Origin of the sequence: Peribacillus kribbensis DSM 17871 (assembly GCF_000430765.1) — a bacterium.
GTDB lineage: Bacteria > Bacillota > Bacilli > Bacillales > DSM-1321 > Paraperibacillus > Paraperibacillus kribbensis.
Map to the genome: position 1 here is coordinate 1 of NZ_KE387242.1, position 115,343 is coordinate 115,343.

Sequence of the window (115,343 nt, forward strand, 5' to 3'; positions counted from 1 at the left end):
CGCTGCCAGGCCTTTATACGGAGGATTAGCTCAGCTGGGAGAGCATCTGCCTTACAAGCAGAGGGTCGGCGGTTCGATCCCGTCATCCTCCACCATTTCTCATATGTGTTACTATTGAGAAACATATGTAAACTTTATATTTTCTTATCATCGCGGGGTGGAGCAACGAGCATTCCTTCGATGAAAAAGCAGCGAGTTGTACCGATTGAGCTGCTTCTTGAAAGACTTACTGAAATCGGGACAGTCCTGGCAGGGACTTAAAGCATATGCGAAACTTTATTTTTTTCTTACCGTCGCGGGGTGGAGCAGTCCGGTAGCTCGTCGGGCTCATAACCCGAAGGTCGCAGGTTCAAATCCTGTCCCCGCAATCAATAGTCCCACTGTTTAACAAGCTGCCGGCATTTTGCTGCAGCTTTTTTTAATGTTTAAAAAGCTTAATTATTCTTCGGTATAGGAACCCTATTAGACAAAAACAGTCCTGATAACGATTTACTCCCCAGCATTCATTTTCATAAGATATCATCCGATCCTTATTCATAATTCTCCTTTAATTGGGCAAGCTATGCTCAAGGTTATTTCGGCATGTTTTCCAGAAGGGAGATTGAACGTTGAGTATATCGCAAAATGCACTGTCCATTTTTGCTCTGGGCGGAGTGAATGAAATAGGAAAAAATATGTATGTCTTGCAGTACTTAGATGATATTGTGGTGATTGATTGCGGAGGCAAGTTTCCGGACGAGACCTTATTAGGGGTCGATTTAATCATTCCTGACATTACCTATTTACAAGAAAATAAGGAAAAGATTCGTGCTTTAATCGTTACACATGGCCATGAAGACCATATAGGGGGTATCCCTTACTTATTAAAACAACTGAAGATGCCTATTTATGCAAGCCGATTGACGATGGGCCTTATTGAAGGCAAGTTAAGAGAACACAAACTGCTGGACAATGAGCTCTTCCTTATCGATTCCGAATCGACTCTTGAATTCGGGCAGATCCGTACAGCTTTTTTCAAAACGAACCACAGTATTCCAGATTGTCTAGGCGTTACGTTTTATACACCTGAAGGAACGGTGGTACATACAGGTGACTTTAAATTTGATCTTACGCCGGTCAATAATCAATACCCTGATATTCATAAAATGGCTAAAATAGGGAGCGAAGGGGTCTTAGTCCTCATCTCTGAAAGTACGAATGCGGAACGCCCCGGTTTTACGCCAACCGAACGAATTGTCGGGGAGCATATCGAAGATGCCTTTATGAAGGCACGCAGAAAAGTGTTTATCTCGACTTTCGCCTCTAACGTCAATCGTTTACAGCAAGTTGTGGACGCGGCTATAAAGACGAATAGAAAGCTTGCATTGCTTGGGCGGAGTATGGTCAATGTAGTTTCCATTGCCATGGAACAAGGGTACTTGAATGTACCGGAAGGCATGTTAATTGAACCAAATGTCATAAACCAAATGAACCCCGAAGAAGTGGCCATTCTTTGTACAGGAAGCCAGGGTGAGCCCATGGCTGCTCTTTCCCGCTTAGCCAGCGGCAATAACCGACAGGTGGAAGTTCTGCCTGAAGATACTGTGATTCTTGCCGCTTCACCTATACCTGGGAATGAACGCAATGTTTCACGGATCATCGATAATTTATTTTTATTGGGAGCAAATGTTATTTATGGCTCCGGAAGTTCTACCGGTATGCACGTATCCGGACATGCCTATCAGGAAGAACTGAAGCTGATGCTTACCTTAATGAAGCCTAAATATTTTATTCCGATCCATGGAGAATATAGAATGCTGCACCATCATCAATTATTAGCGGAGTCTGTCGGAATCAACAAAGAAGACATTTTTATTATAAAAAATGGGGACGTAGTAGATATAAACAATCATACCGCCCGTCAGACCAGACAGGTTCCCGCCGGAAATGTATATGTGGACGGATTGGGAATAGGTGATGTTGGAAACAGTATTTTGCGCGACCGGAAACAGCTTTCTGAGGATGGCATGCTTATCATTGTTATTACCCTTAGTAAAATCGATAATAAGATTATATCAGGCCCGGATACCATATCACGTGGATTCGTATACATGCGTGAATCGGAAGAACTCTTAAAGCAGATCAACAAGCTGACCATTAAATCTGTAAGTGATACACTCAAGAAGAACGGCAGTTCCTGGAACATTCTAAAAAAGGATATAAAAGAGAGAGTAGGGCAATTCGTTTATTCCGAAACGAAGAGAAGGCCGATGATCCTTCCAATATTAATTGAAGTATAACGGTATGGATATCACAGCCAGTCCGTGCTAGATCTACATTAGGTCATCTGAAATGGAAGCAAAAGAGTTGAGCTTGGAAAAATAACTCCAAGCTCAGTCATTGCACCGCCCACTTCCCCTAAAGGTCCTATAGGTTAACAGGGCTTTTTTTACTTACTAGCAATCGCTTAATTAACCTGATTTGTCCGCGGTGGTTTATTTCATCCTCCATTACGTGATACCAGAGCCAATAGTTATTATGAAGAACACCATTGTCCCAGACATTTTCTTCAAACAACCATTCTTCATTTTTTGAACTTAATAATGATAATGTTTTTTCTCTCGTTTCAAACAACACCTTTGTGTAGTAATTGAGAGGTTGGTTTTTAATTCCATCTCTTGCCTTTTCTCCTAGAAACAATGCTGACTCCCATTGGGTATATTCATCGTCATTCAAATCTCTTCCTTCAAATGTTATCACTTGATGAACAAAATCAATCGAGGCGATATGCATTAATAGTGAACCAATAGAATTAGCACCTTTATATGCAATGAAGTCTAAATCAGGCTGACTCAAATCTTTAATATCCTCCAACAATATTCCTCTTGAATATTCAAGCATTGAAACAAGTTCACCCATTTTACCATCAAACCCATCTCTTTGTTTTATTCTAAAATCCACTTTCATCCGCCTCCATTTCTTCTGTACCATTAATCCTATCAGTAAAATAGACAAGAAAAAGACTGAAAAACAAAAATCTTAAATGATATAATTGAATTGACCATAAAAACAAAAGGCAGCCTGAATATTTTTCAGCCTGCCTTTTGTTAATTAGTGGTTAGCTTTACAATCTTTTATCCAAGTAAAATAAGAAATGAAGCTAATTTAGTTGTGCTATTTCAAGCGGGAAGGAGCATAAACCAGTTTGACATCAAAAAATGGTTCTAACACTTTGGTTTTACCTGCTAATTCTTCGGCCATACGCAGCCCATCCACATTAATACGTGCTTGCCGGAAGTAATTCTTTCCTAATTGAGTCCAGGATACCGTTGATGCATCTACATTGCAAAAGTACGTAAAGCCCTGACTCCTTAAATAGGAAAATTTATCATTAGAATATGGCTTCCAGTCACCGATATCACTGCCAAAAGCGAAAATAATCGTGTCTACGGGACCGACAATCGGCTCGACTTCTTTTCTCCATTTGGCGGTATCTCTTTGCAAAGTATTCAAGGAAACCTGGCTTGCATTGAGATGTCCCCAAGTGTGAGAGGCAAACTTCCAGCCATTGTGTTTCATCTCATCCGCCACATTTTTTGCTTTCTGGCGGTCTTCTGCTAGATGCGGATTAGGATGATCACTGTTTTGGCCGTAGGAACTCTCTGAGGTCCGGTATCCCAATACTCCGTTGTAGCCGGTAAGTGCGATAATCCCTTTAGCTCCGCGGTAAGAAAAATCCGGATGGAGATTTACAAAGGCATCCACTAGTGGAACCATATCATAGGGCCCCTGAACGACTTTCCCCGTTTTATCCTGGTATGTATTGGTGACATTCGTATTAGCATCCAGTGTTAAATTTTGGGCAAATCCGTCATTTTTCATATACTCATAATAGCTGACATCATCCTGGGATAAGACCAATGGCTTTTTTCCCTGTGGGAGATAAATGCTCTGATAGACCATATTTCCCTTTGGATCGGGCTTTGCTATATCCTGGATGTTCACTAAGACATATCCTCGATCATATACCTGTTGTAATATCTTTTTAAATTCCTCAATGGTAACCATATAGTCCTTATAGCCCCGATCCATATAATCCCCATCAAATGCCCTCGATTCGTCCACCACCAGGGAATGGAAGAACAAATGAGATATTTTACCGTTATCCGGCCATTTAACCAGATTTTTCTGTTCGTTTTGATAAGTTTGAACAGTACTCTTAATCTCTGGATCTCTTGAATAATTGGATTGATTCAAAAGAGTCATAGCCCTTTGGTAATCGTACTGCTGAGCTGAAAATGCAGCTTGTTCCAAAAGCTTTTTTTTCTCATCTCTTTCTTTCTGTTCTCTTTCCTGTTTTAAAACATCAGTATGGGATTTCTTAATGTGAGTATGAGGGTTTTCATTGACTGTTTCGGTTGTCTTCACTTGATTTTGACAACTACTCATTAAAAAACAAACCAGAAAAATAGGCAGCAGGGTAAGGTGCTTTTTCAAAGAAACCACACTCCCTTTATTTGTGAATGAGGCTGGCAGACATTCTTTAAAATGGAATTCATAGCTAGTTTGTATATACCAACATGCTTAACTCAAATTGTTAATTATTACAAATTATATCATAATATGTCCAAACTATTACATATACAAATTCCCTATTTCCTTAAACGATTAGGGATGGATACCCGATGTAAAAGTCTGGAGACGCGTTCATAGCTTACATAAACCAAAGCTATTCAAAAGGACCCGGAGTTATTCTTGCATTTTGACTTTTTTAAATTTTTTGAAAGGGACTGCTTTGTACTTATCTATCTTGAGCAGTTCATGATATAGTATATAGTAATTTAAGTGATACATAGTGTTGGGAAGGTGGAATGATGGTTTTGGACATACAGTCGAATGATAGCACCCTTCCGCTAAGGCGGGATGTAAAAATGCTTGGGAACATCCTTGGCGAAATCCTCGTTTATAACGGAGGAAGCGAACTCTATGAAAAGGTTGAGAACATACGATTAATGTGTAAGGATTTACGAGATTCTTTTGATAGAAACATCTATGACGTACTGAAAAAAGTCATAAGCAGCCTGGATCCTAAGCTAAGGAAACAGGTCATCCGTGCCTTTGCGGTCTATTTCCATCTAATCAATGCCGCAGAGCAGAACCACCGCATTAGGAGGCGGCGCGAGTATCAAATGACAGAGGATGCCAATAGGCAGCCTGGGTCGATTGAAAGTACGGTACATACACTCAGGGAAAATGGAGTCCGTCCAGATATTATACAGGATGTACTCTCGAAGCTTTCGCTGGAATTGGTCATCACCGCTCATCCTACTGAGGCAACCAAGCGGTCGATTCTTGAGCTTCAGAAACGGATTGCCGGCTTGTTAAATCAATTGGATCACCCGCTCCTGTCAAAAAAGGAGAAAAAGCGGATCGAGGAAAGTTTGTATAATGAAGTGGCAGCCCTCTGGCAGACGGATGAACTGCGGGACAGAAAGCCGACCGTAATTGATGAGGTCCGGAACGGTTTGTATTATTTTGAACAAACTCTATTTGATGTTCTTCCCGATATCCATCGTGAGGTTGAGGAATCACTGGAAGATGCTTATCCGGATGAAACGTGGAAGGTTCCGACCTTTTTAAAGTTCGGGTCATGGATTGGAGGGGACCGGGACGGAAATCCGTTTGTGACAGCTGATATTACTTGGGAAACATTGCTTCTTCAGCGCGGACTCGTGTTGAAAAAGTATAAAAGCGTTCTTGTTGAACTGATGAAGCGTTTCAGCCACTCGACAAATCGGGTCGCGGTAAGCACTGAACTTCTGGAAACCGTTCAGCGTGACGAAGAAGAGTACCTTCCGGAAGAAAAGCGCTGGACAGTGGCGGAAGAACCATACAGGCGTAAATTTGCGGTTATGATCGAACGGATCCGGCAAGCCGAAGAGAATTCCGTGAGCACGGGCTACAAAGAGCCGGCTGAGTTCCTTCGTGATCTTGAAATGATCAAGCGGAGTGTTTATCAGCATCATTCCCATAAGCATGAGTTAAAAATGCTTGAAAAGCTGATCCGGCAGGTGAAACTGTTTGGCTTCCACCTTGCTACACTCGATATACGAAATCATAGCGGAGAACATGAGGCAGCCATCGCGGAGATCCTGCAAAAGGTGATGATTGCCGAGGATTACCGTTCACTTGAAGAGGAACAAAAACAGGAGATCCTTCAGAAGCTTCTCCGTGACCCGCGGCCGGTTTTGCTTTTGCATGAGGATTATTCACAGGAAACGCAGGAAATGATCCGTGTCTTCCAACTGATCAGGGAAGCCCACCGGGAGTTTGGGAAGGATTCCATTTCGGTTTACCTTGTGAGCATGGCTGAATCCGAGAGTGACCTGCTTGAAGTACTCCTTTTGGCAAAAGAAGCGGGCATTTACAGGCTGCATTCTGATGGAACAGTGGAATCGGATCTTAATGTGGCACCTCTTCTGGAAACGATCGACGATTTGATATCAGGTCCTAGAATCATGGAAAACTTATTCAATATGCCGTTGTACCGTGAGCATTTGAACAAGCTTGGCAATCGCCAGGAAATCATGCTCGGGTACTCGGATGGAAGCAAGGACGGAGGCACGCTGACTGCCAACTGGAAGCTGTACAATGCTCAGGTTGAGATACACCGGATGGCGAAAAAGCATTCCATCAGACTGAAGTTTTTCCATGGCCGCGGAGGTTCGCTCGGCCGCGGGGGCGGCCCGTTAAATAGAAGTCTTTTATCACAGCCGGCTGAAACATTTGGTGATGGAATTAAGATTACCGAGCAGGGAGAGGTTCTGTCTTCCCGTTATCTGCTTAAAGACATTGCTTACAGAAGCTTGGAGCAGGCGACTTCAACCATGCTTGAGGTTGCCCGGCATGTCACAGCTGACCAGGAATTGCGGGATCCCCGTTTTGAAAAGGCCATTGAAGAAATTTCTGCAGCTTCTTATGCGAAATATCAGTCACTGGTATTTGAGGATCAGGATTTCTTGACTTATTTTAACCAGGCAACTCCATTAAATGAGGTCAGTAAACTGAACATCGGTTCACGGCCGTCGGCAAGGAAGAACTCGGCGAAGTTTGAAAATCTTCGTGCGATTCCGTGGGTATTTGCCTGGACCCAAAGCAGACAGCTTCTGCCTGGCTGGTATGCGGCGGGGACTGGTCTCGAGAGCTTCGTTACTGCCAAAGGCGAAAACCTCGCTTTATTGCAGGAAATGTATGAAAAATGGCCGTTCTTCCGTTCAACGATTGATAATCTGCAGATGGCCCTGACCAAGGCGGATATCACAACGGCGAAGGAATATGCTGCACTTGTCGAAGACAGCACCATCGGGACAAGGATTTTCAAAAACATTAAAGACGAATATAAAAGGACGAAGAAAATCCTTCTGGCGATTTCAGGCGATTCCGAGCTCCTTGATCATGCACCCAATATCAAGGATTCAGTGAAGAGACGGAACCCATACGTCGATCCGCTGAATTTCATCCAAGTCGAGCTGATCAAGGAATTGCGCAGTAAGGAAGAAGTGGATGATGAACTGATGACTCAGGTCCTGTTAACCATCAGCGGGATTGCTGCAGGACTCAGAAATACAGGCTGAATGGCGGGGCACTTACTATGTAAAAATAAAGATAAGTGAATGTATGTTTTTCTTTTGTTAAGAATAACTTGTCTTTAATGTCACACATAGTTTAAAAATTAGTACATCACTTATAAATTAGTGGTGTACTTTTTTATTTTTATTAGTCCACTCTTAAATGAAAGGAGCTTTATTGTCATTTACACCTTCACTCCTTTTAAAAGTATCTAACTTCCGTGTACTATGTCCAACCATTTTTAAACCAGCGGACATACCTTAAATGATGGGGGTAGTAATAACAAGTATGAGAAGGAGGCAAGAGCCATATGCCGTTTAATCCACCAAGACGTGACAGGAGACCATATCCTCCATCCAGAAGACAGTCTGCTTCCGGCTTCTCACGAAATCGTTCTCAGCAAGCACCATCTTTAGGTTTATCTGGTCATGTAAAATCAATAATGGGACATGTGGGAAAAGTGAGAAATGGAATTAATATGATGAGACAAATAGGATCTATTTTAAAATTCTTTAGATAATCCGATTCAACTAAGAAGCTGTTTTGAAGGGTGAACAGTTTCTTTTTTTGTACCGGCTTTTCAAAACAATATGATGGTTGGAACGAAAATTCGGACATCCAGCTATCCCAGGAGGTCATGGTTCATTATGGTGAAAGCAGAATTAGATAGGGATTATAGCGGGTATGGTTTTAAATCAAGTTTTTGAAATGAAAGAGAGTGGGAGAATCAACCCCAAATTCTTTGAAGAATGAATATTGACCTAGCCGTTTAGAAGGCTATGGGACCATAAAAAGGTCCCATAGGCTTTTTTTATGGTTGTTACCACACAGCCAAATCCACTTATTCATCACTGGATACAACCTGCTTATATATCATCAATAATGATATAAGTCGCTTTGACAGGTCCGTGCACTCCTACCACCAGGTCTAATTCTATATCCGCCGAATTGCTTGGGCCAGTGATGAAGTTGATGCAGGAGGCCACTCTGTGCCCATCCAGATGCTTTTGTCGTATAATTCTGGCTGCCTGGGTTATGCGAGGGACAATGCTGCTCTTCGGAATCAAGGCAATGAAGCACGCAGGCAAAAAACTTACTGTCCTGCCTTTATCCTTGTCGCTTAATAAAACTACGGTGCCTGATTCTGCCAGGGTAATCTCGCTGATGGTGATGCCGATATTAGCTTTTTCGGCATAGCGGATGTTTTCTGCGCCTTGTGTGTAGTCCCATTCATGGACTTCGATATTTTCTTTTGGCCATGCATCCTTCATTAATCGATCAAGGCCCCATTCTGAAAACCTCTGATCCTTCCAGGTCACCACGGGCCCTCCGCCATAGTCCGTCACTATTTTATCGAGGGTGGCTGCTAAATTGTCCAAATTAGCGCTTAACAAGCTGGTATGGATTTTTAGGCATTGGGTTTTCAGTACTTCGACCAATTGGTCGGGAGAAGTGTCAGTCAGCACCTCATCCTGGGGATGGTATTTCCAAGATCGCTGAGGTATAGAATTGGAAATGTCGTTATGGCCTAGACGGGCTGAAATTTGGTTTAAAAACTTTTCTCGGTTCTGAATGGTTCCTTTCATCACTGGTTGCCTCCTTTGTCTCTGTTTTTATACCAATCTCTAAACCTTTCTTTATTTGGTGCAGGGAAATCCCTGATCTCGGTCCAGGCTTTTAATGGGCCCGGCCCTTTTTTAATTTTATCTCCTTGAGTAAATGGATTCATCGCTGCAGGAGCGATTTTCGATCCAAGCTTGTACAGGGAAGGAGACGCTGCACCTAATCCGAATGCTTTCATTGCCAGCTTTTCCGAGATTGGTGCTTGTCCTGTATTTTCAACTATGTTCTGCCGGTGCTTGTGCAGGAGTTGATGGAGCGGGATTTTGACAGGACATACGTCCGTGCACGCTCCGCATAATGTAGATGCATAAGGGAGTTCTTTATAATCCTCATAGCCGCCAAGCAGTGGCGATAATACCGCTCCGATCGGGCCGGAGTAGATCGAGCCATATGAATGTCCGCCGACATGGCGGTAAACGGGACAGGTATTGATGCACGCGGCACAACGAATGCATTGAAGGATGGACTGGAATTCACCGCCAAGGATTTGTGAGCGCCCATTATCCACGATGACAAGGTGAAATTCTTCAGGTCCATCCACATCGAATTCCTCCCTTGGGCCAGTCAGTACTGTAATATAACTGGTGAGCTTTTGACCAACCGCACTTCTGGTAAGCAGGCTTACGAGAACTTCCAATTCCTCGAAGGTAGGTACGAGACGCTCCATTCCCATTACGGTAATCTGCGTTTTTGGCAATGCCGTAACCAGATCTGCGTTTCCCTCATTTGTAACCAGGCTGAATGAGCCGGTTTCCGCCACGGCAAAGTTGCACCCCGTAATGCCTATATCGGCCGAAAGAAATTCCTCGCGGAGCTTTAGGCGTGCATGTCCTGCAAGTTCCTCCGGCTTTGATGTTTTTTGATATCCAAGTCTTTCCGCAAACACGTCCCGGATCTGTTCTTTGTTTTTATGAAGCGCAGGTACAACGATATGGGAAGGGGGATCATGATCATCAACCTGGAGAATATATTCTCCGAGGTCTGTTTCAATTACCTCGCACCCAGCCTGTTTTAAGCAGTCGTTCAAAGCAATTTCCTCGGTAACCATTGACTTAGCTTTGACTACTTTTTTTGCATTTTTTCTTTTGACGACGTCCTGGATATATTGATTTGCTTCCTCTCCGGTTTGTGCAAAGAAGACATGGCCTCCTCGGCTGGCGATATTCTCGCTAAGCTGCTGTAAATAATAATCTAAATGTTCAAGAACATGCTGGCGGATTTCTTCCCCATGGGATCTCCAGTCCTCCCAGTTTCCGAGTTCTTCTGCAGCATCATTGCGCCGGGTGCCCATCCTTTCCTGGGCACCAGCTACGGCACCCCGCATAAATGAATCATGGATGCCTTGGTCTACACGTTCCTTGAAATCGCCTGTACCAATTTTCATTGTCATAAGAATCCTGCTCCTTCACTGTATATGTTGACAAATGCTGCGTATTTATCGGCTGTTTAACACTTCGGCAATATGCATGACTTTAATAGGTTTTCCCGTCCGGTCAATCCGTCCGCCGATATTCATCATGCAGCCGGCGTCAGCGCCAATCAAATAATCGGCCCCAGTCTCCTCAACATGTGTAACTTTTTCATCGACCATCTGCTCAGAAATCTGAGCCATCTTGACCGAGAAGGTGCCCCCAAAACCGCAGCATTGCTCTTTACCCGGCAGTTCTGTATATTCCAGTCCCTTCACATTATTCAATAGAATCATAGGGGCTGATTTTACACCCAGCAATCTTGTCATATGGCATGAGGTATGATAGGTGGCTTTACCGTTTAGCTGTGCCCCGACATCTTCGATATGTAACACATCGACAATAAACTGCGTTAATTCGTATGTCTTTTCGGCGAGCTGCTGTGCCAGCAGCCCCCATTCATGATCCTCTTTAAAGATATGTGGATACTCCTTAAACATAGCAACACAGGATCCTGATGGTGAAACAACATATTCGGCATTTTGGAATGTACGGATCATCCTTTTCATGGCTTCTTTGGATTCTCGTACGTATCCGCTGTTGTATGCAGGCTGCCCGCAGCAGACCTGGCTTTCGGGAAAAATAATCTCACATCCAAGACGTTCCAGCAGCTCCACTGTTGCTTTTCCTACATTGCTTTGAAACATGTCAACAAGACAGGTTGCAAAAAGGGTTACTTTCATTGTTAAACCTCTCCTTGGGTAACGGATTCTTTCTGGGCGTGCAAACTATTATAGAGAACAGGTCATCAGATGACTTGTTTAAAAAATAAAAATTCAAAATTATTTTACTACATATTTAATAAAATTTGAAAGGGTTTGCATTCCTATTTTAAAAAACCACCTTTTAACATTTGTTAAAAAGGTGGTGCCTGTAGCTGCTTTCATATTCCCGATTAAGATTGAAAAATATTTTTATGAAGGACATTCTCTACATTTTCGATATGCTGGTGCATGATGGAGCGTGCCTTCTCCGGATTTTGTTCTTTTATGGCATTATAGATCGCTGCATGTTCTTCATAAAGCCGGTCTGCAGTGGCCTGTTTTGAAAAAAGCCAGAGGTCTCTGGTTTCCTTTATGGTTTCCGCCATCATTCCGGATACATGGTTCATGAGGCTGCTTAAAAGCGGGTTTTTAGAGCCTTCTGCAATAGCTAGATGAAACTTGACATCTGCTTGCTCACTGAGCTTTTCGTTCCCGCTTGATTGCTTCATTTCCTTCAATGCATGTTCCATATCAAGAAGGTTGGAGTCAGATCTTTTTTGGGCCGCAGAATATGCTGTTCCGACTTCAAGGATTTTTCTTACCTCGAGCAGGTGGGCGATGTCTTCCTTATTCATTAAAATGGCAGCTGATACAGGATAAGCAATGTGATCCGTTTCGAATTGCTTGATATATGTTCCTTCACCTTGCCTGATTTCAATGAGTCCCATGGCCTTTAGGGATGTCAGGGCTTCTCTTATGGCCGAGCGCCCAACCTGAAAGTGGGAGGCGAGCTGCTCGACTGAATCTAGTTTTTCGCCCGGTTTTAAATTGCCTGACCGAATCATATCATGAATGGCTTCAGCAACCTGCTCATATATTTTTTTGGGCTTGATTTTCTTATATTCCAACAGATAGCCTCCAAACGAACAATGATGGGTAATTTTCTACTGATATTATACACTGTTTTGGGAGATGAGGAGAACAGATTCTTACTAATGTTGGAAAAAAGCCCCATAGATAAGGGGTAAATGAAAAATATAAAAATAGTTGAAAATTTTGAAAATGCTATTTATACTCTTTTTAAGCAGATGGGTAATCACCTAGTCATCAGATGACCATACATTTGAAAGCGATTACTTTAAGTGAAGGAGCATGTTTGTACAAAATTAAAGGAGGAACCTTATGTCATTTCAGCAGAATTTCACCGCCGTAGGAGATAATCTCGCACTCTCCTCGATTATTGCCCTGATTCCTATCTTATATTTTTTCTGGGCACTGGCAATTAAACGAATGAAAGGCCATATTGCAGGACTTACAACACTTATCGTGGCCTTGCTGACTGCCGTTCTGGCTTTTAAGATGCCGGCAGGAATGGCTGTAATGTCAGCCACTCAGGGAGCCGTTTACGGTATATTGCCAATCGGATGGATCATCATCACTTCTGTTTTCTTGTATAAGCTAACCGTGAAGACCGGCCAGTTTGACATTATTCGGAATTCAGTATTATCCATTACAGAAGACCGCCGGATCCAGGCATTGTTGATAGCATTCTCGTTTGGAGCCTTCCTTGAAGGGGCTGCAGGCTTTGGGGCCCCGGTGGCGATTTCGGCAGCACTTTTGGTTGGGCTGGGCTTTAATCCCTTATTTGCAGCAGGGCTGTGCCTAATTGCCAACACCGCTCCTGTTGCTTTTGGGGCAATCGGTATTCCTGTAATCGCAGTGGAGGGACCAACAGGTGTCCCGGCGATGGAAATATCTAAGATGATCGGCCGACAGCTTCCATTTATCTCCTTTTTTATACCTTTTTATTTAGTAGTGATCATGGCAGGTTTTAAAAAAGCAATGGAAATCATTCCAGCTATTTTAGTCTCTGGAGTTTCCTTTGCATTGACACAGTATATAACTTCCAACTTTCTTGGACCTGAACTGCCCGATATTCTTTCAGCTCTCGTCTCCTTGTTCGCAATGGTGATTTTCTTGAAATTCTGGAAACCGAAGACTGTCTTCCGCTTTCCGGGGGAGCAGGAAATGGCTGCTACTGTAGCCTTCGATGCAGCTGTAAGCAGCAAGAAGCAGTATACCAAAGGACAGGTGTTTAAGGCATGGTCTCCGTTCCTGGTACTGACTGGAATGATCTCCCTTTGGGGGGTTCCCGTCTTGAAGCTTGCTTTAACAGGGCACTATGAAGGGAGCAGTGCCATATTAAAAGTGGTTAATTCCTTGGGACATGCCTTAACCTTTGCCCCGGAAGTACCTGCTTTGAATAACAAAGTCATCAATACTGTTGGTGATGCCATCGCTGCCGTTTATAAGCTTGAATTTTTAGGGGCGGCAGGAACTGCGATTTTAATTGCGGCCATTATTACGAAGTACATCATGGGAATCTCTTGGAAAAACTGGGCTTCCATTTTCGGCGAGACACTAAGTGAGTTGAAATTTCCGATACTTACCATTTGCTCAGTGGTAGGCTTTGCCTATGTGATCAACGCTTCAGGCATGAGCACTACGCTTGGGATGGCACTTGCCAAGACAGGATCGTTATTGTTTCCGTTCTTTGCTCCATTTCTTGGCTGGCTCGGGGTTTTCATTACTGGCTCGGATACGTCAGCAAACCTTTTATTTGGAAACCTTCAGAAGATTACAGCAGAGTCGATAGGTATGAACCCCATACTTGCGATTGCAGCAAACTCTTCAGGAGGGGTTGCTGGAAAGATGATATCACCGCAATCGATTGCAGTGGCCTGCGCAGCTGCAGGACTAGCGGGAAAAGAATCAGACTTATTCCGTTTTACAGTAAAGCACAGTTTGTTTCTCGTAGCCTTAATAGGAATCATAACATTCTTGCAGAATACGGTTCTTTCTTGGATGATTCCTTAATTCACTGCATATAGAATGAGTTTTAGAAAACCGTTTAGCGGTTGTAAATAGGGATGCATTTGATACTTGGCAATCAATACGTTTAATACAGAAATGGGGGAGTAGAATTGCTGGCTATCCTAGTGAAAGAAAAAATAATTGCCGTTGTGACGAGTGAGAATTTCGATGATTCAAAAACAGGGCGGCTCGTTTATTCATATGATTCCACACCGAATTATCAAGCGCTTCCAGATGCAGTTGTCAGCCCAAGAAATACGGCAGAGGTAGCGGAAATTGTTAAGATTTGTAATGAACATCAGATCCCCATTGTTCCGCGGGGCTCCGGCACCAACCTATGCGGCGGCACCTGCCCTCTTGAAGGAGGGATTGTGATGCTGTTTAAGCATATGAATAAAATCCTTGAAATTGATGAAGAAAATTTAACTGCGACCGTACAGCCAGGGGTCATTACATATGATGTAATTACTGCAGTAGAATCAAAAGGTCTATTTTACCCGCCTGACCCGGGTTCCATGAAAATCTCGACAATCGGCGGCAACATTAATGAAAACTCCGGCGGTCTTCGCGGTTTGAAGTACGGTGTTACAAGGGATTACGTCATGGCCCTGGAAATTGTACTGCCTAACGGGGAGATTATCCGTACAGGCGGAAAGCTAGCCAAGGATGTAGCAGGTTATGACTTTACCCGTCTTTATGTCGGATCTGAAGGGACACTTGGAATTGTAACGGAGGCAACCTTAAAGCTTATTCCGATTCCGGACGCAAAAAAGACGATGCTCGCTCTATATCAGGATATGGAAGCAGCTGCGAGATCCGTTTCCAAGATCATTGCAAATAAAATCATACCGGCCACGCTGGAGTTCCTTGATCAGCCGACTTTAAAGGTAGTAGAAGACTACGCCAGAATTGGTCTCCCGACAGATGTAAAGGCGGTTCTATTAATTGAACAGGACGGCCCACCAGAAGTAGTGGAACGGGATATTATAAAAATTTCTGAGATTTGCAGGCAGGAAATGGCGGTATCTGTTCAAATCGCTCAGTCTGAAACAGAAGCCGAGGCTTTACGGACAGCTCGAAGGACGGCCCTTTCGGCACTTGCCCGCCTAAAGCCGACGACCATACTTGAAGACGCGACCGTACCCAGATCAGAAATCGCAAAAATGGTGAAAGCGATCAATGATATTGCCGCTAAATACAAATTAGATATCTGTACATTCGGCCATGCAGGGGATGGGAATCTGCATCCGACATGCCCGACTGACGCGCGGAACCATGAGGAAATGGAAAGAGTGGAAAGAGCTTTTGCCGAGATTTTCGAAAAAGCCATTGAACTTGGCGGAACGATTACGGGTGAGCATGGCGTCGGCGTCATGAAATCCCCTTACCTTGAGTTAAAGCTTGGAAAAGCAGGGATCGCTGCCATGCAGGCTGTAAAGAACGCATTGGATCCCAATCATATCATGAACCCCGGGAAAGTATTCATGGACGATAGCAGAAAGCGGGTGAAGGTGGGACAATGACTAAGCTTCAAGAACAGCAGACGATACAAAAACAATTTAATGAGCGTATGAATCAGGAAGAACTCCTGAATTGTATGAGGTGCGGCTTTTGCCTTCCATCCTGCCCGACATATATTGAATCGGGTTTCCAGGAATCACACTCGCCGCGGGGCAGGATTGCCTTGATGAAGGCAGTGGTCGACGGGCTGATCGAACCGGATGAGGATTTTGAGAGATCACTTGACCTGTGCCTGGGCTGCCGGGCTTGTGAACCAGTCTGCCCATCCGGCGTTAATTATGGTCAGCTTTTGGAAGAGGCAAGGGATATCGTGAACCAGAACAAAAGGCATTCATTGCCAGTCAGAGCGGTAAGGAAGGCTGTTTTTGAGGGATTATTCCCCCATCAAAATCGAATAAAAAACTTAACTGGCTTGATTGGGTTTTATCAGCGTTCCGGTTTGCAGAAGGCGGCAAGAAAAACCGGCATCATGAAGCTATTGCCTGAAAATCTTGCTGCCATGGAGAAGGTGCTTCCACCCGTCCCCACAATGAAGGAAATGAAAAACCGTCCTGAACATTTGCCATCCATCGGAACACAGACAGCCAGGGTTGCTTTCTTCAGCGGCTGTTTAATGGATACGGTTTTTCTTGAAACCAATAATGCCACGATGAAGCTGCTGCAGCTTGCCGGATGTGAAGTGGTCATACCTAAAGGACAGTCCTGCTGTGGAGCCCTTCACGGACATAGCGGGGAAAAGGAAAGTGCAAGGGGGCTGGCGAAAAAAAACATTCAGGCATTTGAAGATTTGAATGTGGACTTTATTATCACGAACGCCGGCGGCTGTGGGGCATTCCTGATGGATTATGATCACTTGCTGAAGGATGATCCGCTCTGGAAGGAACGAGCGGCCGCTTTTAAAGAAAAAATTAAGGACATCGCGGAGGTACTCGTTGCTGCAGGTTTCCATGAGAAGGTTAAATTGGAGCTGCCGCCACAGGTGGTTACCTATCAAGACTCCTGCCACCTAAGGAATGTGATGAAAACCGCATCGGCTCCAAGGCTGCTTATTCAATCCATAAAAGGTGTGGAATTCAAGGAAATGCAGCAAGCCGATCGCTGCTGCGGCTCAGCTGGAATCTATAATATTATTGAATCCGAAATGTCGATGAGATTGCTTGATTCAAAGATGGTCCATGCAAAAGCCACACATGCATCTACAATTGTTACAGCCAATCCGGGCTGCCTGCTTCAAATGAAGCTTGGCATAGAGCGGGAAGGACTTGCTGCAAAAATGAGAGGAGTTCACTTAGTAGACCTGCTGATGGAAGCAGTGAAGAAAGAGGCGGTCGTTTAGGTTGACAGCGTATTGGAACCTGCCATTTTTTTTGGTTAGCATAAAAAGGCTTTAAGCCTGGCTGCAAAAGTAAAAAGCCTAATTGTCCTTATAAGGATTGCAATTGCATGTGTTTACTGGTATGATAAAGAAGAATTATTTTTGTTCGGTGTAAATGTACGAGTTTCCACTTTTCGTCTTGAGAATCACTTTGGGCAAGGATAGTAATACATTGTGTGGGAACACACTGGGAGGCAACAAAAATGGAACAAGGTACAGTAAAATGGTTTAACGCAGAAAAAGGTTTCGGATTCATCGAGCGTGAAGGTGGAGAAGACGTATTCGTACATTTCTCAGCTATTCAATCTGAAGGTTTCAAATCTTTAGACGAAGGCCAAAAAGTTACTTTCGACGTTGAGCAAGGTGCTCGTGGAGCTCAAGCTGCTAACGTTCAAAAAGCATAATTTCAGCTGACATATACAAAACAGGTTCTTTCATTAGAGCCTGTTTTTTTTATATGCTTTTGTCCAATAAAAAACCCTGCTCAGCGTTCGAGCAGGGATGGAACAGGTAATATAAAAGGTTTAAGCTAAAAGGTTTGTTTAAAGTATACCATACTATTGCTTCTATGCGGTGATTCCCGGTGATTTATTTTGTTCATTAGATAAGGGCGATTTTAGTAATGGAAATGTTCTGGCTCAAAATCCCTTCCTTTCTTGTAATTTGTTTCCTCCCCAGCTTCATGATTTCATACGTGTCACCAACAGAGTTAACGATCACGCTGCTATTAATATCATCACTGTTGTGTTTATTTATGGAATAGAATACTCTGTAATTATTCAAGGCAGACTCCTTTTTACGCTCATATTTTATAAGTAGTTTGCCCATAAATGAAAAAAAATCGCACATCATTGAAAGAAGATCTTAAAATGTGCCTTCACTCCTGGTCCTGAACCATTGTCTATTTTCTATTTCCTAATGGCCCTCTGAAACTCCGAAGGATAGCAGCCAATAATCTCTGTGAATAGCTTGGTAAAATGTCTTGTGCTGTAATAGCCAACTGTTTCTGCGACTTTTTGAATTTTATTATTGGGGTCTGCAAGAAGTTCCTTTGCTTTTAGGATTCTGATTCTGGTTAAATATTTGATGAAGGTGATGCCAATCCTTTTATGAAATAAGGTGCTTAAGTAATTCGGTGTCACATGAAGCTCCTGTGCAATCTGTCCAATTCCTATATTATCCATATAATTTTCTTCCACATATTTGATCACCTGGTCCACTAAAAATTGGCTTCGGTCCTCATCTGTACTATGCTCTTTCAACAGGTTATCCCCGCACTTCATCAACGCAGCAGCCCACTCTGTAGGTAATTGTTTCGCTCTCAGGCTGCATGGGATGACACAGTTTAGGAATTCCCTGACTCTTTCTTGTACGGAGTCAGAATCAATTGTAAGTATGTATTTTTCAACGTCATCAATCGTTTTCATATAGGTTAAGGATGATTTAGCCTGATAGGAATCTGATAATTTAATGAGTGCGGAGACCAGTCGATAATAAGCCGGGTCTTTTTTTAGCTTATTTAGTTGTTCGGCGTTAATGATCTTTTTTAATCCGCCTATAGTTCTAAAAGGAGCGATGTCCCTTAATTCAGAGATCATGTTCTTGCTGTTTTCCAGACTTGAGTATGTACCGATCAGGATTGTCACAGAAAAATCATCCTTGCAGAAGTCTTGAAGGATTTTCTGGATTTTGGCTAAGGATGTTGGGAGGGATTTGTCTCTTATTTTATCTTGGTATATATCACCGACTGTAATATATGCAAATTCGTTGTGGGACAGTGGAAAAAAAGCGGACCTGGATTGGGATTCCTCTGTAATCTGCTGGACGTGGCTGCAAAAGCTGGATAATGCCTCTGCTTTTTTTGCCTCCTCTAATCGGCTGTCGATTACAACTAAGGCATGATGCAGCTCCGTATGCTGAAGGTTCCGGCTCAGTTCATTTACCGTTTTAACACCGTGGAAAAGGGCACTCATATCATGTTCAAATTCTTTATTTACTTTTGTCCGGTATTCCTGCTGTGCCTTAAAGGTTTTTTCGAGACTGGCCTGCAGATCCTCTGGGCTGACTGGCTTTAGCAGATAACCCGATGCACCCAGTCTGATGGCTTCCTGGGCGTAGCTGAATTCGGAATATCCGGTTAAAATGATCCATTGAGTAGCGGGAGAAAGGACCTGGCCGCACTTAATGGCTTCCAGGCCTGTTAACCCGGGCATCTGGATATCGACAAAGGCAAGGTCCGGCTGAAACGATTTTACTTTTTCCACCATTTCTAATCCGTTTGCCGCTTCTTCAATGTCTTGAGGGAAACAATCCAGTTCTTCGAGAATGCTTTTTAGGCTCTCCCGGATCAGCCATTCGTCATCAGCTAATAAGATTCTCATTTTTTCTCACTTCCTTCGCTGGAATTTTTATGATTACGGCCGCGCCTTTCCCTTCCGCGCTGTCAATGATGAATTGCGGGTTTTGGTAGAGCAGATCCAGGCGGTCCCGTACATTGGAAATGCCGATACTGGTACCCTTGCTTTTACTCATTCTTTCTGGATTGAACCCAATGCCATCGTCTTCTATCCTGATGGATAGAAACTTCTCATGATTCTCTGCTGCAAGTCTGGCACTGACCGTCAGCCTGCATGGCTTAAAGGATGGTTCTATCCCATGAATGATGGAATTCTCAACAAAAGGCTGAATGATCAGCTTGGGAATCAGATAATTCGCTAATTCTTCATCATAGTAAAACTCCACAGTCAGCCGGTCTTGAAAGCGTAATTGTTGCAGGCGGCAGTAGCTCTGCAGCAATTCAAAGGAATCCCGGACCGTGGTCCATTCCTCCTGGCCCATGCTATATCTTAGAAGCTGGCTTAAGGATAGGATGGCCTTTTCTAATGTTTTGCGGTCTCCTATCCGATTTAGGGCGATGAATCCAGAGAGTGTATTAAATAAGAAATGCGGCTGGATCTGTGATTGCAGTGCGCGAAACTCAGCGTTTCGCTGCTTGATTACCGCCCGGTATTCACGGTTGATCAACTCATTAATCCTGCTGATCATCGCATTGAAGGAGTTTCCAAGATGGGTGATTTCATCATGGCCGCTTGTATGGATCCTCACATCTAAATCTCCCCGTTCGACCTTTTTCATGACCTTCATCATCATTCTGAATGGCTTCACAATCCAGCGGGATAAAATGGAGAATAACATCAGTGTAAGAATCAGCCCGCCAATGGCAAAAAGAATAGCTGTGAAATAAAACCATTTGACCTTCTGTGATAGCTCCGATTTTGACAGGAGGACGACGATTTTCCAGTCAGCCGGCTGTACCACCTTTGAAACTAAAACATATGTATCTCCTTTGCCTTTAATCGTCGTTTTGCCGCTTTTGATTTGTTTTAATACGTCTTTGGAAAAGGGATGGTTGGAATAAAATAATTCATTGTCTTCGTTTAATACGGCTGCAAATGATTTAACATTAAACTTAAGATTGCCAAGAATATCGTCTAAAACGGCTGTGTCCGAATCCGCCATTATCACGGCGAGCGGCTTGTGTGTTTCTGGGTCTCTGATCTGACGGGCTACAGAAAATACTTTTTTAGCTGCAGGCGTTACAAGATAATTTTGCTCATGCGTGCCGATAAAAGCAGCTTTGCCGTCAAGGGAAATGGTACGGTGGTACCAATCCTGCCTTGTAAATGGAAAGTACGGGACGGAGCTGGAGAGTGAAGTGTTTTCGATATAAAGAGAGTTATCAGTTGTAAGCATGATCGTGCCTACAATGTCTTTCCGTAAATTTTGAAAATTGGTAGATAGTGAGTATGAAAGAGTTTTTTCAACAAACATTTTTGTAGCAAGGTCCGCCTTAGGATAATCAGCAGAGGCTTTAGTTTCCAAGGCGTTCATGAAAGAGTCGTTAAAGTAGGGGACGATCGTTATTCTTTCCAGGTCTTCCAAATAGGTTTCAATGTTCCTGCCGGCCGACGTTACGGTTGTTTCGGTAAGGGTCTCTGTTTCTTTTTCCATCAGGTCCTGATAGTAAAAGGGCATTAAAAAAGAGATAATCAGGACTGGGACAATGATGGTCAGCACATAAAAGATGGTTAGTTTCGATTGAAGGGATGATAGTTTCATAAGTTTTGCCCGCCTTTATCTTTATCTAAAAGAATAAGAGAAGCAAAATATCTTGTCAACAGTAAAAATAAGCGCTTTCAGTGTAGATTTGGTACATTTGAAAGCGGTTTCCTAGGTGATACACTTTTATCAACAGCAGAAAATCATGCTGAGTAAATAAGAAAAAAGAGGGGGAAGCAGCAATGAAAAAAAGCCTGATGATTGTGATGATTGTATTATTGAGCATTGGCATTTTCGGATGTTCAAACGGATCGGATAAGACAAATGCAAGCGGAGGCTCAGTCAAATTGACTGTTGCGTCATCGACAGCCGACCAGGGAATGAAAACAGCCCTGACGGACGTGGTCAAAGCGTTTGAAAAAGAAAACCCGGATATAAAGGTGGATCTGCAATTTCCAGGTTCAAACTATGAAAATATCTTAAAAATGAAAATGGCTTCCAATGACCTGCCAGATTTGTTTGATACCCACGGCTGGGCCATCAAGCGTTATGGAAACTATCTGGCTGACCTTAGCGGAGAGAAATGGGCCGCAAATCTATCAGATACAATTAAACCCGTTATTACGGATGATAAAGGCAAGTTATATGCTCTGCCGCTAAATGAAGCGAAAGAAGGCGTCCTTTATAATGTTGATGTCTTGAAAAAGTATAACATTGAAATTCCAAAAACCTTCGATGAACTGGTCGCTGCTTCTGAAAAGATTGTCAAGGAAAGCAAGGGTGAGGTGACGCCATTCTACTTTGCTGCACTTGACTCCTGGACCATCGGCCAATACTTTGATTATTTCGCCAATCCATTATTAATCAGTCCGAAGCAGAATGAAGCAGAGGCCTTGCAGAACGGATCCTTCGACTGGACAAAATGGACATTCCTTCCGGAAAATTTCAAGAAATTCTATGATAAAAAACTCATCAATCAAGACATGCTGACTGCCAAATATGTGGATGAAGCAAAACTATTTGCCGAGAATAAATTGGCATTCGCCCTTCACGCTCCTGCCTCCATCGCAGATGTGAAGAAAATCAATCCAGATGCAAAGATGGGAGTATTCCCGATTCCATCGATAAAAGCAGGCGATGAGCCGACATTCGTAGGTGGCGAGCGTTTCACATTAGGCTTGTGGAAAGACACAAAGCATGCAAAAGAAGCTAAAAAGCTGCTTGATTTCATAGCCAAAGAAGATAATATCAAGAAAATTTCTGATACCACGCTTGCTCCTGCTCCATTTAAAGGTATTACCGCTGGCGGAGAATTTGCCCCTTTCTATGATCAATATAAGCAGAACCGTGTACTGCCGTACTTTGACAGGCTATATCTGCCAAACGGAATGTGGGATGTCATGTGTACGCTCGGGCAGGATCTGATCGCTGGCAATATTACTCCAAAAGAGTACTCGTCCAAGATGAAAGCGGAAGTTGAGCGTTTGAGTAAGAAATAAGAAGGAACCGGAAGGGGGAGAGCGATCTCCCCTTTATTACCAGCCAAACTAAAGAGGGGAGAGCTTGACATGCAGACCGAATTAAGCCATAAAAGCGAGATCTCCACGATTCGGGACCATAACGTTATAAATGTGAAACTCCGTAAAAAAAAGGTGAAGTCCGTTTTCTGGATCAATTTATTATATTTGCCGGCACTTCTATTGTTTTGTGTTTTTATTTTTTATCCGTTCTTTAAGGGTATTGTCATATCTTTTACAAACTGGGATGGGTATTCACAGGATTACAGCTGGATCGGCCTCGAAAATTATAAAAGAATGCTGGCCGATACAAATATAGGCACGGTCATTAAGAATACTCTTATCTATGGAGTAGGAAGTACTGTTTTACAGAATTTGATAGGGCTCATGTATGCGCTCCTGCTCAACCAAAGCCTCAAAACAAGGGGACTTACAAGGACCATCGTCTATCTGCCCGTCATTATCAGTCCACTGATCATGGGGTACATATGGTATTTTATTTTTCAATTCAATGGCGGGGCGCTGAATGACATTATCCTGCTGTTCAGGGATAAGCCTGTCAACCTGCTATCCATGCCGGATGTGAATGTTTGGATCATAACCTTCGTCAATACGTTTCAATTTCTTGGGATTGCCATGACGATTTACCTCGCCGGTCTTCAGTCCATTCCTACAGATTATTATGAAGCAGCAAGTCTGGATGGAGCATCGAGTTTTTCGAAATTCAGGCATATTACATTGCCCATGCTGGCACCTTCCATCACCATCAACATTGTTTTAAATATCATCGGCGGTCTTAAGCTTTTCGATGTGATTGTCGCCATGACTAACGGCGGCCCCGGTTATGCATCTCAGTCCTTGTCGACCATGATGTATCAAACCTACTTTGCCCGCCAGGATGCGGGGTACGCTGCTTCAATCGGCAACCTGATGTTTGTCCTGATCAGTATCATCAGTTTGGCTGCACTTGTTTATTTACGGAGAAGGGAGATTGCCCGATGAAAAGCAAGAAATCACTGGTTCTTATCCTGTCCATCATCATCAGTATTTTTCACATGATCCCTTTGTATCTGCTAGTAAGCACAGCCTTTAAGAATGACAGTGACACTAGTTCGAAATGGAGGCTGCCCGATTATGTATTTACCGGGAATTTCAAAAATGCCTGGGAAAATGCTCATTTAGGCAGTGCCTTTTTCAATAATATCGTTATTACCGTTACAAGCGTGATTCTTGTCGTGATTATCGGTGCCCTCGCTTCTTATCCATTGGCAAGGTATCAGACCAAGCTGAACAAATTCATGTACATCGTATTTATTTCAGCCTTGATCGTCCCGCCGCTGACCATTCTTGTTCCTCTGTATCAGTTTATCGTCGATCTTGGAGGGCTGAACTCTTATTGGGCCATGATTGCCTTGAATGTAACCTTTAACCTGCCGATTACAATCTTCTTGTATACCGGTTTTATCGGGACGATTCCCCGTGAGCTGGATGAGGCAGCCATGATTGATGGAGCCTCCCGGATCGGTCTGTTTTTTAAAATCATTCTGCCGCTCTTAAAGCCGGTGACGGTGACAACCATTATTTTATCTGGTGTGGCGGTATGGAATGATTATCAGTTTTCGGTATTTTTCCTTCAGGATAGTGAGAGGCTGACGATCACCGTCGCCCTTTCCCAGTTCTTCTCTCAATATAACAACAACCTAGGCTGGGTAGCGGCCGGTTCTTTGTTAGGAATGCTTCCGCTTACCATTCTTTATCTGTTCCTGCAGCGGTATTTCATTCAAGGCTTGTCTGCCGGGGCGGTTAAAGATTAATAGTGCACGATTATTTGAAAGAGGTGACAGCTATGCAAACTGTACGTTTCGATGCAAAGGAAACTGGAAAGCAAACGGGGATTCAGTTCAATGAAAAAACCAAGGAATTCCATATTCAAGGGAAAGACTTTAGCTATATCTTTACCATTCTAAAAAACAATCAGCTGGGACATTTGTATTATGGAAAAAGAGTTCATCACAGCCCATCCTTTTCCCATCTATTCACATCTGAACCAAAGGCAACCGCCTCCTGTGTTTTTGAAGGGGATATTGCCTTCTCACTCGATTTGATCAAGCAGGAATATCCCTCCTATGGTACAACCGATTATCGGGAGCCTGCCTATCAACTTTTTCAGGAGAACGGAAGCCGTATTACCCATTTTGAGTACAAAAGCCACCGGATCTATCCTGGCAAGCCGGCCCTTGAGGGGCTGCCGGCAGTCTATACAGAGACTGAGGATGAAGCAGAAACACTTGAAATCACCCTTATTGACATGCTGCTGCAGGCAGAAATCATACTGCTATACAGCGTTTACAAGGATCTTAATGTACTGGCGAGGTCTGCCAGAGTCGTTAACCATGGTTCTCAAAAGCTGAATCTTACCCGGGTTATGAGTGCGAATGTCGACTTTTTTGACTCGGATTATGACATGGTGCAGCTTTCAGGTGCATGGGCAAGGGAGCGCCATATGGTCACCAGAAGTCTTGTGCCCGGGATCCAAAGTATTTCCAGTACCAGAGGAACGAGCAGCACGCAGCAAAACCCATTCTTTGCCTTAAAGAGAAAAAAGACCGATGAACATAAGGGGGAGGTATTTGGCTTCAGCCTGGTATACAGCGGAAACTTCCTTGCCCAGGTAGAGGTTGATCAATACGGTGTTGCCCGCGGAAGCATTGGAATTAACCCCTTTGATTTTAATTGGCTTCTTGAAGGCGGGGAGAGCTTTCAGACACCTGAAGCGGTCTTAGTCTACTCCGATCAGGGATTAAATGGACTGAGCCAGACCTACCACCAGCTGTACCGAACGAGATTGGCTAAAGGAAGGTGGCGCGATCAGGCCAGGCCTGTATTGCTCAATAATTGGGAAGCCACTTATTTTGATTTTGATGAAGAAAAAATTCTTACCATTGCGAGAGAAGCCAGGGAGCTGGGGATAGAGTTGTTTGTCCTGGATGATGGCTGGTTCGGAAACAGGGACAATGACAAAACATCCCTTGGTGATTGGGTGGCGGATCATAAGAAACTGCCAAACGGCATTGGAGGGCTGGCAAGGAAAATCAATGACTTGGGCTTGAGATTTGGTTTGTGGTTTGAGCCGGAAATGGTCTCTAAGGCAAGCAGCCTGTACGAGGAGCATCCGGATTGGATCATCCATGTTCCGGGCCGACAGGCATCCCATGGCCGCAATCAATTTGTCCTGGATTACTCCAGGAAGGAAGTCGTCGATTATATATACGAAATGATGGCCGCAGTGTTAAGGGAAGCCCCGGTTTCCTATGTGAAATGGGATATGAACCGGTATATGACGGAGATTGGCTCTCCTGCCCTAGCAGCCGCCAGGCAGCGGGAAATCCCGCATCGTTATATTTTGGGAGTCTATCAGCTCTATGACCGATTGACAAAGGAATTCCCTGAGGTCCTGTTTGAATCATGCGCGAGCGGCGGTGCACGATTTGATCCGGGAATGCTGTATTATGCGCCGCAGGCATGGACAAGCGATGACACGGATGCAGTGGAGCGCTTGAGGATCCAGTATGGCACCTCCCTCGTCTATCCGCTCAGCTCGATGGGTGCCCATGTCTCAGCAGTTCCCAATCATCAGGTAAAAAGGCACACCAGCCTAGAGACAAGGGGAAATACCGCTTATTTCGGGATGCTTGGCTATGAGCTGGACGTGACTAAGATGACAGATGATGAAAAACAATTGGTTAAAGAACAAATCTCTTTTTACAAGAAAAATAGAGAGCTGATTCAGAACGGAACATTTTACAGGCTGATAAGCCCATTTGAAGGAGCCGGGAATGCTACGGCGTGGATCGTGGTTTCACATGACCGGAAGGAGGCGCTGGCAGGTTACTTCCAGGTGCTGGCGGAACCAAACCCAGGATACTCAAGACTTCTCCTAATAGGGCTTGCAGAAGACATTCAGTATCGTGTAGACGGACTCGATGGGACGTTTTACGGCAGTGTGCTGATGAATGCAGGCATCCATTTTAAGGGTGAATTTTCCGGCATTGAAGCAGAAGGAATCGAGTATGGCGGAGACTTTTCCTCCAGAATATTTAAGCTTGAGGCAGTAAAGGAGCCTGCAAGGTGAGAGTGGATGCTCATCAGCATTTCTGGAGGCTGGACCGGGGGGATTATGGGTGGCTGACGCCTGAGTTCGGGATGTTATATCAAGACTTTTTGCCTGATCAGATACGGCCTCATCTTCTAAAGCACGATATACAAAGGACCATATTGGTCCAAGCAGCCCCGACAATAGCAGAGACTGAATATTTACTATCGCTTTATGCGAGGTATGATTTCATTGCCGGAGTGGTGGGCTGGCTTGATTTAGAAGCGGGTGAGTTTAAGAAGGAATTTGAAAGGCTGCTGGATGATCAGGGATTTGTGGGGATCAGGCCGATGCTTCAGGACCTGGAGGATGACCAATGGATCCTAAGGCCGGACGTCCTGAAAAGCATCGAGATCCTGGCAGAGAGAGACTTTCCCATTGATCTTCTTATAAAACCGCGCCACCTGCCCCATATCCGGACACTCATGCGCGAATTCCCGGAATTAAGGGCGGTCATTAATCATATCGCAAAGCCGGATATTTCTTCCGGTTTGGATAAAGAGTGGAAAGAGGGAATTGAGGAGCTGGCAGGTTATCCTCATATCATGTGCAAGCTGTCGGGCATAATTACGGAGGCAGCACAGCCCTATTCAGTTTCACAAATACGGCCATTTGTCCACCACGTTGTGGAGGCCTTTGGGAAGGACCGGGTTATGTTCGGCAGTGATTGGCCGGTCTGCCTGCTGGCCGGAAGCTATGATGATGTGTATGGGGCTTTGAGGAATACATTGCCTGACTCCATTGACCTGCAAAAACTATTTGGTGAAAATGCTGCACGGTTCTACCAGCTAAAGACAAAGGGGGGATGTACATGAGACTGCAAGCTAAAGCTGCTGTCATAACAGGCGGCGGAAGCGGGATCGGCGCTGCAGCGGCGGAGGTGTTTGCCCGGGAAGGCGCCAAGGTGGTCATCGCTGATCTGAATGAAGAAAAGCTAAGTCAAACGGTTGAAGATCTGCTGAGTAAAGGATTTTGGGCGTACGGGATAAATTGCGATGTCAGCAGCGAAGAAGATGTTGAGAAGTTAATTCTGCAAACCGTTCAAAAATGCGGGAAACTCGATGTGATATTCAACAATGCCGGGACCATTTTACCTAAACCGCTTGAACAGGTGGATGGGGACGAATGGGACCGGCTCTTCCAAATCAATGTGAAAAGCATGTACTTGACTACGAAATTTGCCATTTCCCACTTGAAGAAGAATAAGGGTGCGATTATCAATATGGCTTCCATGACAGGCGTTGTCGGCCAGCAGTACAATGCGGCCTATTCGGCCACAAAGGGTGCCATTATTGCCCTTACCAAAACCATGGCCATTGATTATGCACCATATGGGGTCAGGGTGAATTGCATCAGCCCCGCTGGAGTGCGTACCCCCTTATTAGACACATGGCTTAAGCAGCAGGAGAATCCTGTAAAGGCAAGCGAAGCCCAGGACCGTTCCCATATGCTGGGCCGTACAGCCGACTCAGAGGAAATTGCAAGGGTGGCTCTTTTTCTGGCGAGTGAAGATGCTTCCTTTGTAACGGGAGAAAATATCGTGTGTGACGGAGGCGCGGCGCTTGGATATGCAGCAGGACCGAAGCCGGAATGGAGCAGGGTACCAATTTAATTCAAGAAAAGGGGTCATAACCATGGCGAAAGAATCCATACAGGCTGGAGTTTCATGTATTGTCATGAATGAAAAGGATAATGTGGCAACATTACTCCGTGACACTGCCGAAGGGGAGCAGATTACGTACAACCTAGAAAATCGGGAATATACCGTCACACTCCAGGAGCCTATCAAATTCGGCCACAAGATTGCAGTCGCGGTGATTCCTGCGGGAGAGCCAGTCATTAAATACGGTGAATCCATTGGAGCAGCAACCAGAACGATTGCAGCCGGCGAACACGTTCATGTCCATAATATAGAAGGAATCCGCGGCCGCGGAGACCGGATACTGGAAAATGGAGGGAATGAAAATTGACAACGATAAAAGGCTATCTCAGGCCCAATGGCAAAGTGGGAATCCGGAATCATGTGTTATTGATGCCGACGGTTGTATGTGCCAACCAGGTGGTGAACAGGATTGAGCAGCAGGTACCCGGCACTGTCGCGATTCCCCACCAGCATGGTTGCAGCCAGGTAGGCGATGATAAAATCAGGACCCACAAAGTCCTGGCAGGGATGGGGAAGAATCCAAATGTCGGGGCCGTACTGATCGTCAGTCTCGGCTGTGAAGTCATTAATGCCCAGGAAATCATGAATGAAATTATCGAGGAAACAGGGAAGCCGGTCATATGGCTTGATATCCAGAACGAAGGCGGTTCGGTGAAAACCATTCAAAAAGGGATTGAAGCTGCCCGTTCTTTAGTGAATGAAGCAGACAAAGCTCAAAGGCAGGATGTACCTTTAAAAGAACTCATCGCGGGTGTGAAGTGCGGCGGTTCGGATGCGACTTCCGGACTATGCTCCAATCCGGCGCTGGGCAGGTCCTCTGATCTGATCATTAAGGCAGGCGGAAGTATTTTAATGGGTGAGACCACTGAAATTATTGGGGCAGAACACTTAGTTGCCGAAAAAGCGATATCTGATGATGTGCGCAGCCAGCTGTATAGGTGTGTGGAGCGATTTGAAAAGGAAATCGAGCGCCTGGGAGTCGATATGCGCGGAGGAAATCCAAGCCCGGGCAACATTGAAGGCGGCCTTTCAAGTATAGAGGAAAAATCATTAGGATGCATAAGCAAGGCAGGTACCTCACCACTTCAGGGAGTGGTTGAATATGCTGAGGAGATTCCCGGCAAAGGATATTATTTCATGGATTCACCGGGGAATGATATCGAATGTGTATCAGGAATGGCAGCAGCGGGTGTTCAACTGGTCTGCTTTACAACCGGCCGCGGGACCCCGACAGGCAATCCGATTGTACCTGTGCTGAAAATCACGGGAAACGAGTTCACAGCCAAACGGATGAATGACAATATCGATGTGGATACAAGCGGTGTACTTCTCGGCAAGGAAACACTGGACGAAGCAGGAAAAAAGATTTTTGATGAGATTGTCAAAACGGTAAACGGACAATTGACCAAGGCAGAGATCCTTGGGCACCAGGAATTCAGCATTAATCGGATCGGTATTAGTTTGTAATTTAAAAGAAAAGGACGTGATCACATGCGGTTGGCCGGCAAAATCTCTTTGATTACTGGTGCAGGCTCAGGCATTGGAAGGAGCACAGCCCTCCGTTTTGCCGAGGAAGGTGCCGTTGTCATTGTAAATGATGTACACGAAGAAAATGGTAATCAGACTGTAAAGGAAATCACCGGGCGTGATGGGGAAGCGATTTTTATCCAAGGAGATGTAACAGACCCGGCTGATGTACAGAAAATGATTGAGAAGGCCATCGGCGCTTATGGCCGGATTGATGTTCTTTTTAATAATGCTGGAATCAGCAATGTGGGGGCTTTACATGAGGTGGAGCCGGATGTGTGGGACAAAATCATGAGTGTCAATGTAAAAGGAGTCTACCTTCCTAGTAAATACGCGCTTCCTTATATGATGGAGAAGAAAAGCGGGACGATTATTAATATGTCATCCTGTGCCGCTGAAATGGGGCTTGCCAAGCGTGCAGCGTATTCGACGACCAAAGGGGCGGTCCTTTCCCTGACCAAAGCGATGCAGGTGGATTATGCCCCTTTCAATATCCGGGTTAACGCTCTTTTGCCGGGGACCATTTTTACTCCATTTGTAGAAAAATATTTGAAGTCTTCCTATGACAATCCAGAGGAAGCGATTGCAGGAATTAAAACCCGCCAGCTCAGCGGTGAGCTTGGCAGGCCGGAGGATGTGGCCGCTGCCGCCATTTTCCTGGCTTCAGACGAATCCAGATTCATGATGGGATCGCCGCTTTACATTGACGGCGGTGTCGTATTTGGCAAAAATGCATAGGGAGGTTCAGTATTAAACTATGAAACTATTAACAATGATGAAAAATAAGAAGCCGAGCCTTGGAATAAAAACAGAGCTGGGGATTGTGGATGCTGCTGCCCTGCTGGCGGCCGTGAGCGGGCACTCGATTCCTGCCGATCTCATGGACATCATAGAGGGCGGACCGCAGGTGCTTGAAGCCTTAACAGAATTCCTGCAGGAGCAGGACCCAAATATCCAGCAATATTTAGTCAGTGAAAACGAACTGGAATGGGGCCCTTGTATAACAGAGCCAAAGAAAATCATCTGCGTCGGGCTAAATTACCGGAGGCATGCTGATGAAACAAATGCCCCTTATCCAGAGGTTCCCATTCTATTTAACAAATTCCATAATACGATCACAGCAAATAAACGGGATATTGCTGTCCCAAAAGTAACGGATAAGCTGGATTATGAGGTCGAACTAGGGATTGTCATCGGCAAGAGCGCCAAATATGTATCCAAAGAAGACGCCCTTGAATATGTCTTTGGATATTGCACTGTCAATGATTTATCTGCAAGGGATTTACAGATGAGGACCCATCAATGGCTGCTTGGGAAAAGCTGTGATGACTTCAGTCCGGTGGGGCCATATCTGGTAACTGCAGAAGAAGTGGGTGACCCCCAGAATCTGAAGATCAAAACCCTCGTAAATGGGGAGGTTAGACAGAATTCAAACACGTCGGATATGATTTTTAGCTGTGCAGAGATTGTGAGCTACATATCCCATCATATGACGTTAGTACCTGGGGACCTGATATTAACCGGGACTCCTGAAGGCGTCGTCTTAGGGATGCCCGAAGAGCAGCAAATTTACCTAAAACCGGGCGATGTGGTGACTGTTGAAGTAGAAAAGCTGGGTGCCTTAACCAACCAATTCGTGGAGGATAACAAATCTTAGAAAAGGAGATTTCTATGTTAAAAGGAATTCCTTCCATCCTTTCGCCTGAATTAATGAAGATTCTGATGGAAATGGGCCATGGCGATGAGCTGGTTCTGGCAGACGGGAATTTTCCTGCCTCCAGTTGTGCAAAGAGATTGATCAGAGCTGATGGACACGACATCCCTGAATTACTCCATGCCATCCTGACATTCCTCCCCCTCGACCAATATGTCAAGAAACCGGCGGCTTTAATGGAGGTTGTACCGGGGGATCCGGAGAAACCAGATATCTGGGGAACCTATAGCTCCATTATGGAAGTTCACCATGAAGGGTTCCGCGGTTTTGAAATGGTAGAGAGGTTTGCTTTTTATGACCGGGCCAGGAATGCATACGCCGTCATAGCTTCCAGTGAAAAATCGCTGTATGCCAATATCATTCTAAAAAAAGGGGTCGTTCGATAGAAGCACTATAGGTTTTATTATCATCTTCCTGTATAAATGGTCCTCTTCTATCACTTTTTTGTAGGCGTTCTCTTCTTCAGACTGACTATAATGACGAGGAAACAAGTTTCCAAATAGTAAAGCTGGGAGGAATAAAGTTGAGGATAAAAATCCTATCAAGTATCATGTCGGCAGGTTTGGCAATTCCCCTTCTTTTTACTTCGCAATTTGGGGTAAGCGCACAGGAGAGGGTTCTTAAAGAGATTACACTTTCGGCAGATAAAACAGCCGTCAACCTGGATGGCACGACAAAGCTGCAGCTAACCGGAGTTTATAGTGATGGCAGCACTGAAAACCTCTCGGGTTCTGATGTCCAGTACACCATAAGCAACCCTAATGTACTTGCATCCGTCCAGAAAACAGACGAAGGTGCAATCGTAAGGGCAGGAACGATTACAGATGGTGAAGCGGCGGTGACTGCTACGGTCCATACTGAGAGTGGTGAAACAAAAACCGCAAGTATTCCAATAAAGGTCAATCTGGCTCCTGATCGTCCGTTTATTCACAACTACCACGAAACGCTGACGATGAAAATGTTCATGGCCGATAATAATGGCACGGTTTTTAGGACATTTGAGCAGGGTCTTGAAACGATTAAAAAAGTCGATCGGCTAACAAGAGGAATACCGAAAATCATCTATCTGGTAGGCTGGCAGTACAACGGGCATGATACCGGCTATCCTGCCTGGGATGTGGTGAATCCGAACTTGAAGCGTGAACAGGACCCATCCGCCGCCGACAGCCTGAAATGGCTAATGAAAGAAGCATATAAATATAACACGACAGTCAGCCTGCATATCAATATGCTGGATATCCGGGAAACAAGCCCATTATGGCAGACGTATTTAGAGAATGACCTGATCGCAAAAAATGCTGATGGCAAACTTGTTAAATACAAATGGGGCTATCCCATCAGCTATACGCGGGAGTGGGAAACAGGATTTGCACAGAAAAGGATAGACGGTCTCTTGGACATGCTGCCAATCGAAAAGGCAGGGACCATCCATATCGATGCCTTCCACCAGTATATTCCCGGTCTGCCTGTAGGGCCGATAAGTCCTGGTCATGGCGTCTCAATGGATCAGGATATCGAGACCCAGAAAAAAATCATCCGGTATTGGCGGGACCACGGAGTGGATGTCACTTCTGAAATGGATGCAGGCTACAGAAAAGACCCGCTCATGGGACTCCAGCCTCTGGCATGGCATTTTGGCAGAAAAGGATTAAACGGAGTAAAGATCGATCAATTGAAGGTTCCTGCTTCTCTTTATGTCGGCGGTGACGGCGGCGATTCCCGCTACGGGCAAAGCATGCTTGGAGAAAATATTATCAAAGCCGACCCAGAAACACTGACTGGATTCCAGACAGATTTTGCTACCAAAACACTTCCTTGGCAGTACCTAAACCAGCTTAAAAGACTGTCTGATTTAAACGGGGTTGTTACCTTTGAAAATAATGTGAAAAGCTGGAATGAAAATGGGAAATTGATGATTAAACAGGATGACAGAACGATAAGGGATGGTAATGATCTATTTGTCCCCGCACTTTGGAATCAAGATAAATACATGGAAATCATCGCTTTTAGCAAGGATGGCTTCGAAAACAAAACGTGGAAGCTTCCGGAAGGTTGGAAGGATGTGAAGAAGGTGGACATTTATTCTGTCGGGTTAGATGGTTTAACCTTGCTCAAAAAGAACCAGAAAATTTCCGATGGTGAAATGACCTTTTCCCTGGATAAAGAGCAGACCATTTCCATATTTCCGCATAACGCTAATTTAAATAAATAGAAGTGTAAGTTAAAGGGAGGAGAATACCATGTCAAAGATCACCTTTTTAGGAGCAGGAAGTACGGTATTTGCAAAAAATGTATTAGGCGACTGCATGCTTGTTCCCGCTTTAGAGGGATTTGAATTCGCGCTGTTTGATATCGACGAGCAGCGCCTCAGAGATTCAGAGACCATGCTGAAAAACCTGAAAAGAAGCTTAAACAAAAATATAACCATAAAGGCTTACTTGAATCGAAAAGACGCCCTTACAAATGCCAAGTATGTCTTCAATGCCATCCAGGTAGGAGGATATAAGCCAAGTACAGTTATAGATTTCGAAATTCCCAAGAAATACGGCCTGCGTCAGACCATCGCGGATACGGTGGGGATAGGAGGGATTTTCCGGAACCTGAGGACCATACCGGTTATGATCGATTTTGCCAGGGACATGGAAGAAGTGTGCCCTAATGCCCTGTTCTTGAATTATACCAACCCGATGGCGGTCTTGACGGGAGTCATGAATCGATTCACCGCCATTAAGACGGTGGGATTATGTCATAGTGTACAGGTGTGTACAAGGGATCTTTTTAAAACGCTGGGTATGGATCCGGAAGGCGTGCAGGAGAAGATTGCAGGGATTAATCATATGGCGTGGCTATTGGAAGTGAAAAGGAATGGTCTAGACCTCTATCCCGAGATCAAACAAAGAGCGCGTGAAAAACAAAGAACCAAGCATCATGATATGGTCCGGTTCGAATTAATGGATAAATTCGGCTTCTATGTAACCGAATCCTCAGAGCATAATGCCGAATATCATCCCTATTTTATTAAATCCAGGTATCCGGAACTCATTGAGAATTACAATATTCCTCTTGATGAGTATCCGCGCCGCTGCGAAAAGCAGATCCAGGAATGGGACGCCATGAGGGATGACCTAGTTCATAATATCTCCTTAGATCATGTGCGATCTAAAGAATACGGATCGAGAATTATTGAGGCGATCGAGACGGATGTTCCATTTAAATTTGGAGGAAATGTGTTAAATACAGGCAGATTAATCAGCAATCTTCCTGAAAAAGCCTGTGTAGAGGTGCCATGCATTGCAGATCGCAGTGGGATCACCCCAACGTATGTCGGTGACCTGCCGGAGCAGCTGGCGGCCTTGAACCGTACCAATATTAACACACAGCTGCTGACAATCGAGGCTGCGATGAGCCGGAAAAAGGAATATATCTATCAAGCTGCACTCCTTGATCCTCATACGGCATCTGAGCTTTCCATCGATGCGATCATCTCATTATGCGATGACTTAATCGCAGCGCATGGAGACTGGCTGCCGAAGTTTGCAAGCAGTGATACATTTGCAATATCTAATTAATATGAACGGCCTGCCAGCCTTCCTGGCAGGCCGTTTACGTTAACTCATCACCAAATGGGATGAGAGAAATGAGCGCCTTTAGTATAGATATGTATCATATTTTTAAGATTTTACCCGTGATACACTTTATTCGTAAGCGTTTTCATACCATTTCATCAAAGGAGGATTTGGAACCAGCTTTATTCATGATGAGGAAATTTGAAAATGTTTGGAGGGGAAGCAGATGAAATCCAAAACAGGGAAACGGATGCGGAATATACTGACGGCTACTGTCATTGCTGCCAGTTTCACTAGTTTTACAACAGGCAGCTATCCTGTTCACGCGAAAGACTTATCAAGCGTTAAACCGCCCCGGGCCGTTATTGAACATTTAAAAACGGATGATTGGACTGAGATTCAAAAAATACTGACCAATTACTATGGCTCCCTGACCACTCCGTTAAAAATTGCAGATGTCAGCCAAGGAAACTATACGAAGGGGCAATTGCTGGGCAACGGTGATATTGGTGTCATCGCAGCGGGTGTATCCACCACTTCCCAGCAATTCTACTTCGGAAAAAATGATCTTTGGGGTACCACCCATGGAGAAGCAAGCCGAATCAGAGATCAGGCAGGCATATTGTCCGGCGGGGGTCTGGATATCTGGCCCACAACTGCAGCTGGCAGCAAGGCAGGTTCTGTTTTTAACATGAAGCAGGATCTCTTAAACGCTGAGGTCAATACGGATATCCAGCTTAAGGATAATCAGGGTGAAGATGCCACCGTCCAAATGAAATCATGGACGGCTGACACTGCGAATGTGTTTGTCACAGAGATTTCGAATACCGGCTCCAATGATATAACACTTAATACAAAACTATGGGTACCTGCCAAAGCCTACCCCGGAAATGGGGCCGATCAGATGGAGGATGCACAAAAGACCTATCCATACTCAGGCGGCATTAATACGGAGGGAGAAAACCCCGTCCTCTGGACAACAAGGGACACGGAATCGGGAGTGGACGGGAATACCTCTAATTACCGGTCGAGACTTGCGACAGCCACAACAGTAGTGGGAGCTGAACTGACCAATACCAAAGAGAAGGTTGAAGCAAATGATTATTATGACCATTACAGCAAGAAATATCAGGATTCTCTTGGACAGGCTGGAGATTTTACGGTCAAGCCGGGTTCAAAAGTATATGTGGTTTCCAACTTTGTGAGCAGCAGCGGAGCTTTTGATAAAATCAGCAGCGTCTCTAAGGTGCAGAGTGAAGCTGTAAAGGGGCTTTCCGAATATCAGTCGGAAGAAGCCATTGCCAAGCTGAAAAAGGAGCACCGTGACTGGTGGAAATCGTATTGGCTGAGAAGCTATGTGCAATTTAATGACCCGAAAATAAATGAATATTACTATGGCTCGCTTTATATTCTTGGAAGCTCAAACCGTCCAGCCAGCTCAAATGGAAAGGTAAATCCGCAAAATCTTCCGGCACCGATGTATGGATCGTGGATCCCAGCAGACAACATGGGATGGGGCGGCCGTTATTTCTTGAATTATAATCAGCAGGCCCATTACTATGCTGCAGGCACCACAAACAGGATTGATACTGCCATTCCATATAATAGGGTCATCGCCTACGACCTTCCATGGTCCAAAAATAATGCGGCAGCACAGGGCTTTGAAGGCGCTGTGCATATAAGATCTACCACTCCATTCGATCTCATGGCCAATGAGCAGCCGCAGCTTATTGAAAAGGCTCCTCAAAAAACGTATGGATTTAATTCTGGTTCTACAGACCAAAAGTCAAACGGCATGTTCGCTGCTGTTCCGATGGTTTTCTATTATGAATATACGCTGGATAAGGCCTATTTAAAAAATGTCCTATATCCATATCTCAAGGAATTGATGACATTCTATAGCGACTATGTTGTTAAAACCGATGATGGGAACGGCCAGTATCATTATTCCGTACTTGGATCCTCCATCCATGAGGGAGATTCGGCAGACATAAATTCTTCTTTGGATATTGGAGCCATCAAATATCTCTCTAAACTTCTGCAGACATATGCAGGAGAAATGGGAGAAGACAAGGCTAATATTGAGCGCTGGAAGGATCTTTCTGAACATACGGCCTATCCTGAAGCCATGCTTCCTAAGGGGAAATTCGATGCAAAGAACAATTCGAATTTTGTTCCAACACTGATTGCTTCTGACTATCAGTCTCCGAATCAGGCGCATGTCGACATGATTGAACCTGGCGACCAGCCGGTAGAGTTGGAGGGCGTTGTATTCCCATTTGAAAATGAACAAATGCTTGATGGGGATAAGGAGATTTTGCAAAAGGTACGGAATACACTCGAGTATATGAATGCATGGGGTGAAAAAAGCTTCTCCGGCTGGAGCAGCCAGAATAACGGCTTCCCTAAGGTGTACCAGATTATGGCGAGATCAGGCTGGCCTGCGGCAGATTTACTTGATAAATTTAAGGCAGTCCTAGCGGCAAAAGTCCGTCCTAGCAATCTCACCTATTATGGCAACGGGGGTGCACTAGAAACCATTGCAGGGATGGAAGGTTTAAACTCGATGCTGATCCAGAGCAGCACCACTCCAAGCATACCAAGCATGATCTGGGCTTTCCCGAACTGGGATATGAACAAGGATATCCGTTTTGAAAAGCTTGGTGCCAAAGGGAACGTAGAGGTTTCCAGTGAATATGACGCAGACACAAAAACGGTTCCATACGTTGATTTAACCAGCAAGCGCAACGGGAAAATCGCTCTCGTGAATCCTTGGGAAACAGGCACCCCAACCATCCTGGTTGTTAATGATGATAATACGATGGGTGATAGGGTCCAATATAACCTAAAAGGCGGGAAAATTGTTTTTAATGCAAAGAAAAATACACGCTACATGGTTTTAAACGATGGGAATGGGAAAGTCAAACAGGTTTCAGGGATTGAGTTTGACAAGTCTTCTTCCACTCTCATTTATAATGGAACGAACGGAACAGACTCCATGACCGTCACGGCATCGGTCACTGGCAACCCGGAGGATACCGTGACCTGGCAGTCTTCCGATGAAAGTGTGGTCCGCGTCAGCGGTAAAGGGAATACCGTCACGCTCAAGGCGGCAGGCACAGGCAGTGAAAAGACAGCTTCCGTTACAATTACAGCTAAAAGCAAACAGGATCCCAAATTGGCGGAGTCCTTCAAGGTGAAGGTGTCAGATGTTTCGACTGTTCCTTCAAGTCTCAAGCTGGTCAGCCCTGATAAAGCAGTCATTTATGGACCTTCAAAGGCCACGGATTCCTCCTTGTCAAAGGTTACAGGAAACAACAGACTTCAGCTGACAGCTGAAATCGAACCCGGCAATGCCTATGACAAGAGAATCATGTGGACATCAAGCGACCAGAATATTGCGATGGTAGATAAAAACGGTCTGGTCATCGCCCGTAACCCTGGAACGGTCACCATTACGGGTACCAGTATGGCCAACCCAAGTTTGCCCGCTATTACAGCAACAGTTACAGTAACAGCTCTTGGAGCGGATCATAGCAGCGACAGTACTCTGGTTCAAGTATTAAATGCAGCAAAATCCATTTCTGCATATAAGAGCGACCGTACGGGTGCTGGTGGGTTTGTTCGGGTTTCCGATAGTCCTAACTGGGAGCCTCAGCAAGAAGACTTCCAAAAAGCCTATATCAATGCCCTCGGGGTAAAAGCGAAATATTCAGGCTACAGCACAACAAATATCAGTAAGGACACTGCCTTGTTCGCAGCGATTGCCTTAAATGAAGCCATAAAGAAAATTGACGCATCAAAGTCCATTGACATTCCAAATTGATTATAATTTAAGAGAGTCAATCGGGTTAGTCCCGGTTGGCTTCTTTTTATGTTCCAAATATTACTTAGGTGGTCCAGAGTATAAATGCCAACTCTTTATTGATGAGCAGGGGGTATGATATTGTCAATAGAAGTTCCTGCTAAGAATAAATAGGTAATTATACGAGAATAATTTAATTGTCTATTGTTTGAATATTTGTTAAATTTAGATTTAATTAGTAAAACTACCGGAAACTGTTTGTGTAACTTAGAAACTGCCAATTCATTGTTTATAAAAAGAACCAAAAATTGATAGCGAAAATCTACTCAGAAAAGGAGGCCGATTCTTGGTTGATATACAAGAAATAGGTGAGAAATTTCCCTTTGGTGTGCTGATCATTGATTTGAAAGGACAGATTCAGTTTGGTAACGGAATAAGTGAAAGACTTCTAGGTGTAGAAAAGCTTAACAGCCGGCAAATCCAAGACGTTATGCCAGGAAGTAATATTATGAAAGTGATTAAAGAAGGATGCATTGAAATGATTTCCTGTAAAAGTAGGGAAGACCTGCAGCTCATGGCAATCTCCTTAGTGCCTGGAAAACTGGGTCTTGTTTTATTCTTCAGCAAACAAGACTATGACCAAAAATTTGTGATTCATTCCTCAAAAATGAAGGCTTTACGCCAGGAGCTGGAAGCTGTGATGAATCTAAGCGGGGAGCTAGTTACTATTACAGATGGAGAAGGAATGATTCTTCGGGTAAATGACGCCTGTGAACAAATCCTCGGCGTAAAGGAGTCTGATTTCGTTGGGAAATCGGCGATTTTAATGGAGAGAGAAGGAATCATAAATGACTCTTCAACCAAGTACGTTATTAAGAATAAATCTAGGGTGGCATTGAACCAAACCACTAAATCAGGAAGGCGGCTAATGGTAGTTGGCCACCCGATTTTCAGTGACGATGGAACGCTGCAGAGAGTAATAAATATATCGAGAGATGTAACAGAGATTTCAAATCTTAAACAGAAGCTGGATGAAACGAAAAGCATTCTTCATATGTATCAGCAGGAACTGAATATTCTTCAGAAAAAAGACCAGCAAATGATTGTGAAGTCAAGAGCTATGGAAAACGTATATGAAATGGCGTGCAGGGTTGCTGATGTAGATGCAACGATCTTCTTGCAAGGAGAAACCGGTGTAGGAAAAGAGGTGCTTGCCAGAGCGATTCATAATATGAGCAGCAGGAGAGAAGCTCCATTTATAAAGGTCAATTGCGGTGCTATCCCTGAAAGTATTATGGAATCAGAGTTATTTGGATATGCTAAAGGAACTTTCACCGGGGGAAACAGGGAAGGGAAAAAGGGGTTGGCGCAGGCGGCGCATAAAGGGACTCTGTTTTTGGACGAGATTGGGGAACTGCCGATTAATCTACAGTCTAAGCTTCTTCAGCTGCTTCAGGATAAACAGTTCACTCCTTTGGGGGATACGAAACAGGTAGAAGTAGATGTGAGGTTTATAGCGGCGACCAATCGGAACTTAGAAGAAATGGTAAATGAGGGGACATTTCGTGAGGATTTATATTATCGTCTATTTGTATTGCCGATCAAAATTCCCTCTTTATCCGAGCGAAGAGAAGATATCCCATTTTTAATAGACCATTTCCTAGATACATATAACCGAAAATATAATTTGTGCCGATCATTTGATAACAAAGCAATCGATGTTTTAGTGGACTATGAGTGGAAGGGAAATGTCAGAGAGCTGCAAAATACGATTGAGCGGTTAGTATTGACAGCGCGTGTTCAGAAGATCCAAGTAAGTGATCTCCCGGAAAAGCTGGTCGGAGAAGCGGCGGCTCCCATGACTGGGGAAGCCATGGAGATGAATCTGAAACAAGAAGTTGAAGAGTTTGAAAAGGGACTGATTATAAGGGCTCTTGAAACTTCTTCTACGATGCGGGAAGCGAGCAGGAAGTTAGGCGTGGATGCCTCAACTATTACGAGAAAAGTAAAAAAATATAAAATTAACGTTGCAAGACTGCAATTTTTATTGTGATCTTGCATTTTTTTATTCCTTAAAATCACTGAATTTTCAGTATACTGATTCCGCATTAATTGCAATAATGCAATTTGTCAGGTGACAGTAATTGGTGAAAAACCTGTTATACCAAGCTTTTTCCACTTTGGCACGATACTTGCATAATATATAGCTGAGAAAGTGGATGAGAAAAAAAGAGGAGGAAAAGTTATATGAAATTATTTGGCATAGACGTCGGAGGTACGTTCACGGATGTGATATACAGTGATACCGAGAAACGATTGACAGCTATTCACAAGGTCCCAACTACATTGGAAGACCCGTCAACTGGTGTTGTAAAGGGAATACTTGAGCTTTGCGAGCGTCAAAACCTTACTAAAGGAGAAATCGACCATGTCTTTCACGGTACAACGATCGCTACCAATGCGATTCTTGAGTATGATGGCGCTAAAACAGGGATGATTACTACAGAGGGATATCGGGACATCATACATATAGGAAGACATCAGAGGCCACAAAACTATTCAATCATGCAGGAAATCCCCTGGCAGGATCGGCCATTAGTCCAAAGGAGGAATCGCATCGCTGTGGCAGAGAGGATGGGCCCGGTCAAAGATCAGGTCATCACGCCCTTGGAGGAAAACCAAGTCCGCGAAGCAGTGGCAGAACTAAGAGACAAAGGTATCGATTCTATCATTGTTAACTTCCTATTTTCCTATATTAATCCTGGACATGAACAAAGAGTGAAGGAAATTATCGAAGAAGAACATCCGGAAGCGTTTGTAACTATATCCTCAGATGTATCTCCGCAATTTCGGGAATTTGAACGGTTTACAACGGCGTCCATTAACGGATTTGTAGGACCCAAGGTGAAAAATTATATTCAAAACCTGGAATCACGGTTAAAGGATTCAGGAATTTCCGCTGAACTGCACATCATGTCATCAAATGGCGGAGTTGCTACTCCCAAAACCGTCTCAGAAAGGCCGGTAACCACTCTTTTATCTGGACCTGCAGCAGGGATACTCGGAGGAGCATGGGCGGGAGAATTAACAAACCGGCAGAGACTTATCACATTTGATGTTGGCGGAACCAGTGCTGACATAGGCATCATTACTGATAAAGGATATAGCGAATCTTCCGCCCGTGACACCTGGATTGCCGGATACCCTGTTATGGTTCCGATGATTGACATTCATACGATTGGGGCTGGCGGGGGAAGTATTGCTCATATTGATGAAGGAGGTGCTTTTAAGGTCGGTCCGAGAAGTGCCGGATCCAGGCCTGGGCCAGCGTGTTACGGGCATGGGGGATTAAAACCGACTGTCAGTGATGCGAACGTGGTACTTGGCAGAATTGATGAACACAATTTCCTTGGCGGGGAAATGAAAATTTATACGAATGCTGCCTACAGGGTAATTGACGAATTGGCTGAACAACTTGATTTGAGCAGGGAAAGAACGGCTGAGGGCATCCTTCAAATTATGAACAACAATATGGCAAATGCTATACGAGAAAAAACCATTCAGAAGGGTCAGGATCCTAGAGAGTTTTCCCTGGTTGCTTTCGGCGGTGCAGGTCCTCTGCATGCAGTGGATGTTGCGCGCATTCTTAATATTCCAGAGGTTATTGTGCCTGTATATCCAGGCATCAACTCTGCCACCGGATTATTAACCACCGACTTAAAATACGATGTAATCAAAACGGAGTTCATGATGAGTACAAACATGGATTTCCCAGGTATTAACGAAGACTTTTCAGGTCTTGAAACCCAGCTTATTCAACAATTAAAAGAAGACGGAATTTCCGAACAGCAGATCAGGGTCCAGCGCAGTGCGGATTGCCGCTATGCAGGACAAGGGTATGAACTTCGTGTTGATTTGCCAGGTGGAAGGATCGACAAAGAAACCATCATGGAAGCATTCGAGGACTTTCACCAAAGCCACAAAGCGGAGTATGGACACAACTTTACCGAGAGTCCGATAGAAATCGTAAATATCCGGGTAACAGGCACAGGCTATATGCCAAAAATCGAAAAGCAGGCAGTACATCGGGGTCATCAATTAGAAGATGCCCTATTAAAAACCGGGGAAGCCATCTTTAATGTAGATGGAAGCCTGGAAAGGGTTCAAACGAAGTTTTATCAGAGAGAGCTGCTTCCTGTAGGAGTGGAATTCAGTGGACCGTGTATTGTACTTCAGAAAGATACGACGACCGTAATCCCGCCTAATTGCATTGCTTATATCGAAGAGTACGGAAATATGATGATCAAGGTAGGTGTTTAATCATGTCACAAACGAATGTAGAACTAAAAAAAATTGACCCGATTACTGTACAGGTTGTCTTGGGTGCCTTAGAAAATGTAGCCGTCGAAATGGGACATAAACTTGCTCGGATGTCTTACTCAAGTATTATCAGGGAGTCGGAAGACTTCGGCTGTGCTCTTGTCGATCTCAGAGGTCAGCAGCTTTGTGAGTCCTCCCATAGTACTCCCCTTCAATCTGGACCGATACCAGGGTATGTAGAGGGAATTCGCGAAATTATGAAGGAGCGCAGTGACTCCTTCCATCCAGGGGACGTTATTATGCATAACTCACCCTATCACGGAGCATCTCATGGTCCTGATGTAGGATTTTGTATACCTGTATTTTATAAAAATGAGTTAGTTGGTTTCTCTGTGACAACTGCTCATCATTTGGACATAGGCGCATCTACTCCAGGAAGCTGCGGTATAGTGGATGCGGTTGATGCCTATGCGGAGGGCCTGCAGTTCAAGGCGATAAAGGTCTATGACAAAGGTGTAAAGAACCGCTATGTTTGGGATATTTTAGTGGATAATATACGTGCTCCTAAATTAGTGGTTGGGGATATGGAAGCCCAGATTGCAGCAGCCAGGATTGGGGAGAAAAGATATTTGGAAATCATTGAAAAATATGGGCTGGACACCGTAGTGGCAGCCAGTGAGGAACTCATGAACTACTCAGAAAAAATGATGAGGGATGCGATTAAAAAACTTCCGGATGGAGAATACTCGGCGGAAGGATTTTTGGATGGATATCTAGACAGCGATGACCCTGCTAAAAAGGACTTAAGAATCAATGTTACTGTAAAGGTTCATGGAAGTGAGCTGACGGTTGATCTCACAGGTACTTCACCTCAGGTATCAGACAGGCCCGTCAATATGCCGCTAAGAGGAACAGTGGACATCGCAGTCTATTTGACATTGAGATCCATCCTGCTTGACTCGACGATCTATGGAAACTTCCCGCAAAACTCAGGATTAATACGTCCCGTTGAAATCGTGGCACCACCGGGCACATTATGTAACCCGAATTTCCCGGCACCAACCATTGCCCGCTTCAATTCTGGAAATGCGGTAGCAGATACATTAATGAAAGCACTGGCTCAAGTAGTGCCGCATCAAGTTAGTGCAGGTGTGGGAAATCTGCAGGTTGTGGCTTTCAGCGGTCAGCAAAACGATAATTATTGGGTTTACATGGACATCATGGAAGGAAGCTATGGAGGACGCTATGGCAAGGATGGCATGGATGCTGTAGATACGCTGTATGCCAATACAAGAAATAATCCAATTGAGGATATAGAGTCGCACTACCCGCTAAGAGTCAACCGATATGAGCTGAGGGACAATGAAAGTGCTCCAGGGAAATGGCGGGGAGGAATCGGTTCTATAAGGGAAGTTTCATTCCTGTCAGACGGAAGCTTTTCTGTAGAAGCAGATGGCCATAAGTTTGCCCCATGGGGATTTGATTCAGGACAGGATGGGTCTGTGGGCGGTTTATCCATGGTAGAAAAAGATTCAGAGAAACGTATAAAACTGCCGTCAAAACTTCCAAACAGAACAGTAAAAAGCGGAACTGCCATTCAGCTTGTTGGTCCTTGTGGAGGGGGATATGGAAATCCTGTTGAAAGAGACCCGGAGAAAGTCCTATCAGACTATCTTGACGGTTTTATTACAAGGGAAAAAGCCTTTGCCGATTATGGTGTCGCCATTACAGACAAAGATGAGATAGATTTAAAGAAAACGAACGAACTAAGAAAGCGTTAATCAGAATATTGGAGGGAAGCATGAAAACCGCAGCCGTTAGTAAGGAAAGACTAAATAATCATATAAATCAACTAGGGGAGATAGGAAAAACGAGTGACCATGGAGTCCAGCGTCTTGCATTATCCAATGAAGATAAAGAGGCGAGGTACATCGTTACGGAGTGGATGAAGAATGCGGGTCTAACTGTCTCTCATGATCATTTCGGAAACTTGATTGGAAGAAAGGAAGGAAGTGATCCTTCACTGCCGCCGGTCATGATCGGTTCTCATATCGACTCAGTCCGAAATGGCGGAAAGTTTGACGGAACCATTGGAGTACTCGCAGGCATTGAGATCGTAAAGTCCATAACCGATGCCCATATTATTCATAAACACCCGATCGAAGTGGTAGCCTTTTGTGAAGAGGAGGGTTCAAGGTTTAATGACGGGCTGTTTGGCAGCAGAGGAATGGTTGGGAAAATCACGCAGCAGGATCTAAAAAAAGTGGATGATCATAACCAGTCCAGATACGAAGCACTTAAGACGTTTGGATTTGGCATCAATCCCGATCAAATGGAGGATTCCATCCGGACAATCGGCGAAATAAAGCATTATTTCGAGCTTCACATTGAACAGGGGCCGTATCTTGAAAAAAGCGGGCATGCAATAGGGATAGTAGATGGAATTGCAGGGCCTGTGTGGTCGACAGTAAAATTGACAGGGGAAGCCGGCCATGCTGGAACGGTTCCCATGGAGCTTCGCAAAGATCCGCTAGTGGGAGCTGCAGAAGTCATTCTGGCTGTCGAAAATCTTTGCAAGGGGGATTCAGATGCTCCAACTGTTGGAACGGTTGGGAGAATATCAGCCTTTCCAGGCGGCAACAATATCATCCCTGAATCCGTGGAGTTTTCTCTGGATATTCGTGATATTGATGTGGAACGCCGCAGCCGAGTCATTCAAAGGATTGAAAAAAAAATCCAAGAGGTAAGCAGGTCCAGGAATCTAGAGTACAAGATTGAAAAATATGTAGATGCTCTCCCTGTACAATGCTCCCATCATCTGGTCCAATCACTAAAGCAGTCCTGCCGGAACCTGGGAATTGATGCCCCGCTGATGGTGAGCGGAGCGGGACACGATGCGATGCTATTAGCGGAAATTACGGAAGTGGCAATGGTATTCGTACGATGCCGTCATGGAATCAGCCACTCCCCAAAGGAATGGGCCGACATTGAGGATATTATAATTGGCACAGAAGTGCTTTATGAAACAGTATTACAGCATATTTGATTTGAAATATGACTATGGCAGCCCATAGTGGCTGCCATTCAAATATGAACAAAAGTCTTGCTCACCTCAGAATAACGAACCGAAACACTTCACATTCTCCTATTATAGTTCAAAGCTTCCTCTTAGAATGGTGAACCATGGCCCTAATTTCACAACAACAAGTCAATCAGGAAAAAGTGAATCTTAAACTAAAAAATGTAAAAGGTTGGTGTGGCCATGTCAGTGAATCACGAAGACGAAAAGGGAATAAGTCTTACGGGAAAAGACATCATGCCTACAAAGAAAGTGGAAAGAAATATGTCCTCGATTGCATATTTTTTCCTCTGGGTGGGCATAGCTGTACAACTTGTAACACCCATAACGGCAGCCCAGCTCTATCCAGCATTATCACCGATGCAAATCATCATTGCCTGCATTGTGGGTAATCTGATTGTCGCAATCTTGCTGACATTACTAGGGGATATTGGCATTCGATATGGAATTCCATATGCGGTTTATATCCGTGCTTGTTTCGGATATTTAGGAGCTCATATACCTGGTGTGGTTCGAGCCATACCAGCTGTATTCTGGTTTGGGTTTCAAACATGGATGGGAGCATATGCCCTGGATGCAATAATGAAGATTCTCACAGGGTACTCAAACCTAACATTGTTAATCATTGTGTTCGGCGCATTGCAAATCATTAATACAGCCATGGGAATTGAGGCCATCACGAAGTTTGAATGGCTCGCATCACCTAGCATTCTTATAATCGGCATCGTCTTGCAAATATTCATTATGAAACAGCATCACCTTACTTTCGGTGAGATTCTCTCACATGGTGGAGAAGGCGGGGTAACCATGGGTTTTGCAGTCGTTGTTATGATGGGGACTTACATTACAATGGCTCTTAATGCCCCTGATTTTACCCGGTTCTTAAAGACTGATACTGATAGCCGTGAACCTAAGTGGTGGAAAGCGAATAAGGGGAGCTTTTGGGCGCACACCTTTGGATTGATCGGATCGATGCTGCTATTTACGGTGATTGGTTTGACAAGTGGGGTAGCTACAGGAACCTGGAACCCAATTGATGCGATGGTTCAAACAATGGGTAAGGATAATCCCTTGCTCCTGATCGTTTGTTTATTCTTCGTTATTCTGGCTCAATGGTCCACTAATATAAGTGCAAACCTTTTGCCTCCGGGATACATCATCGTGAACCTGTTTCCGAGAAAAATTTCCTTTGCGATGGGTTCAATTATTGCAGGAATAATTGGTTTGCTTATTCAACCCTGGAATTATGCAGAGTTTGTCCCTCAAATCCTGATTGCCATAACAGCTACATTAGCACCTATCGTTGGGATTATGTTTACCGATTATTATCTGCTTAGAAAACGGAAGTTGAATGTTGATGAGCTGTATAAGGTGGATGGCCAATTTAAGTATTGGAGAAATATTAATCCTGCTGCAGTTATTGCTTATATTCCTTCTGGACTTTCCGTCCTGATTTCTCCTGACTATGGATTTGTCACTGGATTTCTCATTTCAATCGTCTTGTATTATGTCTTGATGAAATATTGGATTAGTAAAGTTTATGACCAGCCAGAAATTACTCATTCAAATGAAAAGATAAAGATTAATGAAGTAGAAAAGGAGGTGTAACTCGTTAATGGTAAAGATGTGAATACATTTTTTTGTCACTAAAATCACTAGGCGGGATTTAAAACATGCAAGCAATAAATAATAGACTGTGTCCGTTCACTTTCCTGGAAACTATTAAGTAAGAAAAAGCCAATTTTTTTTTAATAGATAGGGAGGAACCTTTTTATGAAAATCAAGGTAATTAATCCGAATACTACTTTAGCGATGACAAAGGGAATTGAGCATGCAGCCAGGTCAGCTGCCCGTCCAGAAACAGAAATCCTAGCGGTCAGCCCTAAAATGGGTCCGGTCTCTATCGAATCGTACTACGATGAATATTTAAGTATTCCTGGAGTGATAGAGGAAGTCAAAAAAGGTGAAGCAGAAGGAGTAGATGCATTTGTGATTGCATGCTGGGGCGATCCCGGACTGCATGCTGCCAGGGAAGTGACTGACAGACCCGTTGTAGGGATAGCAGAAGCATCGGTTTATTTAGCCTCAATCCTTGCTGCCAGATGGTCAGTTGTCACAGTTTTACCTAGAATCAAAACCATGCTAGAGGAACTTGTAGATTCCTATGGAATGCAAAAGCGGGTTTTGAAGATCCGTACTACGCCCATGGGTGTCCTTGATTTTGAAAGAGATCCTGACGCGGGCATAGAAATGTTAAGACAGGAAGGAAGAAGAGCTGTAGAAGAAGAAAATGCGGAGGCCATTTTATTGGGCTGCGCGGGTATGGCTGAATTTGCTGACAGCCTTGAAAGAGAATTAGGGGTTCCTGTCATTGATGGCGTAGTGGCCGGGGTAAAGTTCGCTGAATCCATTGTTGATTTGGGAAAGAGAACAAGCAAACTAAAAACCTATAAATATCCGGAGAAAAAAGAATATGCTGGCATTCTGGAAAGCTTCGGGGATGCTGCAGCAAAGCTAAAAAAGTAAATCATTTTTTTGAAGTGTTTTTGAATCAGGGTCTTGGGGCAGGTTTCAAGTACAATGGAACCGCCCTTTTTAAAAAGCAAAACTTTATTTTCTAAAGACCAGCCAATTAAATCCTAACTGAAAAGGTGATTAAATGGATTCCAACTCTAATAGTGTCATTAACCCAAATCCTTCTTTATATAATGATGACCTCGCTCCAGTCCCGAAAGAAAAGAGAACTTGGGGCTGGGTATCCTACTCGATGATATGGATGGGTATGGTCCACAACATTGTTTCTTATGAACTTGCGGGAAGCTTGATTGCGATGGGCATGAGTGTTTGGCAGGCTTTAGGTGCCGTTTTGCTGTCTAATGTGGCATTGATTGCCGCTATTTGGCTGAATAGTGCGGCAGGTACAAAATACGGATTGCCCTTTCCAGTATTGATAAGGGCATCGTTCGGATATAAAGGGGCACATATACCTGTATTGATTCGGGCTTTTGTCGCCATATTTTGGTTTGCTGTCCAGACCTATGCGGGCAGCAAGGCGGTTGGTGCAGTAATAGGTGTCATCTATCCTGGCTGGCAATCCTTAAGTCATTACTCCTTTTTGGGAATGGCAGTAAATGATTGGATAGGATTCGGTACGTTTTGGTTACTCCACGCATGGGTGATATCGCATGGAATGGAACGGGTAAGACGATTTGAAATGTGGGCGGGTCCCCTGGTCATCATTTTAGGACTGGGACTGGTTTATTGGGCTGTAGATACAGCGAATGGGTTTGGGCCGCTATTTGCAGTTCCCCATACACTTTCGGGCGGGGAGTTCTGGAAAAACTTCTTTCTCTCCGTAACTGGGATGATAGGTGTGCTGGCGACCCTGGTTCTTAACATTCCTGACCTTACACGATTTTCCCGGAGCCAAAAGGACCAATTGATCGGGCAGGGAATAGGTCTGCCTCTAATGATGACGTTTTTTGCATTTATGAGCATTATGATTACCGCAGGCACGATTATTGCGTTTGGGAAGCCAATCACTGATCCAGTTGCTCTTTTAACTCAATTTGATAATCCTATCGTTGTGTTATTGGGCGCGTTCTCTCTGCTGATTGCCACCTTATCAGTCAATGTAGTAGCGAATGTGGTTTCACCTGCGTACGATCTCATAAACCTAATCCCGAGCAAGTTGAATTTTGTTAAGGCCGGCCTTATTTCAATTGTGATCGGTTTATTCTTTGCTCCATGGCTATGGTTTAACAACGCGAATTCTATCTTTACGATCGTAGGCGCCATAGGCGGGATGCTGGGACCAGTATCCGGCATAATGATTGTAGATTACTTTATCATCCGGAAAAAGCAATATGACTTAAACAGCTTCTTTATAAAGGAAGGACAGTATAGCTACAACAACGGCTGGAATCCACGCGCATTCCTTGCAACAGTAATAGGAGTTATTGTCGCTCTAATCGGCCTGTTCGTTCCTTCACTGGCCTCCCTTTACACATATAACTGGTTTTTAGGAATAGCTGTTGGAGGGCTCTCCTATTATCTTTTAATGCGCCGTACTGAATCTCTGCCATTACAATCCTCGAAAGAGAAGAGAGTGTCTATATAGATAAACTGGAAAAGCGAGAGGTATTCTATCTCTTGCTTTTTTACTTTAAATTTTAAGAGTTTTAATTACAAAAATGGAAAACATATAAGACCAATTGGGCATTTGATCTTATATGCTTGGCATGTACGGTTAGGATACCTACATCTCCTTCAACTTCCGCCACAAAGTCGCCCGGCTGATCCCCAGATGCTGTGCAGTCAGATCCTTATTGCCGTTAAATTTCTCAAGATTGTTCAGGATAGCCTGCTTTTCCATATCCCGAAGTGTCCCCTCGAAAATAGGGGAATCTGCCGGTTCATCGTCCTGCTGGTCCCGGGGAGTTAGTTTCACTTCTATGCTTCAGTTCGGTGCTGATCTCCAGTAATATGTCTTCGTTTGGAATGTCTGTCTGGTATAAGACGACAAGTCTTTCTAACATATTTTCCAGTTCCCGGATGTTTCCAGGCCATGGATGATATGAGAATGTGTCGATGATTTCGTCTGGCAGACTCGGTTTTGGGCCTTGGTAGCGATAACTGATTTTGTTCAGCAGCATCTTACGAGTAAAGGGATATCCTCCTTGCGCTTTCTCAGGGGAGGAAGCGGGATGTTCAGGACATTGAGGCGGTAATATAAGTCTGCCCGGAATCATCCTTCACGGATGTCGATTTGCAAATCGCGGTGTGTGGCTGCGATGATGCGGACATCCAACTTGATGATGGAGCTTCCTCCGACACGCATAATCTCCCAGAGAGTGAGCAAAAAGAGGGATGGCCCGAGCAAAACTATGGTCCTGAGCAAAACCGATCAAGCTTTGAGCAAAAAAAGGGGATCTTTAAGTAAAACCAGGAGCTGGAGCAATTTCTTACGGGGGCGGCGCAAAAAGAGGGAAGCCAGAGCAAAAAACCTATGGTCCTGAGCAAAACCGATCCAGGCTTGAGCAAAAAAAGGGGATCTTTGAGCAAAACCAGGAGTTGGAGCAAAATTATATGGAGGTGGAGCAAAAAGCGAGAGGGCCCGAGCAAAAATCTATAGCCTTGAGCAAAACCGAACCAGCTTTGAGCAAAAAAGGGGATCTCTGAGCAAAACCAGGAGCTGGAGCAAAATCTTACGAGGGTGGTGCAAAAAGAGGGAGGGCCCGAGCAAAAATCCTATGTCCTGAGCAAAATCGATCCAGGTTTGAGCAAAAAAAGAGGATCTTTGAGCAAAATTAGGAGCTGGAGAAAATTCTTAAGTTGGCGGAGCAAAAAGGGGTGGGGCTCGAGCAGAAGTCCTATAGCCCTGAGCAAAAACTAGCCAGGTTTGAGCAAAAAAAGGGGATCTTTGAGCAGAATCAGACAAAACAATTATGATCCAGATAAGAGGGTACCTAAAAATTCAGCAGCAGTTTAACTGCTAGACATCCCGCCCTCCTTTTTTCAAATATATCCCAAATAAAAAAGGATTTTTTTACTGATCATGGAATATCTAATGTAGAAATACAGTGGAGGTTGATCAATGAAAAAGGGTAAGTGGTATGTTTTAGTAAGTCTGGTTCTTATCGGTTTGGCAGTTTATCTTTTTCTTCCTGGCGGGCCTGTCCGAAAATACTTGGTGATGAACGCGACAAAGAATTATCTCGCGGATCAGGGATATAAGGAAAAAGACTTTGACGTGTCGGCTGAGTATCAGTTTAAAAGGAATTCGGATGATATTAGGGGAACGGTTGCGTATGTTACGTTTAAAGATAACAAGAACATAAAATATATGTATATTCAGTGGAGGAAAAATTCTAAGATTCAGCAGCATTGCAGTTATTTTAATAAGGAAACAAAGACAGAGGATTGGGTGAATGGCGGGAAGCTGCTTCACTTGGAAGCTGCATGTACAGAGAGGGATGGATAAAATGGCAGGTACTTTCTGTCTTTGAAAATAGAGATATAACTCATGTGTGAGAAACCTAAACAACAGAACTTAGGCAGCAACAGCGGACCGAGCAATTTTGATATTGCTCGGTCCCGTTTTGTTTATAAACCCTATTCATCGTAGTTCACTTACTTCATCTCTCTTTATTTTTTGTTGCAATTGCAATAAACATACGATACATTGACTATATGCCAGCTTTATTGTATTTGCAACATAAATTAAGGCTAAGGAGAATAGGATGATAGAAATTCTGCGGGAAATCGGAATGATTGCCAGGGCTTTAGATTCTATAAGCAATATAGAATTCAAGGAGTTTGATCTTACTAAAGGCCAGTATTTGTATCTTGTGCGAATCTGTGAAAACCCGGGGATCATTCAGGAAAAATTAGCTGAAATGATTAAAGTGGATCGAACAACAGCAGCTCGTGCCATCAAAAAACTTGATATGAATGGTTTTATTGAAAAAAAGGAGGATCCACACAATAAAAAAATAAAAAAGCTATTCCCAACAGATAAAGGGGAAAGAGTCAATCCGTTTATAAAAAGAGAAAATGAATATTCCAATACTATCGCCTTAGAAGGACTTTCTGAAGGCGAAATAGAAAATCTATCCGGCCTTCTTCAACGAGTTAGAAAAAATATTGAGGTCGACTGGGAATTTGTAAAAAAGGGAAACAAGAGAAATTATTAATCACCATAAGGAGCGGATCTATCAATGACTATGAATATAAGAAAATGTACCCTGGAGGATGTATCCATCCTGCAGGAAATCAGCTATGACACATTTAATGAAACCTTCAAGCAGCAAAACTCACCAGAAAATATGATTGCCTATTTGGAACGGGCCTTTAACTTGAAACAATTAGAAAACGAATTATCCAATGCTTCTTCCCAATTCTTTTTTGTTTATTTTAATGATGAAGCAGCGGGATATTTAAAGGTCAATACCTGGGATGCGCAGACTGAAGAAATGGGGAAGGACTCATTTGAAATTGAAAGAATTTATATAAGAAGTCAATTTCAAAAGCATGGACTTGGTAAATATCTTCTCAATCAGGCAATTGAACTTGCGATGGAAGGCGGCAAAAAGAACGTCTGGCTCGGGGTATGGGAAAAAAATGAGAATGCGATTGCTTTTTATAAGAAAATGGGGTTTGTCCAGACCGGTGCCCATTCTTTTTATATGGGGGATGAAGAACAAGTGGACTTTATCATGACTAAAACACTTCTATAACAATTGGAAAGGTGGTTCAATATGTATACTCCTAAATATTTTAAGGCAGAAGAACTTGATGAAATTTGGGATGTAGTCAAAAACAACTCCTTTGGGACCATTGTAACAACAGATAAGGGGAAACCCATTGCCACCCATCTGCCTCTAGGTGTAAAGAAACAAGGCGGGGAATATTATCTTTCAGGACATTTCGCCTATGGAAATTCACAGTGGAGAACATTAGAAAACGGTGAAGATGTGTTTGTCATGTTTCAAGGGCCGCATGCGTACATTTCTTCTTCCTGGTATGAGCAGGAACAAGTTCCAACCTGGAATTATCAAGCCGTACATGTATATGGGAAAGCCAGCATCTTAGAGAAAGCAGAACTGATCGAAGATTTAACCGCGATGCTTGAAAAATATGAAAAAAATCGTGAAGATCCTGTTTTATGGGATAAACTTTCCCCGCAGCTTTTAGATAGAGAATTGAAGGGAATTGTTGGATTTAAGATCAAGGTTGAAGAAGTTCAGGCCGCATTTAAATTAAGTCAAAATCGAAATGAAACAGATTATATGAATATCATTCAAAAATTGCGAAATGAAGGAAACCTACATTCCGAACAAATGGCAGAATTGATGCAAGAGAGAAAGAAGAGATAAGCCCGTTTTTTTAAATACCTTGCAGCTGATGAGGTTTTTTGCATGAAATTTGAAGGAGATGTCACATTGAAATTGAAAGAGGTAACATTACCTTTAATTTCAGAAAAAGAAAGATTAGTAATAAGACCGTTAAAGTACGATGACTATGAAAACTGGTTAAATGAATTTGAAAATCGTTATTCATCTCAAAATCGTCACGATAAAGGAAAACTAGATATGAATGTATGTACGCTAGAGTGGTTTCATAATCTGGCAGATGTGTCCAAGTGACAAGATTACCTATTGGTCTGGAGATATCTTCGAAATACATAATGGAATCACTTTACATCGGCTTGGGTGACATTTTAAAGGCGGCACCGTCATGGAGTGGGCTAATGGCAATAATCAAAAAGGGATCTTATTGACAGGAGACATTATCCAGGTTACCGCAGACACAAACTGGGTTAGTTTTATGTATAGTTATCCTAACTCATTCCACTGCCTTCTTTTAAAGTTAAAGAAATGGCAGACAGGGTCCGCAAGATTCAATTTGATAGGCTGTATAATGCATTCCATCGTGTGGTAAACACGACGCTAACTCGGCAGTGCAAGAATCCGCAAAGAGATATATACGTGCTTTAAACGGCACTCTGTTTGATACCTGAATATCGGAATAAAAATGGCTGTCTATTGCTGACAGCTTTTTCTTATGTCCCTGCGTCCATTCGTGCTACTAATGAAAAAAAGATGTTTATTTAGCTAGTTTAACAAGAAGATATCTTCAGCATGGATTTTAGAAATATGGAATAAAATGTTAATAATTTGCATCTCTCGGGTATATCTCTTTAAAAGGAGATGATCGAGTGAACAGTAAATTCTTGAAAAAGAATATGCGGTGGATCTTATTAGTATTGGGGTTCCTTATTCTATTAATGATTTTTACCTCATTGTATAAAGATTTTGACATACTTGGTTTTCCGTTTAGTGTTTTGCTGATGATCCTTTTATTTATCCTCCCCTAGTTGGAATGATAATCGAAGCGTTTCAGAGAGAGACCCACTACGCGATGAGTGTTCTTTTTATAATGGCATTCGTTTCCATTCTAGTTATGCTTTCTATGCTGCTTAGATTGGTCATCTTTGGATAGTTCAAGAAAAGTGGCCTGTGCTGCCACCCTCTTTATTGAAAAATGGATTTATAACTATTTATAAATATTCATCACTCCCTTCCTCTAATTTATGGTAATATAAGAATATACGTTCGGTCAGTATTCATAAGAGAGGATGTAAGCAAATGGAGAAAGTCAGGTATTCAAAAGTATGGAATTTAGACAGCGTTTTCATGGGAGGCAGCCAATCAGAGCCATTTATCAACCATATTAATAGAGTAGAAACCCTCCTGCAGGAATTAGAGGAACGAATTCGTTCATTTATTCCCCCACTTTCAACGGATGCATTTGATCAAGTACTCCATTTAGTAGAAAACATCGGAACCATTCGCTTGTACTTAACTCAAGCTGCTTCGTTTATCACCTGTCTCCTTGCAGAAAATCCTAAGAATCAAGATGCTTCGAAATGGCGGGGGAAAGTTCTCAAAGTGGAAGCCTTTTTTGAAAAAGAATTATCGAAAGTAAAGAAGCTCCTTGTCAATATAAAGGAAGATGTTTGGGAAGGTATGCTAGAAACCGAAGATTTGCAGGAATATGCCTATATTCTTAATGAATTGCGTGAAAATATTGACGGGAATTTATCAGAAGGAGAGCTGCATCTAATTTCAGATTTAATGCCAGATGGATACCAAGCCTGGGGATCTTTCTATAATACTCTCGTAAGCAGTTTGAAAGTACATATACATTTGAATGGAAAAGAAGAGCATTTTTCAGTCGGACAGGCGATTAACTTGCGGGCGGACCATAACGAAGAAGTGCGTAAGAAAGCTCATGATGCATTAGAAACTTTATGGACAGAGAAAGAAGAACTTTTTAGCCAAATCATAAATTCGATTACAGGCTTTCGAATACAAGTCAATCAAAGACAGGGGATAAGAAATGCTTTAGAAGAGCCTTTGAAAAAGAATAGAATGAAGGAAGAAACACTTAATGTGATGTGGAAGGTCATCTGTAAATATAAACAGCCTTTTTCGGATTACTTAAAGCGGAAGGCTGAAATGATGGGCACGAGCGGTATGAAGGCTTATAACTTTTGGGCCCCCCTGACAAAAAGCAATTCTCAGATCACATTCGAGGAAGCATCTGGACTTATAACAGAACACTTCAGCCAGTTTGGCAGTGAATTAGAAGGGTTCGTCAGGCAGGCTTTCGAGGAAGGCTGGATCGAGGCGGAAAATCGTCCAAATAAGTCCGCAGTTCCCATTTGTGCTGGTTTTCCTTTAACTGGTGAATCAAGGGTATTTATGACATTCAGTGATACTTTTTTAAATGTATTAACTCTTGTTCATGAACTGGGGCATGCATTCCATAATCATGCTATGAAATCGGTTAATGGGGTGAACAAGCGATATCCGCTAAGCATGGCTGAAACAGCTTCAACCTTTTCCGAAATGATCATCTTTGATGCAGCTATGAAAAAGGCTGATTCAAAAGAAGAAAAATTATTTATTCTGGATGAAAAACTAAAACGCAGTGTGATGAACTTTATGAATATTCATTCTAGATTCTTATTTGAACAGAGATTATACGAGGAACGACTTGAAGGTATAGTTTCAGCTGACCGGCTGAATTCATTAATGGAGGGATCCATACAGGAGGCATATGCCGGCTCCCTGGAAGAGCCCTCGGTTCATTCTTGGGCCTGGACTCCGCACTACTATATTACACAGTCTCCCTTTTATAATTTCCCCTATACATTTGGGTATTTGTTTGCTTTAGTCCTTTATGCAAAGGCAAAGGAAAAAGGGAAAGAGTTTGAGAAGGATTATATGAATTTACTACGAGATTCAGGAAGTATGTCTGTGGAAGATTTGGTTATGAAACATTTAGGAGAAGATAGTTCGTTAGAGGAATTCTGGGAAAAAGGAATGGAAATATGTGTGGCAGATGTGGAAGAATTCCTGTCATTAACGTCTTCTTAAATGGTTTGATGATATGATTCAGCTTTGTATACTAAACTACTAGAATCAAAAAGGAGAGTATAAATGGAATATTATAAGTATTTAAGACAGTATGTAGGACATAGACCAGTACTGCTGAATGAATTCTCCGGTTCCGACTATTACATCAAAGTTTCAAATGGTGACGAACTTATTCGGTAACAGCGGTTTATTATACAAATGATGTAAGCGGTGATGTGAAGATTGACTATAACGAGTCGGAAAAAATGCAGTATTTTTCTTTGAATGAGCTACCAGGTGAACTAACAGACGAGTATAGAGGGTTTATCGAACATTACATAAAGGAAAGAGCTACTGTTTGAACAAATCGAACACTGCAAAATGGATTGCCCGGGATCCGGACAATCCATCTCTATTGTAAATTAATTTTTCAATTCAACCGTTTCATTCACATCTGCCGATTTTGAATCTTGTCCTGTCATCCGTTTATAGAGGAAGGCGATTTTCTTCACAAAATTACCGCTATCCCAATATTCGGCTGCTTCAGCTTTTATCTTGATCAGGACAACGTTCGGATCATCATAAGAAGTCTGCATGATGGTCTCATAAGCTTTGCTCCACAGTTCCTTCTTCTTGTTAAGGTCTTCGACTATTTCCGCTCTTCCGCGGACAGAAACATAGGATTTGCCTGCATAAGACACATTCACGTCTTGATCGTGTTTGATTTCTTCATATTTATTAGTCTCTTTTTTAGTGAAAAAATATAAGTCACCATCAAACTCTACTTCCTGTGTTTTCATAGGACGAGACACAAGGCCTTCATCGGTTACCGTAGTCAGCATAGCCGTATCTATGTCTTTGATTAACTCTCTTAATGTCTCCAATTCTTCTTGTTTTATCATAGACATTCCTATCACCTCATTATGGTTTATAGAGGTATACTACCCTTTATACTAACTTTTATTCAGGTAGACAGTTTTGTTGAACAAGGAATTTATACACTTACTGTTGAAATAGGGATACTGAATAAACTCTCTTTTACAATTTATTTAACCCTAGGACAAGAGAGTTAATAATGAACACTTAAAAAATTTGATACTAAAAGGAGTCGATTTAAAATGGGAAAGGTCACACCCTTTTTAATGTTTCAAGATGGCAAAGCAGAAGAAGCCATGAATTATTACACATCTCTGATTGAGGATTCAGCAATCTTACATATTGTTCGATATGGTGCAAATGACAGCGGGGATGAAGGGACTGTCATGCAGGCAGCTTTCACCTTAAAAGGCCAGGAATTCATGTGCATTGACAGTCATGTGAAACATGAGTTTTCCTTTACACCTTCGTTCTCCCTATTTATTAAGTGTGATAGTGAAAAAGAAACTGATGAGTTGTATCAGAAACTGAAAGAAGGCGGGCAAACACTGATGCCATTAGGCGATTATGGATTCAGTAAGAAATTCGGATGGATCAATGATTGTTTTGGAGTGTCATGGCAGCTAAATCTGGCTGAATAATATCAAGAACTCACACTCCTATTTGGATATAAATGGTATAATTTAGAGATAGTTAGAAAGGATTTTTGCAGACCGGTTACTGCTAAAATGACAAACAAAGTTTTCTTAAACCTTACAAAGCAGGGGAGATGAACGATTGATTCGAAAGCTCTTTTTTCTGGCCGCAGTCATCATGATCTTGTCTGGATGCTTCAGCGGCCATTATAAACCAGCCAACACCGACATTGTTGATGCACACGGAGAAATCGAAAACCTGCATGCGCTCGATGATTTTGTTGCTGATGTAAACGAAAACAAAAGGAAAGAGGTCCGTCTGGTCCGATACACGACAGAGGGGGATCCGATTTTGCATGACCTGGATTTTGACGGGAATTCCATCAAGCTTCTCATCGACTCTACTTACGATCAGTATGGAGGCGGCAAGGAGACATACAAATGTAAGGGTATCTCTCACATGGAAGGAGCTGCGGCGATCACCTATACTCTCTCTGGCTGCGGCAAAGAAAAGGAAAATATTGAGCTTCTTCGCATTGACTATGACGTTGAGGCCCAAGACCGGTTTGACTTCCACTTCAAATATGGAAAACAACTCGAAAATGAAATCGATACCAACCGCCATCTACTTAAAATCCGCGAGAGCAGCGGAATTATCGTGACTCAAAATAACCTCGTACTGACAAAAACCGAACGCACGACCATCTACAAAAAAATGATTTTGTCCAATTACCTGGAAGCAAAAAGGCTGACCGATTCATGCCAATCTCCAAAAATAAAATATGATTTAAGTGTGTGGATCAATGATAGTAAACAAACCTACCAGTGGGCTGATTGCGACAAGAGTACGGATGGACAAGAAATGACGCTTCTGGCAAAGCAGATGATACAGGTAGTGAAGACCTCTGAAGGGTATCAAGAACTTTTCCAATGAAAATTGTCAGTGGATATGAAATATGTGACGTCTGATTTTTTAAAAATCCCTTAGATAACCTGCCTAAGATTTTACGTTTTGCAGCCCCTACAGAAATTGCAAAGATGGCACTATATTTGAATCCTAAAGGTTTTTACCTATTGCGGATGAAGGTGCATATTCCGATGAAAATGTAAAAATGACCAAGGCTATCTCCGCTTGGAAGGGTTATAACAAAGACGTTGTTAATGAAGCTAATGAAATCAAGTATAATATTGACAAAACAATTGATATGAAATTCCCATCTGAAACGCCGGTTTTATTCTTCACTCCAAAAAGAGAAAAGGAAACAAAGAAAGGTAGAAACAAAGTGAGCTTTTATAAGACACAATTAACTAATTCCCCTGCTAGTAAAATTTTTACATTAGAGGGGCATCATTATTTTCATTGGACACGTTCTAAGGAGATGAGCAGAGAAGTTAATGGATTTATAGGATCATTCACTAGAAGATAAAAGCTGGTGCTCCCCGTTACAACGTGGCTGCATCCGTGATCCTCAAGACAATCCATTAACTTTAAAAGATAAACTATTTGTGGAAAACGATTGTTTCAATTCTTCCCGATAATAATCTTAACAAAATTATAGAAAAGAGTTCTATCTCAACATAAATAAACATAGCTTTCCCCATATACCATCCAATCGTTTAATAAAATGATTTACAGGATAGTACCAGGGCCCGTTAATGGATAACATTTTCTTTTGCTGAGCAGGGAATAAAAGCTGTCGAGAGATTCTCGACAGCTTATGAAAACCGGCCAAAACTAGTTGAACTCTTATTGTTGGTATTGTGAAAATGGAGAAAATGTATTGGCTGTCTGCATTCCCATTCCGATCATGCCAGACTGCCCGTTTATTTCACGTTGAAGCTGATTACACATATTTAAAATCTGTTCACATTTTTGAATGGCTACCTGATGACCCTGAAGTGACTGCTGGATGGTGCGGACTGCCTGTTCTTCTCGTGACGCCATCTGTTGAAGCATCTGCGCGTTCTGCTGTTCCTGATGAAGCATCTGCTGATACATTTGGTTGCTTTGCTGAGTCTGTTGAATTAATTGATTGGCAAGCTGGCGGCACTGATTTAATAGCTGAACAGCATTCATGTTACCGTTCATAAGAATCCACCTCCTAGTTAAATTTAGGAATTATTAATAAACAACCCCGATATTAAAATGTGAAAAAGAGGAGTGGAGAATACATCAAACTTTTATTTCCCTGAGTTACCATTTATTTAAAGTGCTAAATGAAGCCTTCTACTAACCAGAGTACTCTTTTAAGAGATGCAAGTACTATGAAGGAATGTCTCATTAAATAGAATAAACAATACCCTGTTTTCGCAAATATTGTTGCTATACCATAAAGTCTAAAACAAAGAAAACTCGCATTAGAAAATTGCGAGTTTTTGTTATTTAAGGATTCGCTTCTTCAACTAGCACCCGTTAGCTCAATACGAAGGTGAATAAATTCTCTCTGTATCAATATCGATAACAAAATCAACCCTCTATCACTTTCATAAGGGATTTGTTCAAAATTGTGAAGTCTGCAAAACACATTGGGAAGGTGTTTTATCTCATACGTTAATTCTTTTGCTTGCAGATATTTTTGTTTTAACTGTTGTTTGGAACACTTTTTCCCAATAAGTAGAACATGAATTGAAAAACCTTCGATTTCAATAATCAATATTATCACGACTGGTTGCTAATCAGTCTTATAGCTTAGATTTTGTTAAAGCACCCTCATTTTACCATAATCCCTTGTTACACTAACCTGCCCAGTTTGTTCAATAAGGAATTAAACAAAAAAGGGCGGATATCCTTCCAGGATCATCGCACCCGTTACTTTAATAAGAAGGCTTCTTCTACCTTACTAAAGTCAGCCCATAACTCCTTATCGTTTACAACATATTTTTCTTTCTTTAACCGATTTATCATAAGTTGTAAAGCATCCTTCAAATTACATATAAGGTATTTTCTTATGTCTATTACTTCAATCCCTTCCCATCTTGAGCGGGGCATATATACATCTATTGTTACATATCCATATCTCTTACTAAGCCTTAACCTCTCGCATCCTTCTGTGTCCCAGTAATCAATATCACCGTCAACGCGTAGTATCGGTGCAAATCCCTTTACTTCTTTACAATAAATATTGTCACAATGCTTATATAACAACTGTTTTAATTCCTGCAAATGAGGCGATACTACTTTATCTGCTTTAGCGCCTCCAATCTGAGCACCAAAAGTAATATACGGATTTTTTTTATTTTCCAATGAATTCACCTACTTGCTCTACTTTAATTTTTCCCATCATCTTAATTGAATCATTTTTCAACATTACTGCCTCGTTAGTTAAAGAAGATTATTTCCATTATTCTTCATTTTAACATAAGCCCTTAAAGAGGTTGCCGGTTTGATTCGAATTTTTGCACAACAAAGAATCCATTCGAAACAGATTTTTTTAGGCTAGCCTTAACATTGCAACTGTAAAATGTTTTGAATTCCGGCAAGAACCTAATAGTAACTGTTTTACCCGTTAAATTGGCAATAGTTTTTGTTTGATTAATAAATTTGAACCAGAAAAGATAGTTATCCAAGTACTTGGTTGCCACACCTTGAAACCTTTGCATAAATTTCTTGAGTTGAGCGTGATAAGCATTGACGTGTTGGATATGGTAAATTGACTTCTTGACGTAAATTCCCTTACGAATATTTACAATTTCGTGCTTTATCCCTTTTTCATCTGCAAACTTTTTATAATTAGTGCGTTATCCGAACATAACAAAGTTTTATTATCTATAAATTGACCCAATACACGGTAGTTCGATAGACCTACCTATACAAAGAAAAAAGAACCATTTATAAAAAAGATTATTGAAAAAGCTAGGAAGGAAATACATTGTAATTAACATTGCTTATTTAAGTAGAGGGTGCGTTCGAATTATAGAGTTAACCAGGTTTTACTGGTTGCTCTTTTTTTATAGGACCTATTATTGAAAAAGACTGGCGTTTGGCCAGCTGTCATACTTGAATCTACACGAAATTACCATACACCAATTATTCAATGTCTTGAGGACAATCAATATATCTTTATGTCTTAGTAAAACTTAGGAAGGTAAAGACAGATGCCATAAATGTCTATCTTCTCTTTGTGCTTTGAGCCTCATAAGAAAGGGGAGTAAGACTTCTAAATTTGAGAACCTTATCAAGTCAGCACGAAACGGTTACGAATCTATATGTTCAGGCGAAACTTCAATTCCATACGATTCTTGATCAAGTTTTTCCTGAGTATAGAGGAGTCTTTGGTGATTTATTTTCAAAAGTGTCTCTTCATTTATTGAAGGAATTCCCAACATTTGAAGATGTACTTATGGCAGGGAAACAAAGATCGTGGAGCGAATGGAGAAAATGCGTGTAAAACGGTCAGGGAGCTGGATCAGGGAGAAGGCAGCTAAGCTGGTGGCTTCGGCTGTGCGAAATCCTTTCCAACAAGGTTTATATCAAAGCCACTTGTTAAGTTTGGATATGTATATCTCAATCCTTCTTCAATACCAGGAACACCTATCTAGTTTAGAGGAGAAGATCGATGCCCTGGCAGATGAAGTTGAAGAATATAAAATTATCAAATCCATTCCCGGGATAGGAGGAAAAATCGCGGCAACGATTATTCCGAAATCGGGGAAATTGACCGGTTTAATCACCCCAAAAAACTTGTAGCATATGCAAGAATCGATCCTAGTGTCCATTCATCGGGTAAATTCACGGCTACGATCAATCATATTACCAAAAGAGGCTCCAGCCGCTTACGGCACGCTCTGTATATGGCCGTATTATGCGGGATAAGAAGCTCCAGTAACAAGAAGCTAATAGTATTATGGTAGCAAAAAAAATGAAGGAAAGCCTACAAAAGTAGCGATGATTGCTCATGTAAACAAACTTTTACACTGGATTTATGCAATCCTAACAAGGAATGAGCAGTTTCTAGACTTGGCTTAGCCCACAAGAAAAAGCATCTTATGAAAAACCTTCCTATTAATATTTGGAGGGTTATTTGGCGTGTCTTCAAAAAGTATAACACGGAAGAAAACATATTTTAATAAGAAGTGCTTGACTCCTATTAGCCTGGTTTAGTTGAAGAACATTTTGGCTGCTAAGGCGGCCTTTTCTTGTTAGCCTAAAAGAACAGGTCAGTAATAGAAGGATTATCAAAATTTAGAGCTTGATGAGGGGAATTAATATAATATTGTGTTTTGGGTAAACTTACAATAACATTTACTCGTTTTCTTTGGCTTGCTTTTTCAAGTGCTGTGGTACTACCCTGACAAGCTGATTGAATGTATAACTCCACGGCAGATACTAGTAATAAAAAAAGCAATAAGGAAAGTGTTGAAAATATCCAAATGATAGAAACTAGAAATCAAACAGCCAGCACTATTAAAAATACTTTTGAAAGTGACAGTAAAGCAACTAGCAAAAATCAGGACAGCCAGTTAGATTCTATAGATAAGCTGTTAATGAAGAATGAGAAAACCAATAAGGGTGTTCTATTGTACAAGTATTTGTTGAAAGTAATCATAATATCGAAAAAAACATCTGATTTTTATGATTCTTTATTGGTTTATTAAACTCTTATGCACAGGAAGCAATAAAAGATAAGTATATATCCAACTCGCAGTTATAATTATGGAATGCAAAAATTTAGAAGTTAAGCGAAAAAAAGATGGATTTGGTCAATTTGACGATAAGGTTAGGTATGACACCTACGCAGGTCCCCATTATCCACCAGAGGGTCCAGAAAGCTTTACTTTTAGTGTTTTTCTACAGAACTTTTCGAAGGGAGGTTTTACAATTTTGTAAAAACAGACGAACATTTTAAGAAAATGCATCTAACTTTTAATATATATATAAGTTAACTTTAATCAGTTTTTAATAAATAGCCCTTCAATTCCTAATATAATAAAGATTGAATAACATCATCTCGGAATTAAAATATGAGATGGATGGAAACCACATAAAGAAAGGAACTTAAATATGCAAGAAAATCAAAATAAAACGAAACTCTTACTTAACAAAGTGCCACAAGTGACGATTTTCTTTTGGATCATCAAAGTTTTGTGTACCACAGTTGGTGAAACATTTGCTGATTTCATCAATTTAAACCTTGGACTTGGTCTAACTCTTACTACCATTATTATGGGTGCTGCGTTTTTTATTGCATTGTTTTTTCAATTTAAAGCAAACAAATATGTTCCAGCCATTTACTGGATAACAGTTGTTCTTATAAGCGTTTTTGGAACACTGGTTACGGATAATTTGACAGATAATATGGGCGTACCACTTGAGGTTAGTACAGCAGTTTTCTCCGTGCTACTAGGACTGACTTTTCTATTTTGGTATCTTAGTGAAAAAACACTATCGATCCACACCATTTTCACTAAAAAAAGAGAAGTTTTTTATTGGCTAACGATCCTGTTCACCTTTGCACTTGGAACAGCGGTCGGCGATTTATTTTCCGAACAACTTGGTTTTGGTTATCTTTACACAGGAGTAGGCGTTGTTATTATTATTGCTCTTGTGTTCTTAGCTTATAAATATTTGAGACTTGACGGAGTATTAGCTTTCTGGATTGCGTATATATTAACTCGTCCGCTTGGAGCGTCACTTGGAGATTACCTATCCCAATCAAAAGTAAATGGCGGATTAGGACTTGGGACAACCGTTACGAGTGTGATTTTTCTTATCGCTATTTTAGCCATCATTGTTTTCCTTGCTATTTCAAAAATTGATGCAAATGCTAAAAGTGATATAGCGGAAACAAACCAAAGGAATGCAAGTAAGAAAAATGTGTTAACACAAACCATTGTTGTAATCATCATTTTCTTAACTGTTGGTATAGGTGGGTATAACTGGCGCAGTAATAATCTTGCATCACACGGTGCTTCAGAGCAAACTACATTAGCTGGTCAATTAAATGATTTTGTTAAAATTGAAAATGATATGTTAAACGATGTAAATAAAAACGACTTTGCATCAGCAAAAAAAGGCGCCGATAATTTGGAACATCAGTGGGATACACAAGAACCTAAGCTTCGAAAAATTGATAGCACAACATGGACAAAAATTGATGGAACAATTGACAATGTATTAGCAGCGGTTCGTTCTTCAAAACCTGATGTTAATCAAAGCAAAACAGCACTTACTAAGTCACTTAGTGTCTTAAAAGGCGCAAATAAATCAACATCTGGTGCCTCACAAACGACATTAGCTGGTCAATTAAATGATTTTGTTAAAATTGAAAATGATATGTTAAACGCTGTAAATAAAAACGACTTTGCATCAGCAAAAAAAGGCGCCGATAATTTGGAACATCAGTGGGATACACAAGAACCTAAGCTTCGAAAAATTGATAGCACAACATGGACAAAAATTGATGGAACAATTGACAATGTATTAGCAGCCGTTCGTTCATCAAATCCTGATGTAAAAAAGTGTAAGACAGCACTTAACCATTCACTTAGTACCATAAACGCAGCAAATAAATAATAATCTTAGGAACCGCCAATCGCGGTTCCTTTTTAAATGGAACTCAAATTTAACTATGAGGTTGCCGTATCTCGGCATAGAACTGAAGTGACAATCTCTTGGGGCAAACAGAATGGGATTACGTTAAAAACCGAACGTACAAGATTCACTGTTATCAGCAAGTCGGGTGAGCAGGTGGGACGTACGGAAGCGGTTCTGCCAAACCTCATGATTCGATGGAACGCTTTATATATGGATATACAAACTGCCACAAGGGGAAGGTAAAAATTTTCACCATTTAGTGAAGAGTGTTTAATCAGAAAACACAAATGATGGGTACGTTAGTAGGTGCTGAAAAAAATTAAAGGCTGTCATTTCGACAGCCCTTATATTTTTCCTGTTCTAGAAATCCTGTGGCAGCAATGTATATTTTTTATAAAGTCGCCTATAAGTATGTCAAAGTTGAAAGTGTCTATATACATAAGACCAGTTAGTAGTTTAATGAAAATATGGTTAAATTCTACTTTCTTCATAAGGGAGAATAATAGTCAGTGTAATCCTTTGATTTTCATACTCGACATGAACAGAACCATGATGTAATTCAATTATAGATTTGGTTATTGCTAATCCTAAACCCGTACCCGCTTTTTGGGAAGATCGTGAAGTATCTACTCGATAAAACCTGTCAAATAATCTAATGATTTTATCTTTTGAAAGAGACTCACAAGGATTTGATACATTGATCTGAACAGATTTTACGTTTTGGATCATTTTAACCTGTATGTGTCCAGGAGGAGTGCTATATTTAATGGCATTCGTTAGTATGTTCTCCAATGCTCGAACCAACTTATTAGGATCGACTTCAACTAAAATTTGTTCTTTAGGAAGATTGCAGCTAAACATTACATTGTTATCACGAGCTATCGGATCAAGTTCGTCAATCAACTGTTTAATCATCTGATTTAAACTTACTTTTTCTTTTTTTAACTGTACACCCTCATGGGTTAGACGGGTGAAGTCAAATAAATCTTCAATTAATTTTTTTAATTGTTCTGATTTTCCGTAAGCGATATCCACATATTCATCTAATTGTGATTGATTCTTGTATTGTTCATCCTTTACAAGTGTCAAATAACCCATAATAGAGGTTAGCGGTGTTCGTAAATCATGTGATACATTGGTTATTAGTTCATCCTTTAATTTTTCATTTTGTCTTTGCCGTTCTATCATCTCATTTAACTCTGATGCCATGTAATTGATATTAGTTGCAAGAGAACCCACCTCATCATAACTTTTCTCTCGAATCCTATAGTTTAAATTTCCTTTTGCTATTTCCCTTAAACCTAAAGCAATATCCTCAATTTCGGTCATTTTGCGTTTGGTTATCAGGTAAAAACATAGTATAAATGTAACAAGAGCTAGAATATAAGGGGTAACTCCGGTTTCCTTCATGTAAACGGGAGTAGAATTAGGAATACCACGAATAACTAAATAACTTTGACGATTAGCAAGTATTATCGGATATAAGCGTGTAACGGTGAGATTTTCGTGTTCTTTCTGGATAATAGACTTTTGAGCATCTGCCTTAACATGTTTGATATTTACTTGAGACTCATTCATTCCTGGAGACCTGTACAAAATCTTCCCACTCAAATCTGTAATGTAGGCAGCAAGATGGTTTTGATTAGTGGATAAGTTAATTAAGTATTGAATTAACTCTCCTTTTGTAAGTCTGTATACTGAATGACCTTTGTATGAAACTGCTATCCACTCCTCTTTGTTTTTAGAGGTGTGGATAGAACGGTTAAGATACTTATCCCTGAAATCCGAATTTTTATTACCTAATTCCTTTACAAGCCCGTTTACATCTAGGTCAACACGGTTTAGCTGTGTAACTATATCCCGAGCATGTGCATCAATTGTTACAATACCTTCAGTAAAGTCCAGGCGACGATCCTGACTCACAAAGAAAGGGCTGGAAATGAAGAAAATGAGTAAGGAACAAAGTATACAGAATCCAAACGCACATATTACCCGTAACCTAATATTGGTTTTTAATAGGTACACAAGTTTAGCTATATAGCTGTTCCTTTTTTCAGATTTAGAGTTTTGGTTAGGGTTCAATTTTATATCCTACCCCCCAAACCGTTTTAATATAGCGAGGCTGACGGGGGACGTTTTCCAGTTTCTCACGCAAGTTTCGGATATGAACCATAACAGTATTTTCTGATTCATAAAATGGTTCATTCCATACCCGTTCGTAAATCTTTTCAGTACTGAAGACGTGACCAGGGTTGCGGGCTAACAGCTCTAAGATTGCAAATTCCCTGGGGGTCAGCTTTATTTCTCTTCCCTCTACAATGACCTCGTGTGTAGAAATGTTTATCAAAAGATCTTCTATTGAAACGATATCCATTTGTTGAGCTGTATTTATCTGTGGGTTTCCATCCATTTGATTCAACCGGAGATAACGACGAAGCTGTGATTTAACTCTGGCCACCAATTCTAAAGGTTGAAATGGTTTGGTTACATAGTCGTCCGCTCCTGTTGTTAAGCCCATGATCTTATCCATATCCTGTGATTTTGCAGAAAGCATAATAATAGGTAGATTTCTGCTTTCTCTAATTTTCATACAAGCTTGAATTCCATCTAATCGAGGCATCATGATATCTAAAACGACCAAATGAATCGTACATTCCTCAAGATATTCTAACCCCTCTATTCCATCTGCAGCCTTCAGCACGTTATAACCCTCATTCGTAAGATATATTCCAATTAAATCACGTATTTCTTTTTCATCATCAATAATTAGAATGGTTTCCTGTTGCACGTGAACCTCTCCTTTCTAATGCCTAAAGTTTACTCTATTCCTCTTAAGAAAAGACACTGCAAATTCTGAAGTTTCTCTTAAGATTTAACTCCTTTGTATTCAGAAAATCTTCAGAAGGAATGGTGTTTTTCCTTAAGATTTTTTTTGTACCATACAGAAGAACGATGAGGAATCTATAGGTGTGTAATAATTGGGAAATTGCGAGTGTGCAATGTTTTTTGTTGAGTATACCATTGATGATGTTAGTTTATCCCTATTTAAATCCACGTGGGGTTCATACTCTGAATACTAGTCTAGATAAGGCAATTCCTGTTGTGAAATGGATGGTTGTACCATACGTTACATAGATTGCTTATTTAACCATAACCTTAATTTATTTTGGTTCAATGATCCTACACTCGCGTTCAAGACGATCCTTGTTTTTGACCTGGGATTATTGGTTTGCTTTGTTATCTATTATTTTTATCAAACTGCAGGTCCAATACGCCCCATAATAACAGGTAATGACTTTACTTTCACAAACTTTACAGAATGTAAATAAAATTGACCAGCCATATAGGCTCTGAACCAATAGATAATAAATAGTAAAGGAAGTGGAGATGAAAATGAACGTATTGAATAAAGAAAAAATTCTCATTCTTACCGGGAATTATGGAGATGGGCATAACCAGGTAGCACAAGCCCTGCATGACGCGATTCAAATTAGATATCCATCACTGCAACCTGTTATTTTTGATTTTATGGAGTGTGTCCATCCTTACTCCAAACAATTTAGCCGATTCATTTACCTCCACGGAGTGAAAAAATTCCCGCAGCTCTATGGCTATATATATCAAAAAACAAGGAGAGCGAACAAATTGTCCAATGCAATGAAGGCAATTTTGTCCACTGGAGTCGGACGGATGCTTAAGTTAATTGAACAAGTACAGCCGACGGTCGTAGTTAGTACGTTCCCACTGGCAGCAGCAGTTATATCAAAATTAAAGTCATATGGCTTGATCGATATTCCTACTGTAACATCGATAACCGATCATACTGATCATAGCTGCTGGATATATCCTTTTACTGATCAATATGTGGTAGGTTCGAATCTTGTTCGTGATTCACTAATTAATTTAGGCGTTGAGGACACTCGAATTACCGAAACTGGGATTCCGATTCGGCAGCAATTTTCTCATTCCTTTAATAGGGAGAGAATATTTAGAAAGTATGGTTTAGATCCACAAATGCCAACCTTATTAATCATGGGGGGCGGTTGTGGCATGATAGGGGAAGGTAATGCCACCATTCAGGGAATTAACTCTCTAAAGGATCCGTTACAATTAATCATTGTCTGCGGACATAATGAAAAGCTTCGTATGGAGTTGAAGGAAAAGCTTAAGGATTCCAAACATCGCATCCATCTTACTGGTTATATTACTTATATCCACGAGTTAATGGCTATTTCGGACCTTATGATCACAAAGCCAGGAGGAGTGACAACCTTTGAAGCGATTGCCATGGAATTGCCGATGCTTCTTTATAAGCCGATACCTGGACAAGAACAAGATAATGCGAAATTTTTAGTACGTTCGGGAGTGGCTGTACAAGCCGAAAGCAGTCAAGATTTTATCGAATTTTTATCGAATTTAATGAGAGATAAAAAGCTGCTTCAACAGATGAGAGAAAATACAAGACAGTTTCATCCTAAAGAATCGGCATTTGCATCAGTTGAAGTAATTATGAATACAAAAGAAGCAAAAAACAATTGGGTTGATGTAAAGTATATGTTCGGTTAATAAGGCGTAAAGGATAAATATGTAAAAAACCTAAAAACCTTTAAGGGATATTAAAATGGGGGAAGTTGTCCTTCTGCATACTTGTGGTGAAACCTTGGGTGCTGACCAAGATTCACCGGTGAACACCATTCTTGCATTAAAAACAGTTTTAAAAGAGCTAACTAACCGAAGGGTGTCATGTGTAAGAATAGATGAATTGTAAGTAGAAAGTGGAATTTAAAAAAAATTTATATTTGGCTTTTATTGCCGGTTAAAGATATGATATTGAGGATTTAATAGAGAAAAGGCAGGTTTAACATTTATGTCACAGTTCATCCAAACGATTTTTGATATGCTCTCTAATATGGGGTATTTTGGGATTGCAGTAGGCTTAATGATTGAAATTATTCCAAGTGAAGTTGTATTAGCATATGGCGGATACCTGATTTCAACAGGGAAACTCTCATTTATCGGTGCAATTGCTGCAGGTACCCTTGGTGGTATTTTTGCCCAATGGTTTCTCTATTGGATTGGAAGATATGGCGGTCGACCAATACTTAACAAATACGGAAAATATCTTCTCATTCGACCATCTCATATAGAAGTGGCACAGAAGTGGTTTAGTAAATATGGTTCAGGAGTTATTTTTACCGCAAGATTTATTCCTGTGGTTAGACATGCGATCTCCATTCCTGCAGGTATAGCAAAAATGTCTTTTCCTAAATTCAGCATTTATACCATACTTGCCATTATTCCGTGGTCAATTTTGTTCATTTATCTTGGAATGAAATTAGGCTCGAATTGGGAAAGCATTAATAGTACAGCAAGACCCTTTGTTACACCAGTAATTTTTATAGCCATTTTATTAACTCTAATTTATATAATTTTTAATTGGAGAAATAAAAAAAGGGAAAAAATGATAAACGGTTAATGTATATTTAAAAATGGGGAAAGTGAATGAATTATAGATTATGGTCTTATTTGCCGTTCTAACAGGCTTATCGCGTTTTTATGTTGGCATCATTTCCCATTTGATATACTAGGAAGCATATTGGTGGCATTACTGGGTTTGCGCCCAAAGTGGGACAACTTTTTCATAAGTTTATAATGGTTCAGGAGAGATAAACTGGATGTGTAAAAAAAATGTTAATAAAACTTCAAACAATCCATTTTACAACGATGTCATAAAAACGATTGATATTTATAGTTTTGCATTAATAAATGAATATGTTTTCACAAAAGAAGAAATAGAGTTTTTCAAAAACTTTTTTGATGCTAATTGGAATATAAATGAAAGAGATATAATAGATAGACTTATAAATATTCAACTCGATTATTTCTCAGTTCTTTCTTTTGATGGTGATGACTCTTCTTTACCAATAAAATCAAAAGAACTTCTATATCAAATAGATCTTATTCGCGAGGAGGTTGAAAGTAAATACAAATAGAGTATGAATATGCATATTTTAACTTAGGGTTACTGTAAGTTGAAGGTTGTTTTGGCTGCTTCGGCAGCCCCTTTTTTGTTTTTATTCTTATCAAGCAGGTTAGTGTGAAAAAAGTCGATAAGATGGATTAATAATAGGCAATTTATCCAATTGAATAAAATATACTTATTTCCCTGCTAATAATCATTATCATTTAAAGCTTTGTTAAATTGAGTGAAACTAAGAAATAAACAAATAAGTTAAATAAAGAGGTGATGAAATGAGTATTATATTGGCACTACTGGCTGCTATATTTGCTGCATTAACTGGAATCCTTGCGAAGGTAGGGATTAAAAATGTAAATCCTAATTTAGCAACTGCAATCAGAACTATTGTTGTAGCAATAATGGCTTTCTTGATTGTTATGGTAAGCAACCAATTAGATACTATTTTTCTGATTAATATGAAGTCCTTCTTATTTATTGTATTATCTGGGATAACAACAGGATTATCATGGCTTTGCTACTTTAAAGCTATTCAAATAGGCGATGTTTCAAAAGTTGTTCCTATAGATAAATCTAGTGTTGTTATTTCGATATTTTTATCTTTCATTATTTTAGGTGAGCCTGTAACAGCAATGATTGCTATCGGAGGGACTCTTATTACAATAGGTACATTTGTAATAATAGGAAAGCTCAAAAAGAATTCTGGTACATCATATTCCAACTCTTACATAGCTTTGGCTTTTCTTTCAGCAGTCTTCGCGGCATTTACAGCTATTCTTGCAAAGATCGGTATAAAAGATGTAGATTCCAATTTGGCTACTTTTATTCGTACTATCGTCATCATTATTTTTGCATGGGCAATTGTTTTCTTTCAACGTACACATACTCAAATGAAAACAATATCTAGGAAAAGTTATATCTTCTTAATCTTATCTGGTGTGGCAACAGGTTTATCGTGGTTATTCTTTTTTGCAGCTATTTCAATTGGGGAAGTATCTATAGTAGCACCAATAGATAAATTCAGCGTAGTTATAACGATGATTTTAAGCTTAATTATATTAAAAGAAAAGCCAACCAAAAATACAATATTTGGATGTTTGATCATTACATTAGGAACGGTATTACTTTTATTTTAAATTTATACTTTGAATAGAGTTTAATTGGCTTATTTAAGTGTTGCAGAAGGTGATTAGTGTTGCTATTGCAAGAATCGCTAATTTACAAAAGTTATGTCAAGTACCTCTGCAAATATTTTAATACTAATTACTCTGTATCTTAAAAGTGAATGCATGCTCTATTTACCGAATAAAGAGGTGGAAAATCGATAATGTTTATCCTATTTACAGTAAATTTACTATGTGTAATGATTATTCAATCCTTGTTCTTAATCTTACCAAGATATAGTAATGTAGACTTTTCTTTTATTCAATTATTTTTCACGCTCTTCACACCCTTTATTTTGCTTAGAATAAATTACCGAAATGCCATCAGAAAGAAAAGTAAAAACTTTATACCTTATTTTTTTATTGTTCTCTTATGCAGCTTGGTTGGATTTGCGATTAACTCCTATCATCCTCGTCAAAATCCTGATTTCGAAACTCATGCAATGGCAATGCTGGTTTTAAAAATCAATATAATAGCGAGCATAATCGGCAGCATTATATGTTATACAATTATTATTGTTAAGATTCGTCAAAACTCCTAACCTGTTTACGGGTGGCCGCTCAGGACGCTGGCTACCTCAGTGTCCTGAGCTTTTTTACTGGCCCCCTGGGGTCAAAGTATCAGATAAGCTTGATTTGTGCCTCTTTAATTTTTGGAAACCAGCTTTAAAATGGCAGTCGTTCCTTCATTTACTTTACTTTCAATGTGTATGGTACCATTGTACTTTTCTATTAACCGATTGGCTATCGATAATCCTAAGCCAAAGCCACCCTGTTTTCTACTTCTTGCTTTATCGACGCGGTAAAAGCGATTCAAGATAAAAGGAATATCTTGTTGGGGGATGCCGATTCCTTTGTCTATTATTTTTATTTGAACAAAATGGTCCAGTCTCTCGACCGAGCATTTGATCCATTTATTTTCGCTAGAGTACTTTACGGCATTATCTAATAAAATGACTAAAATTTGATCCAAATGCCGTGGTTGAATCGGTATTACATGTCCCTCAATATTCTTCATGTCGAGAATGAATTCAAATTCATTATGGAGGGATTTGAAATTTCTTAGTGTATTTTCAATGATGGGTACCGGATTAATCCACTCGATGGGCTCATTTTGTTTTTCTGACTCTGCTTTTGATTGTTCCAAAAGTTCTGCAATAAGATCACTTAAATGCTGCACCTCCTCAAGAGTTGAATCCAGTGATTCCTCCAGCAATTGCAGATCATTTTTTCCCCAGCGTTTTAACATGGTCAAATTCCCTCGAATAACAGCAATAGGTGTGCGAAGCTCATGCGATGCGTCTTCCACAAAGCGTTTTTGCTGCAAAAATGATTCTTCGAGCTTATCCATGGTCACATTGAACAATTCGCCAATTTCGGTCATTTCATCCTGTGTACCATTGGAAGGCACTCTTTCATGCAATCCTGTTTTCTGGATCTTTTTCATGGTTTGCAAAATGTTCTTTACCGATTTTAATAATTGTTTCGCGATTAATACTCCGCCAAACCAGCTTAAAACAATGGAACCCAGACCCGCAGAAAGCATAACTAGTAAGAATTTGTTTAGAAGTCCATCAAATATCTCCATGCTTTGAATAATCTCGATTGTTCCGTTTTCCTTATTCATGGGCAACGGGCTGCGAAGAATTAGAAAGCGATTTTCCGACGATTGTATTTGGTCATACTCTTCCGATGATACACTTTTTATAGGGATTTTCTCATCAGGAACATCTTGGGATGCTGATAAAATCGTTGTCCCCTTCGCATTTAAAATACGAATCATTTGATGATTCCCACTTAATCTATAAAGGTATGCACTACTTTTCTTTACTTCTTGTTCGGTTAAAGCGTTTGCTTTCGAACGTTCGTGAAAATAGCCTTGCGTTTCTTTCATTTTTTGTTGAATTACGTTATTTTCCTCGGCAACCATCCAACTATTTAATACAGAATATTGGAGGATATTGTAACAGACGAATGATATAAATAAGAGCAGAGAGGACCATAATACAAGTTTATACTTAATGGGGAGATTTGAAATTTTTTTCATTTTCGAATCACATAACCTATCCCTCTTATTGTTTCAATATATTGTTCACCATTTGATGAGTGGAGTTTATTTCTTAAATAGCTTACGTAGACATCAACGACATTTGTCTCAATCTCGACATTATATCCCCATACTTTTTCTAATAACATTTCCCTCGTCAGCACAAGACCGGTATTCTGCAGAAAAATGATCAGTAAGTCATATTCCTTTTTGGTCAATTCAATTTCTTCGTCCCTGCGTTTTACAATTCGAGCCATTGTGTCAACTTCTAAATCACGAAAGGAAAGGGTGGGGGGATGCTGCATGTTTCTTTCTGCACGACGGAAGATGACGCGAATCCTTGCTAATAATTCCTCTGTTGCAAAAGGCTTCGGAATATAATCATCCGCACCACTATCTAAGCCGGATACACGGTCCATTACGCTGTCCCGAGCGGTTAACATGATAATAGGGGTATCTTTGGTGGTTCTTATTCTTCGACATACTTCTAACCCATTTAGGCCTGGGAGCATTAGGTCTAATAAGATGAGATCCCAATTTGATTGTAAGGCTAACTCAAGACCCTCTCTGCCATCATTGACAGCCGTCACAGTAAATCCTTCATATTGGAGTTCTAAGACAATAAATTTTGCTACCTTTTCCTCATCTTCTATTAATAAAATATTTTTTTTCACTTAAACCGCCCCTAAGTGTTTTGTATATGCTGTAATCCTGTTGGATAAAACTTAGTTTATCACAACATGTATAAATATATCGTGACTATCATGACTCTTCTATATATATAGGAAGCCCCCTTTTACCGAATGTTAAAGGGAGCTGTGTATCAACCACATGTTTAGCTTTCAGTTTGTCTATTTTTTTGAAATGAAAGAATTATTCGTTTTCGTTTTCACCATATCTATCATTTTCAGCTTTGGTAATTTTTCCACTTATTGCATCTACTTTTACATCATAGTGCTTGCCTTCCTTGGCTGTTACATGAACAGAGTATACTGCTGAACCATCTTCATCTTCTAATTCAACAGCCTTGACAGTACCATCTGTATATTTTTTCAAAACCGAGTTAGTTGCTTGATTTTGGTGTAATGGCCGCTTCTTTTTGCAATTTTGCTTGTTCATTTGGATCTTGTTTTTCTTCGTTGACCGTTTCCGCTTGTCCGACTGCAGCAGCTGGTTTAACAAAATGGGTACCAACCGCGCCTCCTCCCATTACGCCAAATGCTAAAACAGATGCTAACAATTTTGTGCCAATCATTTTAGTTTCCTCCTTATTTTTAAAAGATGTCTTACTATTCCTTATATTAGCCGTGATTGGTTAGTTCCTTATTGGAAATCACATAAAATAGGGTAAAAATTAAATTGAAAATTTCTAATGATTTATCTTTTTATTTTCATCGTAATGAATAACAAGACCAATAACAACAACGGCATCACAGTCGAAACGATTTGAACTTGAAGTGGAACAATCTTTGTATTACCTATTATTTTGACGGGTATGGCAACACTCGAAGTAATCACAGGATTCTCTTTAGAGACAACTGTGGTATATAAATAATAATCAGCTGTATAAACCAACTGTATTGGCAAGTTAACAATTTTTTCTTCATGTGGTTTCATTGTTCCGATTGTAACTGGTTGATCCGCACTATAATCCTCTAAATTTACTGTCCAGTTCTTTGATAAATTCGCCATTGTAATGTACGTAAACACATTTTTTATTTCTTGATCAGTCGTATTCGTAATTTTTACTTTTATCTTTAACTCTTTCCCTGGGTACTCAGCTACTTTTGCAGGGGAGAGGATTTCAATCGTAAAATTCGAAGTATCCTGTGCCTTTGCAATACCGGTATTAAATCCCAATAAACCTGCAAATAAAATTAATATAGTCAAATATTTTTTCATGTTATTCACCCCTTAAGAAATCCACTTTCTTCGCAATCAGTAATGCGAAAAATAAGGCTAAAAGGAAGAAAATGAAAACAGGTATTAGTTCAATCAAAACTTGTGGAGCAGCCATCTTATTAATAAAAATATCTTTCATCGCTGTCATACTAGCGGAGACAGGACTGTTTTCACTTATAACTTTTGCTAATCCAGATTTTTTCATGGTTGTAGATAAAAACATCGGAATCGCTGTAATTAAGAAGGCCATGATTGCCAAAATCATTGCATTCTTTGTGGAAACCAAGACGGTTGAAAAAATCAGAGCAATAGATGAGAATGAAATTATTAGAATAGTCCCGATGCCGTATAGATAAAGGAGAACAGTAGGGAACAAGTTAGCTTGATAGGCCAAGACAAATAAATAAGGCAATGATACCAATGTTACAATCAGCCAAAAAATAAGAATGGCAGCAAGCTTAGCAAGGATGATATTTCGCTTGGTTAAGGGAGTTAACAGCAAACTTTCTAAGGTACCTTTTTCTTTTTCTCCGGCAATCATGGTTGCGCCAATGACCATGGCTATCAAAATATTAATGCCAAGTAAAAGTTTAAGTGTCGTCATGACCACAGTAGGCTGATCCAATAAACTTAATTCTTTCACACTAATAAAACTAAATGATAGGATACTCAGCAATAAGGATACAACGAATAAAAAGCCAATTCCTTTACGTGAGAAAATATGTTCTTTCGTTTCTTTTTTCACTAATGCTAGAAACATATTATTGTTCCTCCTTACGATCAGAGGTGAGATGGAAAAATACATCTTCCAATGAAAGATCTTCTTTATGAATTTCCTTCTTATACTTGTCTAGCAAACTCTGGACAGAATCTTCTTCCATGAGGGTTCCCGTCTTGACAATCGCCACTCGATTACAAATTTTTTCAATATCTTTTAATAAATGTGAGGTAATAAAAATCGTAACCCCGTTTACTTTATTTAAATTGAGGAGGATATTTTCAATATCTTTTTGTCCTTGAGGGTCGAGACCTAAAGTAGGTTCGTCCAAAAAAATAATTTCAGGGTCATGAATGAGGGTTCGAGCAATGCCTAATCGCTGCCTCATCCCCCTTGAATATTGGGAGATCTTTACATTGGCCTTTGAAGTAAGACTCACCAAATCCAAGACTTCCGCAACCTTTGCTTTTCTTTGTTTTTTATCAAGTTTGTGCAGCGCTGAAAAGAATTGGAGATACTCTTCACCCGTCATCCACTCATAGTACCCATGTGATTCTGGCAAAACGCCAATGTGTTTTTTTATTTCTTCCTTATTCTTTTTAACATTTAAGTTACTCACTTCTAGTTCGCCGCTGGTGGGTTCGATTAGACCAATCAGCATGCGGATGGTTGTCGTTTTACCAGCCCCATTGGGACCCAAAAACCCGTAAATATCTCCTTTATGAACATGCAAACTGAGATTTTTAACAGCCTCAAACCCGTTATCATAAACTTTTTTTAACTGTTGCGTGTTTATCATTTCATCCACCTCTTTTAAAAGATCACTCTAGTAATCGTAACCTATCTCATTTAAGCTAGCTTTAATGGCAGATAAGGTTATTATAAGAAAAAGATTAGAAAACTTTAATAATCAAAAAATGACTGACTTTTACTTCAAGAGTTTTGATCGATGAAGGACAATACTCATGCAGTTTTATCCGGATTAGTCCTTCTTAAAGAACGAAATGGGATTGAAAAGGCAGAGCAAGTATAATATTATCCCTGTACCAAATCACACAAAATACACAGCAAATTCCATGCTTCCAAAAATTATTTCAGGCTTCGAAATTATAGATGATTGCATAGATGTAAAACCCCAAAAAATACTATTAATTTTTGGGAAATATCTTTATATCTTGTTAAATCCGTTATTTCCTATCAATCCAAGAAGACAAGCCTTAAGAAGGTAAAGACGGATGCGGTTGATGCCTATCATCTTTGTGTTCTTGACTCCTATTATCTGGTTTAGCTGAAGATTTTTTTTGGCTGCTTAAGCAGCCTTTTTCAATAGGAAGATAAATAACTGAGGTGCCTATCTCATTTAACCAGGAAGGTTATGGATGCTGATTGTAGAATAGTTACAGAGAGGAGGGACAAATTATGTCGTTTAAGATTATAGAACAAAATAAGAAAAGCTGGGATATTGTAGCCCATCATTTTAATGGAAAAGATGCGCTACCTAGTTATGGACCGTTTGCCCAAACGGAAAAGGAATTAAGACTTTTTAATGAATTAACAAACAAAAAAGTTTTGGATATTGGTTGTGGCAGCGGGCATTCTTTACTTTATATGAGTGAGAAGGGTGCTAAGGAATTATGGGGGGTTGACTTATCAGAGAATCAAATTAAGACGGCAAATGAAACCTTAAAGAACCTGGCAGCTAACCTATTCTGTGCTCCAATGGAAGAAGATATTGATCTGCCTAAGTCATATTTTGATATAGTCTATTCAATATACGCAATTGGTTGGACAAGTGATTTGGCATCAACATTTGAATTAATTTATTCATATTTAAAGCCAAGTGGGTATTTTGTATTTAGTTGGGATCATCCCTTATATGCCCATATGAAAAGTCAAAATGGTCAAATCTATTTAGATGGATCATACCAGGATGAAGGAACAACAACCTACACAAACTTCAAAGGTGAAGAAGCTCCTGTAGTAATTCCTAGAAGAAAAATGTCTACATACATTAATGAATTAATTAAAGCTGGATTTACTATTGACTCTGTTATAGAGAGTGATGTGTCTACTAATTATAATTCCACAAAAGAGGAATTATCTGATCGTTATTATTCTTTATATAAAGCGAGGAAGTTTCCGACAACCATGATAATTAAAGCCAGAAAAATATGAAAAAGAACCTCCTTCTTGAATCGTTTAAATAACCAGGAGTGATAGTAAAATATGATAAGAGTAGATGTTGCATATGCATTTATTTATAACGAAGATAAGGACAAAATCCTGATGGTTAATAACAAAGGAAGCGGTTGGTCTCTTCCTGGTGGTGCAGTTGAAAAAGGAGAAACTCTGGAACAGGCAGTTATCCGTGAGACTAAGGAAGAAACAGGTTTAACAATTGAAAATGTCGTAGCAGTAAATGAAGCATTTTTTAAGGAAATCGGACATAACGCTTTATTTATAACTTTCAAAACGAAGGTCATAGAAGGAGAAATTTCAATCCAATTTGAAGATGAAATATCGGAAGTAGAATGGGTAGGAATACAAAGGGCTAACGAATTAATGCCCTATCATCCTACTGGTGTAGAAAAGTTACTTAAATGTTCTTCAATTTATACCTTCCAAGGTTAAATTAAACTTGTCCTTATATAAAAAGGGTCAAGAGTTTAAGTAAGGGACCGCTGTGGCGATCCCCTTTTTTCTATTTTGCTAACAGTGTAGATTACTGAACAACAAATAAACAGGTTAACATTTCCAATTATTCATGCTAATATAAATATAATCTTTTTAGAAGAGGTGAGTTTAGCTGAGTAAGGTTGAGCAGAGTACAAAGTTAGATTTAGAACGAATTGTTTTTATTGGGAGGACCTTTGAAGAGTATTTGGATATGTTCTCTTTTTCAGAGCGAGAGCTGCAAGGAAAGAAAATACTTGATTGTCCAGCAGGAGCCTGCTCATTTACTGCTGTTGGTAACAGGATAGGTTTAGATGTAACAGCTTGCGATATTGCTTATTACCATTCGGGTGAAGACCTAAAAAATAAAGGTCTCCAGGATATTGAACACGCTATGGAGCATATGGAGAAAGCCCAAGACAATTATAAATGGGAATATTTCAATGATATAGAAGGTCTTAGAAAACATCGTTTAAGTGCCTTACAAGAATGTGCTAAAGATATGAGGGTATCCAATGAAAGATACTTCCCTGTAACCTTACCTTCTTTACCGTTTAGTAATGAAGAATTTGATATTCTTCTCTCTGCACATTTTCTATTTATGTATTCGGATAGATTAGATTATCAATTTCACATTGAAACGCTAAATGAATTATTGAGGGTTACGAAAGAGGAAGTTCGTATTTTTCCTTTAGTTGATTTGGAGGGAAAAAGATATGAGCATTTAGATAAAATAATAAGTTATCTGGCTGACAATGGCTGTACAGTTGAAGAAGTGAAAGTACCATATGAATTTCAAACAAATGCTAATTCGATGTTAAAAATAAAAAAAGGATGGTCATAAGGGATCAACGTTGATGCGTTGGTCCTTTTGACTGCACATCTTGTTGAACTAACTGGTACTAAAGTGGAAGAGCGAGCAATTACAAGCGCGGTCTTTTTTTATTGTACTTACGGAGCATTTTTAAGAAGAAGTCTTAATATTGTTAATTTCAGATAGTTGGCTAAATGAGAGGAATGAACTAAATGACTAAAGAAATGTTTGTGCAAATAAGGGATTGTAAACTATATGCTAAATTGGCGGGAGAAAATAACGGAAAACCAACAGTCGTAATGGACGCTGGATATGGAGATTCTTCTAAGGCTTGGGATTCAGTACTTGGTGATATTTCTATGCTCTCAAATGTTCTACTTTATGATAGAGCAGGACTTGGAAAAAGTGAAACAAGTTCTAACCCCAGAACCAGCTTTGAGATAGTAAAAGAATTGAAGGAACTTCTTATTGAAGCGAAGATTACACCCCCCTACATATTAGTCGGTCATTCATTTGGTGGAGTTAATATGCGGATGTATGTAACTAAATACCAAAATGAAGTTCGTGGACTTGTATTGGTTGACTCTACCCCTGAAGATTACAAAGAAAGGTTTCTCCCAACGATGCCACAAGATTTTCAACAAGCATACAATAAGCAATTCGTTTATGAAGGCAGTTATGATGAATTTATGGAAAGCCTGACACAGTTAAAAGAAACCAGACAAAAATTAAATGTCCCAATAATTGTTCTTTCAGCTGGTAAGAAAGCTCATTATTCAAAGGAGTCACAAGAGTTATGGAATGAAATGCAGAGAGAGATTCTTGAAATATCCTCTGATGGTGAATTGTTGATTGCTGAAAACAGTGCTCATTATATACAAAATGATGAACCAGAAGTAATAGTGAGTGCGATAAAAAAGCTGATTGACAATAGTTAAGATTAGATTGTGAATGGCTAATAATTGAAAGAAGTAAAAAAAAGGAACATGCTGGCGGTCTGCTTTCCCTGGTTGGAGGTAAGGTGGATATAGAAGGAGATTCATTAGATATATTAGAAAGAACTGTAAAGCGTGAAATTTTAGAAGAAGTCGGTGTGAAAGTAAAAGAGAGGCTAACATATGTACACAGTACATCTTTCGTTACGGATACTGATGAAAATGTAGTCGATATTGTTTTTCTTTGTGTATATGAATCTGGTGAGGCGTATCCTAAAAGTCCTGATGAGGTAGAAGATGTGTTTTGGTTAACTACTGAAGAAATATTAAACCATCCAAATTCACCTATTTATTTAAAGGGAAAGCATTAAACATGCCGAGGAGTTGATCCCATTTCAATCCTAAAAAGGAATGAGTAGTTGCTAGACTTGACTAAATCCACAAGAAAAAGCATCTTATGAAAAACCTCCCAATTTATAGTTGGAGGGTTATTTGGCATGTCTTCAAAAAGTATAACAAGGAAGAAAATATATTTTATTAAGAAGTTCTTGACTCCTATTAGCTCGTTTAGTTCAAGGATTACTTGGCTGCTTAGACAGCCTTTTTTTTGTTTTACGAAAGAAATTAATAATCCTAAATGTTTACAAAAACTAAAGATACAGATTCTTGGCTCTGGTGGGAAGTGGTAAAACCACTCACTTTGGCAAAAGAACTATTTGCAAAGTGATCTTATTACGCATCAGCAAATTTTGATTACTTGGCTATGTTAAATAGCTTTGTTGATTGTTTATTTATCCAAAGGCATGAGAATTGTCAATATTCACCTTTATAATCACTTTAAAATAATTTCAGCGAGAAAAAGGGATAATGTAAAAATTAGATTTTCCCTTTTTATTTTTAATTTCATCTTTTAATTTTTAATGTGAATTTAATAAATCTTTAAATTGTATTTCAGTTTCAAGTTTTACACTTACTATAGTTTTAAAATATCTTCATGGGAAAACTGAATTAAATAAACGAAAATATTATTATTGAAAGAACGGAAGTGAATAAATGATAAATCGACAAGGAATCTATGCTGGGAAAAAATCATCGCCAGTGGACCGAAATGAACGAACTACTGCAATTGCTGGTGCTATCCTATTTGTATTTATCCTAGTGGAACTTTTCATCACAGCTAGCTTACACGGTCTAACCACTGAACATATTTTTGTGGGTATCCTCCTTTCCGGACCACTCGTCGTCAAGATGTTTAGTACAGGTTATCGTTTTATTCGTTACTATACAAGATCGACTGAATTCGTTCGGATAGGCCCGCCAAACATCGTCCTAAGACTTTTGGCACCATTTCTCGTATTAACCACTTTTTTAGTTTTCATTAGCGGATATGGACTCGCGTTTGGGCACGATGATAGTCTGTTTGGCAACATACATGCGACAAGCGTTGCTATATGGATACCACTTGTTTCCGTACACGCGTATGCATATATTCGCAAGGTTCCAGCTATCATTGCTAGTGATTGGAGCAGACAAACCAATCACCCAGTTCCAGGTCGAAATAGACGTCTAGGTATCAATATTGCAGGTCTGCTGGCTGGGGTGATTGCTGCTATCGTCCTGCTTCCTCTATATGCAGAGGGTTGGGGTCACCTTAAAATTCATTTACCAGGTCCTCTAGTTTTAGGTATTTTGATTGCGATCATTGCAGTATTGGTCACTATCCCTGTTTTACGTTTAACCAATAAAGCAAAACAGTAATGATGAGCCGCTCAATTGTGGATGATAAATTATATAGCCTGTGTAGTAAATAGCGAATATATTTTAAGGATTATTAGTTAAAGATATTATCAGTAGAAGAAAAATTCCTTCTAGGGTTACAAAAACTTATTAGTGGAATAAAAATATTTTTATAAAACATGGGGGATGACGGGTGCCATAAACACAGCATATTGAGAGACACTTCAGTGCTTCTGATACGATAAGAGACATAGTCATCGGGATGTCAGACGGTTTGACGGTTCCTTTTGCGCTGGCAGCCGGTCTGTCCGGAGCGGTACACTCTACTGGTCTTATTTTAACAGCAGGAGGAGCGGAAATTGCTGCTGGTTCGATTGCAATGGGGCTTGGCGGATATCTTGCAGCAAAGTCCGATGCCGACCATTATCGTGCAGAACTGAAGCGGGAATATGATGAAGTGGAAAGAGTTCCAGAAAAAGAAGAGGAAGAAATCCGAGAGGTATTCAGGGGATTTGAATTAGAGGAAGAACAAATTGAACCGATTGTACAAAAGCTTAAACAGTCTCCTGACAAATGGGTAGATTTTATGATGCGTTTCGAATTGGGATTGGAACAGCCGAACCAGTCGAGGGCATGGATTAGTGCCTTAACCATTGCAGTATCGTATATCGTAGGCGGAATTATCCCCTTAACTCCTTATTTTTTTGTCAATGTTCCAAGCCAGGGGCTATATGCATCCACTATCCTCACGTTAATTATTCTCTTTATTTTTGGAGGAGTAAAAGGCAGATTTACAGGAACCTCTATTTTTAGAAGCGGATTTGAAACTATGATTGTAGGCGGTCTTGCCGCAGCAGCAGCCTTCGCATTGGCAAGAAGCTTTTCTTGAAAAAGGCTGTTTTCGCAAACTTTGTTGTTTTTTAATCAAAAATAAAAGATATAGACTATAACAGTGTAACGTCCTTCGACTGCTATAGTTTATCTTTTTCCGAAAGGAACTCTTATAGAAAACAGAGAAAATGGGATTAGAGATGTTTTGATTGTGAAAAAATAAACTTAAACTAACGGGTGCGTTAGTTCAATAAAGATGAGCTGCTACGGCAGCTCTTTTTTGTGCTACTTAAAGTGCAGATCCAATTAAGAAGGAAAACTCTTCAAAACGTAGAAATTAAGGTAAGAACTTAAATTTTAAAGTGGTAAATGGATTCAGGTTGTAATTATTGGAGGTTTTAATAATGAGGGAACGTATTAAAATTATCTATGAGTTAGAACATCTGAAAGGATCTTGTTACGTTGAAATAAAACCAGGTAAATACTCTGGGGAAAATTGGGGCGAAGAGTCAATTTTCTTTACAGATGAAACCTTTACCTATTTTTCCAAGGCAATTGAAAAACATTATAAAAAATATTCACTATGGGGCATAAGTGAAATAAACAGGGAGACTTGGAAGTTAATCCTTGGGGAACTAGAGAATCTTAAATTATTTTTAACAAACAATCCAAAACCTGAAGATTTGAAGAAGCATATTGAATACTTGTATTTAGAGATCACAGAGAAATATATTTTAGGGCAACTAAATAAAAACTTAGATGATTTGGTGAAAGTAATTACTGAATTTCAATCTTGGATAAACAAAAAGAGTAAAGATAACGAGTATATCTCTGTTTTAGGTGTTTAAGAATTAATGGAAAGAAGTTTGTGTTTCCCTTTGCGGGTATGAAAGTTTCCAAAGTTTCTACTTCACTATCAGGTGCACCAGTCGAAGACCACTTGGCTGCTTAGGCAGCTTTTTTTGTATAACTAACGGCTCAGGTTAATGTAACAGGATTTCCAGTGAAATGGCGGTGAATTTGGTAAAATGGAGCCGGGGAGGGTGGTTGGAATGAATAAAGAAATTTGAAAAAATTGTTGTTAAATCTTTCTTTAACAAAAGGATTAAATTTGAATTATCTTTACCTAAAAAAAGATGGGACGCATTACGAGGATTACATCACAAATACTATGACACACTTCGAAATGAGTTTATGATTGAAATTCCTAAACCTAATTCAAACTTTGAAAAGATAGCTGAATTGTTGAAAAAACACGGTGCTGGAGAGTTTTGTTACTCAATATCGGACTGTAAAGCAATTGATGGGAAAGAACTGCCCTTATTATCCGCATTGGAAAAGGCTGTTGGATACGGGATGCCTTCAATAATTTCTTGTATTCCAGGAAAGCTGGCTTATTTTGGAGCTGAACAGGTTACGGATCTCCACCAAGATTTATTTTAAGGAGATCTTAAAAGTTATCACCCAAACGTTCTTATTCAGCTAAAAGGTGAGTTAGTTAATGATATTTGAGCTACTTTGACAGCCTGTTGTTATTGGGCTAATGGGGCAGTATTTGTTGAAGTAACTTCTTATAGTGAATACCTTTGTCACATGTTCATACTTGCATCTGATATTTCTTTTGCAGCTGACGGGTGTGGAAACGCACTCTTTTTGAACTAGCGGGTTCGTTAATTAAAGATAGAGGGCTGCCAAAGCAGCCCTTTTTGCACTTCTAGAGTAATCCAAAGCACCTTAAAACTGATTCGCTATTATTTTCAAATCACATTAAATGCAAAAAAGCCTATGGGTATTAAAGGATATCTTTTAAATTTGACCGTTTATCAAACACTGACGTTTTTACATAAAACCGCTATGAAAAAGGCGGTTTTTTCAATTAATCTTTTTTTTGAGAATGAATGAGGTGCTATCTTCTTGGCTTTCTTCTCTAGATTGCAGAATGTGATATTTAATTAAAAAGCACTCTTAGATCCAAACAATAGTAAAAACGTTTTAAGTATGATTTTAATATCGAGACATATTGACATATTTTTTATATAGCTTAAATCCAAGTTAACCATTTCTTCAAAACTTAATGTGCTTCTTCCGCTTACCTGCCATAGACCTGTACAGCCTGGGGTTACAAGAAGCCTCTGTTTGTCATGATCACTATATTCTTTTACTTCTCTGGGTAAAGCTGGCCTAGGTCCGACTATACTCATCTCTCCCTTTAAAACATTTAAAATTTGTGGCAATTCATCAATGCTTCTTCTGCGAATAAATTTTCCTACTTTTGTTAACCTGGGATCCTCCTTAATTTTGAACATTGCCCCAGAGACTTCATTGTACTTGAGTAATTGATCTAACTTTCCCTCTGCGCCGGGAACCATCGACCGAAATTTGTATAAATAAAAAGGATTACCATCTTTCCCAACCCGTTTCTGTTTGAAAAACACCGGTCCTTTTGGATTCTCTAGTTTAATTAGAATAGGAATAATTAAAAATAGCCAGGAAAAAATTAATAAACCGAGAACAACAGCTATAATATCGATTAATCTTTTTGCAAAAAAAAAGAACTTCAATTCTCTTAGATTGTAAGACAATGTGTCTATATTGGAAGTTTTATTTAAGGTGTCTTTATCCATCTAATTGCCTGCCTCTCAGGTTGCAAACCTTAAGATAATCCCAAAAAACGCTTAGATGTAAATAAAATATGGAGGGAAAGCGCAGGATGTGTGGTCGGACGTACTATTTTATAAAATTAGTTAAAGTAAGCAGGAGATTAGAAAATTCTCTTGTTAAACGGTTGCGGCCAAGAAGCCTTGTGCATACCCTATTGAAGGCTTAAGCTTCTATGGAGGTCCCTCCTGTTTATTTTGATTGCTATAGGCTGGTGAAAGTTAATAAGGTGGCGGTGGTATTTGGAACTTAATCGTTTAGTATATTTTTTTCAATACTTCCCAGATAAGAATCCAATTTACGGCAGACACATTGCATTGCTTGGAGCTGCTGCAGGTGTTTTTTTATGGATTGAATTTCTTTCCAAACTGTTGGAAAATGGTACGTTTGTCGAAGAGAAAGTTCACATTTTATGGTTGACAATTATGGTATTAATACCCGGTATCATGGCATTGACCGGTATTTTACTGAACTTTAAGTATTTAATAAGTGCGGCGTTTGGATTGAGTCTGCTGTTTACCGTTTATTTATTCACGAATTCTTTCATGCTAAGAGGATATTCCCCTTTCTATTTTCCCCCTTTGTGCTATCTGCTGTATGCAATATTAAATTTTCCGAAACCATTGTCAAGGACTGAAAAACTAGAAATCAAAAGTTTCATATTCGATCATGTCAAGGAAATTGAAAAAGAAACAGAAAAGAAGGAGCGATTTCAACTCCAGAACGAAAGTGAGACTGCATCTGCGATTACAGCCATTTATAAAATTAATTTGATTTCTGCCAGTAAAATAGCTGAAAACTATGAAAGATTCATTGAATCCAAAGGGCTGCCATATGCTAATACCTATCGGCTGGGAATTTTCTATGTATTAACCAGAACCAATGGAATTTGGGACTTAAAGCAGACGCTTGGGGAAGATACAACATACAAATTTAAAGGTGATCAAAAAACAGGGGAATATATCGGAAACCATCATTATGGTTATATGGGGAAAGCTATTGGCCTTAGCAGTACTGTTTTAAGGGTTGCAGCAGGCATGTATCAAGTTTATTCAGGAACATCAAGCTGGAAGTATGCACAATCATACTTTGACGATCCTTTGGATTCAGCTGCTGTACAAGATGGCTGCAATGATTATGATGAAGGTCACCGTTTTTGAAATCTTGAAATAGCAGGATTCCTGTATGTGTCTGTATTAAGTTTTGAAAGATGACCTCAACAAACACGAGGGCACTGAAAAACTTACGGTTTTTAATTAATTTTTTAACTTCAAAAAAATAGGCACCTTCTTGTTGGAATTACATTCTCAGAAGGCGCCTATTTTCATTTATTTGTACTATTATTTTTCTTTTAAAGGCGTAATAATACTTAGATTGAGAGATTCTTGGTTCGTAATCATTTTGAAAATCATAATAACATTAATTATAAACTAAAAAGGTAGTTGAAGGTTCAATTCTATTGAACTTACAACTACCTTTTTTAAACTGGACTTATTCAGTGCCCTCACAAACACAGAGATCATCTTCTTTTATATCGGGATGAATTGCTAATGCAGTTTGTCCCATGTGTCTTCAGGATTATTCGTCACCAGCCACCCCGAACACGATTCCACATTCTTCTTCGATGCGCTGCGTTTCGGGGATCAATTCCGCACCCCATTAACCATCTTGCTGCATTATCCCTTTGCTCCCTTGTAATAGGGACACCGCAAGCCGCGGAAAGACGATCAACTACACGATACGCCCCTGCGGGATGCCTTAAATGATGGGCTCGACAGGATAGCAGTATGCCGCAAACACGCCGAAAGCATCTTGGATCTCTAATTTTACTCCGGAAAGTTCTCATTAAATGAGGATCAATATACGCCACTTTTTTCTCCTTTCTCTTTGGCTGAAACCAAAAAGGTATAAGTTTGATCATGCTGTCTTTTATCTTATGTTGAGAAAACGCCGGAGAAACGGCTAGTATCTAGTGCAGTATAAGTTGGTACATTGTCCTTCTAATGATTTAAAACATATTCGTTCGAATACCCTGTTAACTACACGCTTTATCATAAAAGTTATGATGGAATACGGCTTCCAGTGGATGATACAATAATTATTTAAAGAGCAACACGATTGAATTTGGTTTGTTTCTCTATACCTGGATATGCCTTCACGTCATACACTGTTAGTAATTCCAGGGAAAGTACTTCCTGTTATAACAGCGGGGTATGACAATTGAAAGTAAATGAAATTGTTCAAAATAAAATAAATAAGCTTATCCAGCAAATCAGAGAACATCAATTGGCAGATGGAAAGTGGGAGTATTGTTTTGAAAGCGGGCCAATGACGGATGCCTATTTTATATTGATGCTGCGAAGCCTTGGGGTTGAAGAAGAAATACTCGTTCAAAAGCTGTCCCAAAGGTTAAAAAATATACAACATTCAAATGGTTCCTGGTGTGTTTTTGAAGATGATGGGGGTAACCTTTCAGCTACAATTGAGGCATACGCTGCTCTCTTATATTCAGGATATGCTACAGCTGAAGACGAAAATATGAGGAAGGCTGAGGAGTTTATCCTTGAAGAGGGAGGTCTTGGTTGTGCTCATCCTTCTACAAAATTTATGCTGGCTTTAAACAACCTGTATCCATGGCCAAGCAGCTTTCCTTTACCGCTTTTACTGCTTAACATACCTTCTTTTCTGCCTTTTAGTTTTTATAAACTAAGCTCCTATGTCAGAGTACACCTGGCTCCAATCTTAATACTAGGCTATAAGAGGTTCTCCTTAACGCATAAAGATACACCTGATTTAACTCACCTGTATAAAGAACGAAAGGGTGGCAGGGTGCAAAACGTTCTTTCTTTCTTCCGCCGGTTCATTCCGTTAAGCCGTCTTAATGGTTCGGCACTTAAAAAAGCAGAAAATTATATTCTGGATAATATAGAAGGCGACGGCACTTTATTCAGTTATGCAAGTGCCACTTTTTATATGGTATATGCGTTGCTTGCACTGGGATACGACAGAAATTCTCCATACATTCAGCATGCTATTTGGGGATTAAAATCAATGGTATACGATAAGAGCGGATTAACACATCTGCAGAATTCACCATCAACCATTTGGGATACTGCACTGTTGAGTTACGCCCTCCAAGAGGCAGGTGTGACTCCAAAGGAATCTGTTGTGCTATCATCCGTAAACTTCTTACAATCACATCAGCAAATTTCAGGAGGCTGGGGATTTTCTGAAAGCAATTCAATCCATCCCGACATTGATGATACTCAAGCATCACTTAGAGCCATTGCACGTTCTGCATACCAGGATGTACAAATATGCAAAACATGGAGGGATGGAGTCAACTGGCTGCTAGCCATGCAAAATAAAGACGGTGGATGGGGTTCATTTGAAAGAAATCGACATAAATCACTGCTCAGGTTGTCTCCTATAGAAAACTTTAACGATGTTGCTATCGATCCTTCAACAACGGATTTAACAGGAAGGGCATTAGAGTTTTTAGGGAACTTTGTAAACGTGACTTTAAATAATCCGCGGATTGCTTCTGCTTCAAACTGGTTAATCAGAAGTCAAGAGGAAAATGGTTCATGGTTTGGAAGATGGGGAGTTTCCTATATTTATGGAACATGGGCGGCCATAACGGGTTTGACTGCTGTAGGTGTAAAAGCAGACCATCCTTCAATCATAAGGGCTGTGGATTGGTTAAAAAGCATTCAGCTTTCGGACGGCGGCTGGGGTGAGTCATGTAAAAGCGACAAGGAAAAAAAGTATACTCCCCTTCCATACTCTACAATAGTACAAACCTCCTGGGCAGTAGACGCGTTAGTTTCAGCATGTGATAGCCTTACTCCTGAAATTGAGAGGGGAATATGGTTTTTAACAAGCTGTAAAGCGGATAAATCATTATCATACCAAACAGGAGCTGGGCTGCCTGGCCACTTTTATATTAACTATCATAGTTATAGGCACATATGGCCATTAGTTGCACTAGCTCATTACAATACAAAGTTTAAAAAATAACTCCATGCCGTTTGAAAATTTGGTCATTGTAATTACTTGAATTCATTCTTTTTTAACCTTGAAGAATCTGTGGATCCCTCGGTTTTTCGAAGAATTAGGAATGTTGCAGTTCTTTATTTCTTATAGCCAATGTCTCGAAAAAGCTGCCTCCCGCGGCTTTTTTGGTTTTGACTGTCATTGAGGGAAAAAACGAAGAGATGTTGTTACAAGTGGTGGTTTCGGCTAAGCGAAATCCTTTTCAACAAGGTGTATATCAAAGTCAGTTATTCAGTTTGGATATGTATATCTCTATGCTTCTTCAATACCAGGCACACTTATCAAGTACAGATGAGCAGCTATAAAAAATTATAATGAGTGAACAAATCTCCGAATATGATGTACGAAGGGGCAAACCCCAGATCCGCAGACTTCTTACAAAACGAAATCAGATAGCCAATACAAAAAGCCCCATCAATCAAGATGGTCTTTCAGGCTGTTGAAAAAGCCAGCAGCATTTTTATTGTAGATTTTATGAAAATATCTACTATAAATGGTATTGCAAAAAAACAAACCCCCTTTTCTTTAAATAAACTTGGAAAAGGGGGTTGTCTATAATCTAACCTATCTATGACAGTATTTCTCCTTTAGTTATCAGTAACCACTCCAATAAGTAGCTCCAATAATGATGAGGAGAATAAATAGAACCACAATCAAGGCGAAACCACTGCCGTAGCCGCCTCCGCCGCCCTCGCCGGAGCCACAGCCTCCACTAAATCCCATAATACAGCCCCCCCTTTATCCATTGTTAATATATAGTATGAGATGACTTAAGCATTGGACAAGGCAAATAACTATTGATTGTATAAAAGGGCACTATCAATTGCTTTGTTCCATAAATAAAACCGCATTAGCTATATGGTTTTACCGTTACCACTTATGAAGAATTATCTGGAACACTTTACTATTTATAAACAAAATGTGTCTCGAGTTCATCAGGATACTCTTTATCGTTTTATGAAAGAAGGGTTTTGGCAGAGTCATTTAAACAAAATGAGAACTCTTTACCGTAAAAAGCATAGTACCTTAATTTGGCCATAAAAAAATTATTTTGGACAAAATGTAACCATAATTGGTGAAAAATCAGGACTTCATATTGTTTTGGAAGTAAAAAACAATATGGAGGAGGAGCAGTTAATTAATGCTGCAATGAATGTGGGAGTGAAGGTTTATCCATTATCCATATATTGTGCCGGAGTAACAGGAAGCGTAAGGGTTAAAATCTTAATTGGTTTTGGAGGATTAACGGAAACTGAAATTATTACAGGAATTAAGTTATTAAAAAAAGTCTGGAAGCTCTAGATAAATCCAAATGAACTTTCTATTCGTGGAATCCAAAAAGCGGGGTTACTTCTTTAAAACTATGGATGTTGTGTTTGAGTCAATAGATTGGCGTGCAACAACAAAAGAAAAGGCTCCTGCTCATCTATTGGAGCAAGCCGGCCTAATTGGTCCAATTATTCTGGCAACCATCCTTTTGTTCGGATCAGCCTTTCTTACTAGAAGAAAAGGCTGGGGAATATCCGCCAGCCCTTTGCTGCTTAGTACTCATTGTCGTAATACAATTCTTCCGCCCGCTTCTTATCCGTTCCCTTCAGATAAGACCATATATATTGAGGGTTTTTGACCATAACCCAATCCCCTAATTTATCAAACTTTCTGCTTGATGTGACCATGCCAAAAGGGATGATGCCAAAAAGCTTTCGATTTGCCAGCCCCCACATCATCAGCCGATGGGCAAAATCGGCATCTTCGGCCATTAGCAATTCCTCATTAAATCCGTTGATGGCCACGAAATCTTTTCTGTAGCACCAGAAAATCCCAACCGCAATCAACCCATACTTGATTAGCATCGGAATGGATATGGCTGCGACAGATGTTAGAATCCCCAAAGACATACGGTCAAATAACCCGGATGTCCCGCCACCGATAAATAATCCGCTTGATAACAATAACTTCACTCTAGAAAGGAATCCTCTAGTCATTTTGGTATCTGCATCGATCGTAATCAGAATGTCACCAGTGGCTGCCTTTGCCCCTGCATTTCTAATTTTTGAAAGGTTTTTGTCGTCATTTTTGATCGTGATCGCATTATAAGATTTTGCGATTTCCTCCGTCCGATCTGTACACCGATTCAACACAACAATAATTTCAACCTGATCCTTATACCGCTTTGAAGCAGCTTTGATGGATTCCAGACATCCGGCTATATATTTTTCTTCATTGTGTGCAGGTATGATGATAGAAAACTTCTTATTCCTTTTTTCCTTTGTCAAAATTTCTCACCCTTTCTGTGTATCATTCAAATTCAAAGACTGTCAGCTTAGATGATTGATCCTAAGAACTCTCAGTTATATAAAATATGAAAGATGTGGACGATTGCTTGTACATCTGTCGTATTTCTTTTAAGAATGGTAGTGGGTTGAAATGAAATAATAAGACAAGATGTGCAAACTCTAAACCGAAAACCAAATGCCGATGGAGCCGCAATTGCTAAGAGAGAAAGGGTTTAGTGATTTGGGAAAAAGATAAAATGACATTACTATCACATTTTGACTCACTTACATCCTAAAGTGTAAGCTGTAAAAATTTTATTGACAAAAGAGGCTAATAAGCAATACTATATACTAGTAGTAAGTAACACTTAGTATTCAATTCGAAGATAATTCAGATGCAGAATACTGGAGAAAATAAGTAAACCCTTAATGGAGGTAGACATTGGAAAATATAACCGAAATGCTGAAAGGAGTACTTGAGGGATGTGTGCTTGAAATCATAAGCCGTGGCGAGACTTATGGCTATGAAATCACGCAGCAGCTGCGAAAACTTGGCTTTACTGATGTGGTCGAAGGCACCGTTTATACGATTACCATGCGGCTCGAGAAAAACCATCTGGTGGACATCGAGAAAAAGCCATCCACCATGGGACCTCCAAGAAAATTTTATACACTCAACGAAGCTGGAAAGGAGCAGCTTGAAATTTTTTGGAATAAGTGGGAATTCGTATCGAGTAAAATTAATGAACTCAAATCAAAAATAAATTCAAAAGGAGACATAACATAATGAGTATTTTTAAAAAAATCTTTGGGGATTTTAGCGAAAAAAAAACATGGAGGGAAATGGAAAGCCGTGCAAAGTCTTTACCTGAAGAATACTACAGCGCCTACAAAGCGATGCAAAAGTATCTCTGGAACACGGGCGGCCTGATTGACTGGCAAGAAACTAAATTAGTTTTTAATCACCTCATCGACCTTCTTGAAGAAGCCTCAGCTGATGGAAAGCGCGTTAAAGAAGTAACGGGCAGCGATGTAGCCGCATTCTGTGATGATCTAGTCGCTGATGCAAAATCTTGGGTTGATAAGCAGCGTCAAAAACTCAATGATGCAATTAAATAGCTAAGATTGTCATTAAAGAGATCTAAAAATCCCTCTTCAAAGTCTCGGCTGTGCCTGATCCTAGCAACATCCCAGAGATTTTCTGCATCTTTGAAGAAGATGCAGCTGCTGGGAAAGAAAAGATCACAGGAAAAGACATTGCTTCTTTCAGTGGAACTGCTGATTGAAAGTAAAAACATTGGGTAACCAAAAAGTCAGTAAAGCTATGAAAATCAGAAAAAATATTCCCGCTCTCTAGTGATTGTAAATATGATTGTGTGCCGCTATGATTCAGTAAAAATTTTTACACCTGTACTAAGTATTACAGAATATCTGTATAACTGACTAGTGTCTCGAAACATCTTTCTGAGTTTTTTATAAGGAGGACAAAAGGATGAACCAAACAGCCATCTCGGTTAAAGGGTTAAAGAAATCTTTTAATAACAAGGAAGTCTTAAAGGGAGTGGATTTTGAAGTAGGCTGCGGCGAAATTTTCGCACTGCTGGGCTCAAATGGGGCCGGTAAGACAACGACAGTGAACATCCTTTCGACATTGTTGAAGCCCGATGGGGGTGAAGCGTATATTTGCGGCTTTGACGTCCAGCGTCAATCCGATCATGTCCGCCAGAGTATCAGCCTGACGGGGCAGTTCGCTGCTTTAGACGGCATGCTCACCGGGCGGGAAAACCTGAAATTGATTGCCAAGTTACGCGGAGTTCCCAAGCCCTCCCAAGTGGCCGACAGTCTGCTTGCAAAATTCAGCCTGACCGATGCGGCCAGCCGACGGGCGGACCAGTATTCCGGGGGGATGAAGCGGAGGCTTGACCTCGCCATGAGCCTGATCGGGCCGCCAGCAGTCCTCTTCCTTGACGAACCGACAACAGGGCTTGATCCCGAGGCACGGATTGAAGTCTGGAATACCATCGAGGAGCTTGCCAGCAGCGGCACGACCATCCTGCTGACGACCCAGTACCTGGAGGAAGCTGAACAGCTGGCGGACCGTATCGCCATCCTGCATGGAGGTAAGATTATCACAACCGGTACTCTTACCGAACTCAAAGAAATGTACCCGCCTGCGAAAGTGGAGTATATCGAGAAGCAGCCAACATTAGAAGAAATTTTTCTCGAGATTATAAGCAAGAAGGAGGCGATGTAGATGAATAGCAAAACAGGGGTATTACTTGGGCGTTTAATGTGCAATATCATGCGCAGCCCGGATACGATTATCACGGTTGCGATCACTCCGATTATGATGATGCTGCTGTTTGTGTATGTATTTGGGGGAGCCATAGACGCAGGCACTGACAACTATGTCAATTACTTATTGCCGGGCATCTTGCTGATGGCGATCGCATCCGGTGTCGCTTACACATCGGTGCGGCTGTTTACAGATGTAAAGAGCGGGCTGATGGCACGTTTCATCACCATGCCCATCAAGCTCTCATCGGTTTTGTGGGCACATGTGCTGACCTCGCTTGTATCCAATGCGCTTATTGTTGTGGTGGTTATCCTCGCTGCGCTCTCAATGGGATTCCGTTCCAGCGCTGATATCCTGGATTGGCTTGCGGCAGCCGGGATACTCGGACTGTTTACGCTGGCGCTGACATGGCTGGCGGTCATTCCCGGATTAACAGCAAAATCTATGGAAGGTGCGACTGCCTACTCCTATCCGCTGATTTTTCTGCCTTTTATCAGTTCGGCCTTTGTTCCCACCGAAACCATGCCGAAAATTGTCCGGGTGTTTGCAGAAAACCAGGCTGTGACTCCCATCGTGAATGCGATTCGTGCCCTTTTGTACGATGGGACTGTGGGCAGCAGCATCTGGATTGCGCTAGCCTGGTGTGCCGGAATTATGCTGATTGCCTGCTTTTTCGCAAGTAAACTATTTAAACGCCAACTTGGGTAATATGGGTACACTGTCAGGCAGCTTTACTATGTAAGGCTGCCTGACTTCTTGAACTAGAATTGATTCTTTTAAGAGTGGATGGTGGTAATCAGAATACTAGTATAAAGACCGCACTAGGGTAAGTTTAGCGATTATACAGCTTGAACTCCTTCATGGCATTTTGGAGACTTGAGAACGAAGTAACTCCTTCCAGTCTTATTCCTAAGCTGACCATAGTCTGGGCAATTTCTGGACGTATTCCAGTTAGAGCAACTTTGACACCAACTAATTTAAGTGCGTCTATTACCTTGAAAAGGTGATTTGCAACCATAGTATCAATCATAGGGACACCTGATAAATCAATGATCACAAAGCTCAACCCCAGACTTGTCCCATAATTCAGGGCTTTTTCCATTAGATCTTGTGCTCTTTTTGTATCGATATCACCAATAATAGGGAGGATCCCAATATCTTCCGTAATTCTTACCATAGGAATGGACAGTTCTAAAGCAGTCATTTCAGCAGCCTGGATACGGGCTATGTAGGTTTTTGTATAGGATAAGCTAAGCCAATGCACAGCCCGGTCAACAACAGAGTCAAAACGGGAAATTAATACATAAAATTCTTCTAGTGATAAATGGTTCTTCATGGACTCATCTTTAATCAATTCACCAATCGTATCCCGATAAAACCGTACCTCTTCAATCGCAAGGTCCAAAGGTAAATTTAAATCAACTAAAAGGTGTACACTGTTGTTTCCCCACTCTGTCAAATGGCTATAGGTTTCTTCTATACTTTCGGAAATCGAATCGGCAAAAATCCTTATAAGTTCCTCTCTCCAGGAACGTAATTTTTCATCATTTATTTCCGAGTAGATGTTTTTATCTGCATTAAATCTCTGTATAGCTAATTGTTCTTTCAGACTTCTTACTTTATCGGCAATCTTACGCATGATATCGATTGAGGTTTCCATAATGGGATCATCACCTTTTAATGGAATTTCACAGTTGGGATACTGCTCACATATTCTTCCTGGCCACTCTTCCAGGAGAAGGTAATTAAGAAGTGTCTACAACTCCCAACATATACTTATGCATAAAAAGAATAGCATTAATTCACCTTGAATTTTGTCGGAATAGGCAGATTGATACTCAATAAAAAATAGAAATTTATCCTATTAAAAGTGATCTATTGGGCTAATGAAGCAGGATTTGAAAAATAGCCAGAGAAAATATGTGAAAAATGAGGTGTCCTGGCCTCCTAAAGATACAGCACTAGAGCAGGTAATTTAACGAACGTATAGAAATTAAAATATAAACCATCGAGTTCTTAAAGGGTGGCAGTCCATGTATTAATTAAACCAAAAAAATTACAAGCGGGGGATTGTGTTGCAACAGTAAGTCCTTCCTGGGGAGGAGCTGGTGAACCAGGACTTAGATGGCGGTATGAACAAGGTATAAAAAGACTAGAGGGAATTTTTGGACTGAAGGTTATCCTAATGCCAAATAGTTTGAAGGGTAGCGAATATCTTTATCGTCACCCGCAAGCGCACGCAGAAGATTTGATAAATGGCATTTAAGGATGAGAGTATCAAAGGAATCATTGCAAATATTGGCGGGGAGGATAGTATCCGCTTACTTCCTTACATAGATTTTGACGTTATACGTGAAAACCCCAAAGTTTTTATGGGTTACTCGGATGTGACCATAACCCATTTGTTTTGCCATAAAGCAGGAATTTCTTCTTTTTATGGTCCAGCCATAATGACCGATTTTGCAGAGAACGTGGAGATGGATCCTTATGCGATTGAAATGGTGAAACGAACGTTTTTCTCAAATATCATGATTGATGACATTCACCCGGCTGATCATTGGACGAGTGAGCGATTAGAATGGATAGAAGAGAATAAAAACCCTCAACGACGCTGCAGAAAAATTCGGGTTACGAGATGCTTCAAGGTTCAGGAGTGGTACAAGGGCGTTTGATTGGCGGCTGTATCGAAGTACTGGAGTTTGCCAAGGGAACAGAACTTTGGCCAGAGGAAACATATTGGGAGGATTGCATCCTGTTCTTTGAAACATCGGATGAAAAACCAGAGCCAAGTCTTATTAAGTATTGGCTGCGAATTATGCTGTACAAGGGATTCTAAAAAAAGCAGCTGGTATCATCTTGGGAAAACCGCAAGATGAGAAGTACTTTGACGAGTATAAAGAAGAAATTCAAATAGTAATGAGGGAATTTGATCTGGAGGATGTGCCCATTTTGTATAACTTGAATTTTGGTCATACCGAACCCAAATTTATCTTGCCCTATGGCGTAAGGGCAGAAATTGTGATAAGAAAACTTTTAAGATTCTGGAAAGTGGAGTTGTATAAAAAAGGGAAGCGTACAGCTGCTGCGGTCGCTCCTTACTCACATGCCGTTAAAGCAGGATATTTACACATTCTATCTGGGCAACCCCAGTTGACTCACAATAAAAGGGGATATTGCCGAACAGACACGCGGCAGGCTTAACTCCTGATCATGTTCGTCAGCTGAATAAAAACAAAAGCAGGAGGAGAAAACTATGTTTAAAATCCTTTTAAAAAAATAAGGGGAGATTTTCCCCTTAAATCAAAAATGTAGCTTGTCTCAGAGGATATAAGGGGAAGATTTCCCCTTATGGAAAGAAAATCCCTTCATATTCTTATGTTTTGAGTCAATAGAGGGAAATTCTACCTTTATTTGCGCTCTTTTTACTCATCATTACGGAATAAGGGGAATTTCTCCCTTTATGTCTCAGCCCGGATGCAGAATTGTCAAAAGGTGAATGTATTCCTGACGGATATGAATCATTTCACAGCAATGAATGAAGTTTACTCTCAACAATTTTCTGAGCCATATCCTGCTCGTACTCCTATAGGTGTTTTATCCCTGCCTCTTGGTGCACAGGTTGAAATCAAAATAATTTCCAGAAGATAAAATTCAGGAAAGTAGGCCGCATTTCCGATGGAGTTAGGTGCAACAAATGCTATATCTGAAAAACGGAGGATTGAAATGCCCTCAAATGAGAGAAAAATGATGAATGCAGCCTTAAAAAAGCTGGTAATACCCGTATTAAGACAACAAGGATTCAAAGGATCCTTCCCTCATTTCAGACGATTAAATGATAATAATATAGATTTAATTACCTTTCAATTCAACAATTGGGGAGGTTCTTTTATTGTTGAGTTAGCAGCTTGTCCTAAAAATGGAACCACCATGTCTTGGGGAGAAGATATTCCGCCGAATAAAGTTAATGCTTACCATGTGGATAGACGTTATAGGCTGGGAGCCGTTTCATTAGGGAGCGACGGTAAATGGTTTCATTACGAACATGCTGTTACTGAAGAGGATTATACAACAGTGGCAGAAGAAGTCCTCAGCTTACTGAAAATATCGGATCCTTCTTGGATTAGTAGGTTAGTAGAGTAAGCTTTACATAACACTTCTATTGTTGAGAAGTGTGAATCGCTATGGCGGTCCTTTTTTTATTTTTTCCGTATAGGACAAACTTGAGTGTGGGAAGGCTTATTGTGAGGAGGCGATATATAAATGGGGACTTTTGAAGCTTTATCTCTGATGCTGAGCTTTGGGATGTTTGTGATCGCTATTCTGGACTTTAAAAATAAAAATAAGAATTCCTGAACATTCTGGCTGTTATGCAGCTATGGAGGGTCCATTGATGGAACAGGGTTGGAGCTGCTTCGGCGGCTCTTTTTTGCAATACGAACGTGTATGTGTTTTAAGAACGATGGCTGCTTCAGCACCGTTTTATGTTCATCCATAGTCAGGAAGGGTAGTTGAAAAAACAATTGCAGGTGCAGAGGATATTAAAGAATAAAAGGAGAATTACATAGTAATTAAATGGATCCGGAGGTGCTTTTATGGGAACGGTTTTTTCGTCTATACATCCTAGCCACGAAGAGTTTATAAAACAGCAAAAGATTTTTTTTGTTGGCTCGGCTCCTCTTTCAGAAGACGGCCATGTTAATATTTCACCAAAAGGCCATGATGTGCTGAGGATCTTATCGTCAACAGAAATTGCTTATTTAGATTTAACAGGCAGTGGGAATGAAACAAGTGCCCATATCAAAGATAATGGCAGAGTAACCTTTATGTTCACTGCTTTTGAAGGGCCTCCGATGATCTTGCGTCTGTACGGACGTGGCCAGGTGGTTTTGCCAGGCACCATAGAATGGGATGAAATGATCACTCATTTTGACCTCCTGCCGGGTGCAAGGCAAATCATTTATGCCAAAATTGATATAGTAAAAACATCGTGTGGATTTAGCATTCCTTTCTATTCCTATAGTGGCGAGCGAGATACACTTCTTCAGTGGGCAGACAAGAAAAGCGATCAAGAATTAGAAGACTATCGGAAGAAGAAAAATTCTATGAGTATGGATGGGATTGTTTCACCAATAGGCGATGGATACTTTCTTGAATAAACGAGAATGTACTCAGAGGAAAACTCATCCTTGGATATCCGCCTTAAGGATGAAATAAAACGAAATAAAAAAGCTTGTGAAGAAAAAATAGTGCTTTTCTCTACAAGCTGAGTACGAATGATCCCACTGATTAGTAGGGAATTTCATCTTTGCTTTCTTTCCATTTCTTAAAAAACATCTTTATTTTACTCTCTTCAACATCGTCTGTTGTCAGGGGAGGCAGCTTCCGATCATGTCTGTATTTCTGAACCGCATTGATTTTATCGAACAGCTTCTTCTCCCTTTCATCAGATATGAGATTGATGTCTTCAATGGAACTCGGTCTTTCTTTCTGCATGATGGTTTGAAAATATTCATAGATCGTTTCGAGATCCGCAATGTCCTTCTTGGTTCGCTCCCGGACTTTATTGTCGTAATTTCCGATTCTTAAACGATATAAAGAACTTTCGTATTCTTCCACTTCGTATGGGGAATCGGCATAGTTATTTTCAATAGCCTTTACAATATATCCGGCTAAATTGGAAACATCGTTGCTGCTGTTTCTCATCACATACACAATATTTTCTTCTATGTATCTTGGATGATAGTGTTTAATGAAATTCGTGGCCTTATCTCTTCTGACTCCGTTTGCGATTAATCGATTTAGAAGGATCTGAATATCATAATCCACGGCTTCTTCTGTTAAGTGCTTATCCGTAATCTTATCGTTTTTGGAAATATAGAAAACAAAGGAATCGATTTTACGGCCGATCTTTTTATGAATTTCATAATGGAAGGTGATGTCGGTCTTCTCTTCGATCTCTTCCTTCGCTTTATCCAGGACAATTTTTCTGAAATTTTTCATCAGGGTCAGTTTATCATCCGGTATATTTAATAATTTCCTCAATTCACTTACCTTAATGATCCGCTTAACCCAGGGCTCACGTTCTTTTAATAATTCATAGATTCTCCAGGAATACTCCGATTTGAGCTGCAAAACGTTAAAGAGCTGATATCCGGTATATTTTTTAAGATTCATTAAATAATCTGCCAGGGTATCTGACAGCTTGATCCGTATCAGACCTTCTCCCTTTAGATAGGTTGCCTGTTGAATCCAGTTGATCTTATGTACAATGCTTCCGTTTTTCCCCGCCTGTTCGGGCTCTTCTATGATAAATACCTTGGATTGAAGTCCGTCCACTGCTTTTTCAACCCGTTCATAAAAACTGGTCTCAGAAACCCCAATAAGATTTGCCAGTTCTTTAATTTGTATCACATATGTTTTAAAATCTATATCTTCCGGCTGTACGAGACTGACCAGGGCATATATAATGCGCCGTTCCGTAAGAGTAAGATCCTGCCTGGCATTTATGAGGTCATTGGATTGATTCACCCAGTAATATGGTTTTATTTCAGCTTCTTCTAATAATTCAAATGATAACTGTTCACTGGTCTCAGCTGTAGCCACACTCACTGGTCTGCCTCCCTGTCATTCCTTCTACTAAAATGACTATATTACATTTTTTTTTTAATTTCTACCCATAAACTTATAGAGAAAACGGGCGGTTACCCGGAGCTTCTATATAAGTCTACCTGAACGGTGCGGAAAATCCAGTGCTCAAATAGAAAGAGCTACGTAAAAGGGGTGAGTAAAGACCGTTCTCATCAGGATTTTTATTCATAGAGCTACTTAAACGGTGTCTCCTAATGGGGTTATGTTATTAAAAGAGCTATCTAAACGGGGTGAAAAAAATATTTTGTGGTTCGGTTAAATCTATTTCCCTCTTCAAACAAATAATGTCTACCTAAACGGTGTTGATGTGCCGGACTGCTGTATCAAAAAGAAGTCTAATGTCTATCTAAACGGGGTGGGCTGCTGTAAAAATTGCTCTATGTGATGTATTTGTCTTACGAACTCATAAATAAAAGAGGAAAACGGTCGTAGTTGGGCTCCCACGAAACACTTTAACCCCGTTTTAGTAGACATTTAGTGATGAGATAAATACTTTGCACCGTTTTTATAGCCATTACACACCTATCCACAAGCTATATAACACCGTAAAACTAGCCCTTTGACCCCCTTTAGGTAGCCACTTGCACTGTTTACGTAGACTTGTCACACCTTTTCCATAGCTATATTTTCCTTCTATCCCTTTAGGCACAAGGATTTCAGCGTTCGACAAACAATAAACATTTTAAAACATCTTAAAAACATATATAACAGTAAAAACATGAGCGGCTCGGTGACACCGTATAAATAGACATTAACATACACACAAGAACACCTTTTAAGTAGACTTATATTCACATCAGGAAAAAGGACATAGACAGCAGTTTTGCTAAACAAGGAGTTAATACTATGTTTGTTGAAATAGATAATAAGCTATTTTCAGATTTCGGAGGTGTCTTAATGCAAACATTTTTTAAATATAACTGGATGGTAAGAGAAGAGTGGTATTGTTGGTGTGAAGAGGTAAGTGAAGAAGAACTTTTGCAAAACCGAACGGGTGGAATGGGAAGTATATTGCAAACTCTTTTCCATATTGTAGATGTAGAATGGAGCTGGATCCGTGTCTTACAAGGGAAAACGGACTTTCAGGAGAGCTTCGATCAGTATAATAGCTTGTACAAGATCAGAAAATTGGATGCGGACTTTCATTTGGAAGTAGAGAACTTTGTGAACAACTGGGATGACAGTATGGAAAATCAATTATATTACGATACCCTGCCAGATGGCAGCGTAGTAACGGATACTTGGGGGGAAGTGATGCGGCATACGATTGCTCACGAAATTCACCATATAGGCCAATTATCGATTTGGGCAAGAGAATTGGGAAAGAAGCCTGTTTCGGCGAACCTTATTGGCCGGGGGCTTTCCTCGTAATGGCACAAATAACACAGGTATAATAGGTGCGAAGTGAGGGCTGTTTTGCAGTCCTTTTTGCGTGGAAAAAAGAGGGTAGTATTATCCTGATTATGGTAATATTTACTATATTAGGGGGGCAAAAATGGACAAGTTTTTTATTATTAATATGATTAGAAACATAATATCACCATTTTTTCACGAAGGTATATGGGGTGTAGGATTTTTTTATTAACTGAATAAGATATTGAAAATAAAATTTTTCAAATCATATCGAAATATATTAGTGCCATTATATTAATTTTCATTTTATCTATTCGGTAATGATAAGTATGTAATGATGGTGGGATGAATACAGCTATGGTTTTTGGGAATCCGTATAGAGTAAATAAAGCAGAAAGATTCCAGTTACCTTTAGCAAAATTAGATTTTTATATTTTTCGAGTCAATTATCGGGAGCTGGATCGTCATTTATCAGCTCTGTTAAATGATAGTGTTGATATTGCCGTAAAGATAAAAAGGACTTAAACAAAGCCCTTTTTACTGCTAACCTGTTTAACTGACGCACTCATTTTGAAGAAGAACTAGTCCTACTTAACTAATTTTCTGCCGTACTTATGATGCAACCGCTCCTTGCATTCATCCCAAGTAGGATTATTACCTGCTTCCCAATTGATAAATTCTAATTCGTCTGCAATTTTTCTTGATACTTTCATTGCATTTATATGACTCCCTTTATTTCTGTACTCTTTCATACTATTTTTGTTCTCCCATATTGTTAGTGTCCAGTACGTATCCCAACCTTCATTATTTAACGAAGAATACAAAAGACCTTCCGATTTCTTAGCTTGACTATTCGATTTCAAAGTATGCCAAAAAAAGAGAGGTAACTTTCTCTTGCCTTTTAAACGAAGCCTTGTAACTGAGACAAACATATTTTACTCCCTTCAATAAAGGATTTTTTATAAATTATTCTATTGTTGGGTTTCAAATTCCTTCTTGAACTAACCTGTCTCGTTAGTTCAAGAAGAAAATCAACAATATTCTTGAACAGAGCCTTTTTATTAGTTGTTAAAAAGCCTTCCTGCATTGAAGCAGAAAGGCTCTTATGTTTATATTCAGTTTATTAATTTAATAATAATGTATGCTCTTTACAGCAGCTTCTCATAAGCGAGTCTTTCTTCTCCACCATCTAAGGTGATGGTGCCGCATAATTCAAAACCATTCTTTTTCAGTGTTTTTTGCATAGGGATATTGGCTTCATGAGTGTCGGCTTTTATGCTGGGAATTTGTTTATTAGCACACAATGCTTCAACATGCTGGATGATGGTTGTTGCCAGTCCCATTCCCTTGTATGTATGATTTACAGCGATTCGATGAATCGTGGCGTACTCACCATCACTAAGCCATTTTCCATTCCTAATAGACTTATAGGATGGCTCCTTAGCGAAGGTGACCATTGAAGTAGCCGCAATCACACCGTCATGTTCCAGCACATAACTCTCTGAGTTCATGATATCCTTCACGATGACATCATGATTGGGATAACCGTTTTGCCATTGATCAATTCCTGCTTCCTTAAAAGAGTCCTGGGCCTGCTTAATAATTTCCATAATAGAATGTACATCATTTTCAACAGACTTTCTAAAAATCATTTTAAATCTCCTTAATTTTATTGTTTAGTTTCCTTTTGTTAAATATGAAATCATACTATATATTGTACCACCATTTCTCCAGGAAACTAAATAACGGGGATTAGCAGTCTCAATCGATAAAGGATTTATTCAAAAATCACAGAATATATATAGTACATATAACGTTCCTGGAGGACTCCTGAATGACGTATACGTATATAATCCGTAAAGCTATTGAAAGTGACGCTGAACAAATTTTGGAGCATATAAAGAAGGTGTTGCGTGAAAATTCAAGTTTTATGGCCACTTCTTTAGAGGAATTTACTACTACGATCGATCAGCAAAAGGAATGGATTAACGCACAGAGTACACTAGGGCTTCTTTTGGTTGCTGAAGTTAATGGGATTATAATCGGTATGCTGAATTTCCGTTTGTCTCCCCGCAAAAAATTTAGTCATCAAGGTATGTTTGGAATGAGTATACAAGAACGATTTACCAGCCAAGGGATAGGGGGTGCCTTAATAAATGAACTTCTGAATTGGGCGAAGGAAGATAAAAGGGTGGAAAAGATTTCTCTTGAGGTATTTTCCAATAACGAACGTGCCATTCATTTATATACCAAGATGGGGTTTAGAGAAGAGGGAAGAAGAATCAAACAAGCCAAATTAAGTCCGGGTGAATATGTGGATGATATTTTGATGAGTATATTTGTTTGATTGTAATAAGGCTCTGTTATGATTATGAATCTTTAATGGTTTTTCGTGCAGCTATGAAAGTTAAGAAAAAATGGGGTGAGTCTTAACGTGAGTAATGGAGCTTTTGTAGCTATTTTTGCAAGTTTTATAGGTGCCTTTGTTTGTATTACGGCTGCCATTAAAATGAGAAAAGGTAAAAAGAATAAACTTGGACCCGGCTGATGGTATAAAACTGTAAAGTAAGGTGATTGCTTGAACATTTTTGACTATATGTTTACAGCCCTGGGTATAATGGCCGTTCATTACTTTTTTGAGAAGGAGAAGTATGAGGGAAGAAGGTATTATCACTTCATCATAGAATATGGCATATGGTTCATACTGATTTTTGTGGTAGACAAAATAGGTAAGATATTTTAGGCTATCGGATTGTTCCGGCAGCTTTTTTGTTTATGAAACCACAATTTTCTGAGTTCATCGGCACATTCTAACTCTTACCCTGGGGATGCTTTCTATAAAATAGGCTGTTTTCGCAGACGTTGTTTCTTTGGTACCAGGTGGTTGATTTCCGCCTTCAGTCAACTGATTTAACAAGGAGTTCCCCTCTCAGAACTCTTTAAAAACCCAATCTATTAGAAAAGCCATAAAAAATAAGAAACAAAAAAAGGGACCACTTCAAAGTAATGAAGGGATCCCTTTTTCGTTAATGTGCAGCAGGCACAGTACCTGTTTGTGGTTCAGTCACTTTACCAGTAAAAGCCGCCCGATAAATCTCCCGAATATCGTTTTCTTCTAATGGAAGCGGGCTTCTGGCAAGCAGTCTTTTTTGTTTGACTCCATCCTGTGTGAGGCTTTCGAGAGCTGATTCAGGAATATTGAATTCGGAAAGTGTGGCTGGAATGCCAACGTCTTTTACCAGACGTTCCAGCTCCTCGACACATTTATAGGAGGCTTCTTCATCGGAAAGGAAGCTGGAGTTTCCTCCCAGTGCATTTAGGATGTCAGCCATTCTTGTTTGGCAGCTGTTTCGGATGTAGCCCATGACATAAGGCAGAAGGACCGCGTTTGATTCGCCGTGCGCCAGATGGAATTGGCCGCCAAGAGGATAGGCAAGGGCATGCACCCCGGCAACTCCTGCATTAAAAAAGGCAAGACCGGCCATATAGCTTCCGCTGCTCATGTCCATGCGGGCTTGTTTGTCATTTCCATCTTGGACTGCTTTTCTTAGAGAGCGTGCGATCAATCGAATGGCCTGAAGGGCGAGCCCGTCAGATACAGGGCTCGCATTTACGGAAACGTATGCCTCCACCGCATGTGTCAGGGCGTCAATTCCCGTAGCCGCTGTGACGCGCGGCGGGACAGATACGGTCAATTCGGGATCGACAATTGCGACATCGGCCAGCAAATGATCATGAGTGACCACATCTTTGGTCGTTTCCAGGGAAAGAACCGAGATATTGGTCACCTCCGAGCCTGTTCCAGATGTGGTAGGAATGAGAATTTTAGGCAGGCCTTTTTTCTCCACTTTCCTGCTTCCGCTCAAATTTAAATAGTCGGCAGCCGATCCTTCATGCACGGCCAGCACTGCGGCCAGCTTAGCCAAGTCGAGTGCGCTTCCGCCGCCCACGCCCACGACCATATCAAAAGCGCCCTCTTTTGTAAACGCTACCAATTTTTCGCCTGTTTCAAGCGGAGGTTCCGGTACCACTTCTGTATAGAGAATCACTTCGTAGCCGCTTTCCTTCAAAGGTTCGGTGACTTTATCCACCAATCCTATTTTTGCGAGCATCGGGTCTGTTACGACAAGAATCTTTTCGGCTTGATATTTTTTTACTTCGGGTACAAGGTTCTCGAGTGAGCCCCAGCCTGTAAAACTCAACGGCTGGAAAGCTAATCTAGAAATGCTCATGTGTGATCCTCCTTACTCATAGTGTCCTTCGGTGGATTTACGGAAGGTGTTAAATTGGTTCGCATCATGACCGAACCAGACCTGTGAATTGGTTTCATTTGCAATTCTGCGGATTTTTTCCACCGCGCTGTTATAACCAAGAGAATCATAGATGATGCCGGGCGGCTTGACGGGAGGGCCGAAGCTTTCGGCTGTATAAATGGCATCGGAAGCCAAAATAATTCCGCCGGTTTCAGGCAGATCCACATGAAGTCCGAGCATTCCCCAGGCATGGCCGCTGCCGAAGTTCAGGATCTTGATTCCAGGTGCAAGTTCCAGATTGTCCTCCTGGCGCTTGATGGTACGCCACTGAAGATTGTTTTTAATCCATGCATCGATGTCAGCCCAGACATAGGCTCCTTCCTTTTGGTTGCGGGCATAGCTCTGAAGGGTTCCGTTAAACTCGTCCTCATGTACGATAATCGTCGCATTGGTGAACATTTCCAGGCATCCGGCATGGTCAAGGTGAAGATGGGATGCGACAACATACTTGATATCTTCAGGACGAACCTTTAATTGTTCGAGACGATGGTGAAGGTAGCACTCTTCGCTCATGGCAATCGGGAACATCTTTTGGGTAGCCTCCGACCAGCGGCCGTCTGGTCCCATGGAATTTGGATTGCATGCTGTATCGAAGAGGATTTTCCCTTCCGGATGATCGATTAATACAGTGTAGACGGGGAATTCCACAAATTCAGCCGGTGCATGGGGGTTATTGCTGGTCGCTGGATTATGCATGGCAATCATCCAATTCTTGTCCATCCTCATTCGGCCATTATCCATTACATACAGCTTGGGAGTTGCTTTTATAATATTTGTCATCCTGATCCTCCTATAGTACGGTTTCAACCGTTACGAATTTTTCTTTCAAAAGCTTTCAGCCCCTAATTAAATCCTCCACCTCCTTTATGAAAATTAATGCAAGATTTGTGCCATGCTGCGAAATGGCTATATATTCGCAATCATTCAACAACTGAAGTATGATAATGGTGACAGAATTCACCAACAACATACATACATATATAAAAAATGGCGGTGATGATTTTCACCAGGCGGTGACAAATTTCACATAGCGAAAGGAGGGAAACGGATGAGCCAATTCATAACGATTGATCCAGATCTTATATTTTCATCTATGACAAATGGAATCATTGTGGTCGACAGGAATACGAAGGTTTTACTGATGAATGCTGCTGCCCGGAAGCTCTTGAACGTAGAAGAAGGATATGCCGGGAAAGAAATCCACCAATTTGTGCCCAATACTGAGGTGCAAAAGGTGCTGGAAAGTGGAGAGAGCACGATTGGCGTTAAAATGACGATAAACGATGTGCCTTGCATGGTGAATCGAACCCCGATGTACCGTGATGAGCAATTGACAGGTGTTGTGAGTGTGATTCAGGATATTTCCCAGATGGAACATTATCATTCCATTATGAAGAATATGGAGAGAATCATAGAGTTCTCCATGGATGGAATTTATGTGGTCAATAAAGAAGGCGAAACTTTATTAGTGAATTCAGCTTACGAACATATTACAGGGTTCGGGAGAGAGGAACTGATTGGGAATCATATGGCACATCTGATGGAACAGGGCTATTTTGACCAATCTGTCTCACTGCTCGTTTTAGAAAAGAAAAGGCAGGTTTCCATCCTGCAGAATATTGGCGGCAGGAAAGAAGTCATTGTCACAGGGAATCCGGTGTTTGATGAAGCAGGGGACATTCATATGGTCGTAACCAGTGTCCATGATATTACCCAGCTGAATGAAATGAATCATGAATTAATGAAAGCAAAAAGCTTTTCGGAAATGAGCCGTAATCGCTATTCATACTCCATGGATGGAACGGATGAAGAGGTAATTTTTGAAAGCGGGCAAATGAAAGAAATCATAAACAAAGTAAGACAGGTGGCAGGCTTTCCGACCACTATTCTCCTCACTGGTCCGTCCGGTACCGGGAAAGAGGTTATTGCCAACTTAATTCATCATGTAAGCACCCGGAAGGACAAGCCGTTCATCAAGGTCAACTGCGGTGCCATTCCAGAGCCGCTTTTAGAATCCGAGCTGTTTGGCTATGAAAAAGGGGCCTTTACGGGTGCCAGGCAGGAAGGGAAAATCGGTTTGCTGGAGCTCGCCGATCAAGGGACCGTCCTGCTCGACGAGGTAGGTGAATTGCCGTTATCTCTGCAGGTAAAAATGCTGAGAGTTCTTCAGGAAAAACAAATCCAGCGGATCGGAAGCAGCAAAGCCAAACAACTGGATATCCGGATTATTTCTGCCACCAACAGGAATCTAAAGAAAATGGTGGAGCAGGGGGAATTCCGTGAAGATTTGTATTATCGGCTCCAGGTAGTAGAGCTGCACATCCCGCCTTTGAAAGAACGCCCGGAGGATATCGAGATCCTGATCGATCACTTCTTTTCGTATTTCTGCCGGCTCTATCATATACATAAATCACTATCTCATGAGACGAAATCCATTCTGTACAGCTATCATTGGCCCGGGAATGTCAGGGAATTAAGGAATTTGGCAGAAAGCATGGTGGTGTCGGTTCCTTCTTTTAGTATTGAACCAAAAGATCTGCCGCCGCATTTTCATACCATAGCACAGCCTGACACTCCTCCCAGCTTAAAGCTGCAGGTGGAACAATACGAAAAAAGATTGATCCTGGATGCCCTGCAAAAACACGGATCCATTCGAAAGGCAGCAGAATCACTAGGAGTAGATCACTCTACCATCGTAAAAAAACTGAAAAAATGGGAATGAGTTATAAAAAACCAAACATAAAATTTCTCCTTGCGTGTATATATGGTTAATGTGTCAGAAAACAAAACAACAGGGGGTTTTTGGATGTTTCAAAGCAGTGTCCGTTTGCCAAGAGTTTTCATTATGGGGATGATCATTTTATCCCTTGCGATGGCGTTTATGTTTACGCCATTTGCCCAAAAGGCCAGCGCCAGTGTTTCATGGGGCCAGGAAGTGACTGAGGTGGCTAAGCTTTATAAGGGTGCCAAATACAAATGGGGCGGGACCACACCGGCAGGGTTTGATGCTTCTGGTTTCACTCAATTTATTTATAAGAAGTCGGCCGCCAAGATGAGTCTCCCGCGCACGGCAAAGGACCAATATAAGGCTGGGAAAGCCGTCAGTCAAAAGAACCTAAAAGAAGGCGATTTGGTATTCTTTAAAACAAACGGAAAAGACGTGTCCTTTGTCGGGATTTACTTAGGCAGCAGCAAGTTTATTGGTGCCACATCCCAGGGAGTGAGGGAGCAGTCCTTAACAACAAAGTATTGGAAAGACCGGTATGTGGGAGCGAAGCACCTTTTGCCTTGATAGGGGCTATAAAGCAGGTGGAGAAAACCTCCACCTGCTTTTGTTGTGATGCGGGCCGACAAATAAAGGGAGAAATTCCCCTTATTTCATTTTTATTATAAAAAAGTGTTCATATAAAGGGAGAAATTACCTTTATTTATCAAAGATACACTAATTTGAATGGTTTTTCTTTGGATAAGGGGAAAAGTTCCCTTTATTTCACTCGAAACGAGGTCCATTCTGAATTTAACGGTAAAATCTCCCCTTATTATACTGTTCCTGCACCGGCACACCCTTCCAAACTGAACCCGTTATACCTAATTTCTGGAAGGCTCTTCTTTCAAATTAATTCCGGGTATTGAACGGTGGCCACCAAATTTTAAAGTTCCCGCTGTCATAAAGCAATCCTAGGATGTATAAGAATCCGGAATAATAGCGGCCGTGGCCAGTCGGGATCTCCGTATTCCACAGCTGGTTCACGAACTCCATTTTGTTGGGGTTCGTAGCTGAGATGGCGGATGCCGCATTCATGGATACCAGGCCTGGTGAGTGCTGCAGGGGTTCATACCAGACCAGATTGGTTTTGATCGGTGTGCCGTCAAGATGGTAACGGCTGTTGTACGTATCCATTCCCTGACTTTCAAAGGAAAGTGCTGCAGAGTGTTCGAGTATTTAGTCTGCCAAGGCTTTACACCGAACCATGCCGCATCAACATTCGCATTTGCGACGGCTCTCCAGGCATCCTCGTTAAAGTTATTGCTATACCCATCAGGACCGGCACCTTCCCAAGGCGCTTTGTAAGGGGTCCCGTTGAAATTGGAGTAGCATGGAACGAGCCCGGTCTGTGGGTTTGCTGCATTTTGCAATAGTTTCTCGCCGGCTGTATAGGCTTTCTCCCAGAGATGCTTTCGGCTGGATTGACGGAAGCAAAGATACCATAAAATGCCGGCAGGCTGTAGGAAGGATCGGTGAACCCGATTGCACCAGGAGGGGAGAATGTAGGCAAGTACGTGTTCTTGTCAAACATATTCACGCCGCCGGAGTCCGCATTATGCCATATAAGAGCCTTTTTCAAAGCAGAGACCGAAGATGTATGTAAAACAATTACTGGCTTTAGCCAATTTAGAAGTTTTACACATTGAACCTTATTGGAAGATAAACGGATACTTTCAAGTTGAATTAGAGGGAAGGAATCCAACAATAGAAGAATTAAGTGAGCTTTTAAAGGATATTCCGAAAAAGTGGGTGACTCTTCCTGACAGTATCAGGATAATCATGATTATTGAAGGCTGTACGATGCTTCTTGCAAACCTTGAATTTATTGAAATTTCCCCTGATGATTAACAAGAAAGTACATTCCTTCATATTTTAACATATAATTACAATTTTACTATTTTATCCCTATCGAATTATAAGTTTCACTTTATCCTCTGATTAAGACAGTTATATAATAATAGTTACATACATCCAGGGAGCTCAAACAGGGGGAATACATATTGAAAGCCAAGAGAATTTCGCTCCAGAAAAAGATCTTCGGCCTGGTGTTAATTCTGGGATTATTGTTGATCTTGCTGCTGACTCTATTTTTTAGTTATATGGAAAGTGAGCGGCTGGAGGAAGATAGAGGAAGAAGGGCATTGGAGATATCGAAAACGATTTCCTTCATGCCGACCATTATGACAGCCCTGCAGTCGGGTGATCCGTCTAAAACCATTCAGCCTATTGCCGAGAAGATCCGGAAGGAAACCGGTGCTGAATTTGTGGTGATAGGAGATAAGCATGGGATACGATATTCTCACCCGCAAGAATCCAAAATCGGGGAAGAAATGAAAGGCGGAGATAGTAAACGAGCTCTCGAAAAAGGGGAGTATTATATCTCCAAGTCCAAAGGAACACTCGGGCCTTCGATCAGAGGAAAGTCGCCTATTTTCAATCAAAGAGGCGAAGTGATCGGTATTGTTTCGGTAGGGTTTTTGCTGGAGGACATTCATGAACAAATTATGAAGAATATTGTGAAGGTTCTTTATGTCGCTTTTCTTGCACTGATCATTTCCGTGATCGGCAGCATCCTCCTTGGCCGGAATATCCGAAGAGATACCATGGGGCTCGAGCCGTACGAAATTGCCATGCTGTATAAAGAAAAAAGGGCCATCCTGCATGCCGTGAAAGAAGGGATTTTATCCATTGATCCCAAAGGGTTCATCACCACGATGAACCAGCCGGCGAAAAAGCTCCTGAACATTCAGGGTTCGGTCCGCGATATGAAGGTGGATGGGCTGTTTCCTTCCGCATTATTATATGAAGTCCTGGGAAGCGGGATTCCCCAGATTGACAGAGAAATAGTCTGGAATGATAAAACGGTGATTGTCAGCTGTACCCCTCTCTTTGATGGAAGTAAAATAAGCGGAGTGGTTGCCTCCTTCCGCGATAAATCGGAAATTGAACATATGCTCAACACTCTGTCAGAGGTCAAGCATTATTCAGAGGACCTTCGGGCACAGACCCATGAATTCACCAATAAATTATACGTGCTGTCAGGGCTGCTTCAGCTGGGAGAATACGAGGAGGCGATCGACATGATCCAGACAGAAACAGAGACCGTTCAATTACAGAACTCTGTCGTGTTTAACCAGATAAAGGATACGAAGATCCAAGCCATCCTCTTAGGGAAGCTGGGAAAAGCATCTGAGAAAAAAATCCAGTTTGAGATTTCCTATGACAGCTATTTAGAACCGCTGCCGTCTCATATTAAGCTGTCCAATTTAATTGTAATTCTGGGAAATTTGATCGACAATGCATTTGAAGCGGTTTATGGAGTCGAAGATCCGATCGTGAAATTTTCAACGACCGATGTTGGAAGCGATATCATCTTTGAAGTTGCGGACAACGGAACGGGAGTCCGCGAAGAAGACATCCCGCTCCTTTTTCAAAAAGGATACACCACAAAAAATGGGACAGAGTCCAGAGGATTTGGCCTTTGGAATGCGGAAGAGGCCGTATTAGAATTGAACGGCATGATCGAAGTGAACAGTGCACCCCAAAGTGGAACCATATTTACCGTGTATCTTCCCAAGAACATAAAGGAGGGAAAGAAGTGAATAAACTTAAGGCAGCCATTACAGAAGATG

Annotated in this window: 102 protein-coding genes, 2 tRNA genes and 5 pseudogenes (1 of these 109 running past the window's edge); 74 read left to right on the forward strand and 35 right to left on the reverse strand. The window is 40.8% G+C overall.

Annotated features, from left to right (window positions below):
- Positions 1–19: 19 nt before the first annotated feature.
- The 3 genes from H539_RS0121935 to H539_RS0121950 all read left to right on the forward strand — a co-directional run bounded on the left by H539_RS0121935 (position 20) and on the right by H539_RS0121950 (position 2,279).
- A tRNA-Val gene (locus tag H539_RS0121935) sits at positions 20–95 on the forward strand.
- A 199-nt stretch (positions 96–294) separates the two neighbouring features.
- Positions 295–368: transfer RNA gene (locus H539_RS0121945), tRNA-Met, on the forward strand.
- Positions 369–608: 240 nt separating this feature from the next.
- Positions 609–2,279 (forward strand): ribonuclease J, encoded by a 1,671-nt coding sequence (locus H539_RS0121950; protein WP_026695309.1) that lies wholly within the window; start codon positions 609–611, stop codon positions 2,277–2,279.
- Between the two features lie 127 nt (positions 2,280–2,406).
- Here H539_RS0121950 and H539_RS0121955 read toward each other — a convergent pair whose 3' ends face one another.
- Both H539_RS0121955 and H539_RS0121960 read right to left on the reverse strand, forming a co-directional pair.
- Positions 2,407–2,946 (reverse strand): DinB family protein, encoded by a 540-nt coding sequence (locus tag H539_RS0121955; RefSeq protein ID WP_026695310.1) that lies wholly within the window; start codon positions 2,944–2,946, stop codon positions 2,407–2,409.
- 207 nt (positions 2,947–3,153) lie between these two features.
- Positions 3,154–4,476 (reverse strand): polysaccharide deacetylase family protein, encoded by a 1,323-nt coding sequence (locus H539_RS0121960; protein WP_051348735.1) that lies wholly within the window; start codon positions 4,474–4,476, stop codon positions 3,154–3,156.
- A 377-nt stretch (positions 4,477–4,853) separates the two neighbouring features.
- Here H539_RS0121960 and ppc point away from each other — a divergent pair, with 377 nt between their 5' ends.
- Complete coding sequence (gene ppc / locus H539_RS0121965) at positions 4,854–7,613, forward strand: phosphoenolpyruvate carboxylase (RefSeq protein WP_425414760.1); 2,760 nt, start codon at positions 4,854–4,856, stop codon at positions 7,611–7,613.
- Between the two features lie 861 nt (positions 7,614–8,474).
- On the opposite strand, the gene H539_RS0121970 is transcribed toward ppc, so the two are convergent.
- The 4 genes from H539_RS0121970 to H539_RS0121985 form a co-directional block, all read right to left on the reverse strand.
- Entirely contained in the window at positions 8,475–9,194 is a 720-nt protein-coding gene (locus H539_RS0121970; RefSeq protein ID WP_026695313.1) for a LutC/YkgG family protein, read from the reverse strand.
- On the reverse strand, positions 9,194–10,621 hold the full coding sequence (locus tag H539_RS0121975) for a LutB/LldF family L-lactate oxidation iron-sulfur protein (protein ID WP_026695314.1): 1,428 nt from the start codon (positions 10,619–10,621) through the stop codon (positions 9,194–9,196). The genes H539_RS0121970 and H539_RS0121975 overlap by 1 nt, the downstream gene beginning before the upstream one ends.
- A 45-nt stretch (positions 10,622–10,666) precedes the next feature.
- Positions 10,667–11,383, reverse strand: coding sequence for a (Fe-S)-binding protein (locus H539_RS0121980; protein ID WP_026695315.1), 717 nt, complete (start codon positions 11,381–11,383; stop codon positions 10,667–10,669).
- A 212-nt stretch (positions 11,384–11,595) separates the two neighbouring features.
- Entirely contained in the window at positions 11,596–12,312 is a 717-nt protein-coding gene (locus tag H539_RS0121985) for a FadR/GntR family transcriptional regulator (RefSeq protein WP_026695316.1), read from the reverse strand.
- A gap of 274 nt (positions 12,313–12,586) precedes the next feature.
- Between H539_RS0121985 and H539_RS0121990 the strand changes: the two genes are divergently transcribed.
- The 4 genes from H539_RS0121990 to H539_RS0122005 all read left to right on the forward strand — a co-directional run bounded on the left by H539_RS0121990 (position 12,587) and on the right by H539_RS0122005 (position 17,578).
- Entirely contained in the window at positions 12,587–14,281 is a 1,695-nt protein-coding gene (locus tag H539_RS0121990) for an L-lactate permease (RefSeq protein ID WP_026695317.1), read from the forward strand.
- Positions 14,282–14,388: 107 nt separating this feature from the next.
- Positions 14,389–15,801 carry a glycolate oxidase subunit GlcD gene (gene glcD / locus H539_RS0121995; protein WP_026695318.1) on the forward strand — a complete coding sequence of 471 codons (1,413 nt, stop codon included), beginning with the start codon at positions 14,389–14,391 and terminating at the stop codon, positions 15,799–15,801.
- The gene (locus H539_RS0122000) at positions 15,798–17,135 is read left to right on the forward strand and encodes a (Fe-S)-binding protein (RefSeq protein WP_026695319.1); all 1,338 of its coding nucleotides are present in this window, start codon (positions 15,798–15,800) and stop codon (positions 17,133–17,135) included. Before glcD ends, H539_RS0122000 begins: the two co-directional genes overlap by 4 nt.
- A gap of 242 nt (positions 17,136–17,377) precedes the next feature.
- Positions 17,378–17,578, forward strand: coding sequence for a cold-shock protein (locus H539_RS0122005; RefSeq protein ID WP_026695320.1), 201 nt, complete (start codon positions 17,378–17,380; stop codon positions 17,576–17,578).
- 196 nt (positions 17,579–17,774) lie between these two features.
- Here H539_RS0122005 and H539_RS0122010 read toward each other — a convergent pair whose 3' ends face one another.
- From H539_RS0122010 to H539_RS0122020, 3 genes are all read right to left on the reverse strand, one after another.
- Positions 17,775–17,957 carry a hypothetical protein gene (locus tag H539_RS0122010; RefSeq protein ID WP_155890202.1) on the reverse strand — a complete coding sequence of 61 codons (183 nt, stop codon included), beginning with the start codon at positions 17,955–17,957 and terminating at the stop codon, positions 17,775–17,777.
- A gap of 125 nt (positions 17,958–18,082) precedes the next feature.
- Positions 18,083–19,555 (reverse strand): response regulator transcription factor, encoded by a 1,473-nt coding sequence (locus tag H539_RS0122015; protein WP_026695322.1) that lies wholly within the window; start codon positions 19,553–19,555, stop codon positions 18,083–18,085.
- Positions 19,536–21,293, reverse strand: a complete 1,758-nt coding sequence (locus H539_RS0122020; protein WP_026695323.1) for a cache domain-containing sensor histidine kinase — start codon at positions 21,291–21,293, stop codon at positions 19,536–19,538. The genes H539_RS0122015 and H539_RS0122020 overlap by 20 nt, the downstream gene beginning before the upstream one ends.
- Before the next feature lie 182 nt (positions 21,294–21,475).
- Between H539_RS0122020 and H539_RS0122025 the strand changes: the two genes are divergently transcribed.
- From H539_RS0122025 to H539_RS0122130, 21 genes are all read left to right on the forward strand, one after another.
- Positions 21,476–22,732, forward strand: coding sequence for an ABC transporter substrate-binding protein (locus H539_RS0122025; protein WP_026695324.1), 1,257 nt, complete (start codon positions 21,476–21,478; stop codon positions 22,730–22,732).
- A gap of 69 nt (positions 22,733–22,801) precedes the next feature.
- The gene (locus H539_RS0122030) at positions 22,802–23,752 is read left to right on the forward strand and encodes a carbohydrate ABC transporter permease (protein WP_035323779.1); all 951 of its coding nucleotides are present in this window, start codon (positions 22,802–22,804) and stop codon (positions 23,750–23,752) included.
- Complete coding sequence (locus H539_RS0122035) at positions 23,749–24,564, forward strand: carbohydrate ABC transporter permease (protein WP_026695326.1); 816 nt, start codon at positions 23,749–23,751, stop codon at positions 24,562–24,564. Before H539_RS0122030 ends, H539_RS0122035 begins: the two co-directional genes overlap by 4 nt.
- Positions 24,565–24,596: 32 nt before the next feature.
- Complete coding sequence (locus tag H539_RS0122040; RefSeq protein WP_051348736.1) at positions 24,597–26,882, forward strand: alpha-galactosidase; 2,286 nt, start codon at positions 24,597–24,599, stop codon at positions 26,880–26,882.
- Positions 26,879–27,718, forward strand: coding sequence for an amidohydrolase family protein (locus H539_RS0122045; RefSeq protein ID WP_026695328.1), 840 nt, complete (start codon positions 26,879–26,881; stop codon positions 27,716–27,718). Before H539_RS0122040 ends, H539_RS0122045 begins: the two co-directional genes overlap by 4 nt.
- Positions 27,715–28,515 (forward strand): SDR family NAD(P)-dependent oxidoreductase, encoded by an 801-nt coding sequence (locus H539_RS0122050; RefSeq protein WP_051348737.1) that lies wholly within the window; start codon positions 27,715–27,717, stop codon positions 28,513–28,515. The genes H539_RS0122045 and H539_RS0122050 overlap by 4 nt, the downstream gene beginning before the upstream one ends.
- Before the next feature lie 22 nt (positions 28,516–28,537).
- Positions 28,538–28,873 carry a UxaA family hydrolase gene (locus H539_RS0122055; protein WP_026695330.1) on the forward strand — a complete coding sequence of 112 codons (336 nt, stop codon included), beginning with the start codon at positions 28,538–28,540 and terminating at the stop codon, positions 28,871–28,873.
- Positions 28,870–30,033, forward strand: a complete 1,164-nt coding sequence (locus H539_RS0122060; RefSeq protein ID WP_026695331.1) for a UxaA family hydrolase — start codon at positions 28,870–28,872, stop codon at positions 30,031–30,033. Before H539_RS0122055 ends, H539_RS0122060 begins: the two co-directional genes overlap by 4 nt.
- Positions 30,034–30,057: 24 nt before the next feature.
- Positions 30,058–30,831, forward strand: a complete 774-nt coding sequence (locus H539_RS0122065) for an SDR family NAD(P)-dependent oxidoreductase (protein WP_026695332.1) — start codon at positions 30,058–30,060, stop codon at positions 30,829–30,831.
- Positions 30,832–30,850: 19 nt separating this feature from the next.
- On the forward strand, positions 30,851–31,750 hold the full coding sequence (locus H539_RS0122070; RefSeq protein WP_026695333.1) for a fumarylacetoacetate hydrolase family protein: 900 nt from the start codon (positions 30,851–30,853) through the stop codon (positions 31,748–31,750).
- Positions 31,751–31,764: 14 nt separating this feature from the next.
- Positions 31,765–32,193, forward strand: a complete 429-nt coding sequence (locus H539_RS0122075; protein ID WP_026695334.1) for an RbsD/FucU family protein — start codon at positions 31,765–31,767, stop codon at positions 32,191–32,193.
- Positions 32,194–32,330: 137 nt separating this feature from the next.
- Positions 32,331–34,019, forward strand: coding sequence for an endo-alpha-N-acetylgalactosaminidase family protein (locus H539_RS0122080; protein WP_051348738.1), 1,689 nt, complete (start codon positions 32,331–32,333; stop codon positions 34,017–34,019).
- Between the two features lie 28 nt (positions 34,020–34,047).
- Positions 34,048–35,376, forward strand: coding sequence for an alpha-glucosidase/alpha-galactosidase (gene melA / locus H539_RS0122085; protein WP_026695336.1), 1,329 nt, complete (start codon positions 34,048–34,050; stop codon positions 35,374–35,376).
- 223 nt (positions 35,377–35,599) lie between these two features.
- A complete protein-coding gene (locus tag H539_RS29370) occupies positions 35,600–39,199 on the forward strand; it encodes a glycosyl hydrolase family 95 catalytic domain-containing protein (RefSeq protein ID WP_035323792.1) in 3,600 nt (1,199 codons plus the stop codon).
- Between the two features lie 325 nt (positions 39,200–39,524).
- Positions 39,525–41,231, forward strand: coding sequence for a sigma-54 interaction domain-containing protein (locus H539_RS0122100; RefSeq protein ID WP_051348739.1), 1,707 nt, complete (start codon positions 39,525–39,527; stop codon positions 41,229–41,231).
- 194 nt (positions 41,232–41,425) lie between these two features.
- Entirely contained in the window at positions 41,426–43,498 is a 2,073-nt protein-coding gene (locus tag H539_RS0122105) for a hydantoinase/oxoprolinase family protein (RefSeq protein WP_026695338.1), read from the forward strand.
- Between the two features lie 2 nt (positions 43,499–43,500).
- Positions 43,501–45,279, forward strand: coding sequence for a hydantoinase B/oxoprolinase family protein (locus tag H539_RS0122110; protein ID WP_026695339.1), 1,779 nt, complete (start codon positions 43,501–43,503; stop codon positions 45,277–45,279).
- 20 nt (positions 45,280–45,299) lie between these two features.
- Positions 45,300–46,544 (forward strand): hydantoinase/carbamoylase family amidase, encoded by a 1,245-nt coding sequence (locus H539_RS0122115; RefSeq protein ID WP_026695340.1) that lies wholly within the window; start codon positions 45,300–45,302, stop codon positions 46,542–46,544.
- 216 nt (positions 46,545–46,760) lie between these two features.
- Entirely contained in the window at positions 46,761–48,185 is a 1,425-nt protein-coding gene (ncs1, locus tag H539_RS29375) for an NCS1 family nucleobase:cation symporter (RefSeq protein ID WP_051348740.1), read from the forward strand.
- 165 nt (positions 48,186–48,350) lie between these two features.
- Complete coding sequence (locus tag H539_RS29380; RefSeq protein ID WP_035323794.1) at positions 48,351–49,103, forward strand: aspartate/glutamate racemase family protein; 753 nt, start codon at positions 48,351–48,353, stop codon at positions 49,101–49,103.
- Between the two features lie 133 nt (positions 49,104–49,236).
- Positions 49,237–50,697, forward strand: coding sequence for an NCS1 family nucleobase:cation symporter-1 (locus tag H539_RS0122130; RefSeq protein WP_035323797.1), 1,461 nt, complete (start codon positions 49,237–49,239; stop codon positions 50,695–50,697).
- Positions 50,698–50,835: 138 nt separating this feature from the next.
- Here the strand turns inward: H539_RS0122130 and H539_RS32635 are convergent, their stop codons facing one another.
- From H539_RS32635 to H539_RS32910, 3 genes are read right to left on the reverse strand one after another with little or no spacing between them, the layout of a single operon-like run.
- Positions 50,836–51,027: a helix-turn-helix domain-containing protein gene (locus H539_RS32635; protein WP_155890204.1), complete on the reverse strand. Its 192-nt coding sequence runs from the start codon at positions 51,025–51,027 to the stop codon at positions 50,836–50,838.
- Entirely contained in the window at positions 50,993–51,328 is a 336-nt protein-coding gene (locus H539_RS33525) for an AAA-type ATPase lid domain-containing protein (RefSeq protein ID WP_483823620.1), read from the reverse strand. Before H539_RS33525 ends, H539_RS32635 begins: the two co-directional genes overlap by 35 nt.
- A complete protein-coding gene (locus H539_RS32910) occupies positions 51,325–51,477 on the reverse strand; it encodes a sigma 54-interacting transcriptional regulator (RefSeq protein ID WP_155890206.1) in 153 nt (50 codons plus the stop codon). The genes H539_RS33525 and H539_RS32910 overlap by 4 nt, the downstream gene beginning before the upstream one ends.
- A gap of 696 nt (positions 51,478–52,173) precedes the next feature.
- Here H539_RS32910 and H539_RS0122160 point away from each other — a divergent pair.
- The 7 genes and pseudogenes from H539_RS0122160 (at position 52,174) to H539_RS0122195 (ending at position 57,523) form a co-directional block, all read left to right on the forward strand.
- The gene (locus tag H539_RS0122160; protein WP_026695343.1) at positions 52,174–52,560 is read left to right on the forward strand and encodes a DUF3139 domain-containing protein; all 387 of its coding nucleotides are present in this window, start codon (positions 52,174–52,176) and stop codon (positions 52,558–52,560) included.
- 259 nt (positions 52,561–52,819) lie between these two features.
- On the forward strand, positions 52,820–53,272 hold the full coding sequence (locus H539_RS0122165) for a MarR family winged helix-turn-helix transcriptional regulator (protein ID WP_026695344.1): 453 nt from the start codon (positions 52,820–52,822) through the stop codon (positions 53,270–53,272).
- 24 nt (positions 53,273–53,296) lie between these two features.
- Entirely contained in the window at positions 53,297–53,815 is a 519-nt protein-coding gene (gene paiA / locus H539_RS0122170) for a spermidine/spermine N(1)-acetyltransferase (RefSeq protein WP_026695345.1), read from the forward strand.
- 21 nt (positions 53,816–53,836) lie between these two features.
- Positions 53,837–54,454, forward strand: coding sequence for an FMN-binding negative transcriptional regulator (locus H539_RS0122175; RefSeq protein WP_026695346.1), 618 nt, complete (start codon positions 53,837–53,839; stop codon positions 54,452–54,454).
- Between the two features lie 42 nt (positions 54,455–54,496).
- Positions 54,497–54,724 carry a hypothetical protein gene (locus H539_RS0122180; protein ID WP_026695347.1) on the forward strand — a complete coding sequence of 76 codons (228 nt, stop codon included), beginning with the start codon at positions 54,497–54,499 and terminating at the stop codon, positions 54,722–54,724.
- Positions 54,705–55,098, forward strand: a pseudogene (locus H539_RS32915) (MBL fold metallo-hydrolase); the annotation flags it as partial. The gene H539_RS0122180 and the pseudogene H539_RS32915, both read left to right, overlap by 20 nt.
- A gap of 628 nt (positions 55,099–55,726) precedes the next feature.
- The gene (locus H539_RS0122195; RefSeq protein ID WP_026695349.1) at positions 55,727–57,523 is read left to right on the forward strand and encodes a M3 family oligoendopeptidase; all 1,797 of its coding nucleotides are present in this window, start codon (positions 55,727–55,729) and stop codon (positions 57,521–57,523) included.
- Between the two features lie 401 nt (positions 57,524–57,924).
- Here H539_RS0122195 and H539_RS0122205 read toward each other — a convergent pair whose 3' ends face one another.
- Positions 57,925–58,404, reverse strand: a complete 480-nt coding sequence (locus H539_RS0122205; RefSeq protein ID WP_425414761.1) for a pyridoxamine 5'-phosphate oxidase family protein — start codon at positions 58,402–58,404, stop codon at positions 57,925–57,927.
- Between the two features lie 216 nt (positions 58,405–58,620).
- On the opposite strand from H539_RS0122205, the gene H539_RS0122210 reads away from it, so the two are divergent.
- The 3 genes from H539_RS0122210 (at position 58,621) to H539_RS29395 (ending at position 60,440) form a co-directional block, all read left to right on the forward strand.
- On the forward strand, positions 58,621–59,019 hold the full coding sequence (locus H539_RS0122210) for a VOC family protein (protein ID WP_026695351.1): 399 nt from the start codon (positions 58,621–58,623) through the stop codon (positions 59,017–59,019).
- A gap of 136 nt (positions 59,020–59,155) precedes the next feature.
- Positions 59,156–59,947 (forward strand): DUF4362 domain-containing protein, encoded by a 792-nt coding sequence (locus tag H539_RS30320; RefSeq protein WP_051348741.1) that lies wholly within the window; start codon positions 59,156–59,158, stop codon positions 59,945–59,947.
- Positions 59,948–60,125: 178 nt separating this feature from the next.
- Positions 60,126–60,440, forward strand: coding sequence for a hypothetical protein (locus H539_RS29395; protein WP_026695352.1), 315 nt, complete (start codon positions 60,126–60,128; stop codon positions 60,438–60,440).
- Positions 60,441–60,760: 320 nt separating this feature from the next.
- Here the strand turns inward: H539_RS29395 and H539_RS0122225 are convergent, their stop codons facing one another.
- The 3 genes and pseudogenes from H539_RS0122225 to H539_RS32475 all read right to left on the reverse strand — a co-directional run.
- Positions 60,761–61,102 (reverse strand): hypothetical protein, encoded by a 342-nt coding sequence (locus H539_RS0122225; protein ID WP_026695353.1) that lies wholly within the window; start codon positions 61,100–61,102, stop codon positions 60,761–60,763.
- 720 nt (positions 61,103–61,822) lie between these two features.
- On the reverse strand, positions 61,823–62,257 hold the full coding sequence (locus tag H539_RS0122230; protein WP_026695354.1) for a hypothetical protein: 435 nt from the start codon (positions 62,255–62,257) through the stop codon (positions 61,823–61,825).
- 187 nt (positions 62,258–62,444) lie between these two features.
- A pseudogene (locus H539_RS32475) lies at positions 62,445–62,801 on the reverse strand (IS1595 family transposase); the annotation flags it as partial.
- A 184-nt stretch (positions 62,802–62,985) separates the two neighbouring features.
- Between H539_RS32475 and H539_RS29400 the strand changes: the two are divergent.
- From H539_RS29400 to H539_RS31770, 3 genes and pseudogenes are all read left to right on the forward strand, one after another.
- Positions 62,986–63,979 (forward strand): annotated as a pseudogene (locus H539_RS29400) (IS110 family RNA-guided transposase); the annotation flags it as partial.
- A 1,035-nt stretch (positions 63,980–65,014) separates the two neighbouring features.
- Positions 65,015–66,526 carry a COG4705 family protein gene (locus H539_RS0122250; RefSeq protein ID WP_026695358.1) on the forward strand — a complete coding sequence of 504 codons (1,512 nt, stop codon included), beginning with the start codon at positions 65,015–65,017 and terminating at the stop codon, positions 66,524–66,526.
- Between the two features lie 36 nt (positions 66,527–66,562).
- Positions 66,563–66,790, forward strand: coding sequence for a hypothetical protein (locus tag H539_RS31770; protein WP_155890208.1), 228 nt, complete (start codon positions 66,563–66,565; stop codon positions 66,788–66,790).
- 228 nt (positions 66,791–67,018) lie between these two features.
- Here the strand turns inward: H539_RS31770 and H539_RS29405 are convergent, their stop codons facing one another.
- Together H539_RS29405 and H539_RS0122260 are read right to left on the reverse strand one after the other, a co-directional pair.
- Positions 67,019–68,629: a sensor histidine kinase gene (locus H539_RS29405; protein ID WP_051348742.1), complete on the reverse strand. Its 1,611-nt coding sequence runs from the start codon at positions 68,627–68,629 to the stop codon at positions 67,019–67,021.
- On the reverse strand, positions 68,619–69,335 hold the full coding sequence (locus H539_RS0122260; protein WP_026695359.1) for a response regulator transcription factor: 717 nt from the start codon (positions 69,333–69,335) through the stop codon (positions 68,619–68,621). Before H539_RS0122260 ends, H539_RS29405 begins: the two co-directional genes overlap by 11 nt.
- Before the next feature lie 599 nt (positions 69,336–69,934).
- Here H539_RS0122260 and H539_RS0122265 point away from each other — a divergent pair.
- The 4 genes from H539_RS0122265 to H539_RS0122280 all read left to right on the forward strand — a co-directional run bounded on the left by H539_RS0122265 (position 69,935) and on the right by H539_RS0122280 (position 73,660).
- Entirely contained in the window at positions 69,935–71,113 is a 1,179-nt protein-coding gene (locus tag H539_RS0122265; RefSeq protein ID WP_245602237.1) for an MGDG synthase family glycosyltransferase, read from the forward strand.
- A gap of 301 nt (positions 71,114–71,414) precedes the next feature.
- On the forward strand, positions 71,415–72,023 hold the full coding sequence (uptA, locus tag H539_RS0122270; RefSeq protein WP_026695361.1) for an undecaprenyl phosphate transporter UptA: 609 nt from the start codon (positions 71,415–71,417) through the stop codon (positions 72,021–72,023).
- 199 nt (positions 72,024–72,222) lie between these two features.
- Positions 72,223–72,540 carry a hypothetical protein gene (locus H539_RS0122275; RefSeq protein ID WP_026695362.1) on the forward strand — a complete coding sequence of 106 codons (318 nt, stop codon included), beginning with the start codon at positions 72,223–72,225 and terminating at the stop codon, positions 72,538–72,540.
- Between the two features lie 259 nt (positions 72,541–72,799).
- Positions 72,800–73,660 carry an EamA family transporter gene (locus tag H539_RS0122280; protein WP_026695363.1) on the forward strand — a complete coding sequence of 287 codons (861 nt, stop codon included), beginning with the start codon at positions 72,800–72,802 and terminating at the stop codon, positions 73,658–73,660.
- 673 nt (positions 73,661–74,333) lie between these two features.
- On the opposite strand, the gene H539_RS0122290 is transcribed toward H539_RS0122280, so the two are convergent.
- The 7 genes from H539_RS0122290 to H539_RS29410 all read right to left on the reverse strand — a co-directional run bounded on the left by H539_RS0122290 (position 74,334) and on the right by H539_RS29410 (position 79,153).
- Positions 74,334–75,734, reverse strand: coding sequence for a HAMP domain-containing sensor histidine kinase (locus H539_RS0122290; protein ID WP_026695365.1), 1,401 nt, complete (start codon positions 75,732–75,734; stop codon positions 74,334–74,336).
- On the reverse strand, positions 75,731–76,408 hold the full coding sequence (locus H539_RS0122295) for a response regulator transcription factor (RefSeq protein WP_026695366.1): 678 nt from the start codon (positions 76,406–76,408) through the stop codon (positions 75,731–75,733). The genes H539_RS0122290 and H539_RS0122295 overlap by 4 nt, the downstream gene beginning before the upstream one ends.
- A 199-nt stretch (positions 76,409–76,607) precedes the next feature.
- A complete protein-coding gene (locus tag H539_RS31060) occupies positions 76,608–76,790 on the reverse strand; it encodes a PepSY domain-containing protein (RefSeq protein WP_026695367.1) in 183 nt (60 codons plus the stop codon).
- A gap of 7 nt (positions 76,791–76,797) precedes the next feature.
- A complete protein-coding gene (locus tag H539_RS31775; RefSeq protein ID WP_026695368.1) occupies positions 76,798–76,989 on the reverse strand; it encodes a hypothetical protein in 192 nt (63 codons plus the stop codon).
- Between the two features lie 122 nt (positions 76,990–77,111).
- Positions 77,112–77,636: a hypothetical protein gene (locus H539_RS0122310; RefSeq protein ID WP_026695369.1), complete on the reverse strand. Its 525-nt coding sequence runs from the start codon at positions 77,634–77,636 to the stop codon at positions 77,112–77,114.
- Position 77,637: 1 nt separating this feature from the next.
- A complete protein-coding gene (locus tag H539_RS0122315) occupies positions 77,638–78,396 on the reverse strand; it encodes an ABC transporter permease (protein WP_026695370.1) in 759 nt (252 codons plus the stop codon).
- A gap of 1 nt (position 78,397) precedes the next feature.
- Complete coding sequence (locus H539_RS29410) at positions 78,398–79,153, reverse strand: ABC transporter ATP-binding protein (protein ID WP_051348743.1); 756 nt, start codon at positions 79,151–79,153, stop codon at positions 78,398–78,400.
- Positions 79,154–79,773: 620 nt separating this feature from the next.
- Here H539_RS29410 and H539_RS0122330 point away from each other — a divergent pair.
- The 9 genes and pseudogenes from H539_RS0122330 to H539_RS32920 all read left to right on the forward strand — a co-directional run bounded on the left by H539_RS0122330 (position 79,774) and on the right by H539_RS32920 (position 86,787).
- Positions 79,774–80,529, forward strand: coding sequence for a class I SAM-dependent methyltransferase (locus tag H539_RS0122330; RefSeq protein ID WP_026695371.1), 756 nt, complete (start codon positions 79,774–79,776; stop codon positions 80,527–80,529).
- Between the two features lie 51 nt (positions 80,530–80,580).
- On the forward strand, positions 80,581–80,985 hold the full coding sequence (locus H539_RS0122335) for an NUDIX hydrolase (RefSeq protein ID WP_026695372.1): 405 nt from the start codon (positions 80,581–80,583) through the stop codon (positions 80,983–80,985).
- Between the two features lie 175 nt (positions 80,986–81,160).
- A complete protein-coding gene (locus H539_RS0122340; protein ID WP_026695373.1) occupies positions 81,161–81,871 on the forward strand; it encodes an SAM-dependent methyltransferase in 711 nt (236 codons plus the stop codon).
- Positions 81,872–82,053: 182 nt separating this feature from the next.
- Positions 82,054–82,779: an alpha/beta fold hydrolase gene (locus H539_RS0122345; protein ID WP_026695374.1), complete on the forward strand. Its 726-nt coding sequence runs from the start codon at positions 82,054–82,056 to the stop codon at positions 82,777–82,779.
- Positions 82,780–82,799: 20 nt separating this feature from the next.
- Positions 82,800–83,181 (forward strand): annotated as a pseudogene (locus H539_RS30325) (NUDIX hydrolase).
- Between the two features lie 648 nt (positions 83,182–83,829).
- Positions 83,830–84,534: a hypothetical protein gene (locus tag H539_RS0122360; protein ID WP_026695376.1), complete on the forward strand. Its 705-nt coding sequence runs from the start codon at positions 83,830–83,832 to the stop codon at positions 84,532–84,534.
- A gap of 229 nt (positions 84,535–84,763) precedes the next feature.
- Positions 84,764–85,402, forward strand: coding sequence for a VIT1/CCC1 transporter family protein (locus tag H539_RS0122365; RefSeq protein ID WP_425414762.1), 639 nt, complete (start codon positions 84,764–84,766; stop codon positions 85,400–85,402).
- A 346-nt stretch (positions 85,403–85,748) separates the two neighbouring features.
- Positions 85,749–86,192 (forward strand): hypothetical protein, encoded by a 444-nt coding sequence (locus tag H539_RS0122370; protein WP_026695378.1) that lies wholly within the window; start codon positions 85,749–85,751, stop codon positions 86,190–86,192.
- A 346-nt stretch (positions 86,193–86,538) separates the two neighbouring features.
- Complete coding sequence (locus H539_RS32920) at positions 86,539–86,787, forward strand: hypothetical protein (RefSeq protein ID WP_245602239.1); 249 nt, start codon at positions 86,539–86,541, stop codon at positions 86,785–86,787.
- A 509-nt stretch (positions 86,788–87,296) separates the two neighbouring features.
- Here H539_RS32920 and H539_RS0122380 read toward each other — a convergent pair.
- Positions 87,297–87,968 (reverse strand): sugar transferase, encoded by a 672-nt coding sequence (locus H539_RS0122380; protein ID WP_026695379.1) that lies wholly within the window; start codon positions 87,966–87,968, stop codon positions 87,297–87,299.
- A gap of 276 nt (positions 87,969–88,244) precedes the next feature.
- Here H539_RS0122380 and H539_RS30330 point away from each other — a divergent pair, with 276 nt between their 5' ends.
- Together H539_RS30330 and H539_RS0122390 are read left to right on the forward strand one after the other, a co-directional pair.
- Complete coding sequence (locus tag H539_RS30330; protein WP_051348745.1) at positions 88,245–89,162, forward strand: polymorphic toxin type 44 domain-containing protein; 918 nt, start codon at positions 88,245–88,247, stop codon at positions 89,160–89,162.
- Positions 89,163–90,222: 1,060 nt separating this feature from the next.
- Complete coding sequence (locus H539_RS0122390; protein ID WP_026695380.1) at positions 90,223–92,022, forward strand: terpene cyclase/mutase family protein; 1,800 nt, start codon at positions 90,223–90,225, stop codon at positions 92,020–92,022.
- Positions 92,023–92,652: 630 nt separating this feature from the next.
- Here the strand turns inward: H539_RS0122390 and H539_RS31065 are convergent.
- The gene (locus H539_RS31065) at positions 92,653–92,781 is read right to left on the reverse strand and encodes a YjcZ family sporulation protein (protein ID WP_081415993.1); all 129 of its coding nucleotides are present in this window, start codon (positions 92,779–92,781) and stop codon (positions 92,653–92,655) included.
- Positions 92,782–93,177: 396 nt separating this feature from the next.
- On the opposite strand from H539_RS31065, the gene H539_RS0122400 reads away from it, so the two are divergent.
- A complete protein-coding gene (locus H539_RS0122400; RefSeq protein ID WP_026695381.1) occupies positions 93,178–93,360 on the forward strand; it encodes a hypothetical protein in 183 nt (60 codons plus the stop codon).
- Between the two features lie 239 nt (positions 93,361–93,599).
- Here the strand turns inward: H539_RS0122400 and H539_RS0122405 are convergent, their stop codons facing one another.
- A complete protein-coding gene (locus H539_RS0122405) occupies positions 93,600–94,334 on the reverse strand; it encodes a glycosyltransferase (protein ID WP_425414756.1) in 735 nt (244 codons plus the stop codon).
- 442 nt (positions 94,335–94,776) lie between these two features.
- Between H539_RS0122405 and H539_RS0122410 the strand changes: the two genes are divergently transcribed.
- From H539_RS0122410 to H539_RS0122430, 4 genes are all read left to right on the forward strand, one after another.
- A complete protein-coding gene (locus H539_RS0122410) occupies positions 94,777–95,121 on the forward strand; it encodes a PadR family transcriptional regulator (RefSeq protein ID WP_026695383.1) in 345 nt (114 codons plus the stop codon).
- A complete protein-coding gene (locus H539_RS0122415) occupies positions 95,121–95,453 on the forward strand; it encodes a DUF1048 domain-containing protein (protein ID WP_026695384.1) in 333 nt (110 codons plus the stop codon). The genes H539_RS0122410 and H539_RS0122415 overlap by 1 nt, the downstream gene beginning before the upstream one ends.
- A gap of 373 nt (positions 95,454–95,826) precedes the next feature.
- On the forward strand, positions 95,827–96,588 hold the full coding sequence (locus H539_RS0122425) for an ABC transporter ATP-binding protein (RefSeq protein WP_026695385.1): 762 nt from the start codon (positions 95,827–95,829) through the stop codon (positions 96,586–96,588).
- Positions 96,589–97,338, forward strand: a complete 750-nt coding sequence (locus tag H539_RS0122430) for an ABC transporter permease (protein WP_026695386.1) — start codon at positions 96,589–96,591, stop codon at positions 97,336–97,338.
- Positions 97,339–97,462: 124 nt separating this feature from the next.
- Here H539_RS0122430 and H539_RS0122435 read toward each other — a convergent pair whose 3' ends face one another.
- A complete protein-coding gene (locus tag H539_RS0122435; protein WP_026695387.1) occupies positions 97,463–98,290 on the reverse strand; it encodes an STAS domain-containing protein in 828 nt (275 codons plus the stop codon).
- Between the two features lie 363 nt (positions 98,291–98,653).
- Between H539_RS0122435 and H539_RS29430 the strand changes: the two are divergent.
- From H539_RS29430 to H539_RS0122460, 5 genes and pseudogenes are all read left to right on the forward strand, one after another.
- A pseudogene (locus H539_RS29430) lies at positions 98,654–99,692 on the forward strand (S66 family peptidase).
- A gap of 412 nt (positions 99,693–100,104) precedes the next feature.
- Positions 100,105–100,278, forward strand: coding sequence for a Rid family hydrolase (locus tag H539_RS29435; protein WP_081415994.1), 174 nt, complete (start codon positions 100,105–100,107; stop codon positions 100,276–100,278).
- A gap of 27 nt (positions 100,279–100,305) precedes the next feature.
- On the forward strand, positions 100,306–100,770 hold the full coding sequence (locus H539_RS0122450; RefSeq protein WP_081415995.1) for a DUF4304 domain-containing protein: 465 nt from the start codon (positions 100,306–100,308) through the stop codon (positions 100,768–100,770).
- A gap of 120 nt (positions 100,771–100,890) precedes the next feature.
- Positions 100,891–100,983 (forward strand): putative holin-like toxin, encoded by a 93-nt coding sequence (locus H539_RS31780; protein ID WP_155890214.1) that lies wholly within the window; start codon positions 100,891–100,893, stop codon positions 100,981–100,983.
- A 239-nt stretch (positions 100,984–101,222) separates the two neighbouring features.
- Complete coding sequence (locus H539_RS0122460; protein WP_026695389.1) at positions 101,223–101,786, forward strand: pyridoxamine 5'-phosphate oxidase family protein; 564 nt, start codon at positions 101,223–101,225, stop codon at positions 101,784–101,786.
- A gap of 130 nt (positions 101,787–101,916) precedes the next feature.
- Here H539_RS0122460 and H539_RS30335 read toward each other — a convergent pair whose 3' ends face one another.
- The gene (locus H539_RS30335) at positions 101,917–103,239 is read right to left on the reverse strand and encodes a replication initiation protein (RefSeq protein WP_051348746.1); all 1,323 of its coding nucleotides are present in this window, start codon (positions 103,237–103,239) and stop codon (positions 101,917–101,919) included.
- A gap of 936 nt (positions 103,240–104,175) precedes the next feature.
- Here H539_RS30335 and H539_RS0122470 point away from each other — a divergent pair.
- On the forward strand, positions 104,176–104,649 hold the full coding sequence (locus H539_RS0122470) for a DinB family protein (protein WP_026695390.1): 474 nt from the start codon (positions 104,176–104,178) through the stop codon (positions 104,647–104,649).
- A gap of 569 nt (positions 104,650–105,218) precedes the next feature.
- On the opposite strand, the gene H539_RS0122485 is transcribed toward H539_RS0122470, so the two are convergent.
- Together H539_RS0122485 and H539_RS0122490 are read right to left on the reverse strand one after the other, a co-directional pair.
- Entirely contained in the window at positions 105,219–105,563 is a 345-nt protein-coding gene (locus tag H539_RS0122485) for a DUF3291 domain-containing protein (RefSeq protein WP_026695391.1), read from the reverse strand.
- Between the two features lie 216 nt (positions 105,564–105,779).
- Positions 105,780–106,283 (reverse strand): GNAT family N-acetyltransferase, encoded by a 504-nt coding sequence (locus H539_RS0122490; RefSeq protein ID WP_026695392.1) that lies wholly within the window; start codon positions 106,281–106,283, stop codon positions 105,780–105,782.
- A 182-nt stretch (positions 106,284–106,465) separates the two neighbouring features.
- Between H539_RS0122490 and H539_RS0122495 the strand changes: the two genes are divergently transcribed.
- Positions 106,466–106,978: a GNAT family N-acetyltransferase gene (locus H539_RS0122495; RefSeq protein ID WP_026695393.1), complete on the forward strand. Its 513-nt coding sequence runs from the start codon at positions 106,466–106,468 to the stop codon at positions 106,976–106,978.
- Positions 106,979–107,657: 679 nt separating this feature from the next.
- Here H539_RS0122495 and H539_RS0122510 read toward each other — a convergent pair.
- Together H539_RS0122510 and ahlS are read right to left on the reverse strand one after the other, a co-directional pair.
- Positions 107,658–108,863, reverse strand: coding sequence for an iron-containing alcohol dehydrogenase (locus H539_RS0122510; RefSeq protein ID WP_026695394.1), 1,206 nt, complete (start codon positions 108,861–108,863; stop codon positions 107,658–107,660).
- Positions 108,864–108,875: 12 nt separating this feature from the next.
- Positions 108,876–109,724: an AhlS family quorum-quenching N-acyl homoserine lactonase gene (gene ahlS, locus H539_RS0122515; protein WP_026695395.1), complete on the reverse strand. Its 849-nt coding sequence runs from the start codon at positions 109,722–109,724 to the stop codon at positions 108,876–108,878.
- 268 nt (positions 109,725–109,992) lie between these two features.
- Here ahlS and H539_RS0122520 point away from each other — a divergent pair, with 268 nt between their 5' ends.
- Together H539_RS0122520 and H539_RS0122525 are read left to right on the forward strand one after the other, a co-directional pair.
- The gene (locus tag H539_RS0122520) at positions 109,993–111,666 is read left to right on the forward strand and encodes a sigma-54-dependent Fis family transcriptional regulator (protein WP_026695396.1); all 1,674 of its coding nucleotides are present in this window, start codon (positions 109,993–109,995) and stop codon (positions 111,664–111,666) included.
- Between the two features lie 84 nt (positions 111,667–111,750).
- Positions 111,751–112,236, forward strand: coding sequence for a C40 family peptidase (locus tag H539_RS0122525; RefSeq protein WP_035323803.1), 486 nt, complete (start codon positions 111,751–111,753; stop codon positions 112,234–112,236).
- Between the two features lie 324 nt (positions 112,237–112,560).
- Here H539_RS0122525 and H539_RS30340 read toward each other — a convergent pair whose 3' ends face one another.
- Positions 112,561–112,845, reverse strand: coding sequence for a hypothetical protein (locus tag H539_RS30340; RefSeq protein ID WP_026695398.1), 285 nt, complete (start codon positions 112,843–112,845; stop codon positions 112,561–112,563).
- Positions 112,846–113,304: 459 nt separating this feature from the next.
- Here H539_RS30340 and H539_RS0122540 point away from each other — a divergent pair, with 459 nt between their 5' ends.
- The 3 genes from H539_RS0122540 to H539_RS0122550 all read left to right on the forward strand — a co-directional run.
- Entirely contained in the window at positions 113,305–113,559 is a 255-nt protein-coding gene (locus H539_RS0122540; protein ID WP_026695400.1) for a hypothetical protein, read from the forward strand.
- A gap of 152 nt (positions 113,560–113,711) precedes the next feature.
- On the forward strand, positions 113,712–115,313 hold the full coding sequence (locus H539_RS0122545) for an ATP-binding protein (RefSeq protein WP_026695401.1): 1,602 nt from the start codon (positions 113,712–113,714) through the stop codon (positions 115,311–115,313).
- A protein-coding gene (locus H539_RS0122550) for a response regulator (RefSeq protein ID WP_026695402.1) crosses the window boundary here: on the forward strand, positions 115,310–115,343 show its 5' end (the start). 650 nt of this gene lie beyond the right edge of the window; 34 of the gene's 684 nt are visible here — the first part of the coding sequence; its start codon is at positions 115,310–115,312; its stop codon lies beyond the right edge, outside the window. The genes H539_RS0122545 and H539_RS0122550 overlap by 4 nt, the downstream gene beginning before the upstream one ends.

Excerpts from the sequence above, each read along its gene's own strand:
- H539_RS0122335 (WP_026695372.1), top strand. The coding sequence starts at position 80,581 with ATGATAAGAGTAGATGTTGCATATGCATTTATTTATAACGAAGATAAG.
- H539_RS29395 (WP_026695352.1), top strand. The coding sequence starts at position 60,126 with ATGACCAAGGCTATCTCCGCTTGGAAGGGTTATAACAAAGACGTTGTT.
- H539_RS0122210 (WP_026695351.1), top strand. The coding sequence starts at position 58,621 with ATGGGAAAGGTCACACCCTTTTTAATGTTTCAAGATGGCAAAGCAGAA.
- H539_RS0122005 (WP_026695320.1), top strand. The coding sequence starts at position 17,378 with ATGGAACAAGGTACAGTAAAATGGTTTAACGCAGAAAAAGGTTTCGGA.
- H539_RS0122540 (WP_026695400.1), top strand. The coding sequence starts at position 113,305 with ATGTATGTAAAACAATTACTGGCTTTAGCCAATTTAGAAGTTTTACAC.
- H539_RS0122425 (WP_026695385.1), top strand. The coding sequence starts at position 95,827 with ATGAACCAAACAGCCATCTCGGTTAAAGGGTTAAAGAAATCTTTTAAT.
- H539_RS29370 (WP_035323792.1), top strand. The coding sequence starts at position 35,600 with ATGAAATCCAAAACAGGGAAACGGATGCGGAATATACTGACGGCTACT.
- H539_RS0121955 (WP_026695310.1), bottom strand. The coding sequence starts at position 2,946 with ATGAAAGTGGATTTTAGAATAAAACAAAGAGATGGGTTTGATGGTAAA.
- H539_RS29410 (WP_051348743.1), bottom strand. The coding sequence starts at position 79,153 with ATGATAAACACGCAACAGTTAAAAAAAGTTTATGATAACGGGTTTGAG.
- H539_RS0121970 (WP_026695313.1), bottom strand. The coding sequence starts at position 9,194 with ATGAAAGGAACCATTCAGAACCGAGAAAAGTTTTTAAACCAAATTTCA.
- H539_RS0122265 (WP_245602237.1), top strand. The coding sequence starts at position 69,935 with ATGAAAATGAACGTATTGAATAAAGAAAAAATTCTCATTCTTACCGGG.
- melA (WP_026695336.1), top strand. The coding sequence starts at position 34,048 with ATGTCAAAGATCACCTTTTTAGGAGCAGGAAGTACGGTATTTGCAAAA.
- H539_RS29435 (WP_081415994.1), top strand. The coding sequence starts at position 100,105 with ATGCAGAATTGTCAAAAGGTGAATGTATTCCTGACGGATATGAATCAT.
- H539_RS0122450 (WP_081415995.1), top strand. The coding sequence starts at position 100,306 with ATGGAGTTAGGTGCAACAAATGCTATATCTGAAAAACGGAGGATTGAA.
- H539_RS31775 (WP_026695368.1), bottom strand. The coding sequence starts at position 76,989 with ATGATTGGCACAAAATTGTTAGCATCTGTTTTAGCATTTGGCGTAATG.
- H539_RS0122415 (WP_026695384.1), top strand. The coding sequence starts at position 95,121 with ATGAGTATTTTTAAAAAAATCTTTGGGGATTTTAGCGAAAAAAAAACA.
- H539_RS0121980 (WP_026695315.1), bottom strand. The coding sequence starts at position 11,383 with ATGAAAGTAACCCTTTTTGCAACCTGTCTTGTTGACATGTTTCAAAGC.
- H539_RS0121990 (WP_026695317.1), top strand. The coding sequence starts at position 12,587 with ATGTCATTTCAGCAGAATTTCACCGCCGTAGGAGATAATCTCGCACTC.
- H539_RS0122495 (WP_026695393.1), top strand. The coding sequence starts at position 106,466 with ATGACGTATACGTATATAATCCGTAAAGCTATTGAAAGTGACGCTGAA.
- H539_RS0122130 (WP_035323797.1), top strand. The coding sequence starts at position 49,237 with ATGGATTCCAACTCTAATAGTGTCATTAACCCAAATCCTTCTTTATAT.
- H539_RS0122290 (WP_026695365.1), bottom strand. The coding sequence starts at position 75,734 with ATGAAAAAAATTTCAAATCTCCCCATTAAGTATAAACTTGTATTATGG.
- H539_RS0122430 (WP_026695386.1), top strand. The coding sequence starts at position 96,589 with ATGAATAGCAAAACAGGGGTATTACTTGGGCGTTTAATGTGCAATATC.
- H539_RS0122050 (WP_051348737.1), top strand. The coding sequence starts at position 27,715 with ATGAGACTGCAAGCTAAAGCTGCTGTCATAACAGGCGGCGGAAGCGGG.
- H539_RS0122110 (WP_026695339.1), top strand. The coding sequence starts at position 43,501 with ATGTCACAAACGAATGTAGAACTAAAAAAAATTGACCCGATTACTGTA.
- H539_RS0122015 (WP_026695322.1), bottom strand. The coding sequence starts at position 19,555 with ATGAGAATCTTATTAGCTGATGACGAATGGCTGATCCGGGAGAGCCTA.
- H539_RS29380 (WP_035323794.1), top strand. The coding sequence starts at position 48,351 with ATGAAAATCAAGGTAATTAATCCGAATACTACTTTAGCGATGACAAAG.
- H539_RS0122105 (WP_026695338.1), top strand. The coding sequence starts at position 41,426 with ATGAAATTATTTGGCATAGACGTCGGAGGTACGTTCACGGATGTGATA.
- H539_RS32920 (WP_245602239.1), top strand. The coding sequence starts at position 86,539 with ATGATTGAAATTCCTAAACCTAATTCAAACTTTGAAAAGATAGCTGAA.
- H539_RS0122330 (WP_026695371.1), top strand. The coding sequence starts at position 79,774 with ATGTCGTTTAAGATTATAGAACAAAATAAGAAAAGCTGGGATATTGTA.
- H539_RS0121975 (WP_026695314.1), bottom strand. The coding sequence starts at position 10,621 with ATGACAATGAAAATTGGTACAGGCGATTTCAAGGAACGTGTAGACCAA.
- H539_RS0122490 (WP_026695392.1), bottom strand. The coding sequence starts at position 106,283 with ATGATTTTTAGAAAGTCTGTTGAAAATGATGTACATTCTATTATGGAA.
- H539_RS0122065 (WP_026695332.1), top strand. The coding sequence starts at position 30,058 with ATGCGGTTGGCCGGCAAAATCTCTTTGATTACTGGTGCAGGCTCAGGC.
- ncs1 (WP_051348740.1), top strand. The coding sequence starts at position 46,761 with ATGTCAGTGAATCACGAAGACGAAAAGGGAATAAGTCTTACGGGAAAA.
- H539_RS0122000 (WP_026695319.1), top strand. The coding sequence starts at position 15,798 with ATGACTAAGCTTCAAGAACAGCAGACGATACAAAAACAATTTAATGAG.
- H539_RS0122055 (WP_026695330.1), top strand. The coding sequence starts at position 28,538 with ATGGCGAAAGAATCCATACAGGCTGGAGTTTCATGTATTGTCATGAAT.
- H539_RS0122225 (WP_026695353.1), bottom strand. The coding sequence starts at position 61,102 with ATGAACGGTAACATGAATGCTGTTCAGCTATTAAATCAGTGCCGCCAG.
- H539_RS33525 (WP_483823620.1), bottom strand. The coding sequence starts at position 51,328 with ATGATTCCGGGCAGACTTATATTACCGCCTCAATGTCCTGAACATCCC.
- H539_RS0122025 (WP_026695324.1), top strand. The coding sequence starts at position 21,476 with ATGAAAAAAAGCCTGATGATTGTGATGATTGTATTATTGAGCATTGGC.
- H539_RS0122250 (WP_026695358.1), top strand. The coding sequence starts at position 65,015 with ATGCAAGAAAATCAAAATAAAACGAAACTCTTACTTAACAAAGTGCCA.
- H539_RS0122160 (WP_026695343.1), top strand. The coding sequence starts at position 52,174 with ATGAAAAAGGGTAAGTGGTATGTTTTAGTAAGTCTGGTTCTTATCGGT.
- H539_RS0122165 (WP_026695344.1), top strand. The coding sequence starts at position 52,820 with ATGATAGAAATTCTGCGGGAAATCGGAATGATTGCCAGGGCTTTAGAT.
- H539_RS0122195 (WP_026695349.1), top strand. The coding sequence starts at position 55,727 with ATGGAGAAAGTCAGGTATTCAAAAGTATGGAATTTAGACAGCGTTTTC.
- H539_RS0122310 (WP_026695369.1), bottom strand. The coding sequence starts at position 77,636 with ATGAAAAAATATTTGACTATATTAATTTTATTTGCAGGTTTATTGGGA.
- H539_RS0122035 (WP_026695326.1), top strand. The coding sequence starts at position 23,749 with ATGAAAAGCAAGAAATCACTGGTTCTTATCCTGTCCATCATCATCAGT.
- H539_RS0122115 (WP_026695340.1), top strand. The coding sequence starts at position 45,300 with ATGAAAACCGCAGCCGTTAGTAAGGAAAGACTAAATAATCATATAAAT.
- H539_RS0122435 (WP_026695387.1), bottom strand. The coding sequence starts at position 98,290 with ATGGAAACCTCAATCGATATCATGCGTAAGATTGCCGATAAAGTAAGA.
- H539_RS0122400 (WP_026695381.1), top strand. The coding sequence starts at position 93,178 with ATGGAGGAGGAGCAGTTAATTAATGCTGCAATGAATGTGGGAGTGAAG.
- H539_RS0122520 (WP_026695396.1), top strand. The coding sequence starts at position 109,993 with ATGAGCCAATTCATAACGATTGATCCAGATCTTATATTTTCATCTATG.
- H539_RS0122460 (WP_026695389.1), top strand. The coding sequence starts at position 101,223 with ATGGGAACGGTTTTTTCGTCTATACATCCTAGCCACGAAGAGTTTATA.
- ppc (WP_425414760.1), top strand. The coding sequence starts at position 4,854 with ATGGTTTTGGACATACAGTCGAATGATAGCACCCTTCCGCTAAGGCGG.
- ahlS (WP_026695395.1), bottom strand. The coding sequence starts at position 109,724 with ATGACAAATATTATAAAAGCAACTCCCAAGCTGTATGTAATGGATAAT.
- H539_RS0122075 (WP_026695334.1), top strand. The coding sequence starts at position 31,765 with ATGTTAAAAGGAATTCCTTCCATCCTTTCGCCTGAATTAATGAAGATT.
- H539_RS0122510 (WP_026695394.1), bottom strand. The coding sequence starts at position 108,863 with ATGAGCATTTCTAGATTAGCTTTCCAGCCGTTGAGTTTTACAGGCTGG.
- H539_RS0122470 (WP_026695390.1), top strand. The coding sequence starts at position 104,176 with ATGCAAACATTTTTTAAATATAACTGGATGGTAAGAGAAGAGTGGTAT.
- H539_RS0122370 (WP_026695378.1), top strand. The coding sequence starts at position 85,749 with ATGAGGGAACGTATTAAAATTATCTATGAGTTAGAACATCTGAAAGGA.
- paiA (WP_026695345.1), top strand. The coding sequence starts at position 53,297 with ATGACTATGAATATAAGAAAATGTACCCTGGAGGATGTATCCATCCTG.
- uptA (WP_026695361.1), top strand. The coding sequence starts at position 71,415 with ATGTCACAGTTCATCCAAACGATTTTTGATATGCTCTCTAATATGGGG.
- H539_RS0122345 (WP_026695374.1), top strand. The coding sequence starts at position 82,054 with ATGACTAAAGAAATGTTTGTGCAAATAAGGGATTGTAAACTATATGCT.
- H539_RS0122030 (WP_035323779.1), top strand. The coding sequence starts at position 22,802 with ATGCAGACCGAATTAAGCCATAAAAGCGAGATCTCCACGATTCGGGAC.
- H539_RS31780 (WP_155890214.1), top strand. The coding sequence starts at position 100,891 with ATGGGGACTTTTGAAGCTTTATCTCTGATGCTGAGCTTTGGGATGTTT.
- H539_RS0122360 (WP_026695376.1), top strand. The coding sequence starts at position 83,830 with ATGATAAATCGACAAGGAATCTATGCTGGGAAAAAATCATCGCCAGTG.
- H539_RS0122040 (WP_051348736.1), top strand. The coding sequence starts at position 24,597 with ATGCAAACTGTACGTTTCGATGCAAAGGAAACTGGAAAGCAAACGGGG.
- H539_RS31770 (WP_155890208.1), top strand. The coding sequence starts at position 66,563 with ATGGAACTCAAATTTAACTATGAGGTTGCCGTATCTCGGCATAGAACT.
- H539_RS0122275 (WP_026695362.1), top strand. The coding sequence starts at position 72,223 with ATGTGTAAAAAAAATGTTAATAAAACTTCAAACAATCCATTTTACAAC.
- H539_RS0122525 (WP_035323803.1), top strand. The coding sequence starts at position 111,751 with ATGTTTCAAAGCAGTGTCCGTTTGCCAAGAGTTTTCATTATGGGGATG.
- H539_RS30340 (WP_026695398.1), bottom strand. The coding sequence starts at position 112,845 with ATGGATACGTACAACAGCCGTTACCATCTTGACGGCACACCGATCAAA.
- H539_RS0122280 (WP_026695363.1), top strand. The coding sequence starts at position 72,800 with ATGAGTATTATATTGGCACTACTGGCTGCTATATTTGCTGCATTAACT.
- H539_RS0122175 (WP_026695346.1), top strand. The coding sequence starts at position 53,837 with ATGTATACTCCTAAATATTTTAAGGCAGAAGAACTTGATGAAATTTGG.
- H539_RS0122315 (WP_026695370.1), bottom strand. The coding sequence starts at position 78,396 with ATGTTTCTAGCATTAGTGAAAAAAGAAACGAAAGAACATATTTTCTCA.
- H539_RS0122205 (WP_425414761.1), bottom strand. The coding sequence starts at position 58,404 with ATGATAAAACAAGAAGAATTGGAGACATTAAGAGAGTTAATCAAAGAC.
- H539_RS31065 (WP_081415993.1), bottom strand. The coding sequence starts at position 92,781 with ATGGGATTTAGTGGAGGCTGTGGCTCCGGCGAGGGCGGCGGAGGCGGC.
- H539_RS0122380 (WP_026695379.1), bottom strand. The coding sequence starts at position 87,968 with ATGGATAAAGACACCTTAAATAAAACTTCCAATATAGACACATTGTCT.
- H539_RS0122020 (WP_026695323.1), bottom strand. The coding sequence starts at position 21,293 with ATGAAACTATCATCCCTTCAATCGAAACTAACCATCTTTTATGTGCTG.
- H539_RS0122180 (WP_026695347.1), top strand. The coding sequence starts at position 54,497 with ATGAAATTTGAAGGAGATGTCACATTGAAATTGAAAGAGGTAACATTA.
- H539_RS0122485 (WP_026695391.1), bottom strand. The coding sequence starts at position 105,563 with ATGTTTGTCTCAGTTACAAGGCTTCGTTTAAAAGGCAAGAGAAAGTTA.
- H539_RS0122070 (WP_026695333.1), top strand. The coding sequence starts at position 30,851 with ATGAAACTATTAACAATGATGAAAAATAAGAAGCCGAGCCTTGGAATA.